This window comes from Winogradskyella pulchriflava (genome assembly GCF_042434315.1).
Lineage (GTDB): Bacteria > Bacteroidota > Bacteroidia > Flavobacteriales > Flavobacteriaceae > Winogradskyella > Winogradskyella pulchriflava.
In genome coordinates this window covers 288,357-403,699 of record NZ_JBHLTQ010000003.1, presented here as the reverse complement: position 1 = coordinate 403,699, position 115,343 = coordinate 288,357, and the positions used below count along the sequence as shown (strand labels likewise).

Below are 115,343 nucleotides of genomic sequence, written 5' to 3'. Positions count from 1 at the left end.
CATCAAGCTGAACGGTTATGTCTTGGCAAATAGCAGTTGGACTAACGTTATCCTCAACGGTAACCACAGCTACGCAGGTTGAAGTTTGACCATTGCCATCATCAACAGTAAGTGTCACGTTGTTGGCGCCAATATCAGCACAAGTAAAATTGGTTTGTGATGCAGAAAGTGTAACAGAACCACAATTATCGGAAGAGCCATTATCAATATCCGCAGCAACAATAGAGGTATTACCAAAGGCATCAAGCTGAATGGTTATGCTTTGGCAACTAACAGTTGGTGCAATATTATCTTCAACAATCACCACAGCCACGCAAGATGAAGTTTGCCCATTGCCATCATCAACAGTAAGTGTCACATTATTAGTGCCAATATCAGCACAAGTAAAATTGGTTTGTGATGCAGAAAGTGATACAGAGCCACAATTATCAGTAGAACCACCATCAATATCCGCAGCAAAAATAGAAACGTTACCCGAAGCATCAAGTTGAACGGTTATATCTTGGCAAATAGCAGTTGGAGCAACATTATCCTCAACAGTAACGACAGCCACGCAAGATGAAGTTTGCCCATTGCCATCATCAACAGTCAGTGTCACGTTGTTGGCACCAATATCTGCACAAGTAAAACTGGTTTGCGATGCAGAAAGTGATACAAAACCACAATTATCAGTAGAGCCATTATCAATATCAGCAGCAACAATAGAAGCATTACCAGAAGCATCAAGCTGAACGGTTATGTCTTGGCAAATAGCAGTTGGCACAACATTATCTTCAACAGTAACGACAGCCACGCAAGATGAAGTTTGACCATTGCCATCATCAACAGTCAGTGTCACGTTTTTAGCACCAATATCAGCACAAGTAAAACTGGTTTGCGATGCAGAAAGTGATACAGAACTACAATTATCGGTAGAGCCACCATCAATATCAGCAGCAACAATAGAAGCGTTGCCAAGGGCATCAAGCTGAACGGTTATATCTTGGCAAACAGCAGTTGGATTAACATTATCTTCAACGGTAACCACAGCCACACAAGATGAAGTTTGACCATTACCATCATCAACAGTAAGTGTCACGTTGTTAGCACCAATATCCGCACAAGTAAAACTGGTTTGCGATGCAGAAAGCGTAACAGAACCACAATTATCAGTAGAGCCATTATCAATATCCGCAGCAAAAATAGAAACGTTACCCGAAGCATCAAGTTGAACGGTTATATCTTGACAACTAGCAGTTGGAGCAACATTATCTTCAACAGTAACGATAGCCACACAAGATGAAGTTTGACCATTACCATCATCAACAGTAAGTGTCACGTTGTTAGCACCAATATCAGCACATGTAAAACTGGTTTGTGATGCAGAAAGTGATACAGAACCACAATTATCAGTAGAACCATTATCAATATCCGCAGCAGCAATAGAAGCATTACCAGTAGCATCAAGCTGAACGGTTATATTTTGGCAACTAGCAGTTGGAGCAACATTATCTTCAACAGTAACGATAGCCACACAAGATGAGGTTTGTCCGTTGCCATCATCAACAGTAAGTGTTACGTTGTTGGCACCAATATCAGCACAAGTAAAACTGGTTGGTGATGCAGAAAGCGTAACAGAACTACAATTATCGGTAGAGCCACCATCAATATCAGCAGCAACAATAGAAGCGTTGCCAAGGGCATCAAGCTGAACGGTTATATCTTGGCAAATAGCAGTTGGTGCAACGTTGTCTTCAACCGTAACTAATGCAGTACAAGTATCGGTTTGACCTAGTGAGTCTTCTACTGTTAAGGTTACTGTTATAGGTGTTCCAATATCGGTACAGTCAAAAGTATTAATATCTATACTTAGTGATGGTGTATCAAAATCATCAGTTGATCCATTATTTATATCGGCAGGAACAATTGTAGCATTACCAGAAGCATCAAGCTGAACAGTTATGTTTTGACAGTTAGCAATTGGTGGATTGTCAACTCTAAATGATGCTCGGTAATCAGTTCCACCTGCATTAGCATAATGCGTAAAGTCTAATATGTTATCACTATCATCGTCAACGTCAGCATGAGTATATACTTCTAAATAATATTCTCCAGAGGGTAATCCATTTAAAACATCAATTCCAGCTGCTGTAGATTCCCAACGCTGTTGAAGTGCTGGTGTACATACTCCGTGATTGGCATTGCCATTATTAAACCCAAACAATATTGAAGAAGATGTATAGGCTGGTGCAGTTGCACTTTGTTCATAAATTCTATAATTAAGCCAGCCATTAAGAATGTTGTCATTACCACATTGATAGACATTCTGTTCAGCTCCATTTAAAACTAAACTATTACTTTGGGTAAATGTCCCTAAATTAGCTCCATTAAAATCGGGATTTCCAGTTTCAGCTTGTAAGTCATAATACTCATTTGGAAGAGGATCCAAATCAGAATTGATAATTAAGTAACTCTCATATATACCAGATTGCCCATTTGCTATCCTAAAAAGTAGGAGAACAAAAATTATAAAAATAGACTTAAAGCCTTTGTTTTTCATTAAAAATAGATATTACTATTAATCACTAAAGGAATTATAGCTCGTAAACCATTGCAAGCAAGAATTTTGCCGCAAAAAAATTAGTAGATAGGGTCGACAAATTTACATTTGTGCTTAGAATTAGATGAATAAAATCGTCAAAGCGCATATATAATCTACTATTATCTCGTTGGGTGATATACGGCATAGTTTTGACGGTTTAATAAGTTGGTTTACAGTATTTTTGGTTGGCTTGAAAGTAAATTGTAATTATAAAAAAACCTCCCAATTTTGAGAGGTTTTTTAAACATGATGATTATAATAATTAACTCCGTCTTACACGATAAGAGTTAATTATATTTTTTAGTTTTAACTTTAAATCTTCACCAGTATCATACACCATTTGATTATCTGTTGGAAACTGAACTTGACGTTGTCTTAAAAGATTATTATCACTACTGTTTAGTGCTCTTCTATCTCCTCTAAAATGACCAAATACGTTTTCAAATGTAAAGCCACTATCTATTGTAAATGAATCTACAATTTGGTTTTGTTTTAAGTCTTTGTAAACGACGTCTGCCATTACTTGAACGGACTTGGTTTGTAATACTTCAAAAAAACGTGCTTTTACATTTATAATCTTATCAATTTTAATGTCATTTCCCAAACTGTCCTTTACAACATTACCGTTTCTGTCTAACTGATATTCCCATCCATCAACAATTTGCTTTTCCCTTAATAGCTGACGCTCATTAATACGTTCTGGCGAAACATTAATACGCTTTAATTGCAATTCCATAGCAAAATCGTAATCAATAGTTTCGTCTGTATTGGCATGGTAAACTGTCCAAAATTGGTCTAAACCATAAGTATTGAAATCTACTAATTCAGCCTCTAGTTGTTGAGGGATAATTTGATGGGTTTCATTTACTATAGCCACATGAATAAAATCTGTTCCTTTATGGCGAGCCTCATCCATTAAACTTCTGGTTTCTTCAAAATTTGGGTTGATACGTTCTATATAGCTAAAGATATCGTAGGCTTTACGTGCATTGTATTTGTCTTCAGAATCTAATAACGTAATGCCTTGACCAATTAAATAATCAGATGTTTTGTATCTGTAATCTACAATTTCAGAACTGTAATCGTTGAATTTTAGATTTAATGTTTTTCCGTTAATCTTTAAAGGTAAAACACGTTTTATAGCATTCTGTCTTGCTTCTAAATCCAAATAAATATTATAGATGGTTTTGAATTGCTCTGGATTACCGTCTTTTTTTAGATGTGCAATATCCTGCAAATCTTCTTCTAAAACTTTATAGTAAGCATCTTCTAGCATTACAACATAGTCTTGCTTACGTTTTTTGTCTTTGTTGTTTTCTAATTTTCTTAAAGCATCAGAAATAGCTTCATCATAGTTACCATTACTAATGGCACTTTCAATTTGTTTTTTGGCACTACAAGATACGAGCACCGAAACTAGGACTGTAAATAGTAAAAATCGTTTCATAATCTTGTGTTTTAAAGGTTATGAAAGATTAATTTCAATCTTTGTGCCAAACTAAAAAACTCGAAGTCTAAAAGTTAATTTCAGGCTTCGAGTTTTTCTATAATATTTAGAGATATTACTTCTTTTTCTTAGGATTAAAAACAGGTAATAATTGTGTTTTTACTTGTCCAAAACCAATACGTACGTCATCATTTTCGCAATAACCTCGCATAACCACGGTATCGTAATCATTTATAAATTTACGTTCTGTACCATCTTTTAATTTAATGGGTTTAGTACCTTTCCAGGTTAACTCTAACATAGAACCGTAAGAATCTTCTGTTGGACCAGAAATGGTTCCGCTACCCATCATATCACCAGAGTTTACAGGACAACCATTAACCGTATGGTGTGCTAATTGCTGCGCCATGTTCCAATACATATATTTAAAGTTTGTTTTACAAACCGTAGTTTCTTTACCACCTTTAGGAATAATGCCAGCCTCTAAATGAATATCAAAACTGTGTTTACCTTTTGTTTGTAAATATTCTAATGGCTTAGGGTCTTGTTTAGGACTACTAACTCTAAATGGCTCTAAAGCATCTAAAGTTACAATCCAAGGAGACATTGATGATGCAAAGTTTTTTCCTAAAAACGGACCTAATGGTACGTACTCCCATTTTTGAATATCGCGCGCAGACCAATCATTAAATACTACTAAACCAAAGATGTATTCTTCAGCTTCTTCAACAGGTATTGGTTCTCCTAAGTCATTAGCATCTGTTGTAATAAATGCCATTTCTAATTCAAAATCCACTAATTTACTTGGTCCAAAAACAGGTGCTTTTGCTCCTTCTGGTAAGGTTTGTCCTTGTGGTCTGTGGATAGGAATGTGTGTTGTTATTATGGAAGAACTACGACCATGGTAACCAACAGGTATGTGTAACCAATTTGGTAACAAAGCATTGTCTGGATCTCTAAACATTGCACCTACATTTGTAGCATGTTCTTTACTAGAATAAAAATCCGTATAGTCACCAACAAGCACAGGCATTTGCATTTCTATTTCATCTAATCTAAAGCAAACAATCTCTTTATGTTTGGTGTTGTTTTTTAATGTTTCGTTATTAGCATCAAAAATCTCTGCAATACGATTTCTTACTGCTCGCCATGTTTTTCTACCATCTGCAATAAAATCGTTTAGTGTATCCTGAAGAAAAATATCATCTGTTAATGGAATACCATCAAAATAACCTAATTGATGTAGCGCACCAAGATCTATAGCAGTGTCTCCAATTCTTGTTCCTATGGTAATAATATCTTCTCTGGTTAAAAAAACACCAAATGGAATATTTTGAATAGGAAAATCAGAGTACTTATTGACGTATAACCACGATGTTCTATTTGGATTATTGGCTGATAAAGGCATAATGCTGTTTGTTGATTAAATGTTCATTAATTTCTATTCAAACCTACATAATTTTTAATACTAAAACTAATGTAATTCGTATTTTTGATGCTCATTTAACACAAGACCTTATTTATGCAACGCGACGAACAAATTTTTGAACTCATACAAGCAGAAAAAGAACGCCAAACTGACGGAATAGAACTTATTGCTTCTGAGAATTTTGTAAGTGACCAAGTTATGGAAGCTGCAGGATCTGTATTAACCAACAAATATGCTGAAGGCTATCCTGGTAAACGCTACTATGGTGGTTGTGAAGTTGTAGATGAAGTAGAGCAAATTGCAATAGATAGGGCAAAAACACTTTTTGGTGCTGCGTATGCCAACGTTCAGCCACATTCTGGAAGTCAGGCAAATACAGCGGTTTTTCATGCGTGTTTAAAGCCAGGAGATACGATTCTTGGGTTCGACTTATCGCATGGTGGACATCTTACACATGGTTCTCCTGTTAATTTTTCAGGAAAATTATACCGTCCTACATTTTATGGAGTAAAGAAAGACACAGGTTATATAGATTATGATATGTTGGCTGACCAAGCACAAAAAGAACAACCAAAATTAATTATTGCTGGTGCTTCTGCTTATTCTCGTGATATTGATTTTGCTAAATTTAGAGAAGTTGCTGATAGTGTCGGAGCTGTGTTAATGGCTGATATTTCGCATCCTGCTGGTTTAATTGCAAAAGGAATTTTAAATGATCCAATGCCACATTGCCACGTTGTAACTACAACAACGCACAAAACTTTGAGAGGTCCAAGAGGTGGAATGATTATGATGGGTGAAAATATTGATAATCCATTCGGTATAACATTAAAGAATGGTAAGCTACGTAAAATGTCTGGCTTATTAGATTCTGGTGTGTTTCCTGGAAACCAAGGTGGGCCATTAGAACATATTATTGCTGCTAAAGCAATTGCGTTTGGAGAAGCACTTACTGATGATTTTATGCACTATATGTTGCAAGTAAAACATAATGCTGATGCTATGGCAAAAGCGTTTGTTGCAAAAGATTATAATTTAATCTCTGGAGGTACTGATAACCACATGATGTTGATAGACCTTAGAAATAAAAACATAACAGGTAAAGATGCCGAGAATGCTTTGGTAAAATCAGATATTACGGTGAATAAAAATATGGTGCCTTTTGATACAGAATCTCCATTTGTAACTTCTGGTATTAGAGTTGGTACACCAGCTATTACAACAAGAGGTTTAAAAGAGAATGATATGGCTTATGTAGTAGATTTAATTGACGAAGTGCTTATGAATCATGAAAATGAAACCGTATTAGAAGGTGTTGCCGAGAAAGTGAATGCTTTAATGGGAGGACGACCTTTGTTTGTTTCCTAGTGAATGCTCTGTCATTCTGAATTTATTTAAGATTCGATTAAATAATAGTAAGATGCTGAAACAAGTTCAGCATGACAAATAATAAAAATTTAAGCCTTTCAATTTAGTTTGAAGGGCTTTTTTTAGTTTTTAAAGGGAATGATATTCCAATAGCGAATGCTCCTACAGACTGTTCAACTGAAGGTTGGGCGTAAAAGGTAAAACCTAAATCAAAATTATTGTTTCTGCCTAATTCCAACCCAAAAGCTACAGGTATATGGTAAATCAGTCCATTTTTTTCAATAGTTGTAAAATCAGTTAGTGTAGCAAACTTTCCTATAGAAGCACCTATTCCAATCTCTATATATGGAGCTACCCAGCGTATAGGTGCTCTCACTCTTGCTTTTCCGCCAATAAGAAAAGCTCTTGACTCAGCGAATTCATCAGTAGGATAGCCATTCAAGTCTTCATTATTAGCATTTGCTAATACTAAACCTGCATAAGGTTTTAATTCTAGCCATGAAGCTACTCTCATAACATATTCACCTTGAAGAAAGAATCCTGTGCCAGCAACTTCATCTGAACTTTCATACGGTGAGCTTACGGCAAATCCAATCTGTGCATTAATTGATTGTTGTTTAATAGACTGACCTTGAAATTCATTTGTTGCTAAAAGAGCAATAAGAATTATAAAAATTCTATTCATCTTATACTTATAGGATTGATTAGTTTAATGATTTTTAATCCTCATCAAAAACAACACTCTCATAAGCACCAGAATCTGGTTCAGGAACATTTCTAGATACACCTAAAATGTCATTTAGAAAGTTAAAGTCTGTATTAGCTAGTCCATTAGCACCAGAATCAGCACCAATGCGCATCATGTTTTCAAAAGGGTCTTCAAAATCTGGATCTAGATTAAAGACATTGTCTTCGTAGAATGTAATGTCATTAAAAATGTAGTTTCCTGTCCCTTCAAGATTACTGTTATTGAAACGTATAAGGCAATTGGTGAATTTAAAATTAAAAACCGATCCTTCGTCTTCTAATAAAATTTCAGGATTGTCATTGCCATAAATAATACAATTGGTAAAGTTGGCTTCAGTTAAATCATTAGTGATGGCAGTTCCGTTTTCGTCTAGTATAAAATCGTTAAGAAGAAGGGCAGGAAATTGTCTAAAACTATTATTCCAATAATTGGCAATGGTACAATGTACAAAGTTATATTTTCCGCCTAAAGTTCCTGCAAATGAGGATTGCCCAGAATTGTTAACCACTACATTTTCTGCTGAAATTGATGTAGCTCTTCCCAAAATACCAAATCCACTTGAGTTGTATATTTGCGAATTTGTAATCGTTAATTTATCGTTTGCAGCTGCTTGATTGCCTTCAGATAAAATACCTATAGTAGCATTTTTTATAGTGGCGTAATTAATGGTGTTGTTTAAACTTCCGTTGAATAACCAAATGGTTCCCCATTGTCCTGGTACATCAGTAAAAATGGGCTCTAAACGATCACCTTCTAGTATAACTTCGTTTTCCAATACGTCTTGGTCAGTGCTAAGTTCTCCGTTAATGTTTAGTGTTCCGCCATCGGTAACAATAATTCCGGAATCTGCGTGAAAATGAACACGTGTACCTGGTTCCATAGTTAACGTTTTTCCTGTATCAACACCTGCATACCCATAAATTACATAAGGTTTTTCGTTAGTGAAGGTGAGTTCATCATCTTCAAGAAAACGGCCTTGCAAAGTGGTTTCATCTACAGTGCCATCTCCATCAACATCGAAGGTTAGCGTTTCAATAATTCCTGTGTCTTCATCTCTATTTGGGTAAATGAAAACAGCATCCTTTACCAAGGTTACTAAATCCACATCTTGCTGGTTGTTGCCAGAATCAAATAGAATACGATCTGTATATAAAAATTGTGTATCTGATGCCGAAAGAGTTTCTATATCAATCGTAGTTTCAATAAATATAAACAAGCTATCCTTTGCCAAAATTTCGACATCTTCAAAAAACTTGCCTTCTTGTGGTCCTTCCAGTCCTGTGCTTCCATCAACGTTCAATCTGTAAAAAGAACCGACTCCATTTTCTAATTGAATTGTAGGAATTACAATATCATCATCACTTCGGTTATATACTTTTAGGTTGTAGGTACTAGAGCCTATGTTGGTAAAAACAGTATCTAAATACACCGTGTCTTTAGCAAATTTTAGATTTCCTTTGCTTGGAGAGAAATCAAAATCTTTACGACAAGAACTCCAAAACATTAAGACAACTAAACAAATAAAAAATGATAGCAATCGCTTCATAAGTGATAAATATAATTTGGCTTAAAAATATAACTTTTGAAGTTAGGATTTATTATAATGACTTATTATTATGAGAAAAACAGCTACAAATACACAAATAGTTTTTCAAAAATAAAGAGTGAATTTGCTACTAAAGGCGTTTTAATCTTTAATAACGTTATTTTCACCATACTCTTCAAGCAGAATCAAAAACAATTGACTATTTACCACCAAATGTTCTAGTAAATCCATTCTCTTTTCTTCTTTTAGTAACTCTGAGCTAATGCCTTTTGCAGTGCAAAAATCATAAAACAAGTTAACGTTAGTTTCTGGAATTTTTAAATTTTCGGTAACGAGCCGCTTATTAAAAAATGAACTTTTGGTAAACAATGAGTCCATTTGTGTATAAGTAATTGGTGTATATTCTAGTGTTTTAGGTCTTTTTCGTTTAAAAAGCTTAACAACTTGTCCTATAAGGTAAATAAAATCCACACCATAAGTTGCATTGGCAGACTGGTAAAGTCCAGGATTATTTTTTATATCTTCTTTTATTAGATTATGAAGGTTTTCGTTATAAGTTTCTTCTTCAAAAACAGGTTGTTCAGGTTCTGCTTTAATTTCTATTTCATCTAATTCGTTAATGATTTTTTCAACTTCAAAAACATTAATATCATCAAAATGATTTTGAGTTAACACGATTTCTTTAGGATGATAAAAGACTGATTTAAAAGCTATGGTGTCGTTAACCTTTGCTTCAATACTAAAGTTTCCTTCATGGTCTGTAACGCTTAATCGGTTTTGGGTTTTATTGAGGACTTTCATGTCTTCAACTACGGATTTAGAATCATATACTTTACCAGTTAATGTTTGTGATGTTACAATAGAGTGGAAGCCTATTAAAAGAAAGCAAAGGTAAAAATGCCGCATATTGAGTTGATTGTTACCCTAAAGAAAAGACTTTATAGTGAAACACATTAAGACATTAAAAAAACTTTAACCTAATGAAATGTTAATCAAAAAGTGTTGAAACTTCTGGAGTTATGCGCGTTGGTCGTTTTGTTGTAGCATTCATAAAACACCATTTGGTTTCCGAAACCACGATAATTTTACCAGTATTTTTATTTGTAATCTCTACATAGCGTGTTGAGGTTATACCTTCGGACTTGGAGACATAGGTTTTTAGTTGTAATACATCACCTAAAACTGCTTGATTTTTGTATTCAATATGATGGCTAAGGAGCACCCAGAAAAAATTGTCTAGTATATCCTTAGTGACATTTTTTAACCAATGCGATTCTGCAATATCCTGCACCCATTGCACATAGCGTACATTATTTACATGATTGAGTTGGTCTAAATCAGTTTTGGTAACGGTTATGGTTTTTTCGAAGGTTTGCAAAGCTGATTTACTGCTTCTTTATTTTTACTTCAAAAAGCTTATCCCAATTTTTGCCAGTAACAAAAATGGTTTGACGCTCAGGATGATAAGCTATACCATTAAGTACATCTAACTCGTCGTGTTGCTTTACTAATTTTCTAAGTGGCTCAAAATTAATAACGCCTTCAACACCTCCTGTTTTAGGATTAATAATAACAACACCATTGCGTTGATAAATATTAGCAAAAATCTTTCCGTTTATCCATTCTAACTCATTAAGACTTGGTATTTTTCCTTTTTCGGTATAGACTTCAATGTGGCTTTGTTCGGTTAGGTTTTCAGGGTTTAAAAGCCATATTTTCTCTGTGCCATCAGATTTATAAATGGTGTTTTCATTATTACAAATTCCCCAACCTTCTTTACTTTTTCCATAGTTAAAGGTGCTTAATTTTTCAAATGAGTTTACGTCATAGACAAAACCTCTTTGGGCTCTCCAGGTCAGCTGGTAAATTTTGTCATTTAATATAGTTAGTCCTTCACCAAAATAATTATCGTCTAGATTGATATTCTTTAAAACCTCACCAGTTTCAAAATTCACCTTTCTAAGTTTAGATTCTTTGTACTGTCCTGTGCTTTCGTACAATTCACCATTATGAAACTCTAAACCTTGCGTGTACGATGTAATGTCATGAGGGTAGGTGTTAACGACCTCATAGGTGTATATGGAAGGAATAATATTATTAAAAACGGTAACGTCTTTTGTGAGAGCTGCAGTTTTGTCGTCATAATTTACTGTAGCTGTAATGGTTTTTTTTCCTAATGTAATGTCGTTTAGGGCAACATTTTCGTCAATTGACTTACCATTGAGTTGGTATGTAACACTAGTGATATTCAGTTTTTTTGGATTGTCTATAGATAATTTTAAAGTATCACCTAACATTAGTGATTTTGACTTAATTTTTATGTTGAGTCCAGTTTGTTTAGAAGAATTAGTGTCGCCACAACCCATTAAAAAAACACATAAGTATAGGAGAATGAAATATTTAGATGATTGCATAAAGCCCGATATATTTTTTAGCAAGTTATTAAATAAAATTCAGTTTAAAAATCATTGCAAAAGTATTAAAAGGTTGTATCTTTGCAGCCGGCAAGTCCTACACAACCAGCTCCTGCTTAATCCTCCAGGACGGGAACGTAGCAAAGGTACGCGGTCGTAGCGGTGTGATGTAGGTAGCTTGCCTTTTTTTGTACAAAAAACTTAAATCTTATTACGTACAAAAAATAATGTTTTCCTTAAACTTTGTACTTTTAACTTCAAAACTTATAACTTAGAAAAATGTCTAAAGTTGTTTTAATAACAGGCGGATCTTCTGGAATTGGAAAATCTGTAGGTGAGTATCTTACTATTAAAGGATTTAAGGTTTATGGAACGAGTAGAAATCCTAAGAACTATACAGATAGTAAGTTTCCTATTGTAGCTTTAGATGTTACTAAACCTGAAACCATAAGTGCGTGTATAGCCGAAATATTAAAACATGAAACCAGAATTGACGTTTTAATAAACAATGCAGGTGCTGGTATTACAGGTCCTATTGAAGAAATTCCAGATGAAGAAATAAAACGAAATTTTGAAACCAATTTCTTTGGACCTATTAATGTTATTAAGGCTGTTTTGCCTACAATGCGGCATCAAAATTATGGTTTAATAATCAATGTGACTTCTATTGCTGGTTATATGGGTTTGCCTTATCGAGGTGTTTATAGTGCTAGTAAAGGAGCTTTAGAGTTGATTACTGAAGCTTTTAGAATGGAGCTCAAAGACTTTAATATTGAAATGACCAACATAGCACCTGGTGATTTTGCAACTAATATCGCAGCTGGTCGTTACCATGCTCCAGTTTTAGAGGATTCTCCATATAAGGAAAAGTATGGCAACACACTAAAAACCATGGATGAGCATGTAGATGAAGGCAATGATCCTAAGCAAATGGCAGAAGCTATTTTTAACGTTATTAATACAAAGCAGCCTAAAATCCATTATAAGGTTGGAGCTTTTATGCAAAAATTTTCTATTGTCTTAAAGCGAATTCTACCTGATAAAACTTATGAAAAGTTACTGATGAAGCATTATGACTTATAAAATGCGTTGTTAATATATTTTGAAAAAATAGTCAATTATAACAGCGTTATAAGTCGTAAATTCGCAGCAACTAAAAACACAACAAATTATCTATGAAATTTTTTATTGATACAGCAAACTTAGACCAGATTAAAGAAGCTCAAAATATGGGTATTTTAGATGGTGTAACTACCAATCCGTCATTAATGGCAAAGGAAGGTATTACAGGTACGGATAACATTATGAAACATTATATAGATATCTGCAATATTGTAGATGGAGATGTTTCTGCAGAGGTTATTTCTACAGATTTTGATGGTATGGTTAGAGAAGGTGAAGCTTTAGCTGAATTACACGACCAGATTGTAATTAAATTACCAATGATTAAAGATGGCGTTAAGGCATGCAAATATTTTTCTGATAGAGGGATAAAAACTAATGTAACATTGGTGTTTTCGCCTGGTCAAGCATTACTTGCTGCAAAAGCAGGTGCTACATATGTATCTCCATTTATTGGACGTTTAGATGATATTTCTACAGATGGCTTAAACTTAATTGCAGAAATTCGTCATATCTACGATAACTACGCTTTTGAAACACAAATTTTAGCTGCATCTGTAAGACATACAATGCATGTAATAGATTGTGCAAAACTTGGAGCAGATGTTATGACAGGTCCTTTAAGTTCAATTACTGGATTGTTAAAACACCCTTTAACAGATATTGGACTAGAAAAATTCTTAGCAGATTACAAAAAAGGAAACTAACTTAACTTAAACTATAAAGGAAAAAGCATCTTATTTAGTAATAAGGTGCTTTTTTTGTAGTAGCTCTTCAAGAATATCTTTAAATTCTGAAGCAAATATATTTGCGTTTGGATGAAGTATTGTAGCATTTTCATCTACAATAATGGCTTTGTTTAAATAATTAACAGCTAACGTTTTTCTTGCTGCTTTTGAGTCTTTAAACTTAAACTCGTTAATCGTTGGAAAATCATAGTTTTTTATGATGTTTTTCCAAAACTTATCATCATTGTCATTAACGTTAACGGAGATAAAATCTATCTGAGGGAATTGTAACTTTAGCTCCTCAACTATATAATGACTATTTCTGTATTGACTTTTAGAATTCGAAGACCAGAAGTAAATAACGGTTGGCTTTGTAATGATTGATTTCAAAAAATGCTCAGTGTTATTATAGTTTACCAATGCTAAATTGGGCAATGGATTACCTTGTCTTAATAACCTGAGAGAAGATGCAAGATCTTTCAAGTATAGCTTATCTTCTTCATTTGTGCTTTTGGCTAAGAAATAGTCTAGTATTTCGTTTGCTTCCTCTTCTGTATGGTTATTACTAATATAATCGCGTGTTTTATATTTTAAAAGATTGTTTTTTATAGTTTCATCAGAGATAATACTATCAATTAAATCAAGTTTAGATTTGTTATAATTTAGCGAATGTCTATCAAATGTACTATGGAATGCATTGTTTTTATAATACGTTTGTGTTGCAACATTGTCTATATAATGAAACAAAAAACGATTGTAAGCAAAAAAGCGACTTAAATGGTTGATGTTAAAATCTACTTCAGATCTGTAACTGTAAAAATCTTCAGGTAAATCTTTAATGTGAATTAGTTTGTTATTTCCAAAGTAAGCAAAAGGATATATCTCCTTATCAGCATAAGTGTTGTAGTTTATATTTGCTTCAATAATGGACTTAAAAAAATCAGACTCTTCACTATGCGTTAAGAATTCATAGAACTCTTGTAATTGGCGTTGACGTCTCTCTTCAACAAAATCGTTGAAAGCTTCTGGTTCCATTTTAGAATATTTTACCAGTTTTTTTGCTTCAGACTCGTTAGAGAGATACGTTTTTATAAGATAGTTATTCTTTTTGGCACCATGACCCGTAAAAACCAAAGATTCATCAAAATCATAAGTGTTTAGCCTAAACATTACACTATCATTCGCCTCTAAAAGTATCATTTGGTATTCGCCTCCATGTGTAATAGAGTATAATCCAGATTTAAAATCAGCTATTTTATGTATAAATCTATTATTGGCATCAAGAGTGAAGGAATCTACTACTGATCCATGTGTGTTGTAAAGAACTACATTTTTGTTCTTAGGATTTATAATTTCACCACCAATATAGGCATAACTATCATTACCACCATTATTAGTTTTGCACCCAAAAATCATGGAGACCAAAACAACGGATAAAGCTATGTACCTAGTTAGCATGGGGAATTGTATAATCATTTTCAGAGCAAAAATATATGTTGAAAGGCGCAAACCTTGTTAATAGCACGTTAAATCTTGATATGAGGTACATTTATTTCGCTCAATGGCTTTAATTTTCTACTTTTGCAGTCTCAAAAAAAGCATTAAATAATATAAGATATGTTATCAGTTTCTAATCTTTCAGTTCAATTTGGAAAACGCGTACTTTTTGACGAAGTCAATACAACGTTTAACAATGGTAATTGCTATGGAATAATTGGCGCAAATGGTGCAGGGAAATCTACGTTTTTAAAGATTATTGCTGGAAAAATGGATCCAACATCTGGCCATGTACATTTAGAGCCAGGCAAACGTATGTCTGTTTTAGAGCAAAACCATAACAAACATGATGAGGATACGGTTTTAGAAACAGTTTTAAAAGGTAACAAGCCATTATATAAGTTGAAGTCTGAAATTGATGCACTTTATGCAGATTATACAGATGAAAATGCTGAGAAGATAGGTGAACTTCAAGTTCAGTTTGAAGAAATGAACGGTTGGAATGCCGATAGCGATGCCGCAGCAATGCTCTCTAACTTAGGGATAAAGGAAGATTTGCACTATACGTTAATGGCAGATTTGGATGGTAAGCAAAAAGTACGTGTTTTATTAGCACAGGCTTTATTTGGTAACCCAGATTTGTTAATCATGGATGAGCCTACCAATGACTTGGATTACGAAACCATTTCTTGGTTAGAAAACTTTTTAGCTAATTACGATAACTGTGTTATTGTGGTGTCTCACGATAGACACTTTTTAGATGCTGTTTGTACACATATTTCTGATATTGATTTCGGAAAAATTAATCACTACTCTGGTAACTATACGTTTTGGTATGAGTCTTCTCAATTAGCAGCTAAGCAGCACGCACAACAGAACAAAAAAGCAGAAGAGAAAAAGAAAGAATTAGAAGAATTTATCCGTCGTTTTTCTGCTAACGTTGCAAAATCTAAGCAAGCAACAAGTAGAAAGAAGATGATTGAAAAATTAAATATTGCGGACATTAAGCGCTCTAGTCGTCGTTATCCAGCAATTATTTTTGAACGCGACCGCGAAGCTGGTGACCAGATTTTGAATATAGAAGGTTTATCTGCTAGTTTAGATGGAGACGTGTTATTTAAAGATATCGACATCAATTTAGCTAAAGGCGATAAAGTTGTCGTATACTCTAAAGATTCTAGAGCTACAACGGCTTTTTATCAAATCATAAACGGAAAAGAAAAAGCGGACTCAGGTAAATATGCTTGGGGAGTTACCACAACACAATCGTATTTACCATTAGATAATAGCGAGTACTTTAACAATAAACTAACTTTAGTAGATTGGTTACGTCAATGGGCAACTACCGAAGAAGAACGTGAAGAGGTTTATATTAGAGGATTCTTAGGAAAGATGATTTTTAGTGGTGAAGAAGCTTTAAAGACAGCTGATGTATTATCAGGTGGTGAAAAAGTACGTTGTATGCTAAGCCGAATGATGATGATGAGAGCCAATGTATTAATGTTAGATGAGCCAACAAACCACTTGGATTTAGAAAGTATTACGGCATTCAATAATTCCTTAAAAAACTTTAAAGGAACGATTTTGCTAACCACACACGATCATGAGTTTGCACAAACTGTAGGTAATAGAATCATAGAATTAACTCCAAACGGAGTTATAGATCGCTACATGACATTTGATGAATATATGAGTGATAAAAAGATTAAAGAGCAACGCGAGAAAATGTATGCTGTAACGGCTTAGGCTAACTCTTAATTTTTATGATAGATTCTGAAAAGAGTTCAGAATGACAAACCAGTATTCGTCTCTGTTAATTAGATTTACAGATAACCTTAGTTGTTGTCATACTAATATTTATTTCAGCACCTGTAATTCTTTTTTTAGAGTAGGGTAAATTAACCTGAATTTCAAATTCAGGCCTCCATTTCAGCCTTAACACGGTTAACAACCACCATAGCTTTATCCAGTTCATCGTTATGAACATAAACTTCTTGAAATCCAGCATTCATTGAAGCATAACCTGCTAATCTTTGAGATTCTCCTTCATCTTTAATGATTGGGACAATACCTGTACGTTCTAACTCATCTTTAACACGAGTTACTAAAATAAAATTACCGTAATAAACTTTTGTATATTCTGTAGTGCTCATATCTATGGGTATTAAATTACTTTATTAAGTTACATAAATTTTAGAAATATTCCTACTTATAAATTTATGTAATATTAAATAATACTATTCAAATATTCTATACTATAAATTTTGACTATTAAAATATTTGATAAAAAAATATGCAGACTTTATTTAAAGGAGTTTATTTCATAATTTTAAGCAAATAGAAATTATAACTTAAAACAATTTAAAAATGGATAATAATCATCATGGAGAAGCATGGGATATTAATGATTCTGATGCAGGCAAATGCCCTTTTATGAGTGGAGATCAAAAGAAAACAGCTGGTCGAGGAACTAGTAATAGAGATTGGTGGCCAAATGAATTAAAACTTAATATTTTACGACAAAATGCACCAAAAAATAATCCTTTGGGCGATGAGTTTAATTATGCCGAAGCTTTTAAAAGTGTTGATTATGCGGCTTTAAAACAAGATGTTATTGATTTAATGACCGATTCGCAAGATTGGTGGCCAGCAGATTATGGACACTATGGTGGATTTATGATTCGTATGGCTTGGCATAGTGCAGGTACTTACAGAGTAGGAGATGGACGTGGTGGTGCAAGTTCTGGTTCTCAGAGATTTGCCCCTTTAAACAGTTGGCCAGATAATGGAAATTTAGATAAAGCACGCTTGTTACTTTGGCCTGTAAAAAAGAAATATGGAAATAAAATATCTTGGGCAGATTTAATGATTCTTGCAGGTAACTGCGCCTTAGAATCAATGGGATTTAAAACGTATGGTTTTGCAGGAGGAAGAGAAGATGTATGGGAACCAGAACAAGATATTTATTGGGGAAGTGAAACAGGGTGGTTAGATAATGACGAACGCTATGATACCAGTGATGGTGAGTTAGAAGGTCATCTAGGTGCTGCTCATATGGGATTAATTTATGTAAATCCTGAAGGACCAAATGGCGAGCCTGATCCTTTAAAGTCTGCACACGATATAAAGATTACATTCGGACGTATGGCAATGAACGATGAAGAAACTGTAGCCTTGATTGCTGGAGGTCATACATTCGGAAAGACCCACGGAGCTGCAGATGCGGGTAAATATGTTGGTGCTGAACCACATGGTGCGCCAATGGAAGAAATGAGTACAGGATGGAAAAACACATTTGGTACTGGTGTATTAGATGATACTATTACAAGTGGACTAGAAGGGCCATGGACACCAAATCCAACGCAATGGGATCATGATTATTTTGATGTATTATTAAACTACGATTGGGAACTAACTAAGAGTCCAGCTGGAGCGCATCAGTGGACACCTACAGAAGCATCAAATGCGAGAAGAGCACCAAAAGCAAGTGGAAATGGAACACAAGCCTTAATGATGTCTACTGCAGATATGGCTTTAAAGATGGATCCGGAGTATAGAAAAATATCTGAACGTTTTCATAAAGATCACGCAGCATTTGAAGAGGCTTTTGCTAAAGCTTGGTACAAATTAACGCATAGAGATATGGGACCAATTCAGCGTTATTTAGGTCCAGAAGTACCAAAGGAAGAATTGATATGGCAAGATCCTATTCCTACGGTCAACTATACGCTAAGTGATTCAGATATTACTTCATTAAAGAAAATGATTTTGGCCTCTGGTTTATCTATTTCAGAATTGGTGAAAACCGCTTGGGCTTCAGCTTCAACATATAGAGATTCTGATAAGCGTGGTGGAGCTAATGGTGGTCGATTAAGACTAGAGCCACAACGTAGTTGGGAAGTTAATAATCCAGAAGAATTAAATAAAGTATTAAACGTACTAGAAGGCATTCAAAATGAATTTAGTGGAACAATATCTATGGCAGATTTAATTGTTTTGGCTGGTTCTGCTGCGGTTGAAGAAGCTGCTAAAAATGCTGGTCATGATATAAGTGTGCCATTTACACAAGGTAGAGGAGATGCTTCACAAGAACAAACCGATTTAGAATCGTTTGGATATTTAGAGCCATTAGCTGATGGATTTAGAAACTATATGAGTTCTAAGTTAAATGTTGCTGCTGAAGATATGTTGGTGGATCGTGCTAATTTATTAACACTTTCCATACCAGAAATGACAGCTCTAGTAGGTGGTTTAAGAGTTTTGGGAGCTAATTATGATGGTTCTAAACATGGTGTATTTACAGATAAAGTAGGGAGCTTAACAAACGATTTCTTTGTTAATCTTTTGGACTTTTCTATAACGTGGAAAGCTACGACATCAGAAGATAAAGAATTTATAGGTCGTGATCGTAAAACTGGTGCGATGAAATTCTCGGGAACTAGAGCGGATTTGATTTTTGGTTCCAATACTGAGTTAAGAGCTGTAGCTGAAGTCTATGGAGCTAATGATGGTGAAGCGCGTTTTGTTAAGGATTTTGTAGCGGCTTGGACTAAAGTGATGAACTTAGATCGTTTTGATTTAAAATAAGTTGATTAATAGCAATTAAAAAAGGTGATTCAATATTGAATCACCTTTTTGTTTTATATAAATTATTGAAGCGCTTAGTTTACATGCTTCTCTAAAAATTCAGCAACGCCTTCGTGAGTTGCAGCCATTCCAGATTTTCCTTTGTTCCAGTTAGCTGGACAAACTTCACCATTTTCTTCAACAAATTGTAATGCATCTACCATACGTAATGCTTCATCAACGTTTCTACCTAATGGTAAATCGTTAACGATTTGATGACGAACAATACCTTCTTTATCAATTAAGAACAAACCTCTGTATGCTATTAATTCCCCTTCAGCTTGTAGCATATCATTTTCATCATAATAATAGTCACCAGCTAAAACATCGTAGTTTTTAGAGATTGTTTTGTTAGTGTCAGCAACTAATGGGTAAGTAATACCTTTTATACCTCCTTGGTTTTTCTCTAATTGTAACCATCCAAAATGAGACTGCTCAGTATCAGTAGATACAGCAATTACTTCAGTATTTCTAGATTTAAATTCTTCTAATTTTTCTTGAAAAGCATGTAATTCCGTTGGGCAAACAAAAGTGAAATCTTTTGGGTAAAAGAATAACACAACGTGCTTTTGTCCTATGAATTGATCTAAAGAAAAATCAGTTACAAATTCACGACCATTTACAACTGCTTGTGCATTAAATTGAGGTGCTTTTTTTCCTACTAATACTGCCATTTTTTAATCTATTTTAATGTTAAATTTTAAATTGGCTGCAAAGATACGCATCCATATAGGATTGGCAATGAAGAAGTATTTTAAAAATTTATTAAAAGATAGATTAAGCCAATCTGCCTGATAACTGTTTAATTTATATTTTAAATGCAGAATAAATCAATAATTATTCCAATTAAAAAAAGAACAGCTAGTTTTATATATCCCGACTTAATTTTTGTTTTACCTCGAATGACTGATATACCTATGAGTATTCCTAGAGAACTCATAAATATGAATAATACTAAAACCCAATCTGGTATTATAAAAGGAGTTAGAATATAAATATTATGGTAAGAATGCCATAAATTACAAAAATGAAATATCCAATATACAGATATTAGAATTTGCAATATTCCATTAATAGTTAGAGCAAAATTTGTCTTAATATTTTTCAATTCCTATTTTCCTCTGAGCATTCTTATTTTTATTCTAAATGCAGCAAAAATTAAAGTCGTAAAAGGGCTTAGCCAGTTAAATATAGCGTATACAAAATATTCACCAACACCAACACCTAAAACACCACTTTGGTATGCACCACAAGTGTTCCATGGAATCAATACAGAAGTAACAGTACCAGAGTCTTCAAGAGTTCTACTTAAGTTTTCGGGAGCTAAACCTTTGTCCTCAAAGGCTTTTTTGAACATTTTTCCTGGAATAACAATGGCCAAGTATTGGTCTGAGGCTATAATATTTAATCCTAAGCAACTCATAACTGTACTTGTAAACAATCCAAAAACTGTAGTAGCAACCGACAATAAGGCTTTTGTAATTCTTGCTAATGCACCTATACCATCCATGATACCACCAAAAATCATGGCACATATTATTAAGAAAATTGTCCAAAGCATACCATTCATTCCGCCTGCACTAAACAATTTTTTTAGTCGTTTTATTGTGATTAATTTTTCTAAATTTTCAGCTTTATTTTGTAAAATGGTTTCATCTTTATAGTCTGAAGCAAAGAATGTTTTTAGTGATTCAACAGTATAAACTCCTTTAAGGTCATCATCCGAAAAAAGATTTTCTAGACCATCTTTGTCAGCATTGATTTTTTCTATATCTAAATCAGAAAAGACAGCTAAATATTCTTTGTCTGCAATTTCAACATTTGTATCTGTAAGAATAGAATTAACAACTGTTTCGCTGGACGAATCAGTTATTGTGTTAATAAGTTTTGGTTGAAAAATAAAAGCAAAAATTATAGCTAAAATTACACCAGAAGCCAGAGCAACTAAAGGTTTTGTTTTTAATAGAATTAAGCCTACAACTGCAACAGGAACTAGAAATAACCATGGTGAAATATTGAAATATTTGTCAATTGTACTTAATATAAAATCTGTGTCAGAGCTACCAGTCGGTTCTATAGTTGCACTAATAATTCCAAAAACAATTAAAGTTACTGCAATCGTTGGTACAGTTGTATATGCCATATATTTTATATGTGTAAACAAATCAGTGCCAGCCATTGCAGGAGCAAGGTTTGTTGTATCACTAAGAGGTGACATCTTATCTCCAAAATAAGCACCTGAAATCACTGCACCAGCAATCATTCCTGGATTGATTCCTAGAGCTGTACCTATACCAACTAAAGCTATACCAACAGTTGCAGAGGTCGTCCATGAACTTCCTGTTGCTATTGATATAACAGCTGCTATAATCACAGAAGCAGGTAAAAATATTTCTGGACTTAGCACTTGCAAACCATAATATACCATTGCTGGTATAACTCCACTTATTAACCATGTACCTGCTAGTGCACCAACCAAAAGTAAAATCATTATAGGTATAAAAACACTTTTAAGGTTCTCCCATACTTCTTTTAGCATTACAATAGGGCTTACCTTATTTAATAAGCCACCAATAAAAGCTACAAAACCACCAATTAATAAAATATATTGATTAGAATACCCACCAAACATTTCTCCTTCAGCACCAAAGATGTTATATGCTAATAAACCCATTAAAATCAAAACAGGCACAAGAGCTTCCCATATATTAAGTTCTTTGTTGTCAATAATTTTTTGGTCTTCTATGTCAATTTTAGATAAGTCGTCGTCTTGCATTTAAATTCAGTTTAGTTCTGTAATGTTACAATAATCTACTTTTTATAACAAATTAACAGTAATCATTTTTAAGGTTTAGTGATTTACTCAAAAAAGATTGGAGGGTAAAAAAGAATAAGCGTGTCTATAATAATACAAACAGTTTATTAACCCTAAATGAAAATGCTATGACAACTTTATTATTTATAATCTCTATTATCTCAATTAGCTTTTATATCAGTTTTGTTACGGACTTTAATACAAGTTTGTATTTCAACACTTATAAGAAATCTATTCTAGACGTAATAGGTTTTAGTAAAAATGTAGAAGAATCCATTTCGCCTATTGCTCTATCAGCCATACAAAATAACGACGACCAAGGATATATAAATGAATTTGATCTTAGAATGGCAAAAAACAAATTAGGAAAAAACCTAAAAACACTTAATTATCTGTATTTGTTAGAATTTAATTCTAAGAGTTTGTTATGTCCTGATAGAATGGAGGAAATACAAGAGTTGAAAGAAAACTTACAACGCGAAGTAATCAGAAATACAGCACTTATTAGTAACAGTAAAATATCATAAGGTTAAGAGTGTAGCAAAATTTCTATTTCCATAATAGAATAATCGTATTTTGCTGTCCATAATATGGACTCATTAACTCAAATTGTTTTAGGAGCCGCTTGTGGTGAAGCTGTTCTTGGAAAAAAAATAGGAAACAAGGCTTTACTATTTGGCGCATTAGGTGGTACTATACCAGATTTAGATGTTTTTATTGGATCTTGGATGTATAGTAATGAAATACAAGCCATGGCTTTTCACAGAGGTTTTATGCACTCTGTTTTATTCGCTTTTATTGGTGCTTTTCTCTTTGGATGGTTAGTTTTTAAACTCTATGATAAAGGCAAAAGATTTAACTCAACAACATTAAGAGATTGGCAAAAGCTTTTCTTTTGGGCATTATTTACGCATCCACTTTTAGATTGCTTTACACCTTATGGCACACAGTTGTTTTATCCTTTTTCAGATTATCGTGTGGCTTTTAATAATATATCGGTTGCAGATCCATTTTATACAGCTCCTTTTTTAATTTGTCTGATTGTTTTAATGTTTTTCAAAAGGCAAAAAAAGCAACGTCGATTATGGTTAAAGCTGGGTATTGGTATCAGTTCGATATATATGATTTTCACGTTGTTTAATAAATATAGGGTAGATTCTGTTTTTGAAAGTTCACTTAAAAATCAAAATATTTCATTTGAGCGTTATAGAACGCAACCAACAATTTTTAATAATATTTTGTGGTATGGTGTTGTAGAGACAGATACGCAATATTTTATGGGCTTTTATTCATTGTTAGATGAAGAAAAGAAAATAACCGAATGGCAATCTATATCAAAAGATAATTCAGTTGTACCTATGGAGGATAAAGATTTAGCAATCTTGGCTTGGTTTAGTGATAACTACTATAAAGTTAGAAAAACAGACATTGAAGGTGAATATAGATATAGTGATTTACGATATCCATTATTAAATCCTGATGATGCTGAATCTTCATTGTTTAGCATGGAAATTTTTAAGAAAGAAGGACGTTGGGATATGAGAACCAATGGTCCAGACTTTGATAAAAATGCCACAGCAAAATCTATTTTTGCTCCAATGATAGAACGACTTAAAGGGAAATAAAATACTATTCTTAGACTATCTCAAACTATAGAATATTCAATTCTACCATACAAGCCTTCATCATATCATAGGTACGTTCAATATCTGCATCTAATCCAATAGAAAAACGAATTAACCCATCGCTTAATCCCATTTCGGCTTGTTCTTCTTCTGGTATTTCAGATGATGTGGAACTGCCAGGAGCACTAAATAGTGTTTTGTAAAACCCTAAACTTACAGCTAAGTAGCCAAGGTTGCGTTCTTGCATTAATTCCATAAGCGCATTGGCTTTATCTAATGTGCCAACATCTATGGTTAGCATGCCTCCAAAACCATATTTTTCATTCATCATAGATTTGAATAAATCATGAGACGGATGAGATGCTAAGCCTGGATATACAGTTTTTAAGCCATCTGCTTCAAATTTTTCTGCTAAATAAGTAGCATTTAGGCTGTGCTGTTGCATTCTTATATGTAGTGTTCTCAAGTTTTTTAAAACCGAAGCAGAACGCAAGCTATCCATCGTAGAGCCTAGTAACATTGCAGCACCATCATTAACATTCCTTAGCTGATCGATAAATTCTTGCGTACCACAAACAACACCACCAACAGTATCTGATGAACCATTAATAAATTTAGTTAAACTATGAACAACAATATCAGCTCCAAGTTTTATTGGTGAAATTGATAATGGAGAAAAGGTGTTATCTACAACTAATTTTAAGTTGTGCTTTTTTGCTAAAGCAGCCAAACCTTTAATATCTGCAACTTCTAATAAAGGGTTGCTTACAGACTCGCAATACAAAATCTTTGTTTTTGGTGTTATTGCAGCTTCTACAACTTCTAATTTGGTAATATCCACAAAGGTAGTGTCGATGGCTAAACGTGGTGTAAAATTCTTTAAAAATGCATAAGTGCCACCATAAATTGTTCTGCTGCTTACAATGTGTTCTCCAGCATCACAAAGTTGAAGAAAAACAGGAGTAATAGCTCCCATTCCAGAAGCTGTAACTGTTGCTGTTTCCGTGCCTTCCATCGCAGCCAATGCTTCACCTAAATATAAATTTGAAGGTGATGAATGACGCGAATATAAATAACAGCCATCTGCGTTACCTTCAAACGTATCGAACATCGTTTTTGCTGATAAAAATGTATAGGTAGATGAATCTGAAATTGATGGGTTTACACCTCCGAATTCTCCGAAGTACTGTAAATCTTGAATATTATTTGCAGGTTTAAAAGCCATAACTATTAAGTTTAATTAATGTCCAAAAGTCAATAAATATAGATGTATTGTCAAGTGATATTCATTTATTTAGAAAATTAAACTATTAAAATGTTTTATCGTAGATTAATAATCTGTAATTTTATTCAAATTTGATTTTTATCTGAAAAAAAATAACTATGACTTTTGATGCTATAGACAAGAAACTGCTAAAACTTTTACAAACGGACAGTAAACAAACCAATAAAGCACTAGCTCATCATTTGGGTTTGTCTGTAACTGCAGTATATGAACGTATTAAAAAACTAGAAAATAATGGTGTTATTAGCAGTTATGTTGCTTTAGTTGATAAAAAGAATGTAGATAAGGATTTTGTAGCGTTCTGTAATATCAAGCTAGTTCAACATACACAAGAGTATGTTGTGAAATTTGAAAGGGAAGTCGCTAAACTTAATGAGGTTTTAGAATGCTACCATATTAGTGGCGATTATGATTACCTTATTAAAGTATTGGTGGAAGATATGGAAGCGTTTAGGGAGTTTATGGTTAAAAAACTAACAAAAATTGACCATATTGGTAGCACCTATAGTATGTTTATGATTAATGAAGTAAAGCATACCACAGCAATTGAAGTTTAGCTCATAAAGATATACTCATTTATAAACATAGATTTTTCTACGTAATCAATTTTAACAAGGCGTTAATTCTATCCTAATTGTATAGTGTTCAGTTTGTAAAATTTATAAATTGAAGGTCTAACTCGCATTTTCTATTATGAAATCAATACTACCAATCACTTTTCTTGTCTTTTGTTCAGTTGGTTTTTCGCAAGCAAAAGATTCTATACAGGTTAAGCACGAAGCATTTTTTAAAACAATTTCAGACAATGGAGGCACTTGGGTTGCAGAAAACCCAAAGTACGATGCCAGTAATCCCGAAGATTTTAAAGTTTTTATTTTAAAAACATCACTTACAGATCCATTGAGACTTGATGCTGATATTTTAGGTGTCAACACCAAAAATGACACGATAATATTTTGGAAGTTCACTGATTTTTATGCTCCAGACAAAAAGAAGAACATTTACTTTCAGCGTTCATTGAACGGACTATACTATGCGAGTGGAGAAGCTACAATGACAGCAACAGAGCGTTATTGTGAAATGTCATTTTACTATTCAGGAGGTGAATATTTAAAACATAAAGACGCACATACGTTTACTGACAGTAACACCATGAAATCCTTAAGCCACGATTACGATCCAAAGTCGCAAACTTGGATAAACGAATCGATTTTAATCTGGAAACGAAAAACATAAGCCATTATGAAAAATAATAATTCATCACTATCAAGACGAGCAGTTATAAAGAGCTCTGTATTCGGAATTCTTGCAGCTTCTATACCAAGTATTTCATACGCCAATTATTTGGTCGATTATAAAGAACCAAACAAAAATTTACCCTCAAGATATCCATCCATTGATGATGAAATAGTAAATGAAGTGGTTGGTAAATCGCACTTCGATTTTGAGCGTGTTAAAACTTTGGTAGATAAGCGTCCGGAATTGGCCAGAGCAACTTGGGATTGGAGTTTTGGGGATTGGGAATCTGCCATAGGAGCAGCATCTCATGTAGGCAGAAGAGATATTGTAAATTACCTCATAAGTAAAGGTGCTAGACCAACCATGTTTACATTTGCAATGCTTGGTAACTTCAATGTTGTTAAAGCTATGATAGAATCTAATGAAGGAATTCAAAAAACTCAAGGGCCACATGGGATTAGTTTATTACAACATGCTAAAGCAGGTTTAAGGATGAAGGATAAAATGTCTAATGAAGCTATATTAAATTCTGAAAAACTAATAGATTACCTGACTTCACTTGGCAATGCCGATGGTGAGGTATATGAAAAGTTTAATGAAGATGAAATGCCAAAGTATCTAGGAGACTATAAGTATGGTGATGGTGAAAAGGACGGATTTTCAGTTAAAATAAACATGCGCAAAATGTTGGCGTTAGGCAAGCTAGGTGAGTTTGGTGGTGGTCTTTATCCTATTGGAGATAACAAGTTTTTGTACAATGGCATTTCTTCCGTGTATATAACATTTCAGGTAAAAAATGATGTTGTAGAATCTTTAACTATTCATGAACCAGAACTCACTCTAATAGCTAAAAAAGTATAAACGACTTTTGCTACTTCAAGACTATTTTTTATTGGCTTACCGTAAAAACATTCGTACTTTTGTATCTCATTTGTTAGTAGTATATGAGACATCTCATTTATTTGGTATTTCTAATTGGGCTAAGTATAAATGCCCAAGAGCATTCAGTAGGTGTTAAAGTTGGTGGAAATATTGCATCTTTAGTTGGTGATGGTACAAGTAATTTATCTTCTATGACCAATTTTCATGCAGGATTTTTTATGGAAATACGATTAACAAAGGACGTTAAAATTCAACCAGAACTTTTATTTACAGTTTATGGTTTTAAGCAAAATGGTGATGGACCACCAAAAGTTCGTTTAAATTATGTGGCTTTACCTGTGATGGCAAAATATTTTGTGTCAAAATCCTTTAGTTTTGATGCAGGTCCACAAGTAGGTATATTGGTAACTGCAAGAAACGGAACAGGCTCAGATGCAAATGTAAAGTCAGCTTTTTACGACAGGGATTTTGGTGTTAATGCAGGAGTGAGTTATGCAATTTCAGACAAAGTAAGTACTTCATTAAGATATTACTTTGGTTTAACTGATGTAACAGCAGTAAGTACAAAAAATTATAATAGAGCATTACAATTCGCATTACAATTTAAAATAAATTAAAAATATTATGAAATCATACGATGTAGCAATAATAGGTTCTGGTCCAGGTGGATATGTAGCGGCAATCCGCTGTGCACAATTAGGAATGAAAACAGCTATTATTGAAAAATATTCTACGCTTGGTGGCACATGTCTAAATGTAGGTTGTATTCCAAGTAAGGCCTTGTTAAGTTCTTCGCATCATTACGAAGAGGCAACCAAGCATTTTGAAGAGCATGGTATAGAAATACCAGGTGAAATCAAAGTGAATTTAGAGAAGATGATTGCACGTAAGCAAGCAGTTGTTGACCAAACCACAGGAGGTATTGATTTCTTAATGAAGAAAAATAATATTGATGTTTACGAAGGTTTAGGCTCATTTAAAGATGCAACTCATATTAAGATTGAAGGAAAAGATTCTGGTGAAATAGAAGCTAAGCATAGCATTATCGCAACTGGGTCAAAGCCTTCAAATTTGCCGTTTATTACAATAGATAAAGAACGAATTATAACATCTACTGAAGCCTTAAAACTCAAAGAAATTCCTAAACATTTAATCATTATTGGAGGTGGTGTTATTGGTTTAGAGTTAGGGCAAGTGTATCGTCGTTTAGGTTCAGAAGTTACGGTTATAGAGTATATGGATAGAATCTTACCAACAATGGATGCAGGTTTGTCTAAAGAACTTAATAAAGTATTTAAGAAGGCAAAGTGTAACATGATGGTGTCTCATAAAGTACAGTCTGTTGAGCGTAAAGGAAAAGAGGTCATTGTAAAGGCTGAAAACAAAAAAGGTGAGGTTGTAGAATTTAAAGGTGATTATTGTTTGGTTTCAGTTGGTCGTCGTCCATATACGGATGGATTGAACGCTGAGGCTGCAGGAGTAAAGCTTAACGATAGAGGACAAGTAGAGGTCAATGAACATTTACAAACATCTGTTTCTAACATTTATGCTATTGGTGATGTTATTAAAGGCGCTATGTTAGCACATAAAGCTGAAGAAGAAGGTGTTTTTGTAGCTGAAACCTTAGCAGGTCAAAAACCACATATAGATTATAACTTAATTCCAGGAGTAGTTTACACATGGCCAGAAGTTGCTGCAGTAGGAAAAACAGAAGAGGAGTTAAAAGAAGCTGGTACAGCATACAAGGTAGGTCAGTTTCCTTTTAGAGCATTAGGAAGAGCCAGAGCAAGTGGAGATATTGATGGGTTTGTAAAAATCTTAGCAGATAAAACTACAGACGAAGTTCTTGGTGTACACATGATTGGTGCACGTTGTGCCGATTTAATCGCAGAAGCAGTTGCTGCTATGGAATTTAGAGCCTCTGCGGAAGATATTTCGAGATACTCTCATGCACACCCAACATTTGCGGAAGCTGTTAAGGAAGCGGCTTTAGCTGCAACAGATGACAGAGCTTTGCATGTTTAACCTGAATGCACTTCAGGTTCTTATATAGTATTGTTATTCTGAAGTTGTTTCAGAAACAAAAAAAAAGCGAACAGTTAATGTTCGCTTTTTTTTATTTTATAATTCTTGTATTAAATCTTCTATTCGTAAACGTTTTGAATAATCATCTTCATTTACATCGCGTACAAAACAATACGCGCTAATTTCTTCATTGTTTACTTTTTCAGTGAGTTCTTCAACAGTAAAAGGACCAAATTCTTTAGATTTTTCTATGTAATAGAATTCGTGCTCATATATGATATTACTTACCTTTTTTTGATACTTTTCCTTAAGGTAGTTTTGTATGTCTTCAATAGAGTTTAATTCATTTTCGTAATGCGTGGTATTAATATAAAGTGCAAAATCTTCCTTATCCTGATGATTAAGTACAAGGATATCATCATCCTTAAAATAAGCCTTAACTGTAATTAGGCCATCTTCAGTTTCAATAGAAAATATGTTTTTAATATTTATAGTCCACGACGTTTTAATGGTAGTGTCTTTTCTTTCAATTTCAAGGATGTTGTCCTCTCTAAAGGTGTAAACCGATTTCTTTTTTGAGATACCATTGACCAAAACCCATTGCTGATTTATGAGATGTGAATCATGATGGCTCTCGTAATCAAAAGGTTTGAGATTAGGAATGGTATTATGTAGGTTAGTACTCATTAAGCGGTTTATAACAAATAGCCTGTGACTATTATAATATAACGTCAGATTTGGGCTTTTATTTATATAAAGTTAAAATTTTTCGAGACGTTTCAAAACATCTTTCTTATAACTTCGACTAATGGGCAGAGCTATTCGATTAACTGTAATATGCTCATTAGTAAATGATTGAATTTTAGATAAACATATAATATAAGATCTGTGGATTCTTAAAAAATCATTTTTGGGCAATTTTGCCTCAATTGCACTGATCGTTTCTCTTGTAACAATAACGGTATCATTGAGGTGAATTTTAATATAATCACTAAAGCTTTCAATATAAATAATGGCATCAAAATCTACTTTTAGCATTTTACGATTAGAACGCACAAAAATGAAGTTATTTGTTTCTGTAGATTCATTTTTAAGGCTTTCAGATTGCGCATTAACTTCAAAAAAGCGATTTACAGCTTTTAGTAAACGCTCAAAAGCAATTGGTTTTAAAAGATAATCTACCGCTTGCAAATCAAAACCTTCAACAGCATAGTCTCTATAGGCTGTGGTAAAAATAACTTTAATGTTTTTGTTAATAGACTTAGCAAATGCAATTCCGGAAATTTCGGGCATATTAATATCCAAAAACACCAAATCTATAGTATTGTTGCTTATGTAATTAAAGGCTTCAATAGCATTTTTACACTGTGCAACGATTTCTATATTTTCAATTTTTGCTAAATGCGAAGTAATTATTTCACGAGCAATAGCTTCATCATCAACAATAATGCAAGACACAACTTTATCCATTTTCTAGTGCAGATTTTGGGTTTAAATTTAATGCGACTCTAAACTCATTTTCATCGTGTTTTATAGTGAGTTGATGCTGGTTAGGATAGAGTAGTTTTAGACGTTTTTCTGTATTCTCTAACCCAATGCCGTTTTTGTAATTAGAATCTTTGGTACTGTTATTTTTTATCTGGAATAGAATAGTATTGGCGTGTGTTTCAATAGAAATATCAATATTTAAAATCCCATTTTTTATGACACCATGTTTAAAACTGTTCTCTATAAAAGGAATAAATAACATAGGAGCAATTTCTATAGATTCTGAATCTAAATTTTTAGTAAATGAAACATTTAAGGTGTCATTAAAGCGCATTTTTTCTAAGCTTATGTAATCCTCTATGTGGTTAATTTCGTCATTTAAATTTACAAAAGGCTTATCAGCTTGATAAAGTAAATAATCCAACAGATTAGAGAGTTTTAAAATCATTTCTGGTGTTTCATCTGCTTTTTTTAATGCAAAACCATACATTGTGTTTAGGGTATTGAATAAGAAATGCGGATGAATTTGCATTTTTAAATACTTTAATTCTTGCTCTTTTAATTTTAGTTGTGTTTCTAAGATTTTAGTTTCTAGTGTTTTTGTTTTTTTGGAAGCATCAATATTAAGTTTCATGAGTTTAAAAGCACTTACAACAAAGGTAACAAGGTAGATTCCTGTCATTACAAAAAGGATGTTTTTTGTAACTGGATTCATGCTACTGTATTCAAAATTTGAAATGTATATAAGGCTAAAAAAGATAGAAACCATCACCAAATAGGTAGAGATAATTAGTGTATAACAACTGTAAAGAATAAAATGAAAATACCGTTTGGTAATAAGATAATCTGGAATCAATTTATAAATAGAAACATACGTGAGCGAAATAGTTATAGGCATTAAGAACAATGAATATACTAAGGTGTCGTTAAAATTGTTACTACCAACTCCAAAAAAATAGGTATAGAACAGTAACACACCACACCAAAATATAAGATGGAGTAGGCCTTGCCCTATTTTTTTTAATACGAAGTCTGTTTTTAGCATTTAGCAAACTTTTACATACAATAATACTATATTTTTAGAGTGATTTGTGAGTTTGTAGACGAATGACAGGTTTAGCTATGGTTTTAGCATTTTGTTTAATCGCTTATTAAATTGGTAATCTATCGCATTTTAAGATATTCGACGCTTTAAAAGTTTAGGTTTGGAGTATGTTTAATTAAAATCATCAATTATGAACGAACTAGTAATTTCAAATATTTCAATAATACCACTACAATTTGTGGACAGATTTTACGAAGGCGGCCCTTTATTTATGTCGCTTATTTTAATCTGTTTATTGCTTTCTGTTTTCTTTTTAGTAAGAGGATTTATGAGTTTTAAAGGAAATGCCATCCGAGCCGAAAAAATGTTAAAATTAACCGTTGATTCTAGCTTGCTAGGATTAGTTATAGGATTTTTAGGTTCTGTCATCGGTTTAATAACAGCTTTCGATTCTGTTGAAGCAATGGGAGATCCAGATCCTTCGATATTTGCAGGTGGTCTTAAGGTTTCATTATTAACAGCAACATTCGGACTCTTTACCTTTGTTGTGGCGAGAATTGGTATATTAATCCTGCGTTGGTGTTTAAATGCCGATAAGACGAAATAATCATATTAATACAGATATCAGCAAGATGAAATTTATACTATACTTTATCATTGGCATAATTTTTCAACAGGTAATTAATGCACAATCAGACCACTATTTATTGCAAGTAGGTAAAACAGATAGTATCTATTCAGAGGAGTTAAAGGAGTTTAGAGAGGTTTATGTAGAGTTGCCTGAAAGTTATATGGCAAACTCTGACGAGAAATTCCCTGTTGTTTACGTGCTAGATGGAGAAGTGTTTTTACCAACTGTAGTGAATGTTCTTAATTTTTATAGTGGAGGATTTATGCCAGAAATGATAGTGATTGGTATTTTTAATAAAATAAATAGAACTAGGGATTTAACACCTTCTAAGATTAATACAAGGTATGGAAGACCCTTTAATATAGAAAATGGTGGTGCAGAAAGCTTCTTGAAATTTATAAAACAAGAACTAATTCCTCATATAGAGGAAAAATACAGAGCAACCAATTATAGAACTTTAATAGGTCATTCGTTTGGTGGATTGTTTGCCATTAATACTTTAATTAATGAGCCAGATTTATTTGCTAATTATATTAGTATTGACCCAAGTTTAGATTGGGATAATCAAAAACTTATCAAGCAAGCGGATTCTGTTTTAAAGAAAGTAAAACTATCCAATAAAGCTTTGTATATGTCTTTAAGCGGACAGCTACATATGCAAAACAAAGATGTTACCATTGACAATGTTATGCAAGACACATCTGACTTTACGCTTTTTGCACGTTCTAATATTAAATTTTCAAATACAGTAAAGAACTCCAAAAGTAATCTATTTTATAAATGGCAATTTTACCCTAATGATTTACATGGTACTATTTCACAATCGTCAATAAAAGATGGCTTACTAGCACTTTTTCAATGGTATCAAATGGAAAATACAGATGCCATCAATAACCCAGAAACTTCAATTGAGGAATTGTTGAAGATTATAAAACACCGAGAAGCTAAACTCTTTAAACATTATGGCTATAAAGTTCCTCCATATCCTGAGTTTCTTTTAGATATGTCAGGACATATGAACATGGATATGCAACAAATTGAAAAATCGAAAATGTACTTTGAACAAGCTATCAAGTATTATCCTAAAAGTGAAAATGCTTATAATTCTATGGCAGAATTTTATATAAGCCAAAACGATAAAAAGAATGCTATAATTAATCTTCAAAAAGCGTTTGAAATCAGTGAAAATGTGGATTATAAAAATAGGATAAATGAATTGCTAGATTAATATTCACTGATAATTATATCAAAAAGCGAACTTGAAAAAGTTCGCTTTTTTTCTGCCTCAACTTTTAATTCTTTAATTTTGTGGAAATAACAATATGGAACAATTAACACTAACCACACCAGCTTTATTGTTTTCTGCAATTTCTTTAATAATGCTAGCATATACCAATAGATTTTTAGCTTATGCAGCGGTAATTAGAAACTTAAGTGAGAAATACTTAGAGAAACAAGAAGATTCATTAATTCGTCAAATTAAAAATTTAAAATTGCGCCTCGATTTAACGCGATGGATGCAGATATTTGGAATAACAAGTTTATTGCTCTGTGTATTGACTATGTTCTTAATATACATTAATCAGCATATTGTTGCAGTTTGGATATTTGGTGTGGCATTACTCCTTCTTATTATGTCTTTGGCTTTATTAATTATAGAAATCCAAATTTCAGCTAAAGCTTTACAGCATCATCTTAGAGATATAGAAGATTATTTAAAGGTAAAATAGTAAGATAGTCAAAATAATTTTTGATATTGTAATAAATTGATGTTAAGCTGTTTGTGATATCTTATTTTACATCCTCCGGCATTTATTATTTATACATGATTTTTTTTGTAAGAAAAATTACAAAAAAATGTGACTTATATTTAAAAGTAGTGTCTTACACTATAACAACTAACTAAAAACCGATTAAAAAAACTCTTGACACAAGACGCTGTTCATAGCCTAACCGATGAAGCGCTAGTAGAAGCTATCGTAAAAACCAACGACACTTTGTTGTTCGAGGTGCTATACGATAGATATGCGTCGATGGTTTACAATAAGTGCTATGGATTTGCCAATGGTGTGGATGAAGCCAAAGATTTAACTCAAGATGTTTTTTTAAGAGTCTTTGTTAAGCTGGGAAGTTTTAAAGGACGTTCAAAATTTTCTACATGGTTATATGCATTTACATACAACCATTGTGTAAATTATGTAACCAGAAACACAGCAAAGAAGATTGAAAAAAAATCAGTAAGTTCAGACAGTATTGAAAATATAGGTGAAGATGTAGACTCAACTCGTGAGTTTGCAAGTATGAGAGTAGAGAAGTTGAAAAAAGTAATGGAATTAATTTCACCAGATGAAAAAATGATATTACTATTAAAGTATGAAGATAATTTATCTATTAAAGAGTTATCTGAAGCTTTAGATATTGGCGAGAGCGCAGTAAAAATGCGTCTAAAAAGAGCAAAAGAAAAACTCGTACATAAGTACGATAATTATATGAAAGATGGAGAATCCATTTAAGCAAATAAACCAGCCACTCCAAGAAGTTCCTAAGGAACTCAAGAGCAAAGTTATGCACGATATTGCAGTAGCTAAGTTGCTTATGGAGTTAGCTGAACTGTTTTCATATAACTTAGGTCATGTAATAGAAACTGTAAGCAAAAATAGAAAGAAGTAATACTTAATAAACCCTAACATTAAAATTAATAAGTATGGAAAAAGTGAGTGAATTTTCAGAAGTAGCAATGAGCTCTCTAAAAAATATTTGGCTAGAGATAACAAAAATATTTCCAAATATCATTGGCGCAATCATAGTTTTAGTAATTGGATGGATCATTACAAAACTAATTGTAAAGCTTATAAAGAAGATTTTAAAATTAGCAAAAGCCAATAAGCTAGATGATAAGCTTAATGATATTGAATTGGTGGAGGGGAAGAAGCTTAACTTCGATACTGTAAAAGTTGTTTCTAAAGTAGTTAAATATCTTATGTATCTCATACTGTTTGTTACAGCATCTGATATTATGGGATTAGATATTATTACCAAGCAGATTAGTGATTTAATATCATACTTGCCAAAATTATTTGCTGCGTTAATTGTGTTTATTGTCGGTTTGTTATTTGCGAATTTTGTAAAAAACGGACTTAAATCTCTATTTGAATCCATGGACTTATCAGGTGGGAAAATAATTAGTCAAATTATATTTTTCTTACTACTTACCTTCATTTCAATAACTGCATTAAACCAAGCAGGTATAGATACAGAGATTATTACCAACAATATTAATATGATTATTGCTGCTTTTCTTTTAGCGTTTGCCATTGCTTTTGGTTTAGGAGCAAGAGAAGTTGTGGGTAAATTGCTTAAAACATTTTATGCACGTAAGACTTTTGAAGTAGGGCAAGCAATTACGTTTAATAATGAAGAATTCACTATAGAATCTGTAGAAAATATTTCAGTGGTACTAAAAAATAAAAAAGGAAAACTAATAGTGCCTATTAACGACTTAGTAGAAAATCAAGTACAAATGCAGGATCAACTATAAGGTTAGGGTTATAGATTTTATTATTATAATAAAATGTGATCCTGCGTACTTGAAGTACAAAAGTCTCTTCAACTAAATTGAAGAGGCTTTTTTTATTTTTTCTTGTTTCTTCGGTTGTAGTTTTTGTCTCCTCTGGTTTTAGGCTTTTTATATTTTTTTGCTATTTCACGTCGGTAAGAACCACCAAGGTTTTCTTTCTTGTTTTTATCCTTTTTTTCATGAAAAGCAGGTCCTGGAGCATCTTCATCTCTTCTTTTTATAGGATTATATCTTTCCTGAAGTTGCGGACGTTCTTCTTCTATGAGCTCTGTAGAGATGTCTATATCTTGAGGAAGTTCTAATGTTTCAATGGACATTTGCATAAGCTCCTCAAGCCGTTCTCTTGCTTCTTGTTCTTTTTCAGTAGAAAATAGAATTGTGTAACCTTCTTTTTCTGCACGACCAGTTCTACCAATTCTATGCATATAATTTTCAGGATAATCAGGAGTGTCAAAATTTATAACATGAGATACATCGTCAATATCCAACCCACGAGCCATAACATCCGTAGCTACTAAAAGTCTGTTTTCGCCTTCTCTAAACTGTTCTATACTTCTTAGACGATAATTTTGTGTTTTGTTGGAGTGAATAACACAGGTTTCGTTAGGGAATAACTCTTCTAACTTATCGAACAAACGGTCAGCCATTCTTTTATAAGCTACAAAAATTAAAACCCTAGAAAATTCATCTTTATCCTGAAGTAAATGTTCTAATAAATTGACTTTAGTATAAAAGTTAGGAACGTCATAACGTACTTGCTTTATGTTTTCTAATGGCGTACCAGAAACCGCAATCGAAATTTTTGAAGGGTTAATAAAGAAATCCGTAATCAAGTCGTCCACATCTTTAGTCATTGTAGCAGAAAACATAATGTTTTGGCGACGCTCTGGTAGGATATCAAAAATATTGAGTAGTTGATGTCTAAAACCTAAGTCTAGCATAACATCAACTTCGTCAATAACCAATTTTTGTATGGATTTTAATTGCAACACTCTACTCACTGCCAAATCATACAAACGTCCTGGAGTAGCCACAATAATATCTTGTCCTTGAGCGACAGCTTGTTTTTGCGTGTTTATGTTAGTGCCACCATAAACGCCTAATACACGATTGTTAATGTATTTCGAGAATTTTTCAATCTCACTAACCACTTGCACAACCAGTTCTCTAGTAGGTACTAAAACTAAAACCCTTGGGTTATCTTGTCTAGAATATTTTAGGTTTCGCAAAATAGGCAACATATAGGCAAGTGTCTTACCAGTACCTGTTTGTGCGATGCCAACAACATCTTTGCCTGAAGCTACAACACTAAAGGATTCCGCTTGTATAGGCGTCGGAGTTACAAAACCCAAATCGTCTAAAGCGTTATATAAAGGTGTGTTTAAATTTAAATCTTGAAAAGTCACAATATGATTTTAGGTGGCAAAGATACATTTTCCTAGCGAGAAAGGTTTTGTTTAAAAATGTATTCAATTTTATTTCGAGTTTAAATTTCGGTAAATTGCACTAATTATTTTTCTATTGAGAACAACTGTCATTCACCCAATACATCATCCTAGTAAGTTTAAGCAAAACCTGTTGCTTTGGAGCCAGCAGTTTGACGACGTTATTTGGTTGGATTCTAACAACCACAGTGATCTATATAATAACTACGATGCGGTTTTGGCAGTAGATGCTTTTACTTCTCTTAAAACGGATTATTTTGATGCTTTTGAGCAATTAAAAGAGTATCAATCCGCAACTAACGATTGGATTTTTGGTTACCTTACATACGACCTAAAGAACACGACAGAGTCATTAAGCTCTCAAAACTTTGATGGATTGGAGTTTCCAGATTTGTATTTTTTTCAACCCAAAAAACTCTTTCTTTTCAAAGGTGACAAAGTTGAAATTAAATATTTAAAAATGGTAGATGATGACATTGAAGCTGACTTAAACACTATTGAAAGTGGTTGTGCTGAACGCAGTCGAAGTACTTATGAAAACAATATTAAAATAAAACTTAGAATCCATAAAGATGAGTACTTTGAAAAAGTAAATAAAATGCTTGCGCATATTCAACGCGGAGACATTTACGAAGCTAATTTTTGTCAGGAATTTTATGCAGAAGACAGTGAAATTAATCCTTTAGAAACCTTTAAAAAGCTTAATAAAATTTCTCAACCACCATTTGCTACATTTTTAAAAGTTGAAGACAAATTTTTATTATCGGCATCACCAGAACGCTATATCAAAAAAGAGGGCTTAAAAGTGATTTCGCAACCTATAAAAGGAACCGCAAAGCGTTCTTCCAATAAAGAAGAAGACGATAAGCTAAAAGCTGAATTATCAAATGATGAAAAAGAACGTAGCGAAAACATTATGATTGTCGATTTGGTGCGTAACGATTTGTCACATACAGCTATAAAGGGGAGTGTTAAGGTTGAGGAATTGTGTAAAGTTTATTCCTTTTTGCAGGTGCATCAAATGATTTCAACGATTTCTTCTGAGGTTGGCAAGGCAACACATCCTGTAGATATTATAAAAACAACATTTCCAATGGGAAGCATGACGGGAGCACCAAAAATCTCAGCAATGAAAATCATTGAAGATTTAGAAGAAACAAAACGTGGCTTATATTCGGGTTCCGTTGGGTATTTTACACCAAACGGAGATTTTGATTTTAATGTGATTATTAGAAGTATTCTTTATAATGAAACCAAACAATATGTTTCTTATTCTGTTGGAGGTGCCATTACAGCTAAAAGCGACCCTCTAAAGGAATACGAAGAATGTTTGATTAAGGCTAAAGCTATGCGTGAGGTTTTGGAAAACTAGTTGTCAGTCTCAGTTGTCAATGTTTCTTTTTGAGTTTTTCTAGTATTATTATGACCTAACTTAGTGATAATCATTTAGCAGTAATTCTCCACGTATCTTCGTGCCTTCTCTGTGTAGCTTTGTGTAATAGTTACACATGCAACTCTGCGTCTCTCTTTGACTTAGGGCGAATAACTCTGATCTTCAAACATAAAGTTAAACCATCACTCAATATGTCTGCGAAAAGTCAACTTTACCTTATCAAAAATCATTTCTACACGCTTTTGTTCTATCCTTTTTATTTTGGCAATAGATGCAAAATCCAGCTTTCCAAAAATGTATAAATCCACAATATTAGACACATTAAAAGGCAACCAATTATAAAACTGACTAAATACCTTTGGTGATGGTGATGCAGATAAGTTTTTAACCTCAAAAGCCTTTAAAATTGAGGTTTCCTTATCTGCATACAAATACAGATGTTCTTTGTTGTCTTGGTGGTACGATATATCACTAAGTTCTGTGTTTAAAATAAAATCCCAGTCCGCATCAACGGTGTAATCTTCTTCAAGTTTAGACAACTCATCTTTTAATATAGTATCTGTACTAATAGTGTTTTTGTGGTAAGCTTCGTTTTTAAATAAAACATTCATGTAAAGATCCACCATTTTAAAAAGCTCCAACTTTATGGCAGAAGCTTCAGAATCTACATTAAAGCCCTTGCTATACAGGTTAATGATGCTTTCGTCTATAATGTCGTTAGATGAAAACATATTTTTTGGTAAAATGCCAATGGTTTCAGCAATATAGATACGGTGTTTTACATAAGGGTGTAAATATTGCAGCGCAGAAAGTAGTTTTTTGTCAAATGCAGTTCGCGCAGATTTCGATATTAATTCTTTTAAAGCACTCATAAGCCATAAATTATATCATCCCTTTAAAGTTAACGAAAAAGAACGTGATTTGCTAGATTTTAGTCATCAAAGTATTGGAATTGTTTAAGTGGCTCAATAATGTATCTTTACCATATGCTAAAACAGTTTAGAAAACATATCGATATACACTTTGGATTTCTTAAGGAAAGCAGGATTATTATTGCTATTTCAGGAGGTGTGGATAGCGTAGTTTTAGCACATCTCTGCAAAGCGTTAAACCTAAATTTTGCTTTGGCACATTGCAATTTTAACCTGCGTGGAGAAGAAAGCAATGCAGATGAAGACTTTGTACTTGAGTTAGGCGAAGAGTTAGATGTAGAGGTTTTTGTTCAGAATTTCGACACACAAGATTATGCAGATAAAAATAAGCGTTCCATCCAAATGGCAGCGCGAGAGTTGCGTTACGATTGGTTTGCGGAACTGGCAAAACAATTACAATTCGATTATATCCTCACAGCACATCACGCAGATGATAATCTTGAAACGTTTTTAATCAATTTTACTCGTGGAACAGGATTAAATGGTTTAACGGGAATTCCAGAAATAAATGCTAATATAGCACGACCATTATTGCCATTCTCTAGAGAAATAATTGAAGCTTATGCTAAAGCAAACAATATCAATTGGAGAGAAGATAGTAGTAATTCGTCGCGCAAGTATTTGAGAAACAAATTGCGTCACGAGGTTATTCCGATTCTAAAAGAAATAAACCCAAACCTTTTAGATAGTTTTAAAACGACATTAGAAAACTTAAACGATACTGCAGATATAGTTGATGACAGCTTAGTAAGAATCGAAAAAAAAGCCACTAAATCTATTGATAAAAACGGTGTAACGTTTAAAATTTCAAAATTCAAAAAGTTAAGTAATCCTAAAGCCTATTTATTTGAGGTATTCAAAGATTATGGTTTTACGGAGTGGAATGACGTTGTTGATTTACTTGACGCGCAATCTGGTAAACAAGTGTTTTCTAGTACACATCGCTTAATAAAACATCGTGAGTATTTAATTTTAACTGATTTATGTCATTCAGAGCAAAGTGAAGAGTCTCTCATAATTAAAAAATCCGATAAATCAATAGAAACACCTTTGGGTATTTTGTTTTTTGATGAAGCTGATGCGATTAAAATTAATACCAGTAGTACAATCTATCTTGACAGGGATAAACTAAATTTTCCATTAGAATTAAGACTTTGGAAAGCAGGTGATGTCTTCTGTCCTTCAGGAATGAAAGGAAAAAAGAAGATTAGCAAATATTTAAAAGACGAAAAGCTATCGTTAGTAGAAAAAGAAAATACTTGGCTGTTAACCTCAAATAACGACATTGTTTGGGTAGTTGGTATGAGAGCTGATGAACGCTTTAAAGTTACAGAGCAAACAAAGCGAATTTTAAAAGTTAAATTAAAAAAGTAATGCCAGGCTGAGCGCAGTCGAAGCCCACTTAATAGATATAAATTTGAAACTAAAGGGAAACATTGTAGACATACAAAACCGCAAAATCTTTAAAGGAGAAATCACCATTGAAAACGGTAAGATTAAATCCATCGAAGAAAAGCACTGCGAAGAAAACCATTACATATTATCAGGTTTTGTAGATGCGCATATTCATATTGAAAGCTCAATGTTGGTGCCAAGTGAGTTCGCTAAAATTGCGGTTAAGCACGGAACAGTTTCTACAGTTTCAGATCCACATGAGATTGCTAACGTACTTGGAGTTGCAGGCGTAGAATTTATGATTGACAATGGTAAGCAAACACCCTTTAAATTCAATTTTGGAGCACCAAGTTGTGTGCCTGCCACAAGTTTTGAGTCTGCAGGAGCAGTTATAGATTCGGAAGACATTAAAAGCTTAATGGCAAATCCAGATATTAAGTATTTGGCTGAAATGATGAATTATCCAGGAGTTATTTATGATGATGAAGAAGTTCTGAAAAAACTCGATTGGGCAAAACATTTCAACAAACCCATTGATGGACACGCTCCAGGCTTACGAGGAGATGATTTAACCAAGTATATTGCTGCCGGAATTTCAACTGATCACGAATGTTTTACCTACGAAGAAGGTTTGGAAAAACTTCAAAAAGGGATGAAGGTTATTATCCGAGAGGGTAGTGCTGCCAAGAATTTTGAAGCTTTAATCGGTTTGTTAGATGAGCATTATAATAACATGATGTTCTGTAGCGACGATAAGCATCCTGATGACCTGTTGTTAGGGCATATCAATCAATTGTGTGCAAGTGCAGTTGCCAAAGGTATTGATGTATTTAAAGTACTTCAAGCGGCTTGTGTCAATCCTGTAAAGCATTATAATCTCGATGTTGGATTACTGAATGTTGGTGCTATTGCTGATTGTATTATAGTTGAAGATTTAAAAGGCTTTAAAACGCTTCAAACCTATATCAATGGTGAATTGGTTTACGATAACGGAGTTTCAAAAATAAAGCATGTTGAATTTCAAAACCTGAATAATTTCAATACAACAAAAAAAGAAGTTGCAGATTTTAGATTCGAATCAAATTCAAAGCAAATCCGAGTGATTGAATGTTTGGATGGAGAGTTAGTGACTAATGAAATTATTGAAAACTCAACTATTATCGACGGTAATTTAGTCTCTAACACCAAAACAGATGTGCTTAAAATAGCTGTCGTTAATCGTTATCAAAATGATAAACCAGCAATAGCATTCATAAAAAACTACGGACTACAGGAAGGTGCCATTGCAAGTTCTGTTGGTCACGATTCGCATAATATCATTGTTGTTGGAGTATCTGATGAAGCTATTTGTAAAGCTGTAAATCTACTCATTGAAAATGAAGGTGGCATTTGTGCTGTTTCCAATTCAGAAGAAAAGGTAGTTGCTTTGCCTATAGCAGGTATTATGAGCGATCAAAATGCAGAAACAATTGGCAAGCAATATTCCCAATTAGATAAAATGGCAAAAGATTTAGGTAGTAAACTTCATGCTCCATATATGAGTTTATCGTTTATGGCATTGTTGGTTATTCCTTCTTTGAAATTGAGTGATAAAGGCTTGTTTGATGGTGGTAAGTTTGAGTTTTCGGATGTGGTAGTTGGTGCTTCTTGAAAAAACTTCTATAGTCACCTAAAATGAATATTATTTTTCATTATTTAGATTTCTAACCATCAAAAAAGTCTAACAATCTAACTATCTTTAAACTTTTCAAAATCCAACCACATTATGATAAAGAAATTTTTCCTAATTGTATTAGTCGTATTTACGCTTTCGAGTTGTAAAGAAACTGAACATCAGGCTATTGAATCTCCAGAAATAGTAGATAGCGAAAACACCTTTGCAAAAGATAACTACACAAAAAAAGAGGTTATGATTGCCATGCGAGATGGCATTAAATTACATACTACTATCTATTCGCCAAAGGATATAACTAAAACCTATCCTATTTTAATGATGCGTACACCATACAGTTGCAGACCTTATGGAGATAGTGGATTTAGAGCCAAGTTGGGACCAAACAAATACCTTATGGAAGAAGGGAATATTATGGTCTATCAAGATGTGCGTGGTCGTTGGAATAGTGAAGGAGTTTACGATAATATGCGCGCTTACATTCCTAATAAAACTGGAACGCAAACCGATGAAGCCAGTGATACATACGATACTATTGAATGGCTCGTCAATAATGTAGAAAATAATAACGGTAATGTGGGAACTTATGGCATTTCATATCCTGGTTTCTATGCTACGTATTCACTTTTAGATGCGCATCCTGCACTAAAAGCTGTGTCTCCACAAGCATGTATTGGTGATTTCTTTTTTGATGATTTTATTCATAATGGAGCCTATTTATTGAGTTATTGGCGCGCAACTTCGGTATTTGGTTATATGAAAGATACTCCAACTACAGAAGCTTGGTACGAGTTTCCAGATATTGGTACAGAAGATCAGCATCAATTCTTTTTGGATCATATGCCACTGAGTAAGTTAGACAAGTTTTACGATAGTACCAACGTGTTTATGGAGCAATTAAAAACACATGTCACTTATGATGAATTTTGGCAGAGTAGAGGTATAATTCAACATTTAAAAGATATAAAACCAGCGACAATGGTCGTTGGAGGCTTTTTTGATGCCGAAGATTTGTACGGCCCTTTTAATACGTATAAAAGTATTGAAGAAAACAGCAAAAACTATAACACTGTTGTATTTGGACCTTGGAGTCATGGAGATTGGGCAAGAGATAATGATAGACAAGTAATAGGAAATATCCATTTTGGAGACAGTATTTCAGATTATTTTCAAAAAAATATCGAAACCAAATTCTTCAACCATTTCCTTAAAGGTGAAGCCACAGGTGAAACAGGTTTAGCAGAAGCACACATGTTCAATACTGGCACAAAACAATGGGAATCTTTTAAAACTTGGCCACCTCAAAACATAACTAAAGAAAGTTATTTTCTTCAACCTTACGAGCGCTTAACGCAACGTGCCAATAGAATGATTGCGACTTCAGATTTTATTAGTGATCCAAAGAAACCAGTGCCATATACTGAAGATATCAAAGTAGGTTTTACACCAAGAAAATTCATGACAGACGATCAGCGTTTTGCATCAAGACGACCAGATGTATTAACCTTTGAAACTGAAGTTTTAGAGAATGATATAACGCTTGCTGGAGATATTTTAGCAAAACTAAACGTATCTACAACAGGCACAGAAGCTGACTGGATTGTAAAAGTAATTGATGTTTTTCCAGCAGATACTGAAAATACAGACGATGTTCAAGATCATTTAAAATTGAGTAATTATCACATGATGGTACGTAGTGAAGTGTTGCGTGGTCGATTTAGAAATAGCATGACAAACCCTGAACCATTTGTGCCTAACAAGAAAACAGCTGTTAATTTAAAGTTGCAAGATGTATTCCATACGTTTAAGAAAGGACATAAAATTCAGGTTCAAGTTCAGAGTACTTTCTTTCCGTATATAGATGCCAATCCTCAAACCTATGTGGCTAATATTTTTGAAGCAAAGGAAACCGATTTTAAAACACAGACGCATAAGGTGTTTAATGATTCGTCTATTGAGTTTAGTGTTTTGAAGGATTAATTATAGCAAAGTATCTCTCGCAAAGACGCAGAGACGCAAAGTGTAAGAATGTAGGCATAATAGTTTTTAATGCGTAAAGTTCAAAATAACAATAATTATATATTTCCAGTTTCCCTCTAGGGAATTAAAGGGGCTTTTAATTTATGCCAATAATAGAATCGACTTACAAACCACCATTTTGGGCAAAGAAAAGTTTTACGTCAACCGTATTTTCGGGTTTGGCAAGACGAGTTAAAGGAGTTGAGCAGACAAGGGAACGTATCACTTTACCAGATAGCGATTTTTTGGATTTGGATTGGAGCTATGCGGAGCAAAAGTCAAACAAAGTTATTATTCTGCTTCACGGATTAGAAGGTAATGCGCAGCGACCATACATTACAGGAACTGCAAAACTATTCAATCAAAACGGGATTGATGCTTGTGCTGTAAATTTTAGAGGTTGTAGTGGTGAGCCCAATTTGTTGTATCGAAGTTATCATTCTGGTGCTACAGAAGATTTAGAAGCTGTGGTTAATCATATTTTATCTAAAGATACTTATGACGACATCTATATCAAAGGTATAAGCTTAGGAGCTAATATGGCTTTAAAATATGTTGGTGAACGTAATGACGTTCCAAAGGAAATTAAAGCCGTAATTGCCATTTCTACACCTTGTGATTTAAAAGGCTCTTGCGATGAATTATTGAGTTTAAAGAACAAACATTATGCAATTCGGTTTTTAAATCATTTAAAAGATAAACTGAAACCTAAATTGATTCAATTTCCTGATAATATTCCAGTTACAGATTTTAAATCCATTAAAACTTTAATTGATTTTGATGATGTATATACTGCAAAAGCGCATGGATTTAAGAATGCCTTAGACTATTATGAGAAAGCGAGTTGTTTGCAGTTTTTACCAAATATTAAAGTGCCATCACTAATTATTAATGCTCTTAACGATTCGTTTCTTTCTGCTACATGCTATCCAGTAAAAATGGCAAAAGAAAATCCAAATCTCTATTTAGAAATGCCAAAATATGGTGGTCATGTAGGATTTATCGATAAACGGAATGTTTATTATAATGAGTGGAGGGCTTTGGGATTTGTTAAAGAAATATAATTACTTAGCTTTGAATCTTACTCAAAGACTGTTATGAAAAAACATTTTTCTTTATTAACATTTTACTTCATATTATCTTGTTCTATAACGTTTTCACAAAATAACACAGATTGTTGGACATTAATCCACAATGGAATTGATATATACAATGGTCAATATAATGATAGTGAATATCCTGGTTATCACGATCCCGAAACCACTGACTTAGAAGAGGTCAGCGGTGGTTTCCTAACAACGGGTCAATATAATAAACAATCTTTCGATTCAAATGACAATAATATTTACACAAACCTAGAAGATAAAGACGGGAGTTATTTAACAAAGCACGATTATGATGGAAATCTTCAATGGATCGTATATACTGAAAAAAACACTAATTCTTATAGAGATGTAATGTTTGGGTCTGTTGAGGATAATGAAGGTAATATATATGTTATTGGGCATTCTATTAATGGTACTTTTTTTGATACTGAGGGTACAGAAATAGTATTTAATAATTCAAATGATTCTGTGTTTGGTGGATTTATAATAAAGCTTGATGAAGATGGAAAAATTTTGTGGCATATTATCATTGATAATGTTTATAGTAAAAGAATAAACATTGATGAAGAGGGTAATATATTATTAAGTGGAGATGTTAATATTTACAATAATAATACGTTTGATTTTTATTTAAATGGAGTCATTACTGATAATTTATCAAACTTTGAAATTATGGGTAATAATTTTAATTACGTTAATAGAGGTGTTTTAAAAATTAATCCTCAAGGTGAATTACTTTGGTATACTGGTATTAAAACTGACGGTCCAAACAGTGAGTTTCTAATAGATATTGGTAGTGATAATAACAATAATGTTTATGTTACTGGATATTGTAGTTTTGATGCAGAAATTTATTCTTCTGGAGAGACAGATAATCCAGATATTATTTCATGGACAGGGAATTCATCAAAAACATTTCTAATTAAATTTAATCAGGATGGCCAACTTCAATGGAAGGTAAAAAGTTTTTTAAACGATCCTGTAAACAATGGAGGAGTTTTAGCTTGGTCCACTATTGTTGATGAACAAGGAAATTCTTATATAACTGGTTCTAACGATTGTAGAAATAATAATAATCCAGATCAAATTTTTGAGAACACTGATGGTACAATAACCTCTGAAAATGTGGGTACTTTTTTTATTGCTAAAGTTAATACTAATGGAATATGTGAATGGATTAAAGGTGCGGCTCATTCTTATTCTGGAACAGGGTATAAAGTCATAAAATCAAACGACGAAATCATTGTAGTAGGTAAAGTTCAAGCTTTTCAATTTTTGCCTGAAGAAGTAGAGTTCTTAAGTTCAGATGGGAATAATATAGAAGCTTTATTCTATTCAGACGATTATTTTTTAGCGATTTATGATGCTGATGGAAATTTAAATCGTGTTGTAAGTAGCGGAATTAATGAACAACATCATTTTGTTGGAGACAGGATTAGTGGTTTTTTTAAAGATTCTAATGACAATTATTATATAAGCCGAAACATATGGTTTTATAATAACGGACCTCAAAACTATGAAAATTTCGGACATTTTCTTAATGCGCAAAGTTTCAATGGTAGAGATGGTACAATTACTAAATTCAATGAAGAGTGTGGTGTGGTATTAGGCGATATAATTAATCAGAATATGCCTAATTTATCTTTATGTGATAACGCTTCTGTCGGAACAGACACAGATGGTCTTGTTAATTTTGATTTAACTCAAAATGAAGATGAAATATTAATTAATGAACCGCTATCTAACTATCAAATTTCATATTATAAAGATGAAGCATTAACTAATCTTATTTTAAATCCTGAAGTATATGAAAATACTTTTCAATCAGAAATAATTTACATAAAAGCAGAGCACTTATTCGACTCTGATAAATCTGGGGAGACATTTTTTGAAATTGAGGTATACGCATTACCAATCACTAATTCACTAGTTACTTTAAGCCAATGCGATGATAATTTGGATGGTTTTACCACATTTAACATCACCGAAGCCAATGTGCAATTATCTTTAAACTATTTAGACGAAACGATTACGTTTTACGAGTCGCAACAAGATGCAGAAACAGATACAGATGCAATTACACAGCCAACACAGTATGTCAATGAGGTTATAGACACGGATACAGTTTGGGCAAGAGTTGAAAATGAATATGGTTGCTTTGTCACTTCCCAAGTTAATTTAAACGTTACTTCAACACAGATTCCGGATACGTATTTTAGAGAGTTTTATGAATGTGATGCATCAATGGATATTCATGATGGTATTTCCGTATTCGATTTCAGTATTGTAAATTCAGAAATTGAAGCAATGTTTCCAAATGGTCAGAATTTAAATATTTCTTATCATGAAAGTCTCTTGGATGCATATGGAAATTTAAATCCAATACAGGATATTGCAAATTATACCAACACAACACCTATTGCTCAAGATATATATGTCAGGGTAGTTAACTCTCTAAACAGTGAATGTTTGGGTGTTGGGCATTACATAACATTGCACGTAGTTGAGATGCCTTTAATAACAGGTCCTTTGTTTATTGAAGAATGTGATTATGATAATGATGGTTTAGTGGAATTTTCTACATCAAATTTTGAATATTTACTTTCTGATTTACAAACAATAGATGTTAGTTTTCGCTATTATGATGTAGAAGGAAATGAATTGCCTAATCCGCTGCCAGACCCTTATATAACATCAGAGCCTATGACCAATATAATAGTTTCTATAATTGCAGAAAATCAAAATATTCCTTCTGGTGGTTGTGAAGTGACAACTACTATTACTCTGTTTATAAATTCAGATTATGATATAGGTGAAGTACCAGATTATTTTGGTTGCTTAGATACTTCTGATGGCTATTTTACCTTTGATACAAGTAATTTAGAAAGCTCTATTTTAAACGGACAAAGTGACTTAGAGATTTCATACCATGATGAGAATAGTAACTTAATAGAAAGTCCCTTTCCAAACGAATATTCATTAAGTGAAAGTGCAACAATTAGGGCAATTGTAACTAATACTCTAGATCCTATGTTATGCCCACTGGAGATTGACATTAATTTTGAAGTAGCTTTGAAGCCTGAAGACATCCAAATCGATGATGTTTATCTCTGTTTTGAAGAAGGTGAGGAACAAATATTTTATTTGAGAGAATATCTTGATGCTTCGCTAGATGAAAATAATATTACAAATTCTGAAATAAATGCTTATAATAATGGTGTATTATATGATGATATAATAAATGTAGATTTTCAAAATTTAAACCAAGCTGAAATAAATTATAGGATTGAAAATGTTAATTTTCCTGAGTGCTATTCTGTCGGATCATTTAATATTATTTCTTCAACAAGACCAGTTGTTGGTGATTTGTCAGATATAATACTCTGTGATGATGAAAGTAATGATGGATTCGAAAATGTAGATTTACAATCAATAAGTGAAGAAATATTAAATGAATTGTCAACAAGTCAATATATAATATCCTATTTTGAATCTTATGATAATGCCTTAGAAAATATAAATCCATTACAAGAAGAAGTGATTGGGTCGACCGACGACCAAACAATTTATGTTAGAGTTTCAAGTCAAGAAAACATTGATTGCTATGATATAAGTGATTTTAATTTTGTTGTTAAACCAGTTCCTGATATTTCAGAAATCCAAAATGAGTATTACTTATGTAAAGGTGAAAGTTTAATTGTTTCAGCAGGTGATGGTTTAGACTACTACTTTTGGTCTAATGGAATAACAACTTCAAGTATAACAATTACAGAAGCAGGTGATTATAGTATAACCGTACTTCGAGATTATCCTGAGATATCTTGTGAAGTTTCTAAAACGTTTGTTGTTTACGAATCTGAAGTGCCTGATTCTGTAGAAATAGTTGTGATAGACGAGTCTATAATCTCAAGTGATATTCAAATTATTGCTAGCGGAATAGGAGATTACGAATATTCTTTAGATGGAATTACATATCAAGATTCAAATATTTTTTATGACTTAAATCAAAGTGATTATACAATTTATGTAAGAGATAGGAATGGCTGTGGTGTTTACATCAAAGAACTGTTTTTAATACGATACCCAAAATTCTTTACACCAAATAACGATACAGAGAATGATTATTGGCAACTTGACAACGCTAATAAAGAACTTCTCAATAAGTTATATATTTTCGATAGATACGGAAAATTATTGTTAGAGTTAGACCCTGAGTCAGTGGGTTGGGATGGTACTTATAATGGTTTGCAAATGCCTAGTAGTGATTATTGGTTTGTGTTGGAACGCCAAAATGGAAAAACCTATACAGGACATTTTGCTCTTATTAGATAGCTTGTTATCTTAGTGATTTATAGAAAATCAATTCTTCATGCTCAAAAAAGTTTTCGCAAGTGCCGTTTTTGGTGTTGAAGCTTCAACAGTTACCGTTGAGGTCAATGTAGATAAAGGTGTTGGCTACCATTTGGTAGGACTTCCAGACAACGCAATAAAAGAGAGTAATTACCGTATTGCAGCAGCATTACAAAATAACGGTTATCGTATTCCAGGCAAAAAGATTACCATCAACATGGCACCAGCCGATTTGCGTAAAGAAGGTTCTGCTTATGATTTAACTTTAGCAGTCGGCATTCTCGCTGCATCAGACCAAATTAAAGCTGAAGATTTAGAAGACTATCTCATTATGGGAGAATTGTCCTTAGATGGCAGTCTGCAGCCCATAAAAGGAGCTTTGCCAATTGCTGTAAAGGCTAGGGAAGAAGGTTTTAAAGGTTTTATTCTGCCGAGCCAAAATGCTAAAGAAGCAGCAATTGTCAACGATTTAAAAGTCTATGGTGTTGACAATATTATACAAGTCATCAATCATTTTGATAAAGATGAACCAATAGAAGAAACGATTATAAACACTAGAGAAGAGTTTTATAAAAACCTTGACTTTCCTGAATTCGATTTTGCAGATGTAAAAGGACAGGAAAGCATAAAGCGTTGTATGGAAATTGCAGCAGCTGGAGGTCATAACATTATTCTTATTGGGCCACCAGGAAGTGGAAAAACCATGTTGGCAAAGCGATTGCCGAGCATATTGCCGCCAATGACACTTCACGAAGCTTTGGAGACCACAAAAATCCATTCGGTAGTTGGTCGTGTAAAAGCACATGCAGGTTTAATGGCGCAGCGACCGTTTAGAAGTCCACATCATACAATATCTAACGTCGCACTTGTCGGAGGCGGAAGCTATCCGCAACCGGGCGAAATTTCCTTATCACATAATGGTGTATTATTCTTAGATGAATTGCCAGAGTTTAAGCGTGAAGTTTTGGAAGTGATGCGTCAACCACTTGAAGACAGAGAGGTGACGATTTCCAGAGCAAAGTTTACCGTAACATATCCAAGTTCATTTATGTTGGTGGCGAGTATGAATCCAAGTCCAGGAGGTTATTTTAACGATCCTGATGCGCCAGTAACATCAAGTCCTGCAGAAATGCAACGTTATCTCAGTAAAATTTCCGGACCATTATTGGATAGAATTGATATCCACATCGAAGTGACTCCAGTACCTTTTGAAAAACTATCGGATGATAGAAAGGGAGAGTCATCGGTTGATATTAGAAAACGCGTTACTAATGCGAGAGAAATTCAAACCCAACGCTTTAAAGATTTAGATAATGTGCATTACAATGCGCAAATGAATACGAAGCAAATTCGGAAATACTGTAAACTCGATGAAGCATCTTTACAATTATTAAAATCTGCCATGGAACGTTTAAATTTATCTGCAAGAGCATATGACAGAATACTAAAAGTAGCACGAAGTATAGCAGATTTGGAAGGTTCTGAGGACGTTTTAGGCAATCATATCAGTGAAGCTATTCAATACAGAAGTTTAGATCGCGAAGGTTGGCTTGGATAATTTTTTTATAAAACTACTGCAACCTTTTGCATTTTTTTCATCTTATAATAAAACAGTTCTAATGGAATTAGCTATTTTTTGAATTCAACCGATGATTTCTAATAGTGAATTTCTTAAGACTTTTAATTAACCAAAAAAATATAAGCTGATGAAAAACAAAATTCTACCCTTAGTTTTGGTTGTAATATTGTGTTTACAACTTACAAATTGCAACAATGACGATGATGGTCTAAGGTTGCTAGACCCTGTTGCTGTAACTGTTCCTGTTATAAAATCTAAATCTGAAGTTAGGAATTCCATTGCCATTAAGAGTGCTCAGGCAACAAATTCAGATGGAAAAATCTATGTTTATAATGACCTGCTATTTTACATTGCTCAAAATTCAGGAATACACATATTTGATAATCAAAATCCTGCATCTCCTCAAAATCTAGTGTTTATTCAGCTAGAAGGAGTACATGATATTTCTATAAAGGACAATATTCTTTATGCAGATAATTTTATGGATTTAGTAGTGTTTGATATCAGCAATATATCTAACATAGAGCTTGTAAATGTTGAAGAGGATCTGCTTGTTTATTATGCGGATTATCCTGAGGATGTTACCTATTATTCTAATGAATATCCGGCAAGTGAAGATGATTTTATCGCAAGTTTTACTACCATTTATATGGAGAGGTCTGAAGCAGAAAACACGCAGAATATTTATCAGTGGAATTTAGAATTGTTTAATGGAGTTTTTGATGGTGCAACCGCAGTGAACGATATAGGTACAGGTGGCTCTTATGCAAAATTTCAAATTTATGGCAATGCGCTATATACCTTGGAAGATTATCAGCTAAACACCTTCGATATTTCGGATTATAATTCCATTTCCTTAACATCAGAAATATGGTTAGGTGGCTGGTTTGGAGGTGCTGTGCTCGAAACTACGTTTATTCAAAAGGACTATTTGTTTATAGGTGCAACCAACGGTATGCATATTGTTGGGTTACAAGATGAGTTTAACCCAACCTACACGTCGTCTTTTACACATGCTACAGGTTGTGATCCAGTAGTAGTGGATTTGGATACGGCCTATATAACAGTAAGGGGAGGAAATGATTGTGGTGCCATTGAAGACCAAATCAACGTCATTGATATCTCTGATATTACAATGCCTGTAGAGTATTCAACATATTTTTTATCTAATCCTTACGGTTTAGGAATTAAAAATGATGTGCTTTATGTGTGTAACGATGAGGGAATTCAAGTGTTTGATGCTCAGAATCCTAACCAGCTAGTGTTAGAAAATACCTATCAAGGTACATCTAAAGATGTGATTCCGTTATCAACGCATTTAATTGCTGTTGGTGAAAATGTGATATATCAATATAACTATGCTGATAATTTTGGGTTAGAGTTAATTAGTACAGTTCAATTTTAAATATTAAAACTGCATTCTTATTTCTGGTTTTATGACTTTTGGTAAACATTAATTAAAGTAATTATGATCCATTAATTTTGACAAAAACCTTTATCTTACTATATCAGATAAGACTTTAACAAACATATAGACTAGTACCAGTTTGGACAAAAAACTACGAATACTCATACAAAAATGTGTTGAGAAAGATAGGGAAGGGCAACGTGAATTATATGCGTTGCTTTCTCCTGTATTGTACGGTATTTGTCTAAAATATATGAAAAATAAAGTCGAAGCAGATGATGTTTTCCAAGACGCCTTTATTACTCTGTTTCAAAAGATTGACCAATATAAATATAAAGGGAGTTTTGAAGGTTGGGCAAAGCGAATTTTTGTTAATGAAGCTTTAGAGGTTTTGCGAAAAAAACAACGTCGCTTACATGTAGCAATTGAAGATGTTGACTTAAATAGCAGTATTGAGGATGGTGCTAACGAGCCTAGTACTATAACGCTATCTCAAAATGAGTTATTAAAACACATTCAGCAATTGCCAGATAATTATAGAATGGTGTTCAACCTTTTTGTGTTTGAAGGCTATGACCATAAAATAATAGCAGATAAATTACAAATGGCAGTAGGAACATCAAAATCTTTGTTAAGCAGAGCTAAAGCAATGTTGCGATCAAAGATTAATGAAGAATTAAACAAAAAAGTGTCATGAAGAAGGATAATATTGAAGACATATACAGTGAATTAGAAGGGTTTTCTAAAGAGCCTCCTAAGGAACTATGGGATAATATTGAAGCAAGACTTCATCCCAAAAAGAAAAGAAGAGGAATCCTGTGGTTTTGGGGTTCTGCTGCTGCAGTATTATTGGTGTTGTTTGGATATGTATTTACAAATTCAGTTAAAGATGGTACTCAGCCTACTGAACACATTACAGATACAGAGCAGCCTAAAGAACCTTCAAATAATAAACTAGATTCTAAGACCACAAAACCAATTGACGGCATTGTAACAAATAATGGCAATGAGGAGGGTTTAAAAGAAAGTATAAATGATAGAAAAGAGCAGTTTAATGATGAATTAGAACAAAAACAGTTGTCAAATAGTACGAATCCAGTAAAACAAAAGGAAAAAAGGAATAGTAATCTTACAGAGCAAATACCTGAAAAAAATGCTATCAACAAAGATGAAAAACTTAAGTCTAAATTAAATGAAGGCTATGCGCAAACTATAAATAAAGACAAAATAAATGATTATGATAAAAGTAGTATTGATAGCGAAGTTGCTCTTATCAAAAAAGATGAGAATATAAATAAAATAGAAATCATAAAAGATGTAGCAATTGCTGGTAATGACTCTATCTCTCAAGTTAAAGTCAAGACACTGTTAGACATATCTGAGACGCTTTTAGCTGAAAATAAAACCATAAACGATTCTATAAATACTGATGTTTTTGAAACATCAAAATGGTCTGTAGAAGTTTTGGGTGGTTTGTCAAATACGGCTGCAGAATCAACCATTCAAGATACTAAGGTTAATACTGCATCTCAAAACGACTTTGTTTATACGTTTAAGGTGGCTTATGCTATTACAGACCGATTGGTTATAAAATCTGGTATTGGTAAAAATGTTTTAGGTCAGGAAATAAACAATATAGGCTACGCGAGTTCAGAAAATGCATTTTCAGCAGATGCTTCACAAGGGATTGTGGATAATGAATATATTTTATTTATACCTTCAGAACAATTGGTTAATGATGGTTCAGTTGCAGTCGATAATTATAGTGAAGGTAGTCTTCAGCAACAGTTTAATTATATACAAGTGCCTTTTGAGGTGTCTTATAAGTTAATCGCAAAAAACAAATACGATGTGTCACTTGGTGTTGGTGGAAATGTGAATTTTATAACAAGCAACAAGGCATTTTTAGATGGTAAAGAAATAGGAGAAAACCTTGCTGCTAATTCAACGATTTTTGGCGGAACTATAAACTCCAACATCTCCTATGAATTCACAAAAAAATGGATTCTGTTTTTTGAGCCGAGCTACAATTATTTCCAAAAACCAATAGATAATAACAATCAAAGCTTCAGTAATACTCAACTAAGATTTCTATTTGGTTTGCGATTTAGACTTTAGTTTTTTAAGACTATCTTGTAAGAATTAGTTAGTATCACAATTTATTAGGATGGGAGGTTTTGGGTTAGTCGTCTTTTAAAAAGTAATTGACTACCTCTTCATTATTGACAAATTCCCACTCGAATCGTAATTCTTTTCCAACGACGTAGCTATAAGCTTTTGAAGCTAGTTTCCCTGATGGATCTTCTGCAAATTCCATGATAGTGCCTAATCTGGTTAGATCAATATAGCGATTCTCGGAAATAGGTAATAACTCAACTTTTACCAATTCAGTTTCTTCTCCTTTGCGTTTGTAAAAAAGCTTATTGTCTTCAATCCAAAATTTTCTTGAACCGTATGTACCTGCAAATTTTTCGTTTTGTAGCTGTATAGAATCAATATTCTTGCTAGTAATGTAGTTTATGTGTTCTGAGATATTTTTTAGATAGCTATGTTTTGGATTGTATTTAAAGGCAATTTTGTAAAGTGAATCAGCTGCTTTTAAGTCTTGATTTTCATAAGCTTCATTAGCTGCTAAAATGTGGTCGTCTAATTTCCAGTGGAACCTATCAATAGTATTGTTCCAATTAAATTGATAATTATGAAGCCCAATAATCTTCCCATTATTGTCTTTGATAAGTTTACCATAAAAAGTTCCATTTTGTATAAAACCACCTCCTAGAGCATCTGGTCCAGCAGGTATCATAATATCCATAGTTTGGTTTTTAACAAAACGGATTAATCTATTATCTTTAATCCAAAACTCTAGAAGAAGTTCATTATTCTGAGATCTATAAATGCCTGTAAATTGCTTTAAATCATCAATTTTTGGTTTGTTATCTTTTAAATAATTAAATATAGAATCATATGCTCTATTTCTATTAGAATTATTTGGGTTAGATAATTTATATTCTTCAAAAACAGACCTAGCTTTCTTTATGTCTCCCTTTAGTATCAAAGGCTCTATTTTTATGGCACTTATTGCTGGTTGTATAACTTCATATTTATTTACAGCTTCAATAATCTGATTTTCTTCACCATTTACCATTGCAGCTTCTGCTAAATTAAGTCCTGAAAAAGAATTAGCATCATCATTAAACAACTTTTCAGCAGCAGCCATAAATCCTTCTGTGTTTTTGGTTTCTCCATAAATGGCAAATAATACCCTATTGTAAAATTCGTTAGTAGGGTCAACTTCTAATTGTAATTTTACTTGTTTCTCAGCTTCATCATAGCGTTCGTAGGCTAAACTTCTTTGAATATAAATCTCTAACTGCTTTTGTAAGGGCAATTTGTTTTTTAGTGAAAATGCTTTGTCAATAATATCTTGTGTTTCAAGTTTACCTCTATTATACAAAGTATTTCGTTTTGCTTCTTCTAAATATGCTAATGCAAAATATTTATCAATATCATAGGCCTTTCTATAATCATAATTAACATAAGCTTCTAATGCAGGCAAAGAGTTGCTTATAAACTCATTTATTGGTAAGTCGATATAATTAAGATTATTATGGTTTTCAACTAAACCAGCCTCTGAAGTGATAAAAACACTTATATCATCTAGTAATTTCATAAAGTCTGGTCCAGTAAAAGTCTGTTTTTTAATGGACTTTCCGTTATTGGCTTTTCTTATATGTGTTGTAATTTTAATTTCATCACCTACTTTTTGATAGCTTCCATCTACATAAAAATCATAAAATAATGATGCTTCTCTTATTTTAGTTGTTGTGCTGGTAATGTACTCAAATTCAGGGCTTAAATTTTTATTTTGTAATAAATCTTCGTAGAGCAATTTCCCGATTCCGTATCGCATCCAATCCGTAGTGCTGTCTTTGTCAATCTGTTTAAATCCATAAATAGGTATGCCAATTCTAAACTCTTCTTTGGTAATGGTTTTAGTTTCTATTTCCCCAATTTCATTCTCGTAAGAAATATTTTTAGTAGTAGCGCCAAGGTCACTATTGCCAAATCCAAAATATAATGCGATAATGAGTAGAAATATATTGAGAGGAATAAAAATTTTTTCGCGAAGTTTTATGACACGCTTATTCAAACGTTCCTGATGATACAAATAAATGAGTAATGAAGGAGAAATACCTATAAAGAACCAAAGTAATATATCTACCCAATGCGGTGAAATATGATAACGATTTAAAACCCAGTCTACAAACTGCAAAAATGTCCAGGCAGCAACTAAATATGCGGCAAAAAACTTTAATGTATTAATCAATTTCTTTTTTCGGTTGCTTACGGTTGACATTTTTGGTAGTTTAAAACAAGTTGGTTTGCAAACAGAATGCTGATATAAAAATTTAAATATAATAACTATTTATACTATTTGTATTGTGATGTTATTAAAAGTTATATAAAGCGCAATTATATTGTATTTTTACTAGCATCTTATTTAATATTATGAAATACTGTTATCTTATTTTTGCTTTGTTTGTAGTGTTGAGTTGCCAAAATTCTGAAAAGAATGATTCCGCTATTAAAAGTAGAGCAATTGAAAAAGTAGAAGTCCCAACCTTAAACCTACAACAGGCTAACAACTTGGCAGAATTACCCTTAGCCTGCGTTACCGTTGAGTATCCAAACAAATTAGGACAAACTTTAGGAAGTGATGAGGATTTACAATCTCCAAAAGAATTACATCCAACGTTTTATGGTTGCTTTGACTGGCATTCTGCTGTGCATGGGCATTGGAGCTTAGTGAGCTTATTGCGTCAATTCCCTGATCTTGATAAAAGTTTTGAGATACAACAATATTTGACCAAAAGCTTTTCTATAGAAAATATAGAAAATGAGGTTGCCTATTTTAAAGGAGAGCATAATAAATCCTTTGAGCGCACCTATGGTTGGGCTTGGTTGTTAAAACTTGCTGAAGAATTACATAAATGGGATAATATTAGAGCTAGAAAACTTGAATATTGTCTTCAACCTTTAACCGATTTAATTGTTAGTAAATATCTGGAATTTCTGCCTAAACTCAACTATCCAATTAGAGTAGGTGAACATACAAATACGGCTTTCGGATTGAGTTTCGCTTATGATTATGCTGTAACTGTTGGTCATTCGGAATTAAAGAACCTTATTGAGCAACGTGCCAGAGATTTTTATGGTGACGACCAAGATTGTCCGATAGAATGGGAGCCAAGTGGTTTTGATTTTTTATCTCCATGTTTGGAAGAAGCAGCGTTGATGAAACGTGTTTTGTCTTTAGATGAATTCAAAATATGGATTAATGATTTTATGCCAGAACTTAATAATACGGACTTTGATTTGGAAGTTGGTAAAGTCTCAGATAGAACAGACGGCAAGTTAGTGCATCTCGATGGTGTTAACTTCTCAAGAGCGTGGAGTCTCAATGAAATAGCTAAAGACATTCCAGAGTTTGAACATCTCAGAAATATTGCAAATAAACACATTAATCATTCACTGCCAAGTATTGTTGGAGATAGCTACGAAGGTGGTCATTGGTTAGGGAGTTTTGCTATTTACGCGCTCAATTCCATAGAATAATGGTAAAGAAATTTTTTAAAAACATTGGCCCAGGGCCATTAGTAGCTGCTGCTTTTATTGGACCAGGAACAGTTACAGTCTGTACTTTGGCTGGTGTTAACTTTGGGTATGCTTTGTTATGGGCAATGTTGTTGTCTATTGTCGCTACAATAGTACTCCAAGAAATGGCAGCACGATTGGGTGTTGTCTCTCAAAAAGGATTGTCCGAAATCATTAGGGCAGAAATAAAAAGCCCAATTTTAAAAGTATTGGCTATTTTATTAATTCTAAGCGCAATAGTCATAGGAAATGCTGCTTACGAAGCTGGTAATATAAGTGGTGGTGCCTTGGGAATGCAGACCATATTTGGAAATCCAACTATTGACATTGGGAGTTTGCAACTTAAAAGTATGAGTTTAATTATTGGCTTGGTTGCATTTGTATTGCTCTATATTGGGAATTATAAAGTATTGGAAAAAGTCTTGGTTTTTCTAGTGATTTTAATGAGTTTAGCGTTTTTAATAACGGCTATAATTACTAAGCCAAATATAATAGAGGTTTTAAAAGGGGTTTTTGTTCCAAAATTTCCAGAACAAAGTATTTTAACCATTATTGGGCTTATTGGTACAACAGTAGTGCCTTATAATCTGTTTCTTCATGCGGCTTTGGCAAAAACAAAGTGGAAAAACAAAAGCGATTTAGGCTATGCTAAAAAAGATACTATAATTGCCGTGGTTTTAGGAGGTGTGGTGTCTATGTGTATTATTATTTCGGCTTCTGCAATTCCTGCACAGGATATTACTAACGCTTCAGATTTGGCAAAAGGCTTAGAGCCTTTATTTGGAAGTTATGCAAAATACTTCCTGTCCATAGGTTTATTTGCTGCAGGAATTACAAGTGCAATCACTGCTCCGTTAGCAGCAGCTTATGTAGCGAGTGGATGTTTAGGTTGGGATTCTAATCTAAAATCGAAACGTTTTAGATCAGTTTGGATGGTGATACTAGGATTGGGTGTTTTATTTTCTACTATAGGCTTTAAGTCTATAGAAATTATAAAATTTGCTCAAGTGACTAATGGTTTATTACTGCCTATAATTGCTGGATTTTTGCTTTGGGTGATGAATAAATCTTCAGTTTTAGGAAATTATAAAAACTCAAAACTTCAGAATGTTTTTGGAATTATAATTCTAATAATCACTATCTTTTTAGGTGTAAAAGGGATTCTAAGTGTGTTCAATTTAATCTGATGACTAATTATAGTATAGATATCAACGCAGATGTCGGTGAAGGTTTAGATAACGAATCTCACTTAATGCCTTATCTATCATCATGTAATATTGCTTGTGGTGGCCATGCAGGTGATACCTTTACAATGACTGAGGTGGTTAGGTTGGCCAAGGAGCATAATGTTAAGATTGGAGCACATCCATCATTTCCGGATAAAGCTAACTTTGGCAGGAAAATTATGGAAATGGCTGCTGCGGACTTATATACGAGCTTAAAACAGCAAATAAGAGTGCTTCAGGATGTTTTGCGGACAGAAAATGCCATGTTACATCATATTAAGCCTCATGGTGCTATGTACAATTTGGCAACAAAAGATGAAAAAACAGCAAAAGTGATAGTTGAGGTTATTAAAAGTATCGCTTTGCCATTAAAACTTTATGCACCTTGTAATTCGGTTGTTGCTGAAATAGCGAAAGCGGAGCAAATTGAAGTGACGTATGAAGCTTTTGCAGATAGAAATTACAATAACGATCTTTCGTTGGTATCTCGAAAAAATAAGAATGCAATTCTCGAAAAAAAAGATGAAATTTTAAGACATATATTGTTGATGATTCAGCATCAAAAAGTAAGTGTAATTGATGGAGTAGAAGTGCCCCTAAAAGCATCAACTTTTTGTGTGCATGGAGATACAAAAAACGCATTGGAAATTTTAAAATATTTGAATAAGAAATTACCAAAAAATAATATTATAATTCAGTAATTTTATATGGAGTTTAATCTTCAATATTCCCAGTATAATGAACACTCAATTTTAATAAAGTGGCCAGAGATTATTAATGAAAATAACCTAAAAAGCATCCTAAAATTCAAAAATGGTATTGAAAAAAAACATATTAAAGAAAAGGTTGAAATAATCATTACATATTCCTCAATATTAATTATATATAAATTTACTATTGATAATATCAATGATGAAATTTTTAAGTTAAAATCCATTTTTAAAAGACAAAATAAGACTGATGTTATTGATTCTTCAGTTTGGGAAATCCCTGTTTGTTATGATACTGAATTTGGTGTAGATTTAGAAGGTTTTTCAAAGCAAAAAAAGCTGTCAAAAGATGCGATTATTGAGTTGCATTCTGGCAGAATTTACACTGTTTATTTTATCGGTTTTTTACCAGGATTTTTATACTTAGGTGGTCTAGATTCAAGACTGTTTTTTGACCGAAAATCAACACCAAATTTAAATGTAAAAAAAGGGTCAGTTGCCATTGGTGGAGAGCAAACTGGAATCTATCCTCAAGACAGTCCAGGTGGATGGCATATTATTGGAAAAACACCAATTTCGTTATTCAATTCTGATCAAAATCCACCTTGCGCAATAAAACCAGGAGACAAGATAAAGTTTAAATCAATTTCAAAACTTGAGTATCTTGATATTGAAAAACGTATAAGAAATTCTAAATTTCAGATAAAATCCCTAATTGAAGATGCTTAAGGTTTTAAAATCTGGATTTTATTCTACCATCCAAGATGAGGGACGTTTTGGCTTTAGGATTTATGGTGTGCCAGTTTCTGGAGCTATGGACAAGTATTCAAGTAGGTTTGCAAATGCGTTGTTAGGTAATGCAGATAATGCTGCATTTATTGAAATGACTATGATTGGTGGTGTATTTCAATTTGCTAAACCAACAATAATAGCAATTTCTGGTGCTAATATGAATCCTCAGCTTAATGGTAAATCGGTACAAATGAACAGTCCTATTGTAATTAATGCTAATGATATATTGAGTTTTGGCAGAGCAGTAGTTGGGTTTAGAACTTACTTGGCCATAAAAGACGGTTTTAAAACAGAACTTGTACTTAACAGTAGAAGCCAATTTAAATCGATTACAGAAAATAGCACCATACAAAAAGGAGATGAATTAAGCTATAAAAGTTCACCCGTTACGTTTGAAAAATTCCATGCTAGTGTAAAATATGATGACTCGGTTATAGCAGACAATACTCTTGAAGCCTTTGCAGGTCCTGAGTTTAGTGCGTTAAAAAACAGTGAGAAGGAACTTCTTTTTGAAAATGATTTTAGCGTATCAAGCCTTAATAATAGAATGGCTTATCAGCTAGAACCATTGTTAAAAAACAATCTTGATTCTATTTTAACCGCTCCTGTTTTGCCAGGTACAGTGCAGTTAACACCTCAAGGAAATTTAATAGTGCTTATGAGAGATTGTCAAACTACTGGTGGTTATCCAAGAATACTTCAGCTTACTGAAAATGCTATAAATATACTTAGTCAAAAAACTATGGGAAATACCGTAAAAATCAGACTAAAAGAGTGAAATTGTAAGAAAATAATTAATAAAAATTTCATTTGTTAAATAAAATCAATATTTTAGACTTAACTATTAATTAATTCTTAAGACTTTACTTATTATGAAAAATTTCGGATTACTCCTTCTAGGAATCATCTTAGGAGCATTGGCAATGTACTTTTATTGCTGTAACGACTCAGATTTTACATCTGAACCACCAATTACTGCACCAAAGGGTATTATAAGTCCAAAAGAAGCAAGTGCTTTAGATGCTGCTTATAATATAAAGCATCGTATTATTAACGACTCTCTTTTTCAAAAATCAACAAATGGAGGTGATAATAGATCCTCTTGGTGGTCTATAGATGATATTCAGAGTTATATTAATTATGCTGAAAATCAGGCTGGTGAGCTAGGTTATACTATGGATGGTTTACGTGTATATTTAGGATCTTATCCTGATGTTGACGGACAAGCTGGATTAACAACAATGTTTTTGATACCAACAGGTACTGAAAACACATCGCAAGGTAGTATGTTGCCAATTTTGCAAGGTGGTAGCAATGATATTAAAGGAGCAGATGGGTTGAATATGGGAAAAGATGGTAATCCACCTAGCGCTAATTATCCACAATAATGATTTATGGACGAATTTCTTAAAGATAATTATGATTTAATTACATCTTTAATTGAATTTGTAGCTGCAATAACAGGTGTGTTATTGTATAAAAAATACAAAAACACACCTGTTAAATATATCATTTACTTTTTGGTCTATACTTTTTTTGTAGATTTAATAGGTGGTTACCCTAACTTTCTTAAAAAAATAGGATATTTTCATCTAATTGAAGATACTTTAATTGAGAAGAACTACTGGTGGTACACTATTTTTTGGTGGATTGGTCTATCTGCAATAATGTTTTATGTTAATAGCCGTATAATTAAAACGAATCGATTAAAAAAAATACTCCAGTATGGGTTTTATTTGTATCTATTTCAGGTCGTTTTGTTTATTGCGTTTAGGTTTAAAAGCCTATTCAGTTATGAAAGATTTATAAGTATTGCTAGTTTATGGATTATAATGCTATGCATAGTAATCTACTTTTTTGAGACATTACGATCAGATAAGATTATTTTGTTCTATAAATCAGTTTATTTTTATTTCAATACTCTATTTTTTGTTTGGGTTTTAATAATTATACCAATGAACTTCTTTGAAGTTTATAATGTAACAGATGATTGGAATTATGTACTTTTTAAATGGAAAATATACTTAACACTCAACACTTTTCTTTATTTATCGCTTTCAGCTGCATTGATATTTTGCAAGCCGGAGAACGATTAATAAGTACAAAGGCAGAACGAAATCTAATTTTGTACATGATTATTGTAATTATAATCATATGTACATTGGTTATTCTTTTTTTTATTTTTTACCAAAAACGAAAAAATCAACTTTTATTAAAAAATATAGAGCAACAAAAAGCGTTTGATGAAGAGCTTTTTAAGACCCAACAAGAAATTCAAGAAGAAACCTTAAAGCATGTTGGCAGAGAGTTACACGATAATATTGGGCAAATGCTTGTGATGTCTTCTATGCAAATGAATGCCGCTGTAAAAGTTGTGGATGATGAAGCTAGGACGAAAGTTAAGAATGCGGCAGAAACACTAAAAAGTACCTTAGAAGAAGTTAGGGCGTTGTCAAAGTCATTGAATAGTGATGTAATTTTTAATTTAGGTTTTAATGCCACAGTTAAAAATGAAGTTGAGCGACTAAATAAAACAGGCTTAATTCAGTCTAATGTATCAATAACAGGCAATAAGATAGATTTTGAAAACAAAAAGGACGAGATTATCTTATTTAGGATAATTCAGGAATTTATTTCAAATACACTAAAGTATGCTGAAGCGGATCAACTTAACATTGTTTTAGATTATCAGCAAGATTATTTAGACATTAAAATTGAGGATGATGGAGTAGGGTTTGATATGATTGATGCTAAGAATGGTTCTGGAATGACCAATATGCAAAAACGTTCTGAATTGATTAATGCTACGTTTCAACTAAAATCTGAACAAGAAAAAGGTACTGTACTTAGTTTAAAATACCCTTACAGAACAACTTAAATTTCACAGGCTTGCCAAAGCGCATCATTTGGTAGCGGTGCTGTTATATTAATGCCTTCCTTTTTTACAGGATGAATAAACTGTAATGTTCTAGCGTGTAGGCTAATACTAGCATCTTTATTGCTGCGATCAAAACCATACTTTAGGTCACCTTTTATAGGGCAACCAATAGAAGCTAATTGCACTCTAATTTGATGGTGCCTCCCAGTTTCCAAATCTATTTCTAGTAAATAAAAGTTATCAAGTTTTTGAATGATTTTGTAATGAAGAATGGCTTTTTTGCCACCTTCAACGTCTTTCGGATAAGCAGTAGATTTATTATTTTTAGGATTCTTTTTTAACCAATGGACTAAAGTGTCATTTGTTTTTGGTGGTTCATTTTTAACCAAAGCCCAATACGTTTTTTTAGCAGATTTTTCAGCGAATAATTTGTTAAGCCTAGGCAATGCTTTACTAGTTTTAGAGAATAATACAATGCCAGTTGTTGGTCTGTCTAAACGATGTACTACACCTAAATATACATTCCCTTCTTTTTTGTATTTATCTTTTAAATAAGACTTTACCACCTCACTTAGCGGCTTATCACCAGTTTTGTCACCTTGTACAATATCTCCAGCACGTTTGTTAACGACTATAATATGATTGTCTTCGTATAAGACCTGAAGATTGGATTTGTTAGATATAATTTTAGACATTTGAGACTAAATTACCGAAAATGCCTAAAAGAATAAGAATAGTATTTCCAAATAAACCGATATATTTTTTGTAATCACCAGTTTCATTCTTTACATAAGATAAAATACCTAAAATTATTCCTAGTAGTGTAAAACCTAAAGCCATAAAGCTAAAAACAATAATGTGATTAGGATAACTGATAAAGAATGTCGATTTAATAGCAAAGTATGACACTAATATGTTAAGTATAATAGCGGTAATAAAAAACACAAAAGACCAATGCTTGTATATCATATTGTTATTCTAATACTGCTCAGAATCATTTGGAAAATCAAGTGACTTCACATCCTTTACATACTGCGAAATTGCAGTTGTCATATCTTCATAAAGGTTCATGTATCTGCGTAGAAAGCGAGGATTAAACTCGTGTGTCATACCAAGCATATCATGCAAAACAAGTACTTGTCCATCTACACCATCACCAGCACCAATGCCAATTACAGGTATTGATACACTTTCGGCAACTTCTTTTGCTAAAACAGCAGGAATTTTTTCTAATACGATTCCAAAGCAACCCGCTTTTTCTAGCATTAGAGCATCTTCTTTAAGTTGTTGTGCCTCTTGTTCTTCTTTAGCTCTTACAGTATAAGTCCCAAATTTATAAATAGACTGAGGTGTTAAACCCAAATGTCCCATTACTGGAATACCAGCGTTTAAAATACGTTTGATAGATTCCTTTACTTCTTTACCGCCTTCCATTTTAACAGCATGTCCTCCGGACTCTTTCATTATTCTAATGGCAGAACGTAAAGCTTCTTTTGGATCACTTTGGTAACTTCCAAAAGGTAAATCTACTACCACTAAAGATCTATCAATAGCTCTTACAACTGAAGAGGCATGATAAATCATTTGATCTAGAGTAATAGGCAATGTAGTCTCATGACCAGCCATAACATTACTGGCAGAATCACCAACCAAAATCACATCAATACCAGCACCATCAACGATTTTAGCCATTGTGTAATCATAGGCGGTAAGCATGGATATTTTTTCGCCTCTAGATTTCATATCCACAAGGCTCTTAACTGTAATTCTTTTGTATTCTTTTTTGGCTACTGACATTATGTATTTATTATAATTTTGTAAAAATAATGAGTTTTGTTAAACTTTTCTTTAATCGAAGCAACAAATACTATCAAATCTGTAATTTGCTTTAAAATTTTAAACTTATGAAACATATACTACTCCTATTTGCATTTGGCTTAACATTGTCGCTAAATGCACAAGACAAAGAACAAGAAAATGTAAAAGCAACCATTTTAGAGTTCTTTGATGCGTTTCATAAACAAGATACTACAGCCTTAAAAGATATGGTTACCGATAAAATCATTTTACAATCAATTTCAACGGATAACAATGGTAAAACAGTTTTGAAGCATGATGATTTTAATATGTTTATGAGAAATATTGCTAGTATTCCAAAAGATAGAACTTTTGAAGAAAAGCTACTAGATTTCAGTATCCAAATAGATGGTAGTATGGCGAATGCTTGGACACCTTACGAGTTTTGGTATCAAGGTAAATTTAGCCATTGTGGTGTGAATTCTTTTCAGCTCATAAAAGAAGACAGTAAATGGAAAATTATGTATTTGGTAGATACAAGACGAAGAAAAAATTGTCAAAGAAATTCTGAAGATTAAACATATTTCTTAAAAGGATTTACTTGCAAAGGAAACTGTTCTATATTGAAAGTTGTAATTATTAGAATCATTAAGTTGTTCAATTATTTCTTCTTTAGATGATTTTATTTTCTCTTTTAAAATAGCTGAATATGTGTTCATTGGAAGGGTTATGGCACTTCTTCCTTCTTCTAAATTTGTGTTTATTAGTGTGCCATATTGATTGGGATCGTTAGATATAGCAGATAAAAATTTTAAAGGCTGCTTGAAACTTTCACCTATATATGCAAAAATTGCATCTCCTTCCTGACTTAAGTTTAAGTTACCTATTGTAAAGCCATAGTTTGAATTAGGTTTATATTTAATATTGGTAAAATTTATTTCTGTAAATGCTGGTAACATTGTTGTACCGGAATTCCAAGCTAAGTTGTTTTCTGATGTCCCAAACCTGTTTCCATTCCATTCATCGTCTGTAAAAAAAATTGTTGTATTGGGTGCTATATCCTTTAATAATACAATTGAAAAACTATCATTGTTTTTTGAATTGTAGGATGTAAACGCAATGTCGCCAGTATCTAGCTTGTTTTTTGAATTGTCAATTAAAAATGTAATCAGAATTAATATTGATAATAACAATAAAATTTTGGAGTCTTTCATGATATAATTATGATTTACCCCAAATTTCTATAAACCATATAAATTGATGATAAATATATGTTTATTAAAATGTAAAAAAGCGAGAAGTGTCTTTAAATAATTGTAAGTGTAATGTTATCAATATTATTTTTATATTATCAACAATCCGACAAATGCACACCAACAGCCAAACCACCTTCAGAGGTTTCTTTGTACTTGGTATTCATATCTTTTGCGGTTTCCCACATGGTGTTTACAACTTTGTCTAAAGGTACTTTAACATTGTTTGGATCTGTTTCTAGAGCTAATTCAGCAGCATTAATGGCTTTTATCGCACCCATTGAATTACGTTCTATACAAGGAATTTGAACTAATCCTCCAATAGGATCACAAGTTAAGCCTAAATGATGCTCCATTGCTATTTCTGCAGCCACTAAAACTTGCTCAGGAGTTCCACCCAATAATTCACAAAGTGCTCCAGCTGCCATCGCAGAAGAAACTCCGATTTCAGCTTGACAACCTCCCATTGCGGCACTAATGGTTGCACCTTTTTTAAAGATACTTCCAATTTCACCAGCAACTAGTAGGAATTTTTTGATGTGGCTAAAATCAGCCTCATGATTTTCAATAACCATGTAATACATTAAAACAGCAGGAATAACACCAGCACTACCATTAGTTGGTGCAGTAACGACTCTACCCAATGAAGCGTTGACTTCATTTACAGCTAAGGCAAAACAACTTACCCATTTTAAAATCTGTCTAAATTTTACTTCTGTTTTTCTAATGGTTTGTAGCCATTCCTCATGACTATTGTATTTAAAATCGCCAATTAAGTTTTTGTGCATGTCATAAGCACGTCGTCTTACATTGAGTCCGCCAGGTAGATTACCTTCGGTATGGCAACCTATATACATGCACTCTAACATGGTACTCCATATACGCTGTAATTCAAAATCAATAGAATCTTCTTCTCTAATTGATTTTTCGTTTTCTAAAACAACACCAGAAATCGGTAAGTTCAATTGGTTGCAAAACTTCAGCAATTCTTCTCCGTAAGAAACAGGATACGGAAATGTACAATAGAATATAATTTTATTGGCTTTAGAGATTTTTCGTTCTTCTTGTACTACAAATCCACCACCAATAGAGTAGTAAGTCGATTTGTAATTTCTGCCATTGATTAAGGCAGTAAATGACATGCCGTTGGCATGAAATGGTAAAAATTTTTTATTGAATATTATATCTGAGCTAGCCGTAAAAGGTAAAGACTTTTCGTTGTTAAAATTTAATGTATTAGTGTTTTTTATAGATGCAATAATAGTGTCTATAGTATCAACAGGTATACGTTCAGGATCCGCACCACTTAAACCTAATAAAACGGCTAAATCTGTGGCGTGACCTTTTCCAGTTAAAGATAGTGATCCATATAAGTCCACGGTAATTTTTTCAACTTTATCAAAACGTTTTTTATCTTTAAGTTCTTTGATCCAACGTTCTGCAGCGCGCCATGGTCCTAAGGTGTGAGAACTGGATGGTCCTACACCGATTTTTAGCATATCAAAAACAGAAATACATTCCATTCAACCCATTGATTTAGTATAGTGCAAATATACATTTTGTTTTAATGGATTTATGCATAAAAAAAAGCCTAAACCTAAGTTCAGACTTTTAAAAATTTTAAATATTTTCTATCTATTGTACAAATTCCATTACAGAATCATAATCATTAAGATCGATATCAGAACTGTTTACAAAGTCTACAGGCAGTATAACAATTCTGAAAGTCTGATCTAAGCGGTCAAGCTCTGATAATGAACCAAGGTCAAAAGAAGGTGGTGCATATAAATATAGGTCTACAAAATCAAAATTATGATCAAAGTTATATTGAAATTCATCTCCATTTTCAGTATAAGCAATTTCAGGAAGTGGCCTCCATACATTAAAGCCATCGTTATCTATACCTACAAGTCTGTATACCAAAACCATATCGGTATCTAATAACTCTATATTAAGAGGGATTTCTAAACCCGTGAAATAGCCATTTGAAGATGTAAAGTTTACAGTTCTTTGAAAAGATTGTCCTGCAAAAAAGTTGTTTTGAACATCAATAATTTCTTCGGTAGTACAGCTGTTAAATAAGAAAATTGCAAAAATAAAGGATAATATACGTTTCATAAGTAATAGTTTTTTAAGGTTAACATCAAAGTGTGTACCAAAGTATGGATATTTAAAACAATTTCTCTAAAGTTTAATCTGACATCATGTCACATTTTTTGTCATGGCATAATACTTGACTTATAATTGGCGAGTTTAAAATTAAAACACAACATAAACATACATATTAATTATGAGTAAGATTATTGGAATTGATTTAGGTACAACCAACTCTTGCGTTTCTGTAATGGAAGGTAATGAGCCAGTTGTAATCCCAAACGCTGAAGGTAAGAGAACAACGCCTTCGGTTATCGCTTTCGTAGAAGGTGGTGAAATTAAAGTTGGAGATCCAGCAAAGAGACAAGCAGTAACAAACCCAACAAAAACAGTTTATTCTATTAAACGTTTTATGGGTAATAAGTATTCTGAATCTAAACAAGAGGCAGAACGAGTACCTTATAAAGTGGTAAAAGGAGACAACGATACTCCAAGAGTAGATATCGATGGTCGTCTTTATACTCCACAGGAATTGTCAGCTATGATTCTTCAAAAAATGAAGAAAACAGCTGAAGATTATTTAGGACAAGATGTAAGCAGAGCTGTAATTACAGTACCAGCATATTTTAACGATGCACAACGTCAAGCTACTAAAGAAGCTGGTGAAATTGCTGGCTTAAAAGTAGAACGTATTATCAACGAGCCAACTGCAGCTGCTTTAGCTTACGGTATGGACAAAAAAGGTACTGACCAAAAAATCGTAGTATTCGATTTTGGTGGTGGTACACATGATGTTTCTATCCTTGAGTTAGGTGACGGAGTATTTGAAGTATTATCTACTGATGGTGATACACACTTAGGTGGTGACGATGTTGATGAAAGAATTATTGATTGGTTAGCAGAAGAGTTTATTAAGGACGAAGATATGGACTTACGTAAAGACCCAATGGCTTTACAACGTCTTAAGGAAGCTGCTGAAAAAGCAAAGATTGAATTATCATCTTCTGCACAAACAGAAATTAACTTGCCATATGTTACAGCAACAGCTAGTGGACCAAAGCACTTGGTACGTACATTAACACGTTCTAAATTTGAGCAGTTAATTGACGATTTAATCAAGCGTACAATAGAACCATGTCAAACAGCTTTAAAAGCAGCAGGTTTATCAAAATCTGATATTGATGAAGTAATTTTAGTTGGTGGTTCTACACGTATTCCTGCAGTACAAGAAGCTGTAGAGAAATTCTTTGGAAAAGTGCCAAGTAAAGGTGTTAATCCAGATGAGGTGGTTTCTTTAGGAGCAGGTATTCAAGGTGGTGTATTAACAGGTGATGTAAAAGACGTTCTTTTATTAGACGTAACTCCATTATCTCTTGGTATCGAAACTATGGGTAACGTTATGACAAAGTTGATTGAAGCAAATACCACGATTCCGACTAAGAAATCGCAGATTTTCTCAACAGCAGCAGATAATCAGCCATCGGTAGAGATTCACGTATTGCAAGGTGAACGTCCAATGGCAGCAGATAACAAAACAATTGGTCGTTTCCATTTAGATGGCATTCCACCAGCAAGACGAGGAACACCTCAGATTGAAGTAACGTTTGATATTGATGCCAATGGTATCATTAAAGTATCTGCTACAGATAAAGCAACTAACAAGTCTCAAGATATCAGAATTGAAGCATCATCTGGATTAACAGAAGAAGAAATCCAAAAGATGAAAGCAGAAGCAGAAGCTAATGCAGAAGCAGATGCTAAAGCTAAAGAAACAGCTGATAAATTAAACGCGGCTGATGCTATGATTTTCCAGACTGAAAGTCAGCTTAAAGAATTTGGTGACAAATTATCTGATGATAAAAAGAAGCCAATTGAAGATGCGCTTGAAGAATTGAAAAAAGCATACGAGACAAAAGATATCGCAGTTATCGATCCAGCTTTAGAGAAAATCAATGAAGCATGGAAAGTAGCAAGCGAAGAAATGTACAAAGCACAAGCAGAAGCTCAAGGCGGAGCTGCAGGTCCTGAAGCTGGAGCGCAAGGTCAGCCAGCAGATGAATCTAGCGATGTGGAAGACGTAGATTTTGAGGAAGTAAAATAGATTTGTCATGCTGAACTTGATTCAGCATCTCATAAATACAAACGCAACCATTAATTTGGTTGCGTTTTTTTGTTGTGATATTTCAAAAAATATTTAATTAGATTTACAGTGAACTAATGAACATATAATTGAGTTTAAGAAGAAATATTTTTTGGTTGTTAGACAGGGTTAATGGCAGTCTTTTAAAAAAGTTATATAAATACACATATGATGTTTTAGAGGCAAAAGACAGAAAATGGGCTGTAGCTGAGAATAAAAAACAGCTACAAAAGTTATTGGCTCATGCCCAAGAAACTACAGAGTTTTATAAAGGTAAAGGATTTAAAAAACTACAAGACTTTCCGGTAATTAATAAAAATGTTATTAGAGAGGATTTTGACGCCTTCTTTTCTTCAAAATTCAAAAAAAAAGAATGCAAAGTGGCTTCAACCAGTGGCTCAACAGGTTCGCCTTTTAGTCTTTATCAGAACCCAGAAAAAGTAAAGAAAATTCAGGTAGATAATATTTACTTTTCATCAAAATCTAATTTTGAAGTAGGAGATTTCTTAGCGTTTATTAGAATCTGGCCTAAGACGATAGGTTTTAAATTAAGAATGAATTTTCTTCTTAAGAATTTTATGCCATGGAATATTTTAAATCTATCAGAAAATGGCATTGCGCAACTTATTGCCAAACTAAACAAACGTAAAGGACACGTTAGTTTTTTAACCTATCCGACGGCTTTAGAAAAGATTTGTAAATACATAGATAACCTAGAAGAAAATCCTATAAATTTTAAAACCAAATCCATTATTACAATTTCAGAATCCTTAAATTCTTATACAAAAAGAAAGACATTGGAATATTTTGGTGTTACGCCCTTATCAAGGTACTCTAACAATGAAACAGGGATTATGGCACAGCAAATTGATGCTAATGATTCAAAATTTAGAATTAATGATTCTAGTTATGTCATGGAAGTTCTCGAGTTAAATAGTGATAATGCAGTAGAGCATGGACAACTAGGGAGAATAGTGCTTACGGATTTATTCAATTTTGCAACACCTTTAATTAGGTACGATACAGGAGATATTGGTATTATGGAAAAGGATAGCAAAAATGTATCATTTTTTACTGAAATTTCAGGAAGAAAGGTTGATCAGTTATACGATACCAGCGGAAACTTAATCTCATCACATCTGTCATTACGACTTATGGATTATGGAAAGTTTAAGCAGTTTCAGTTAGTACAAAAAAGTAAAACAGAGTATCATATTAACTTAAACACTGATAAGGCTGTAGATGAAACTAAATTAATATCAGATTACAAAGTGTATTTTGGAAAAGATGCCATCGTTAAGGTTAACTATGTTAATGAAATACCATTATTGGCTTCAGGAAAAAGACGAGAAGTTGTAAATGAGTATTACAAATAATTAAGCTGAGTTCTTAACACCTAAACCTCTTTCTTTAATGGTATTTATTGGCACACCATAAGCTAATTTATAATTACCAATAGATTTTAATACTAAAGAAGCAGCACCAATAATTGTATGGTGTCCAATAGACAGATTCTGACTCACAGAAGCACTTAGACTAATAGAAGAACAAATTCCAATACTTACATTACCACTTACTGTTGCACCTGATGCTAAACTCGAAAAATCAGCCATTGTAGAATCATGACCCAATGATGCTTTTGTATTTAACAGACAAAATTTCCCAACTTTGGCATTTGCATTTACAATGGCACTAGCCATAATTACTGTTCCTTCTGGTATAACTATGTCATTAGCTAAAATGGCATTAGGATGTATTATTGGGACAAACTCTAAACTTGAAGCAATTTTAACGATGTTTTTATAAGCTCTATATCTTGTAATATTGTCTCCAATACCTATTACAATACCATGGATATTGAATTTCTTAATGAGGCTTGGAAGTAATTCTAAATTACCAATGACTTTATATCCATAAACTTCTTGGTTGATTGATTTGTACGAATCTATAAAGCCTATAAAATTATAATTGTTGTTTTTTTGAATGATATCAACAATCATCTTGGCATGTCCGGAAGCACCATAAATTAAAATATTTTTCATTTTCAATAAATTAGGTTTAGACATAGGCTTTAGCATAAAAGCATTTACTTCTGTCATTGATAGATTTGGTTTGAGTATTCAAAGATATCAACATTGTAGTGGTTAGATATCATAAATAAGGATAAACGGTATGATTTCATCCATAAAAGTGATATGCAGCACTGTTTTACCGATTAAAAACACTGATTTTTTGAAGTATTGTTTTGTAAGTTTGCAGAATTATGGATGCATTCAACCTTTCAATTTCAAAACTTTTACCAAAGCGCCTAGCAATAAAACTCAATGCAAAAGGGGAGCAATATGTTGTTAAAGGGCATCCTTGGGTGTTCTCAAATAGTATTGTTAAAATAAACGATGATGCTAATACAGGTGATTTAGCGATAATTTTTAGCAAAAATAAAAACAAAGTTATAGGTATTGGTCTATACGATGCCGAATCACCAATACGTATTAAGGTTATTCATAATGCTGAAACTAAGGTTGAGATTAATGCCGATTTCTTTCATCATAAAATAGAAGAAGCCTATAAAAAACGTTCAGAATTACTTCAAAACCATACCAACAGTTATCGTTTGCTTTTTGGTGAGAATGACGGATTTCCTGGGTTAATAGCAGATGTTTATTATAATGTTTTGGTGGTAAAACTATATTCCGAAATATGGTTACCATATCTAGAAGATATATTAAAAAGTTTGCAACAAATTTCTAAAGCAGAGACCATTGTGATGCGTTTAAGTAGAAGCTTGCAAAACAGTAACAATCTTGAAATTAAAGATGGTGAGGTAGTTTATGGTGTTTTAAAAAATGAAGTAGTACAATTTATTGAGCATGGTGTAAACTTTAGTGCCAATGTAATTAAGGGTCATAAAACAGGTTATTTTTTAGACCATAGAGATAACCGACGGAGAGTTGGTGAGATGAGTAATGGAAAATCGGTTTTAGATGTATTCTCCTATGCAGGAGGTTTTTCGGTACATGCATTAGCCAATGGCGCAACAGAAGTTACCAGTTTGGATATAAGCAAACAAGCTCTGGAAATCGCCCAGGAAAACGGAAAGCTAAACACGTATTCTGGTATCCATAAAACCATTGCAGGTGATGCGTTTGAAGAAATGCAAAAACTCATAAACAAAAAAAAGCGTTTTGATGTTGTAGTAATAGATCCACCAAGTTTTGCCAAACAACAATCGGAAATAGATTTAGCCAAAAAGAAATATGCACAATTGGCAGAACTAGGAGAGAAGCTTACTGCTAAAAAAGGGCTTTTGGTATTGGCATCATGTTCTTCTAGAATTTTAGCACAGTCTTTTTTCGATTTAAATCACAGAGTTTTAAACGAACAACAAAGACTTTTTGAAACAGTATTAAAAACACAACACGATGTTGATCATCCTGTAAGTTTTCTAGAAGGAGCTTATTTAAAGTGTGGATATTATCAATTTTTGGAGTAAAAGTGTTATGCATGCATAATAATATTTGTCTTATATTTGTCTTTCAAATTTAGAAATTATGACTACCAAACTAACCGAATTGCTCAATATAAAATACCCAATTATTCAGGCTCCAATGTTTTTGGTATCTAATGTTGCCATGGTTACAGAAGCCATGAGAGCTGGTATTGCTGGTTGTATTCCTGCGTTGAATTACAGAACTTTAGAAGAGTTGAGAGCTGCAATCCAAGAGTTAAAAGCTAACAAAGTTGAAGGTGGCTCATTTGGGTTTAACTTAATAGTGAATAAATCTAACATTAAATACAAAGGCCAGTTAGAGGTTTTGTGCGAAGAAGGTTGTGATTTTATTATCACGTCGCTAGGTAGTCCAGAAGAAACCATAAGACAAGCCCATGCTGTTGGTATTAAAGTGTTTTGTGATGTAACAGATTTAAAGTTTGCCAAAAAAGTAGAAGGCTTAGGAGCAGATGCTGCCATTGCGGTAAATAATGAAGCTGGTGGTCATAGAGGTAATTTGTCGCCACAAGAATTAACGAGTTTATTAAATAAAGAATTAAATATTCCTGTAATTTCTGCAGGTGGAGTAGGCTGTAAGGCAGATATTGATAAAATGTTGAGTTATGGTGCTGCTGGTGTTTCTGTTGGTAGTCCGTTTATAGCCTCCGTTGAAGCAGGAGTTACTGATGAATATAAACAAGCTTGTGTAGATTATGGTGCCGAAGATATTATAATGACAGAGCGTATTTCTGGAACACCATGCACAGTGATTAATACACCTTATGTTCAAAAAATAGGAACCAAAGCCACTTGGTTAGAAAACTTACTCAATAAAAACCGAAAGCTTAAAAAATGGGTGAAAATGGTACGTTTTTCTATAGGTATGAAAGCTACCGAAAAAGCTGCTAAAAAAGCAACTTATAAAACGGTTTGGGTTGCTGGACCAAGTATTGAGCATACAAAAGCTATTCTTCCTGTAAAGGATATTGTTGCTAAACTTATTAATTAAAAGAAGCTAATAATTCCTCTTTCTTTTTCTTCCTTTTCTTTCGTTTTCCGGTAAAGATGTTGAAGGTATAACTAGCAGTTAGACCACCAAGCGCAGTAGATACTAATTCGCTTGTGTCAAATTTTCCGCTTATAATATTACCGTCGTAGAATTCTTTAGAAAATCCAGCTAATGACGAAAGACCAAAGCTATACCAAAAGGCTTTCTTTTTATTTTTGGTCTTAGAATATACGTAGGCATAAGTTCCACTAGATATGGCAGCACCTACTACAAAATGCAATCCATCATCGCTTAAGGTGACTTGTGCAGGACTAAAATTAAAACAGATAAAAGCAAATAATACAAGTATAATTTTCATGTTTGGTTGGTTAATTGAGTGTAAAATAAACTTTTAAAAATTAAGTACTTACAATATTCGTTTGGCTTTATATTTTTACGATAAAAGGAGAAAGACTATAAATAAAGTGTTATTATCTAGCATCTAAACCTTGTTTGGCAATACATATTTCAGGTATTAATGATGACATTTTTTTTCTTTCCCGATGAAGTGGTAAACAATAAAACCACTCATTATGAAAACCCTAACATTTCTTTTTGTTTGTTTATGTATTAATATTTCATTTTCTCAAGTAGGTATTGGCACAACAAATCCAGACCCTTCTTCTGCTTTAGAAATTGAAAGCACTACCTCAGGAATACTCATTCCAAGAATGACACAAGCGCAACGATTAGCTATAGGCTCTCCAGCAGTTGGTCTTATGGTATATCAAACTAATCTATCCCTAGGATTTTGGTTTTATGATGGAGTAAGTTGGAACCAGTTAACATTTGGAGCCTCTGGTGAGTTTCAAAGTATTGGTGGTATAGTGCAGAATACAACTAATGTTGGAAGTGATGATTTTGTGTTTGGCAGTACAACTTTGTCTGGTTCAGATTCCCGTTTCTTTTTCGATAAAAGTAAAGCGGCATTTAGAGCAGGTGAGGCTTTTGGAAATGAATGGGATGATGCTAATGTAGGAAATAATTCTATAGCTCTAGGTTCAGGAAATACAGCCTCAGGTGATGGGAGCTTTGCTTTTGGTCAGTATGCAACAGCATCGGGAGACAATTCAGTTTCATTTACAGGAAGCAATGCCTCAGGTAGCCAGAGTTTGGCAGGTATCAACAGTTTGGCATCGGGAACTTTTTCAATAGCTTTACAAGGAGGTGACGCTTCTGAAGAGTCGAGTATTTCAATTGGTCCAAGTTCATCATCAGAAGCTCAAGAGGGCATTGCTATAGGAAGTTCGAGTACGGTATCGTCATCAGCAAATAATGGCTTGGCCTTGGGTTCATCAAACTCGGTCACTGCTGCCAATGGGACTGCCATTGGTTCTAATAACATAGCCTCAGGTGATGGAAGCTTTGCTTTTGGTCAGTATGCAACAGCATCGGGAGATAATTCAGTTTCATTTACAGGAAGCAATGCATCAGGTAGCCAGAGTTTGTCAGGTATCAATAGTTCGGCATCGGGAACTTTTTCAATAGCTTTACAGGGAGGTGACGCTTCTGAAGAGTCGAGTATTTCAATTGGTCCAAATTCATCATCAGAAGCTCAAGAGGGCATTGTGATAGGAAGTTCGAGTACAGTATCGTCATCAGCAAATAATGGCTTGGCCTTGGGTTCATCAAACTCGGTCACTGCTGCCAACGGGACTGCCATTGGTTCCAATAACATAGCCTCAGGTGATGGGAGCTTTGCTTTTGGTCAGTATGCAACAGCATCGGGAGACAATTCAGTTTCATTTACAGGAAGCAATGCCTCAGGTAGCCAGAGTTTGGCAGGTATCAATAGTTCGGCATCGGGAATTTTTTCAATAGCTTTACAGGGAGGTGACGCTTCTGAAGAGTCGAGTATTTCAATTGGTCCAAATTCATCATCAGAAGCTCAAGAGGGCATTGCTATAGGAAGTTCGAGTACGGTATCGTCATCAGCAAATAATGGCTTGGCCTTGGGTTCATCAAACTCGGTCACTGCTGCCAATGGGACAGCCATTGGTTCCAATAACATGGCCTCAGGTGATGGAAGCTTTGCCTTTGGTCAGTTTTCAATAGCATCGGGAGACAATTCAGTTTCATTTACAGGAAGCAATGCCTCAGGTAGCCAGAGTTTGTCAGGTATCAATAGTTCGGCATCGGGAATTTTTTCAATAGCTTTACAGGGAGGTGACGCTTCTGAAGAGTCGAGTATTTCAATTGGTCCAAATTCATCATCAGAAGCTCAAGAGGGCATTGCTATAGGAAGTTCGAGTACGGTATCGTCATCAGCAAATAATGGCTTGGCCTTGGGTTCATCAAACTCGGTCACTGCTGCCAACGGGACTGCTATTGGTTCCAATAACATGGCCTCAGGTGATGGAAGCTTTGCCTTTGGTCAGTTTTCAATAGCATCGGGAGATAATTCAGTTTCATTTACAGGAAGCAATGCCTCAGGTAGCCAGAGTTTGGCAGGTATCAATAGTTCGGCATCGGGAACTTTTTCAATAGCTTTACAGGGAGGTGACGCTTCTGAAGAGTCGAGTATTTCAATTGGTCCAAATTCATCATCAGAAGCTCAAGAGGGCATTGCTATAGGAAGTTCGAGTACGGTATCGTCATCAGCAAATAATGGCTTGGCCTTGGGTTCATCAAACTCGGTCACTGCTGTGAACGGGACTGCTATTGGTTCCAATAACATGGCCTCAGGTGATGGAAGCTTTGCCTTTGGTCAGTTTTCAATAGCATCGGGAGACAATTCAGTTTCATTTACAGGAAGCAATGCCTCAGGTAGCCAGAGTTTGGCAGGTATCAACAGTTCGGCATCGGGAACTTTTTCAATAGCTTTACAGGGTGGTACAGCTTCTGCATCCTCAAGTGTTGCGATAGGAAATAGTTCTCAATCATCTGGAAATAATAGTGTGGCTATTGGTATATCAACAATTGCGTCTGGTGATCGTAGTGTTGCCATAGGCAACGATGTAAGAGCTTATTCGTTTTCCGAAATGGTTTTTGGATTTAATGAAGAGGCTTATACTCCTGCCAGTACTTTTGCAAATAACGCTAACGACAGACTTTTTGTTGTAGCAAATGGTGATGCTACACCTCTTATACCTAACAATAATAATGCATTTACAATCTTAAAGGATGGCAGAACAGGTATAATGCGTATTCCAACCACAAATATTTTAGAAGTCAACGGAAATGCATCAAAAACCACAGCTGGCGATTGGTTGGCTAATAGTGATAGACGCTTAAAGAAAAACATTCAAACATTTAATGAACAAGAAGCATTGCAAAAATTATTACAAATGCGTGGAGTAACTTACCAATGGAATGATAACCAAACCGGAAATAACAGGCCAGAGGGACAACAATATGGTTTTATAGCTCAAGAATTACAACAAGTATTTCCAGAAAATGTAAGCAAGGATAATCAAGGGTTTTTTCAAACAGCCTATGGTACTTATGATGCGCTTTATGTGCAGTCCATAAAAGCCTTAAACTCTAAAATTGAAAACCTGGAAAAAGAAAATAAGAACCTTAAGGCCAAACTTGACGAGTTGTATGAGATGGTGAAAGCGCAGTATGAGCGTGAATAAAAACAGGTACGTTTAATCAATAACATAAATGTCATATAGAACGCAGTCAAAATATTGTAATACTTATAACACGAGGTTTACGACTGCGCTCAAACGGACATAGTAGGTTACTTTATCGGCAGATAAAACTCAGTTTTCAATTTCTCTTCAGCAACACGTCTGGCATCACTAATGTATTTTTCTCTACATGGTGCATCGCGTAGCTCATAATCGGTATTGATTAACCATTCGTTAAACATATAATCATACACTTGTGCAAAATATTGGTAACTGCCTTGGTATAAAAACACGGCAAATTTCCCGCCTTTAAGCGCTTTTACACCAACATCTCCACTTGGTTTAGCGTCTTTATGTATGGTAAGACAAGCATCGTAGCGTATTTTGTTTGGCTCCGTAAGTTTTGGGTCGTCATAAGGCAAACCAATATGTCTAATCCCTTTTGTAAATAACTGTTGTGCCTTTATTTCCACCCAAAGTTTTTCCCAAGCCTTGCTGTAGTCTAGTTGGTCGTAAGCTCCATGCATTGTGTAATACAGGCATTTTTGATCTTCAAGGTCCAGGATTTTAGGTTTTTTAATGTTGAGTGTTGTTTTCATTGTGTTCTGTTTTTTGATAATGATTTCCTTTTTATTACGATGCGCACTAGGCGAAATTCCAAAGTGGTTTTTAAACGCTTTAGATAATGATGAAGGCGTTTCAAAACCAACACTATACGCAATATCCTCAATGGAATTGTCCGAATACCGAATCATCTTTGCAGCAGTCTCAATACGTATTCTGGTAATGTAAGCACCAATGGGTTCGCCTAATAAAGCTCTGGTGATTCTATGAAAATGAAAAGGTGAAAAGTGCGACAGTTCTGCCAAATGTGCAATATCAATTTTTGAATCTAAATGCTGGTGGATGTATTCCACAATACGGTTTAGATTTTCTTGATAGTGCTGTTTTGCCATAATGGTATCGTTTACTGAAAACAAAACTAAAGGTAAGATTTGGGTTTTACTTTTCCAATCTTGCTAAGTTGTTTAAAATTACGTAGTTCTACGTATTGAAACTTTGTTTTAAAAAAAGTAACTTGCTTACCTGTGCCGAACTTATTTCGGTAACGGCTTATATAAGTCTGTTACTGAGCGTAGTCGAAGTATTAAAACGGACTCATATCACTAAAGTTGCGCAACATTTGAAAAAAAACTATGCCTAAAATATTAATAACAGGAAATGGATTTGACTTGAGTTTTGGTTTACCCACATCTTACAATGAATTCATTAATATTTTGAACTCTTTAAATAGTTACGAAGAACCTAATTTTGACACTATTTATTCGCATAGTAATAACTTTGAGAAACTTTCAGAATACTATAAAAAATTCGATTTTGATTTAGAAAAAACCCAGCTATTAAGACAAAGTATTCAAGATAATTTATGGTTTCAGTTTTTTAAAAACGAGTTAGAAATAGAAACGTGGATTGACTTTGAAAATAAAATTGAATACGTTCTAAATATTTTATTTTCATCAATAAATTACATAAAAGAAAATATATTTTCAAAAGGTTCTCTTTCAGAAGACAAAATCACATACAACACAAAATTATTTAACAACGACATTGAGATAATTCAAGTACTAAATAGCTTCAATATTATATCTGTAGATAAAGATTATACTATCACTTTAAATTTAGACTACTTTATAAAAAAATATGATTTTTATATAAATGTTGACATAAGTGCGATAACAAAAAAATTAACAGAAGAGTTAAATGTTTTTAAACGAATATTCAATCTCTATTTTGAGGTCTTTGTATTTCCGTTTTATGACAATCCAAGAAAACGCTTTGATAAAAACCTATTCTCTACTATTTCAAAACATTATACATTTAATTATACACCAACATTTGAAAAAATTTATAAGCGTATAAATAAAACCAAATTTCTTCACGGTAAGATAGACTCTTTATCAAATGAAATAGTTTTAGGTATCAATGAAATACCAAATGACGATTTAGACAAGAGATTCTTTTTGCCATTTACTAAATACTTCCAAAAACTGAATAATAGTACTGATTTTGAATTTATTGGAGAATATGAAAAAAGAAAAAATTCTAACTTTTATTTTTTCTTTTTTGGTCATTCATTAGATAGTTCTGATGCCGATTATATTAATGAAGTTTTTGATTTTATTAATCAATCTAAATCAAGAAAAAAGAAAATTATTGTAATATATCATAGCAAAAGGTCTAAATCTCAACTATTAATAAACCTATTGAATATTAGAGGAAAAAAAGATATCCAATCATTAATGAGAAACAAGATTCTAGATTTTCAACATATAGAATCAAAAGAATTGAAAACTGAATTGAAAAGAGACATATCGTCATCAACTAGAGTTTCAGTTGTGTAAAAAAAACGTTGTACAATAATGTGTATAATTCATTACTTGTTGTAACCTAATTACAAAAGTCCTAGAAGACTTTCTATCTGTATTTATTTACTAACTTTAGTGTTTAAGCATGTAACGAAATCATTCACAATACCGTCAAGCACAACACTAATTTCATCTATAAATATTTGGCACACAACTTGTTTGTAACAAAACACCACGTTTTACGACACATAAGTAAAACAAGTTCAAAATTAAAAAGAAAATTATGATTCAGTTTAAAGGAGCCTTAGTTCTAGGCACATTAATAGGAGCAGCTGCAGGTGTGTTATTAGCACCAGACAAAGGAAGCGTTACAAGAGACAAGCTAAAAAAAGAAGGTGCAGCCCTAAAAGATCAATTGGTAGATGACTTTACAGAAGTTAAAGACGATTTGTCTAAAGCTGCTAAATCTGGTAAGGACAAATTTAAGGAAGACTTAAAGGACTTTGCCTCTAAAGCAAGCTACAAAACCGAAGAAGCCATTACGTTTTTAGAAAAACAATTAGCTGTCTTAAAGGAAAAGAATAAAACGTATCAGCAGACCAGTTAATACCTTTGGTTGAGTGCTTTTTACAAAGCTCAGCTGTAAAGATTTCCATAGTAAAAACTGCACCATTTCTAAAAATAATGGTCCAGTTTAAAATTATAGCGTTATAAATCCTAACTTTAGGACTTAAAGTATAACACTATAACGACATAGGCCTTTTGAAAATAAAACAATTTATCCTTGTAACACTTTTTTGTGTTTTAACACTTTTTATACTTCTGCTATATTGGTCTGTAAATAGTACAGACAAGATCTACACTAAATCCGTTATCTATAATATTGATAATGTTGAAACCACCAATTTTAGGAATTATGATTCTATAGAATTAATGCCTAGTGATTTGTATAAAGCAGATGAGATAAAAAAAATATTTCAGGGCGAACAATACCGAGCTGCTTGGTCTGCCAAGGTAAAAGTACCCATTGTGTTTTTAGATACTCTAAAAGGTGGTATGACCATTTTAAAAGAAGGAGGAGGCATGCAAACCCATTCTTTAAAATTAAAAGGAGCTGATGGTATAACCTATACATTACGTAGTGTTAATAAAGATGCCGAAGCTTTAATTCCAGAATTTTTAAAAACCCTAAACCTAGAGAATGTTGTTGTAGATGGTATATCTGCCCAGCATCCTTTTGCAGCAATCCTTGTCGCTGAGTTAGCAGAAAAAGCGAATCTTTTGCATACAAGTCCGCAGATGGTTTTTGTGCCTAAACAAAAGGAATTAGAAAAGTATAATGACGCTTATGGAAATCGGCTCTATTTGTTAGAATATGAGACCGAAAGTGACATCAATTATACTAAGTACGATAATATTATTAAGATCGTAGAGACTGAAGATTTACAGGAAATGAAGCTCACTCTAAAGGACAGTCTTAAAATAGATGTGCCAACCTTAATTAGAAGCCGATTATTTGATATGTTAATAGGTGATTGGGACAGACATACAAAACAATGGGGTTGGGCGATTAAAAAAACCGATTCTGTTTATAGTGCTATACCTATTGCTGGAGATAGAGATAATGCTTTTTTTAACTTAGAAGGTGTTATTCCATCAATTTTATCTCATAAGGATGTGGTTAAAGAATTACGACCTTTTAATGAGGATATTGATTATATAGAAGGTTATATTTATCCGTTTGACCGCTACTTTTTATTAAACACTCCTTTAGATAATTTCTTGCAAGAAGCTGAAGCGTTACAGATGCTATTAACTGACGATGCTATAGATCAATCCCTACACGTTTGGCCTAAAACCATCCAAGATTTAGATGCAGAAACTATAGTAAGAAAAATAAAGAGTCGCAGAAATGATGTAAAGACATACGCAGCTAAATTTCATAGCATTATTCAGCAACAAGGTAAGGTTACTGAACCCTTAAAAGGTTCAGAAGATATTACATTGCCAGAAGATTTGTTGAGCTGTTTTGAATGTTATCAATGATTTATTTTTTGTTTTAAATTTTGTTTAATGGCACTCCATTCCGCTTTTAAAATGCCATAACAACATGTATTTCGTCTATAGCCATCTTTCATAATAACATCTTTTCGCAAGATGCCTTCTAGCGTAGCACCAAGTTTTTCAACGGCACGACGCGATTTGTTATTACGTTCATCAATACGAAATTCTACTTTTTCAAATTCTAAGGTTTCAAACGCATACTGAAGCATTAAAAATTTCATGTTTGTATTAAGTCCTGTACCTTGAAATTCAGACCCAATCCATGTCCAACCAATGTGCAGAACCTTGTTTTTCCAATTGATTAAACCAAAACGCGTAGCACCAGCATAAACCTTCTTTTTTTTGTCATAAACTATAAATGGTATAGCGGTTTTGTGGTTATAACCATCTACAGCAAATTGCACATAGTCTTTCAATTTTTCTGGTGTAGAAATATCTGAAGGAGAATAATAAATCAGGTCTTTTTCTTGCGCAATTGTTTCTAGGTACTTGTAGTTGCTCAAGTCAAGCAAAGTAAGCTTTACGTTATTGTTTTCTAGGATTGGTGCTTTCATGCCATTCTATTTTCTGTCATTGCGAAGCTAACTTTTTCTGTTAGCTTTGGCAATCTGTTTGTTGGTTAGGTTTTCAATTCAAAAGATTGCCACGTCCTTCGTCCTCGCAATGACGTTTTTAAACCAAGTCATTAATATAATCCACATTAACCACATGCTTCCCTTTAAAAGGAAGAATAGTTACACGATTTCCGAATAACTCATACGCTCTTTCAGTTTCGGCTTGTATTCTTGTTTCATCTAAATATTCATCCTCAGTACCATAAATCAATTTCACTGTCATTTCTGCGCAGGCAGAAATCTCATCAAAATAGGCAAAATCTTCTGCTGTTAACTCTTTGGGAATACCACCAGAATGTAGCACCAGCATATTACATGGCAATTGTCGTTTAGCCAAATAACGCATAGCCACACTAACACCTTGCGAATAACCAAACACTATAAAATTAACCGTTTTCGGAATTTGTTCTGCTTCTAAAACCGCATCAAAATAGTTCATAATGTTTTCAGTTCCGGCTTCAGTATTATCACGTGTTAGCCAATTGGCACCAACGTGCATTTTTGGCTGAATGTAATACTTACTTGGTGCTTGTGGAGCGATGATGTAGTTGTCTTCAGGATTTAAATTTTTAAAATATTTAAGAAAATAACGACTGAGATAACCCATTCCGTGGCAAACAAACCACACATTCTTAGTGTGTTCTGTAAATTGGTTTAAAGTAGAGTAGGAGTTAGTGGTTGTATAGTGTATTTCTTTCTCTTGCGAATTCATTATTCTAGGTAGTTTCAGTATTTTTGTAAGCGACATTAAAAATACAGTTTTCTATGCAAATATCTAAAGAAGAATTAATCGCCAAGGCCAATGCTGTGAGTAAAAACACCTTACTTGAAACCTTAAGTATAGAAATGGTGGATTTTGGTGAAGATTTTTTAGTAGCAAGAATGCCAGTTACTCCAAGAGTGCATCAACCCGATGGTGTTTTGCATGGAGGTGCAACGGCAGCTTTAGCTGAAAGTGTAGGAAGTTTTGCATCGCATATTTTCATAGATACCGATAAATTCTTTGTTCGTGGTATAGAAATTACTGCCAATCATCTAAAGAGCGTAACAGAAGGTTATATCTATGCAAAAGCAACATTTTTGCACAGAGGACGCACTACTCAACTATTAGATATTAGGGTAACTGATGAAGCCGATAATTTGGTTTCAGTTTGTCGTTTGTCAACTATTTCACTTCCAAAAAACAAATAGAGTTTGGACGAAGTTTCATTTTTCAGTGTTTTAGAAAAGCAATACAACTCGCAATTGCCTTTTGTGGTGTATAGCAGACCTATAAATAACTTGGTAAAATGCTGGTTGCAAAAAGATGATACGCTTCATACTACTGAAACATACACCGAAAGCGGTTTTGTATTTGCACCTTTTGATATTAGGAATGAAAGTGTTCTGTTGCCAGAAAATGATTGTGAACTTTATACTCTAGAAGCAAACACATTAAAAGTTGAAGAAAAGATTTCGGATTTTGAGGCGACTGAAACTCAAAAAAATGCGCATATCGATTTGGTTTCAAAAGGTATTGCTGCCATAAAAAAAGGTGAGCTTAAAAAAGTGGTTTTATCGCGTATAGAAACTAAAGACTTACGTTCAGCCGATCCTCTTTCAATTTTCAAAAAGCTTTATAACAAGTATAAAAACGCTATGGTATATTGTTGGTACCATCCTAAAGTGGGTTTATGGTTAGGAGCAACACCAGAGCTATTGTTTCAGGTTGAAGGAAAACAACTTACAACAATTTCTTTAGCTGGCACACAACCTTACAAGCGTGTTTCTAAAGTGACTTGGACTAATAAGGAAATAGAAGAACAACAGATTGTAACCGACTATATTGCACATCAAATTGAGCCTTTTTCTAAACCAATTAATATTTCTGATGTTGAAACCATACGTGCAGGAAGCTTACTTCATTTAAAGTCAAGGATTACAGGCCTAATAAATGATACAGCAGAATTAAAGTCTATAATCCAAGCATTACACCCAACACCAGCTGTTTGTGGATTTCCTAAGCAAGATGCTAAAGATTTTATACTCAAGAATGAAAATTATAATAGGGAATTCTACACTGGGTTTTTAGGAGAGATCAATTTAAAGCATGCTAAAACCAGAAACAAAAATAGACGCAATATTGAAAACAACGCTTATACAGTTGTAAAAAAGCAGTCTAATTTCTATGTAAATCTACGCTGTTTGCAACTCAAAGACCATAAAGCACTCATTTATGTTGGTGGTGGTATTACTAAAGATTCGGTTGCGAAAAAGGAATGGGAGGAAACCATAAATAAAACAAAAACTATCGGCAATGTACTAGAGTAAAAAACCAAGAGTTTTCTTATTTTTGTAAGTGATGAAGCACTCTAAAATTCCTCTCTCCCAGACCGTAGTTACTTTATGTAAAGTACATAATATTAAGCATATTGTTATATCACCAGGAAGCAGAAATGCTCCGCTTACCATTGGTTTTACTCACGACGATTTTTTTAACTGCTACAGTATTGTAGATGAGCGTTGTGCAGCATTTTTTGCATTGGGTATTGCACAACAAATACAAGAACCTGTAGCTGTTGTATGTACCTCAGGCAGTGCTTTGCTTAATTATTATCCTGCTGTTGCTGAAGCTTACTATAGTAAAATTCCTTTAGTAGTGCTGTCTGCAGATAGACCAAAGCATCTAATAGATGTTGGTGATGGGCAAACCATAAAGCAGAAAAATGTTTATGGAGAGCATGTGCATTATAGTGCCAATCTAAAATTAGATTTAAAAGATGAGCCGAGAAATTCATCAGAGTCTGAGTTGCCAATATTTAAGAGCATTGAGAATAAATTGGAGCGTTTTTTAGGATTTCAAAAGGATATACAATCTTATAACGAATCCGAAATCCATGATGCACTAACCATAGCGACTATGAAATATGGACCAGTGCATATTAATATACCATTTGATGAGCCTTTGTATGATATTGTAGAAGAACTTAGTGTTAATCCACAGCTTTTTAAAGTCCAGGCAATACAAGAACGTATTGATGAGTTTGAGATAAAAAGCTTATTGGATGTTTGGCATAGTGCCAAACGAAAAATGATTTTAGTAGGTGTGCTTTCTCCAGACTCAGTAGAAGAAAAATGGTTACAAGAATTGGCAGATGATGATAGCATTTTAGTGTTTACTGAGACGACTTCAAATTTGCATCATCCAGATTTTTTTCCTGGTATAGATAAGATTATTGCACCAATAGAAGAACTTGAGTTAAAAGCACTGCAGCCAGATATTCTGTTAACTTTTGGAGGCTTGGTAGTTTCAAAAAAGATTAAAGCATTTTTACGTAAGTACAAACCAGAACATCATTGGCATGTAGATTTGTATGGTGCTAATGATACATTCTTCTGTTTAGATAAGCATATTAGGCTGTCTATAAATACATTTTTAGGTGCTTTTTTACCACTAGTTACGCATCATACCAAAAGCGAGTACAAATCCACTTGGTTAGAAGTAAGACAGAAGCGACGTAAAATGCATGAAGCCTATTTAAAAACCATTCCTTTTTCAGATTTTACGGCCTTTAATGTTTTATTGAAAAGTTTACCAAAACAAAGCCAGTTGCAAGTTGGTAATAGTTCTGCTATAAGATATACACAGCTATTTCAGATAAGAAAAGATATTGAAGTGTTTTGCAATAGAGGAACCAGTGGTATAGACGGAAGTACTTCTACAGCTATTGGTGCTGCGGTTGTTACAAAAGAGCGCACAACATTTATTACAGGCGATTTAAGTTTTATTTACGATAGTAATGCACTTTGGAATAACTACATTCCTAAAAACTTTAGGATTATTGTAATTAATAATGAAGGAGGTGGGATTTTTAGGATTCTTCCAGGACACAAAGACTCTGATAATTTTGATACTTTTTTTGAAACCAAACATAAACTATCAGCCAAGCAACTTTGTGAAATGTATGGTTTTGAATATGTCAAAGCAAATGACGCTTTGAGTTTAGATAATGCTTTGGAGACATTTTATGGCAACTCCAAACGCCCAAAATTGTTAGAAGTATTTACACCATCTACAAAAAATGATGAGATATTGCTCGACTATTTTAAGTTTATAAAGTAAAGTTACTGTTAAGAAGTGACCTATAGGTTTTTGATGTGTCTAAAAAATACTTACCTTTAAAGGGACAATTTATTTAATCTAAAAACAATAACAAAATGAGTAAAAGAGATGACTTAATCGCTAAGTACGCAGCAGATTTAAAAGATAAGTGTGGCGTTAATGCTGACATGGATTTATTAACTAAAGTAACAGTAGGTTTAGGACCTTCTATTTACAATGCGGATTCATCAACGGTTTCAGGTTCTGATGAAAAAGAGCTAGAAACGGTAAAAAATAACTATTTAATCAAAAAGTTAGGATTAAAAGATGGTGCTGATTTAGATAAAGGTATTGCAAAAGTAATGGATACTTACGGACAGTCTAACAGAAATAAGTATAGAGCTGTAGTGTATTACTTATTATGTAAACATTTCAAAAAAGAGTCTGTTTATTAAGAATATATAATTCAGACGATACTATAAAAATAGAGACCTTTCTAATACAGAAGGGTTTTTCTTTTTTTTGTGAATCTAACACATAACTTTTTACTTGCAACTTATAACTTATTCCTACCTTTGTAGCATGATAAAATTAGGCGAATACAATACACTAGAAATATTAAGAGATACAGAACCAGGACTGTTTTTAGGAGATGATGAAGATGGAGAAGTGTTACTTCCCAATCGTTATGTTCCTGAAGTTTTTGAAATTGGTGATAAGATTGAGGTGTTTGTCTATTTAGATAATGAAGAACGACCAGTTGCCACAACCGATAAACCTTATATCATAAAAGGTGATTTTGCATTGTTGCGCTGTAACCAAGTGACTAAGTTTGGAGCATTTTTAGATTGGGGCTTGGTTAAAGAATTGTTTTGCCCATTTAAAGAACAGGCGTTTAAAATGAAAGCTGGCGGTTGGTATTTGGTACATTGCTATTTAGATGATGAGACTGAGCGATTGGTAGCATCGAGCAAAACCAATCGTTTTTTAGATAATAAAGAGCTGACTGTAGCTCAGTTTGATGAGGTAGATCTCATTGTATCTCATCCTTCAGAATTGGGTATGAACGTTATTGTAAATAAAACACATTTAGGCCTTGTCTTTAAGGATGATATATTTAAAGATATAAGTGTTGGAGATCGACTAAAAGGTATCGTAAAAAAAGTACGACACGATAACAAATTAGATATTTCCCTTAATCAAATTGGTTATAGAAATATAGAGCCTAATGCAGAGCATATTCTAAACGAACTGCACGATAATAGTGGTTTTTTGCCTTTAAATGATAAATCTAATCCAGAACAGATTAAGGAAATGCTTCAGATGAGTAAAAAGAGTTTTAAAAAAGCTATTGGTGCTTTGTATAAAGAGCGTCAAATTACCATTGAGGAAGACGGCATAAGATTGGTTTAGATGTTATGCGGTTTTTCTTCTAACTCTTTTGTAGATCGTATCTAAACCTTCATATAAATTATTAAAGCAGATGTCTTTCCATTCGCAAAAACTGCTTTCAATTTCAGCATTCATTCTTGTTGCACTATTATAGCTAACAATACCATAAGCAGTTAAGTTTGGCAGTGCTGCCCTTGCATCTTTAACATCGAGTAAAGAAATGGAATATGAATTTACTCTATTGGCAATAATTCCAAAAGGTTTGGAATACCCATAGTAATCTATAAGGTCATTAAGTGTTTTTCTAACTGCTTTTATATCTATATGTGTACCTTCATTAAATTCTACTACTGCCAGATGATTGAAAAAGTGTACGGTACCGACGTCCGAATGGGTTTGTTTTACAATTTGAGATGCAACGTTAGAGCTTGCAATTGTCATAACTATAAATGTTTAATTAATAACTAAATTATAGCACTTTAAAATTTGTGCCAATTATTAGACACAGTGATTTTAAAAAGGTCACATAATACGTTGGAAATTAAATTTTTATAGGCATTTTGATGTGTTTTCAACCTAGTAAAAACGAAACTTTATAGTGATTATTTAGATAAGATTCCTTCAACCCAATCGATTGCTTCATCTAAAGTTTTAAAGGCTTTTCTGTTAAATTTAAAAAAGTGATTTTCAATTTCGTAAATCCGTTCGGATAAACTGCTATATACAACTATTGCGTATGCTTTTAAATTAGGGAAAGCTTCTTGATACAGATTTGCATCATTAACATCAATTGAATAGGAATTTTTTCTATTAGAGATAAAACCAAAAGGTCTGTCCTCATAATATTTCTTAATTAATATTGATGCTTCATAGAAGTTTTCAAAAGTAATATTAATACCTTCATTTAATTCTGCGATAAAAAAGTCTTTGAAAAAATATAAATCTCCAATATTGGTTTTGTGAAAGTCATATTTTCGACTTTCAAGATCAGTAATATCGATCATTGTAGGTTAAAGTTAGGGTTATTTATTCGGGACGTAAATATATTGTTGTATCTTAAAAAATCAAATTTAAATTAGCTTTAATTCATTATTATTAATTCCTTACTTTTGTTCTCAAAATATTGAGAAAAATGAGTCATATAGATTGGAAAACTGCCAAGTCTTATGAAGATATAACGTATCAAAAATGCAATGGTGTTGCCAGAATTGCATTCAACCGTCCAGATGTACGAAACGCCTTTCGTCCAAAGACCACTTCAGAATTATACGATGCATTTTACGATGCCAATGAAGATGTAAATATAGGTGTTGTTTTATTGAGCGCAGAAGGACCATCAACTAAGGATGGTATCTGGAGTTTCTGTTCTGGAGGAGACCAAAAGGCAAGAGGTCATCAAGGTTATGTTGGAGATGATGGTTATCATCGTTTAAACATTCTAGAAGTACAACGTCTTATTCGTTTTATGCCAAAAGCTGTAATTGCGGTTGTGCCAGGTTGGGCAGTTGGCGGAGGTCATAGCCTACATGTGGTTTGTGATCTTACTTTAGCTAGTAAAGAACATGCTATTTTTAAGCAGACAGATGCAGATGTTACCAGTTTTGATGGTGGTTATGGTTCTGCTTATTTAGCAAAAATGGTTGGTCAGAAAAAAGCAAGGGAAATCTTCTTTTTAGGTAGAAATTATTCTGCACAAGAAGCTTTTGAAATGGGTATGGTAAACGCTGTAATACCACATGAAGACCTTGAAAATACAGCCTATGAATGGGCCCAAGAAATATTGGCAAAATCGCCAACATCTATTAAAATGCTTAAGTTTGCCATGAACCTTACTGATGATGGTATGGTTGGTCAACAAGTATTTGCTGGCGAAGCTACAAGACTAGCATACATGACAGATGAAGCAAAAGAAGGTAGAGATGCCTTCTTAGAAAAAAGGAAGCCTAACTTTCCGAAGAAATGGATACCTTAATCTAATTATTTTGCATGAAAGAAATTAAACCATGGCTTTCCGCCATGCGACTTAGAACGTTACCACTTTCAGTTTCTGGAATTATCTTAGGAACATGTTTTGCGCACTACAACGGTCATTTCAGTTGGTGGGTTTCATCATTAGCTATCATAACTGCCATAAGTTTACAGATCCTATCTAATTTGGCAAATGACTACGGTGATACCATAAATGGTGCAGATAATGACGAACGTGTTGGTCCGCAACGTGCTGTACAGAGCGGAAAAATTTCGCCAGAAGAAATGCTGGATGCTATTAAGTTCAATATCGTTATTGTTATCATTTTTACGCTAGCTCTTATTTGGGCTGCATTTGGGTCCACCGAGTTTTTATTTTTATTATTGTTTTTATTTCTCGGAGGTTTAGCGCTATATGCCGCATTAAACTACACTATGGGAGATTCTCCTTATGGCTATAGAGCTTTGGGCGATATATTTGTTTTTGTGTTCTTTGGACTTGTAAGTACTATAGGTAGTTATTTCCTCTATACGCACAAAGTAGATCATCTTGTTATACTTCCTGCGCTTGCTTTAGGACTGTTGAGTGTTGGAGTGCTGAATTTAAACAACATGAGAGATCTCGAAGCTGATGCCAATGTAGGCAAGGTTACTATAGCGGTAAAGTTAGGGATTAAACGTGCTAAACAATACCATTATTTTCTAATTATTGGGGCAATGCTCATTACAGTTGTATTTTCAATATTATACTACGTAGAGCCTTATAATTTTATGTATCTACTGGCGTTTATTCCATTAATAAAACACGTTAAAAAGATACAAGCGGCAAACTCACCAGATGATTTTGACAGTCAGTTAAAAGTTTTGTCGTTATCCACATTTGTATTTGTACTACTTTTAGGTATTGGTTATATTTTGTATTAAAACAGTTTTGCTATAACTAAAAGCTGTACATAAATAATTTTTTAGAAGACTTAAGTATTAATTAATGCTTAAGTTTTTTTATTTTAACGGCACAAACCTTAATTCTAAAATTAATTTCATGAAACATTTATTATCCTTTTTTTTAGTACTCTTATTCGCTTCAATATATGCCCAAGAAACAACCTTAAATATTAGTGAAAGTGCTGAATATAAAGATAAAGTAAAGGCTACAGATGTTTTAACGATACACACCACTCAAAATGGATTAACTGGAGTAATAAGATCTAGTAAACGTGATATATTATTTGATGTGTTTGATAAAGAACTAAAGAAAACACACAGTTTAATAATTGAGAGTAGCAAAAAAGAAAGTTACGTCGGTGAGGTAGTCTATGGTGATGAAATTAAAGTGTTTACGGTGTTTTCTCCTAAGGTAAAGGAGCGTGTTGTGTATTGTCATGTTTTTAATATTAAAAGCGGAAATCACAGTAAGCAAAAGCTGTTTGAAGTTACAGTACCAAAAAAAAGGTTCTTATTTTCAAGTCGTAAGGAAAGGCAAACTAGTGTAGGTATTTCACCAAATGGTAAGTACTTGGCTATGGCAACAGATAATATTAATAAAGACATTAATGATTATGCTATTCGAGTATTTGATGCTACGACTTTAGAGTTGTTATTTGTTAAAAGCTATCAAAAACATCAAGAAAAATATTTTAAGCATAACGATATTTCTGTCAACAATAATGGTGAAGTATTTGTGCTTGGAAAATTATATAAAGAAGGAAAAAAGGAAAAGAAAAATGGTGAAGCAAACTATGATTTTATTCTAAACAAAATAACTAAAGAAAGTAATAACGAATTATCAATAAGTCTTGCGGATCAACATATTCAAAACTTAAATATTACAGTAGTTGATGATAAATTACACTTAATTGGTTTCTATTCTGAAAAAAGAACAGGTAAAATAAAAGGTGGCTGTAATTTTGTAGTAGATGCCAATAACTTTACGGTTACCTCAAAGAAAAATTACGAACTACCATTGGATGTATATGAAGACTTGTTTGGTGATAAAAGAGGTTCAAAACGAAAAGGAAAAGAGCTGACCAATTTTTACGTAGATTACATATTAGAGGATTCACAAGGAAATACGTATTTGTTAGCAGAAGAATTTTATATCACACAAAACTATGTGTCAACAGGAATGAATGGTGGTTATTGGCAAATCGTATATCATTATGACGATATTCTTATTCTAAAATTTGGTGTCTTGGGAGAGTTAGATTGGGGACGAAGTATTTTTAAACGTGCTACTTCTCCATCATATAATGCCTTTGTGAAAAATGACGAATTACATGTTTTATTAAATTCCGGAAAAAATCTTCTCGAGAAAAAAGATGGCAGAACTAAAGTATCTAGAGGTTGGTTTGAGTCCTCATCTTTATACGATATCGTTTATAATAGTTCAGGTGAAGTACTTTATAATAAAGTACAAGATAACAAAGGAAAAACATATTACTTACCATACTACGGAACATACCAAGATGGAAAATTCATTATGATGAGCTCTGGACGTAAGAAAAGACAATTTATGATTTTGCAATAAATAAAAACTTTAGTTATGAAAATTACATTCTACGGTCACGCATGTTTAGGCATTCAAATTAAGGACTTACACATTTTAGTTGACCCATTTATTTCTGGAAACGAAAAAGCATCAGAAATAGATATAGAAAGCGTAAAAGCAGATTATATCTTATTAACACATGCGCACCAAGACCATACTTTGGATGTTGAAGCTATAGCCAAACGTACAGGAGCTATAATTGTTTCTAATTATGAAATTGTCGTGCATTATCAAGGTTTAGGATTAGAAGGCCACCCAATGAATCATGGAGGCTCATGGGATTTTGAATTTGGAAACCTTAAATACGTCAATGCCATACATACCTCTTCATTTCCAGATGGAAAATACGGAGGACAACCAGGTGGTTTTGTCATTGAGGGAGAGCACAAAACCATTTATATTGCTGGTGATACAGCGCTGACTATGGATATGAAACTTATTCCAATGCAAACCAAACTCGATTTAGCCATTTTACCAATAGGAGATAATTTCACTATGGGTATAGACGATGCCATTATTGCGAGCGATTTTATACAATGCGATAAAATTTTAGGCTACCATTTTGATACTTTTGGCTATATAGAAATCAACCACGAAGAAGCCAAACGAAAATTCTTTGATAAAGGCAAGGATTTAATGTTGTTGGAGATAGGTGAGAGTGTAGAGCTTTGATTTGTTAACTTAGCTAACGTCTGAGATATAAACCTGTACTGAACGTAGTCCAAGTATTAAAAGCGGATTCATATAACTAAAGTTATGTACAATTTGAAAACTAAACAAAATGAAAGTAAATGTTTAGACATCAAGGTAAAAGCAGAACATTAAAACACAATCTGCGAATTGCCACGATTTTGTCCTTTGTTGCTGGCATTGTTAATGTCACTGGTTTTTTAGAATTTAAGCAACTGACTACAAATGTAACAGGTCATTTTGCACTTTTTATGAATGATGTAGCTAATTTTGAATTTTGGAAAGGAACAATTTATTTTCTTTATATTATTTCATTTCTCTTAGGTTCTTTTGTGTCAAGTTTCCTTATAGAAAAATTCAAGGAAAACAGAAAACTTAATGTTTATGTTTTTCCAACACTAATAGAGTGTTTTATTTTATTATTAATTGCTGTCGTTAGTAATTATGGGGAATTAAAGTATCCTGATATCATTGTTTGTTCTCTACTCTTCGCTATGGGACTTCAAAATTCTTTTGTGACTAAAATTTCAAATGCTATTGTACGAACAACACACCTGACAGGACTTTTCACAGATTTAGGAATTGAGTTATCGCAACTATTCTTTCCTAAATTTCATCCGAATAGAGAAAAAATTAAATCGACAATAAAACTGAGAATTTATATCATTTGCTTTTTCTTTATTGGAGGAATAATAGGAGGTTATCTTTACTCAAGACTTGACTTAAAATTAAACACTCTAATTTTTGGAGCAATAATTTTATTAATAAGCTTATTTTATGATGATTTGAGGTATAAATTAATCCGAACGAATAGAAAGTTTAAACAAAGAAAAAAAACGACACACAACAATGGCTAAAAATAATTGCTTGTTCTGTGCGTTCTCGGAAAATCCGTTAAAATTTCCTTCATTTTTTTATTTACTAGCTTAGTGCTAACCAACGCAACTAACCATAAACAATACAGTTAGACCATACAACTTAAAATCTACTTCTAATTTTTTTCAACTACAGAAGAACGAGACGATTCATTGTTAACAGACTTCAACCATTCTTCTCTTAAATCATCAGAAATCTTACCAGTGCCATCATGTTTCCAACCAGGTGGTTTAATAAGATAAAGCCATCGGTCTTTTAAAGATTTTTTACCTGTAAAGGCATCTTTAAACATGTTCCACCATTCAATAAATGCAATTTTTATTGGGTTAAAGGTTTTAATGTTGGTCACTAGACCGTATTTTACTTTTTCGTCTTTAAGTTCCGGTTGAAACGTACCAAATAATTTATCCCAAATAATTAAAATCCCAGCATGGTTTCGGTCCAAATAAATAGGATTACTGCCATGATGCACTCTGTGGTGCGAAGGTGTGTTAAACACAGCCTCAAACCATTTAGGCATTTTGTCTATGGCTTCTGTATGAATCCAGAATTGATACAACAAGCTAATGGACATTTGCAATAATATCATTGCAGGATGAAAGCCCAATAACGGCAACCACAACCAAAATATAAACGTATAAAAGCCACCAGACCACGTTTGCCTAAGCGCAGTACTCAAATTATAATGTTCGGATGAGTGGTGCACTACATGCGATGCCCAAAACAAACGACATTCATGAGATATTCTATGAAACCAGTAATAAGAAAAATCATCTACAAAAAATAGCAATACAAAAGACCACCAAGCTACAGGAATGGTGAATAACCTAAAGTGCTCATAAATCCAAAAAAAGACTAATAACACTAATGCTTTGCTTGCAAATCCTAAAAATACATTGCCTAAACCCATAGCAATGGATGAAAATGCATCTTTTGCTTCGTAAGCTTTAATGTGCTGTTTTGTAGTAACATATAATTCTAGCAGCATAGCTAAAATAAAAAATGGAATAGCATACAGAATTATATTAGGAAAATCTGGCATTGTGTAGCGATTTGAGTTGGTAAATTACGAAAATAATTGAGTATTTTTGATAGAATTTATGACAGCAAAATATCACAAATATATTTTAGAGTTTAAGCAACCTAGTGGAACCTCTAGAGGTGTTATGATTACTAAGGAAACTTGGTTTCTTACACTTGAGAAAGCTAATAAAAAAGGAGTAGGTGAGTGTGGTATTTTAAGAGGACTTTCTATAGATGACAGAACAGTTTATGAAGACAAGCTAAAGTGGGTTTGTAATAATATAGGTTTAGGATTAGATGCATTGCTCTGTGAGCTTGAAGAATTTCCAAGCATTCAATTTGGTTTGGAAATGGCGTTTAAATCCTTAGAAAGCTCTAATCCTTTTTTGTTGTTTCCGTCTGCCTTTACAAAAGGATTTGATAATATTTCGATTAATGGATTGGTGTGGATGGGAAGCGAAACTTTTATGCGAAAGCAGATTAAAGAAAAGATTGCAGCAGGATTTGATTGCATAAAACTAAAAATAGGAGCAATTGATTTTCAAACAGAATTAGACATCTTAAAATCCATTAGAAAAGAATTTTCTGTATCCGATATAGAATTACGTGTAGATGCCAATGGTGCATTTTCAGCAGATAACGCTTTAGAAAAGTTAAAACAACTTTCGGACTATCAATTACATTCCATAGAGCAACCCATTAAGCCAAAACAATTTGATGCTATGGCACAACTTTGTGAAGTTACACCTTTGCCAATAGCATTAGATGAAGAATTGATTGGTGTGTTTTCAAAAGGAGAAAAGCAAAAGCTACTAGAAGCCGTAAAACCGCAATACATTATCTTAAAACCAAGTTTGGTGGGTGGATTTTCAGGAAGTCAACAATGGATTGATATTGCTGAAGATTTAAATATAAAATGGTGGATTACAAGTGCCTTAGAAAGTAACATAGGTTTAAATGCAATTGCTCAATGGACTTACACTCTAAAAAATAAAATGCCACAAGGCTTGGGTACAGGAAGTTTATTTACTAATAATTTTCTTTCGCCATTAACTGTAAAAAATGGTACTTTGCACTACGATTCAAAACAACAATGGAAATTTAATTTATAGATATGAACTACATACAACAAGCCTATAAAGGTCAACGTGACTTGTGGATGGTTTTACTAACAACGGCAATAGTTGGTGGTGTATTTTTACTCAACTTTATTTTTTATTTATTTTCGGATCCTTCAGATTTAGATGCGGCTTACGACATGATGAAAAACTGGCCAGCAAACTTTTCGTTGGTTGTTAATTTAGTGCCATTTGCTGTTCTGTTAGGATTGTTATTCCTGTTGGTAAAATATGTGCACCAACGTAGTATTTTGTCATTAACTACAGCAAGGCCTAAAGTAGATTTTAAGCGTGTACTGTTTTCATTCTTAATGGTATGTACGTTTACCTTAGTAACATTTTTTATTGGTTATTCAATTGATTCCTCTGAAATTATATTTCAGTTTAATCCAGGTAAATTTGCTTTACTATTTCTTATAAGTATCATCTTATTTCCTTTTCAAATTGGTTTGGAAGAGTATCTGTTTAGAGGTTATTTAATGCAGCATATTGGTGTTATTGTAAAGAATAAGTGGTTTCCTTTAATATTGACTTCAGTGTTATTTGGAATTGCGCATAGTGCTAATCCAGAAGTTGGAGCTATTGGCTTTTGGAAAATGATGATTTTTTATGTGGGCACAGGTTTGTTACTAGGCATCATGACTTTAATGGATGATGGATTAGAATTGGCTTTAGGTTTTCACTTAGGAAATAATTTATTGGCATCACTTTTAGTTACTGCAGATTGGACAGCATTGCAAACAGATGCTATTTTTAAAAGCACAGCAGATCCCTCAATGAGTTTGTTGTCAGAAATTCTAATGCCAGTTCTGGTGGTTTATCCAATTATGTTGCTTATTTTATCGAAGCGTTACGGATGGAAAAATTGGGCAGAACGTTTATTCGGAAAAGTAACAGAACCACCAAAAGAAGACTATAAAATTATTGAATAATGACTCCAACTTACGATAAAGTACATAACCGATTTAAGTTCAATGGCCTGCATTTTGATCATGAGGACTTAAAAGAAGTAGCTTACAGCCTGATAAAAGAAGGTGAGCCATACGAAAAGGTAACAGGCAATTTTTTAATAGATTGGCTAAATGACGATGATTACTTAATCGTACATACTTCGGGTTCTACAGGACAACCTAAGCCTATAAAGTTAAAGAAACAAGCGATGGTTCATTCTGCTATTGCTACAGGTGATTTTTTTGGACTACAGCCAGGAGATACAGCATTACATTGCTTACCAAGTTATTATATAGCTGGTAAAATGATGTTTGTTCGTGCATTGGTGTTAGGTCTGGAGATTGATTTTGTTGAGCCAAGTACGCAACCTTTATTCGATTATGAAAAGTCTTATGATTTTTCTGCTATGGTACCACTTCAGTTAAAGCATACCATAAATTACATTCATAACATAAAAAAGATAATTGTTGGTGGAGCCATGGTTACCAAGCCATTATTAGAAAAAATTAAGTCATCGTCATCACTTTTTTTTGAAACTTATGGCATGACGGAAACCGTAACACACGTTGCTTTAAGGCAACTAGAATCTAAGGCAGGAAAAAGGCAAGAATTCTTCAATGCATTGCCAAATGTTAAGTTTGCCCAAGACGACAGACATTGTTTAATCATTAATGCGCCAAAATTGGTAAAGGAACCATTAGTAACAAACGATATTATTGATTTAAAATCTGAAACAAGTTTTAAATTGCTTGGTCGTTATGATAATGTTGTCAATTCAGGAGGTGTAAAATTGTTTCCTGAGCAGATAGAAAGTAAGCTTCAGCCTGTTATTAAGCAGCGCTATATTATCGCTGGAGAGCCAGACATAGATTTAGGTGAAAAGTTAATTCTTATCATTGAAGGTTCAATAGAATCTACAGATGATATCTTAAAAGCAATTCAAGAATTAAAAACTTTGGATAAACTAGAAATCCCAAAGAAAATCTATACACTCAATAAATTTTCTGAAACTAATACTGGGAAAATACAGCGTAAAAAGACCATAAAAGCTGTAATTGGGTAGTTAACTCATTCAAATACTTAGTTAACTCATTATTGGTTTTATTTTCTAGGTAAGGCATTTAGTTTTATATCAACTTTAAATGCCAAACCAATGAAAACACTATTCACATTTACACTTGCATTGCTTATTTCAATAGCAGTCCATTCTCAAGAAAAGACCATTGAGACAGAATCCCTAACGCTCGATAACTTTATTACGTTTATCGTTGAGAACTATAGTATTCAAGCGGATTCTACCAATACAAAAAACATAACATTTCTCATTGAAACTTATGCAGATAATTTCAATACGGAAGACAAGGTTATTCTTAAACAAGCTTTTAAATTACTGTCTAAGCGCGTATCAGAAAGCGATTCAATTAGCTTAGTTATGTATTCTAATTTTAGTGGTGTTGCTCTTAACCAAGTTAATGCAACAGATGTTAAAAAACTTCTTTACGTAATTGAACATCCTAAATCTAGTATACAAATATTTGAGGAAGATGGTATTGAAGCGGCTTATGAGTTAGCCAAAGAAAACTTTGTGGAAGAGGCAGAAAACAATGTGGTTATGATACGTATTCCTAATAGAACTGTAGAAGTAGCAAATAATACAGATTCTAATAAAACTATAAAAACTGCTGAAAAGAAAAGTAATGCCTTGGTATTAACAGCTATGGCATTACTACCAGAAATTATCTCAGTAATTAAAGATTAATTATCATCACAAACTATATATTATGAAAACTACACTACAATTGATTGTTGTGTTGCTTATGCCAATACAGCTTAATGCACAAAAGAAAACTGTTACAGGAATTGTAACTACAACTTTTAGTAACTATTTGATTATTTTCTAGTTCCCAACACTTCTATCTGGTTGACGTCTCTGATCGTATTTTAGGTCTTTCAATAAGTTAGACTTAATTCCTATAAAAAAGTTCCAAGAACTACGCGTACTAAAAGGTACCCAAGTAAAATTCATACGCCAACTTAGTAAATCGCGCTCAAAGCGTAGTTGGGTATATGTAAAACCTTTACCCAAAAAGTCATAACCGGAAGATGCTCCAATACTCCAACGCGGTGAAATTTCTACATCACCAGAAAACATCAAGGAATGTGATGTAATTTCATCTTGCCTTCGCGTATTCGAATAATTTGCTACATAAGCCAATCGAACACTCCACGGCATTTTATAGGTATAAAACTCGTTGTTATCCTCTTTTTCTTTATCCTTGTTCCTATCGTTATCACCTAAGCGTTTGTCTGCGAAATCTTCGGTTTTTCCAAACAAATCATCAGTTCTACTATTGGATGTAGCTGCTCGCCGTTCTTCTTCCTCATTTTTTTTATCACCATCATCATCTTTAGAGAAAGTTTCGTTAGATAGGTTATAACTTATGTTAAGATTGGCAGAAGTTAAACGAAATAAACTTCCTCCATTATCAATATTAAACTTATTGATGACATTATTGTTGCTATCCAAGGCATAAGGATCGAGCGTCATACCGAAGTTAATATTCATTTTTTTCTTCAGAATCTGAGTGCCACCAGTAACACGCACAGGACTCCAGTTTAATGAATCTGCGGCAAGATTATATGATGTTGAAAAGTTTAAGTTGTTGAGTAAAAATATTTTTTCTGGCTCTGTTTCTGTTGAATCTCTTGAGCGTACTTTGGCTTCAATATTATTACCTAAGGCAATACCAACACTGCTAGAATAGTTGTTACTTGGTGTGCCAAATAGCGAATTCTCAAAACGCGTATATTCTACTTTACGTACTACATCACTAGTGGTTCCGTCCGCATCTATAATGTCATAAGTTTCATAATATTGGTCAAAAGCTGGACTGATACTATAGCTAATAGATGGTCGCATAACATGCCTTATTGCTTGTATTTTTGGGTCTTTACCTTCTTTCTCAAAATTATACATTCCGTATACGGTTGTACCTATACTAGCACCAAAATTGTAGGTTAAGAAACGATCAAACCCATTAATTTCAATAGGTTCAGAAGTTTCATCATCAAAAATATCGTTTCTCCTTACTGTTTTTAAAGTCCATGTCTCTTCAAAATTGGCGTTGGTACTAACGCTAAAATGATTAAAGATTTTAAAATTTGTAGTTACAGGAATACTATGACGCATTCCGGCTTTGGCATCGTCGAACATTTCGCTTTTTCCAAATAAAGAATCTGTGGTGTTAATACGATATTCGCCTCTTGTGTTTAACTGAAAGTTAATATTTTGAATAGCACCCTTTTTAGCTCCAGACTTTGGAGCAAAAGGATAAACTCTAGACATAGACGCTTGCATGGTTGGCAAGGTTAAATTTATAGATTCAGTATTGGTGTTTTGGCTGTGTGTAGCTGTTAAGCTTAAATTTACACTAGGCTCTCCTTGAAATGTTTTAGAGTAAGAAACAGAAGAAGCTAAAGTATTATTTAAGAAATTAGCCTGATTAATTTGATTGACGGACTGTTGGTAATATTGACTACTACCTAAGTTAACCGAAGCAGAAAACCTAGAATTAGGGTTTGCCTTTGCATCCTGACTGTGAGACCATCTAATATTATATATTGTACTTTGACTAAAATCTGGGAAACCACGTTCGCTATTTAATAAGTTTTCATATCTAAAACTCATGTTTCCCCTAAATTTATAGCGCATGGCGTAGTTGCTCTCTAAACGCAATCCATAACTTCCATTAGTGTAGTAATCACCTAATACGGCCAAATCTATATAATCACTAATAGCAAAGTAATAACCACCATTTTGTAAAAAATAACCTCTATCGTTACCAGTATCTTCTCCAAAGGAAGGGAAAATAATTCCAGAAGTTTGTTTTTTGGACATAGGGAAATAGGCAAACGGAATAGCTATAGGTGTTGGAACATCATATATGTACATCTGACTCATACCAGTTACAATCTTTTTGTTAGGAACAATTTTAGCTTTGTTCATTAAGATGTAATACTCTGGGTCTTCAAGATTTTCGGAAGTTGTAAATTTTCCTCTTGATATAAAATATACTGAATCATTTTCTCTTTTTGTCCGTTCTGCAATTACAGTGCCACCACTTTGTTCGGTCACGGAATTAAAAATGATAGCTTTTCTGGAATCTGTATTGAAAATAATAGAATCGGGTTCTATAACATTTGCACCTTGTTTAAATACAGGCTTTTGTGAATAGCCAGTAGAGTCTTTTATACGACCAGCATAAACCAAATTTTTACTGTAATCTATAACAATGACACCAGAGGTAATTTCCATATCGTCATAGAGTACTTGAGCTTCATTATAAAGCCGTATTCTTTGAAGCTTTTGATTAACAGAAACATAATCCGTTGCCTTGTAAGTAACTGTACTTTTTAAAAATTCATCTTTCTTTACCGAATCTTGTTCTGTTGAGTCAATTTCCTTAGTATTAAGCGGTTTGCTTAAAAGCGAATCTACATTTACTGTTGTACTATCTTTTATTTGTTTAGGAGGAATTTCCTTACTCGCTTTGGGTAATTCTTGTGCGAAGCTAAAAGTGTTGATAAACACTGTAAAACTCAAGGCAAAAAGTATGTGTATGCTATTTGTACGCAATCCTTTTAAATGTATTTTTGTAAAAGTATGGCTCGGTTTTTGAAACGCCAAAAGTACAGTTATTTTTTTGTGTTTATTTTATTAAAAACAATTTAAGTTTAAAAATACAGAATTACGATAATAACGTGTAATAATCCGAGTTTATAAACCGTTAAATTAAATATGCAAACGAAGCGAAAATATATAATAGTATTCTTAATTCTAACATTTATCACTTCTTTAACATCCTTTACCTCATTGCAGGCTCAAGAAGATAAATTTGTTGTGGTGTTAGATGCAGGTCATGGAGGTCATGACTCAGGTAATAGAGGCAATGGATATAAGGAAAAAGATATTGCCCTTAAAATCACTTTAGAAGTAGGTAAGGCTTTAGAGAAAAATAAGGATATTAAAGTCATTTATACAAGAACAAAAGACGTCTTTGTTGAGTTGCATGAGCGCGCAAATATCGCCAACAAAGCTGATGCTGATTTGTTTGTTTCTATTCATTGTAATGCTCATAGTTCACAGGCTTCAGGTACGGAAACATTTGTATTGGGAGAAAAAAATACCGAAAGAAATTTTGAATTCATTAAACGTGAAAATGAAGTGATTTTTTTGGAAGAAAATTACGAAGAACACTATGAAGGTTTTGATCCGAGTTCGCCCGAATCAAGCATTGCTATGACAATTGAACAAGAAGTCTATGTGGAACAGAGTATTGTTTTGGCAAGAAAGATTGAAGATAATTTTATTGGTATGGCAAAACGTAAGAGTAGAGGGTTAAAACAAGCGAGTCTTTTAGTGATTAGAAATACCTATATGCCAAGTGTGTTGATAGAAGTTGGATTTTTAACTAACAATAAAGAAGGTGCTTACCTTAATACAAAAACGGGTCAATCTAAAATGGCGCAAGCTATAAAGGATGCCATTTTATCATATAAAAAAGAGATTGACCAAAACGTTGGGACGCATATTATGGGAGTTGACCCTGAAACTACTGATGCCTTAGAAGAAATTCCATTAGTTTACAAAGGCGTTACTTTTAAAGTACAAATAGCGGCAAGCTCAAAAGACTTAGAACCAAAATCGTATAATTTTAATGGGTTGCCAGATATAAGCAAAGAAAAGGTTGGTAATCTTTATAAATATTATTACGGTAGTACTTCAGATTATAACAAAGTCAAAAAACTTCAAGAAGAGGCAAAAGAAAAAGGCTATACGACTAGCTTTGTAGTTGCTTATGTAGGTGGTAAGCGAACTGATATCTCTGAGGTATTAAAATCTGCCCCTAATTAGAAACATTATTAATATATTTATTCCTAATTTTGTTTTTAACCAAAGTAGAGCACATTGAAAATTTCAAGAGAAGTTAAAACAGCAATATTAGTCTTATCTGGTATAGCGCTTTTTATATATTTATTTTCTTTTCTAAAAGGGGATGACATATTCTCAAACACCCAAACTTATTATACGGAATTTGATTATAATGCATTACCTCCTTCAGCACCTGTTACCGTTAAAGGAAATAGAATTGGAAAAGTTGAAGATATATCTTACGATTTTGATTCAGGAAAAACTAAAGTGTCATTTTCTGTTGATCCTAAACTAAAATTTTCTAAGAATAGCAAAGTAAGACTTTATCCAACAGGTTTAATGGGTGGCAATGCCTTGGCTATAATTGATGCTAATGACGGCCAGTTGGCAAAACCTGGTGACTTTATTCAATCCGAAATAAAAAAAGGATTAATGTCTTCAATGGAAAGAGATTTGCCTAAAGTAACAGAGGGATTAGATACAACTTTACGCTCTGCGGACACTCTAGTAAATAGTCTTAATGCTTTGGTTATAGACGATTCAGAAAATGGTTTAAAAAATACCATTGCAGAATTAAATTCAACTTTAAAATCGTTCAAAAGTTTATCATACTCTATCCAAGGTGTTGTTAATGAAAATGATAAAAAAATAGCTGCTATTTTAGATAATTTTACTGAAGTTAGTAAAACCCTAAGCGAATTATCTACAGAGCTTAAAGAGGCAGGACTTTCTACAACAGTAGAGGACCTAAACAAAACTTTAGAGAGCATGCAAAGCTTGTTAGCTAGTATTGATAATGGTGAAGGTACTATAGGAAAGCTTTTAAAAGACGATGCACTTTATAAAAACTTAGAAGGTGCTTCTAAAGAAATGGAATTATTACTTTTAGATATTAAACTACATCCTGCAAGATATAGACGCATCTTATCTAAAAAAGAAATTCCTTACACACCACCAACTGAAGACCAAAAGAATTAGACCGTTTTTAATATGGAATATTTACCAAACATCCTCTTTGCCATTATCTTAGTAGTAGGTATAGGCTATTTTGTTAGAAATATTAAAAAACTGATTCGTAATATAAAACTGGGTCAAAAAGTAGATGCCAGTGATAATAAATCCCAACGCTGGAAAAATATGGCTCGCATTGCTTTGGGTCAAAGCAAAATGGTAAAACGTCCAATAGCTGGATTTCTTCATATTGTAGTTTACGTTGGTTTTATCATTATCAACATTGAAGTTTTAGAAATTATCATAGATGGCCTTTTTGGCACACATAGAATAGGTCAAGAGATTCTTCCTGCTTCATTATATGGCTTTTTAATTGGTGCTTTTGAAATATTAGCTGTTTTAGTATTAGTATCAGTTATTGTATTCTGGATAAGACGAAATGTTATTAAGCTTAGACGTTTCCTTAGTTCAGAAATGAAAGGTTGGCCAAAGAGCGATGGTAACATTATCCTATATTTTGAAATGGTTTTAATGTGTTTGTTTTTGGTGATGAATGCAACAGATACAGCTTTTCAAACAGCTAATTCTGGTAATATCTTCTCTCAATTTATTGCGCCTTGGTTTGACGGAATGTCTCAAGATTCGCTTCATATAATAGAGCGTACAGCATGGTGGTTACACATTGTTGGTATTTTAATTTTCTTAAACTATCTGTACTTTTCTAAACATTTACATATTCTTTTAGCTTTTCCAAACACCTATTTTGGCAGTGTTGAGCCAAAAGGAAAATTCAATAATCTAGAAGCTGTTACTAACGAAGTAAAGTTGATGATGGATCCGAGTGCAGACCCATTTGCGGCACCAGCAGAAGGCACTGAAGATGAAGTGCCAGCTAAGTTTGGCGCAAGTGATGTTATGGATTTAAACCAAATACAACTACTTAACGCTTACACCTGTACTGAATGTGGTCGTTGTACTTCTGCATGTCCAGCTAATCTTACAGGAAAAAAATTATCACCTAGAAAGATTATGATGGATACTCGTGATAGACTTGAAGAGGTCGGTAAGAATATCGATGCTAATAAGGGTGAGTTTAAAGATGACGGAAAACAATTGTTAGGAGATTATATCACTAATGAAGAATTATGGGCATGTACCACATGTAATGCTTGTGTAGAAGAATGTCCAGTAAGTATTAATCCATTATCTATAATTATGGATATGCGTCGTTATTTGGTAATGGAGCAGAGTGCTGCGCCAATGGAACTAAATAATATGATGACCAATATAGAAAACAACGGCGCACCTTGGCCATACAACCAAATGGACCGTTTAAATTGGGCTAACGAAGAGTAAAAAAAGTTGATATGTTTATCCGTTGATTTGTGTGATTTTTTTGCATAAACGTATAAACGCAAAACAAATAAACATCTAAAAAGATGAGCGAGCAACTAAAAGTGCCTACAATGGCAGAATACATGGCTGAAGGTAAGCAACCAGAAATTCTATTTTGGGTTGGTTCTGCTGGTAGCTATGATGATAGAGCTAAAAAAATCACCAAAGCATTTGTAAAAATATTAAACAAAGCTAATGTTGATTTTGCTGTTTTAGGAACAGAAGAAAGTAATACAGGTGACGTGGCTAAACGCGCAGGAAATGAGTTTTTATTTCAGATGCAAGCCATGATGAATATTGAAGTGCTTAATGCTTACGAAATAAAGCGTATAGTAACCTGCGATCCACATTCCTTTAATTGTATAAAAAACGAATATCCAAGTTTAGGCGGGAATTATGAGGTTATGCACCATACGCAATTCATTAAGGAATTAATTGATTCTGGTCGTCTTACGTTAGAGGGAAACACATACAAGGGAAAACGTATTACATTCCACGATCCTTGTTACTTAGGACGTGCTAATAGTGAATATGAAGCACCTAGACATTTGCTTAAAAAAACCAATGCTAATTTGGTAGAAATGAAACGTCATAAAAGTACAGCATTATGTTGTGGTGCAGGTGGAGCTCAAATGTTTAAAGAACCAGAAAAAGGGGATAAGGATATAAACGTTTTAAGAACTGAAGATGCCTTAGAAATCAAACCAGATATTATTGCTACAGGTTGTCCATACTGTAATACGATGATGAGCGATGGTATAAAAGCTAAAGAAAAAGAAAATGAAATTTCAGTTATGGACATCGCTGAATTAATTGCAAACACATAGACCTTAATAAATGAAGAAAATAACTTTTATTCTTATTGCATTGTTAGTTGTAACTAGCCTTAATGCACAAAAAAAATCTAAACAAGAGGTAATAGACCTGATGGCAGAGGATACCTGCGAGTGCATTGCAAAGAAAAAGTTAAGTGCATCAGATTCCATGGAGGAAAAAGAAATAGCCTTAGGTCTTTGTTTGTTATCAAGCTTTAACGAGCATAAATCCAAATCAAATTATTATAAAAAGAAGACTTTAGATGATATGGAAGAGATAGGTGAAGATGTTGGTTTTGCTATGGCATCAATGTGTGCAGATGATTTTTTGTCTATATTTTCTTCAGAAGAGTTGGTGGATATGGCGTATGATGATGACGAAGATGGATCAGAAAGTTCAGGTGGTAGTGGTCTTACAATTGAAGTTGAATTAGTTGCAATGAACAATGATGCTATTTCATATATAGAGGCAAAAGATGATTATGATAAAAACCATATTTTCTTAATTACACAAGAGTTTGAAGGCTATGATTTGCTTAAGAAATCTAATTTTGGAAATTCCTTTTTAATAACATTTAAGGAGGTAGAGTTTTTTGATTTAAGTGAAAAGCAATACATCACTAAAAAAGTAATAACCAAAATAGAAGCTATTTAGTGTTATGGATAGAGAGCCTTTACCTTTAAGAAAAATAATTATTAATGGAATTATTAACGGATTAGCATTTGCGTTATTAATGGCTGGTTATGATTACTTTACAGATGAGCCATTCTCTTTTTCTAAATTTATTTTTCATTTTGTAACTTTTGGTTTTTTTATGGCTATATCATTTCGGTATAAGTACGGTAAAAAAGTGCAAAGTAAGAACTAATGAATTTTACGAATCTTCAGATAGAAACAGAAAGTCTACCTAAAATTGATGAGGTTAATCTCAAGCCTATTGCAAAATCTTATCTAAAAATCATTGCGCTCAATAAATTAGTGTATTACATAGCTTTGGTTGGATTAACTTTCATTGTAAAATTGATTATTGAAAAAAAATCAGAGGTACAGATTGATTTGTGGTACATTATTTTTGTTGTCATCGGGTTTTGTATGGTTAATTTTATTGTAGCATTACTGGCTTTTCGAAAACGCAAATATGCAGTAAGGGAGCACGATATCATTTATTCAAAAGGATTGTTGATGCATTCTATAACTACAATACCAATTTCAAGAATTCAACATGTAGAAGAATCACGAAGCTGGTTGGCTAGATACTTTGGTTTATCGACGCTCAAGATATTTACAGCAGGTGAATCTGGTAGCGACTTAAGTATAAAAGGATTAGAGCATCTTGAAGCGAAAGGAATTAATGATTTTATTAGTGCCAGGGTAAATGGAAACAATTGATTTTTCTCAACCATTAAGGCAATCGTCTAAAGGCATCTTAATTATTTTTGCTTTCAATACCTTTAAATTTTTCAAAAAGTTTTTTGTTCTGTTTATAGCTTTTGGTGTATCTATAATGAGACGGAAATCAATTGGTAGTCTTACGCCTACAATGATAATATTGGCTTTTCTAGCAATCCTAATCATCATCTTGATTATAGCGATTCTCAAATATCTTAATTTCAAGTTTCATATAAGTAAAGATGATTTTCATCTTTCAACCGGAATACTGAATAAGGATAGTACTATTGTTCCAAAATCTAAGATTCAGAATGTTTACATCAAACAAAACTTTCTACAACAGCTTATCAATGTGGTTTCAGTCAATATCGAAACTGCTGGAGACAAAAAATCTGAAATAGAAATCAGCGCTTTAGATAAACCTACGGCATTACTACTTAAAAAAGAATTGTATAGTAAAGCAAATGTCGAATCTGTTAGCATAAGTGAGGAACTGACATCCGAAGTATTTTTTAGAGCTTCACCAAAGCGGTTATTGTTAGAAGGAGTGTCTCAAAATCACTTTAAAAGCTTTGCAATCATTTTTTCATTTGTTTTAGGACTTTACTACCAATTTGAAGAGTACATAGGTGAGTTGAAATTGATAGACAAAGTAGAGGAGTTTGTAAATCTCGATGAACAGACCCTATTGAATATTTTGTTTTTAAATCTAGTTGCCTTTTTACTCGTAATGGTATTGTCACTTTTGTTTTCGGTTATAAAAACCTTCGTAATTAATTTTAATTTAGAAGTAGTAGAACACCAAAAAACGGTCGAAATTAATAAAGGTCTATTTAATAAAGTATCGTTGAGTTTAACGCCAAGTAGAATACAGAACCTAGTTATAACAACAAATCGTATTAAGCAATATTTTGGTTTGTTTACCATGTCGGTAAGGCAGGCTATGGTGAATAAAAAACAACAAAACAATTTTAATATTGTAGCTCTGGAAAAACAACAGATGCTTCATTTGGTTCAGAAATTACTTAATAACTACACGTTTGATAGCAATAGATTGAAACCAAGTATATATTATGTCAGAATTTTAATTTTAAAAGCCTTAGTTTGGGTAGTTATAATTAACGTTTTTGCTATGATATTATCTAGTAATGCGTTGTTTTGGATAAACGTTCTTGTGCTTCCTTTTGCTTCTTTATATGTTTATATGACATACAAAAAAGCTCATTATAGTATAACTAACGATTTTGTAACCATTGGGAGTGGATTTATAGATACAACGACCAATATTCTTGAAATTCATAAAATACAAGCTGTTAAACTAAAACAGTCTATCATTCAAAAACGAAGAAAAATTGCTTCCGTTGAAATTTTAACAGCTTCTAAGTCGGTAACTATTCCTTACATCAATGAAAATAATGCCAAATCAGTTTATGATTTCTTATTATTTAAGGTAGAATCTCAAGATAGGGATTGGATGTAAAATCGTATGTTTGCAGTGATAAAAATAGAACTTTATGTTAGTAGATTTTGATACATTACCAGAAGAATCTCGCGTTTGGATATACCAAGCTAATCGTTCTTTTACAGAAGAAGAAATAGCTGAGTTAGCATCTAAAATCGAAACATTTATTGAAGCTTGGACAGCTCACGGAAAAGATTTGCAGTCAGGTTATAAGATTGTTTACAAGCGTTTTATAGTTATTGCTTTAAACCAAAATTTAAATATGGCTACTGGCTGTTCTATTGACGCTTCTGTTCATTTTATTCAGGAACTAGAAAAAGCTTATAGTGTGGATTTAATGGATAAAATGAATGTCTCATACAAACAAGGAGAGTTCATAGCTTATAAGCCTTTGCTGGATTTTAAGAAAATGGCAAAAAACAATTCTGTTTCAAAAAACACTATTGTATTTAATAACCTTGTAACCAACATAGCAGAGTTTAAAGAAAATTGGGAAGTACCTGCGAGTGAGAGCTGGCATAGTAGGTTCCTAAAATAACTCTTTATAAAAAACTTTTATATTTCAAACAGAATACCCACTTTTACATCTTCAAATCATTATAGGTGGCAACAGATATATTCTTATTAAATATTTCAGGACAGGATAAACCAGGACTAACATCGTCATTAACAAGTGTGTTAGCAACGTACGATGCTAAAGTATTAGACATTGGTCAGGCTAATATCCACGATACTTTATCGTTAGGTATTATGTTTGAAATTAAATCTGGAAAAAAGTCAGCAGCAGTATTAAAAGATTTACTTTTCAAAGCTTATGAGCTTGGTATAACAGCTAAATTTTCACCAATTTCACTAGAGGATTATGAGCATTGGGTGAATATGCAAGGTAAAGACCGCTATATTGTTACCATTTTAGGAGAGAAATTAAAAGCTGAGCAGATTTCTGAAGTCACTAAAATCATTTCAGAAAAAAACCTGAATATTGATTCCATAAAACGCTTAACAGGAAGAACATCTTTAGTTAAGAAGGTTGAATATCAAAGAGCTTCAATTCAACTATCTATTAGAGGTAAACTAACAGACAAGTCAGAGTTTACGACCAGATTTATGGAAATTTCAAGAGAATTAGATGTGGATATTGCGTTTCAGGAGGATAGTATGTTTAGACGCAACCGACGATTGGTTTGTTTTGATATGGATTCTACTTTAATTCAAACCGAAGTTATCGATGAATTGGCAGAACGTGCAGGTGTTGGTGAAGAGGTAAAGACTATTACAGAGTCTGCAATGCAAGGAGAGATTGATTTTAATGAAAGTTTTAAAAAGCGAATGAAGCTTTTAAAAGGACTTAGTGAAGATGTATTAAAAGATGTGGCCGAAAACCTTCCGATAACGAAAGGAGCAAGGCGTCTCATAGATACACTACATAATTACGGGTATAAAACGGCAATTTTATCTGGTGGCTTTACTTATTTTGGACATTATCTTCAAGAAAAACTTGATATTGATTTTGTGTATGCCAACCAACTGGAAATAGAAAACGGAGTTCTTACTGGTGGCTATATTGGAGATATTGTTGATGGCAATAAAAAAGCTGAATATCTTCAATTATTAGCAGATAATATGGGCATTGATATTGAGCAAACCATTGCTGTTGGTGATGGAGCAAATGACCTACAGATGCTGAATTTAGCAGGATTGGGTATTGCTTTTCATGCCAAACCAAAGGTTAAGGATAACGCACAGAGTTCTATTTCTAGTATTGGACTGGATGGTGTACTATATCTATTGGGTTATCATGATCGCCATATCGATTTATTAGAATAGCAGTTTGCTTAACTGTTAATTATACAGTTTATAAAAGTATCACAAAGTCTTTTTACTTCTTATTAAATATGCTATTTTGGCATAGTATTCGTTATTATCCAATAATATAAAACTGTAAAATATAGCCAATGCGTTATTTGTCCCTTATCTGTTTATGTTTTTGTTTTCAATTCAATTGTGCTCAAGAGCATATTGATAACCCTCTAGCTACTAAAGACCCAGTAAAGCAACAGCAATGGGTAGATAGTGTATATAATTCCATGACTGTTAAGGAACGTATAGGTCAGCTCTATATGGTTCAGGTGATGTCTGAAAACAATGACGTGGTTAATAATAAGATTGTTGATTTAATCAAAAATGAACATATAGGCGGAGTAATTTACTCTAATGGTGGTCCATACAGACAGGCAGTACTAAACAATAATTTACAAGCAGCATCTAAGCTTCCACTTCTCGTTGGAATGGATGCAGAATGGGGTTTGAGTATGCGATTAGATTCTACCTATGCTTTTCCTTGGAACATGACACTTGGTGCCATTTCAGAGAATAAACTGGTAGAACAAACCGGAAGACAAATAGGAGAACATTGCAAACGATTGGGTGTGCATTTTAATTTTGCACCTGTTGTAGATATAAATACCAATCCTAAAAATCCTATAATTGGCAATCGTTCTTTTGGCGAGGACCGAGATAACGTTACTGAAAAAGGTCTGGCTTTTATGAAAGGTATGCAAGATGCTGGTGTTTTAGCTAATGCAAAGCATTTTCCTGGACATGGTGATACTGAAGATGATTCGCATAAAACGTTGCCTTCGGTTTCGTTTAGCGAAAAGCGAATTGATTCCATAGAACTATATCCTTACAAAAAGCTGATTAATGAAGGATTATCTAGTGTAATGGTAGCACATCTTAATGTGCCTAGTTTAGAAAAGCGAAAAGGGTTTCCATCGTCATTATCTAAACATATTGTTACCGATATTTTAAAAGATAGATTAGGTTTTAAAGGCTTAATTTTTACAGATGCGCTAACCATGAAAGGTGCTGCAGATTACGTAGAAAAAAGTGTGGATGGTGTTACGACGAAAAATGTAACTAAAGGTGGAGAAATAGATTTAATGGCATTTTTAGCAGGTAATGATGTTATGTTAATGTCCGAAAATCCACAGAAAGGTATTGCCAAATTGCTTGGAGCTTATAATGAAGGCATTATAACAGAAGAGCGTTTAGCACATTCTGTAAAGAAAATATTAATGGCTAAATATAAGGTTGGATTGCATGACTACTCACCAGTTGGACTTTATGATCTTGCAAATGATTTAAATAGAATTAAAGACGATGTGCTGTATGAAAACCTTATGGAAAACGCCATCACTGTAGTTAAGAACAAAAGTTCACTTTTGCCTCTGAGAGATTTAGAAACTAAGAAAGTAGCTTACGTAGAACTTGGTAATTCTAGTGGTTCTGTTTTTTTAGATGAATTAAAAAAGTACACCAAAGTTCATCATATAAAAGGGGAGAAGTTGAATGATATTATATCAAAACTTCAAAATTATAATACTGTTGTTGTTGGTTTTCATAAATCAAATGCCAACCCATGGGAAAAATTTAAATTCTCACAGCAAGAATTAGCTTGGCTGTATGAGATTGCCAGAACAAATACAGTTGTTTTAGATGTATTTGCAAGACCTTATGCTTTAAATGATTTGCAATCCATTGAAAACATTGAAGCTATCGTTATGAGCTATCAAAACAGTAAGATTGCTCAAGAAAAATCAGCACAACTTATTTTTGGTGCAATTGGAGCT

General features: G+C 33.3%; 105 protein-coding genes and 1 other RNA gene (2 of these 106 cut by a window edge). 72 read left to right on the top strand and 34 right to left on the bottom strand.

Going from position 1 to position 115,343, the window contains the following annotated elements; translation table 11 throughout:
- The 3 genes from ACFFGA_RS07980 to fahA all read right to left on the bottom strand — a co-directional run.
- Nucleotides 1–2,539, bottom strand: partial view of a DUF8693 domain-containing protein gene (locus tag ACFFGA_RS07980; RefSeq protein ID WP_386062196.1) — the beginning only. The gene continues 5,990 nt to the left of window position 1, outside the view; 2,539 of the gene's 8,529 nt are visible here — the first part of the coding sequence; it begins with the start codon at nt 2,537–2,539; the stop codon falls past the left edge of the window.
- 304 nt (nt 2,540–2,843) lie between these two features.
- Nucleotides 2,844–4,028, bottom strand: a complete 1,185-nt coding sequence (locus ACFFGA_RS07975; RefSeq protein WP_386062193.1) for a hypothetical protein — start codon at nt 4,026–4,028, stop codon at nt 2,844–2,846.
- A 115-nt stretch (nt 4,029–4,143) separates the two neighbouring features.
- Nucleotides 4,144–5,436: a fumarylacetoacetase gene (fahA, locus tag ACFFGA_RS07970; RefSeq protein WP_386062190.1), complete on the bottom strand. Its 1,293-nt coding sequence runs from the start codon at nt 5,434–5,436 to the stop codon at nt 4,144–4,146.
- A 114-nt stretch (nt 5,437–5,550) separates the two neighbouring features.
- Between fahA and glyA the strand changes: the two genes are divergently transcribed.
- Nucleotides 5,551–6,825 (top strand): serine hydroxymethyltransferase, encoded by a 1,275-nt coding sequence (gene glyA, locus ACFFGA_RS07965; protein ID WP_386062187.1) that lies wholly within the window; start codon nt 5,551–5,553, stop codon nt 6,823–6,825.
- Nucleotides 6,826–6,928: 103 nt separating this feature from the next.
- On the opposite strand, the gene ACFFGA_RS07960 is transcribed toward glyA, so the two are convergent.
- The 5 genes from ACFFGA_RS07960 to ACFFGA_RS07940 all read right to left on the bottom strand — a co-directional run bounded on the left by ACFFGA_RS07960 (nt 6,929) and on the right by ACFFGA_RS07940 (nt 11,533).
- Nucleotides 6,929–7,510 carry a hypothetical protein gene (locus tag ACFFGA_RS07960; protein ID WP_386062184.1) on the bottom strand — a complete coding sequence of 194 codons (582 nt, stop codon included), beginning with the start codon at nt 7,508–7,510 and terminating at the stop codon, nt 6,929–6,931.
- A 34-nt stretch (nt 7,511–7,544) separates the two neighbouring features.
- Entirely contained in the window at nt 7,545–9,119 is a 1,575-nt protein-coding gene (locus ACFFGA_RS07955; protein WP_386062181.1) for a right-handed parallel beta-helix repeat-containing protein, read from the bottom strand.
- A gap of 141 nt (nt 9,120–9,260) precedes the next feature.
- Nucleotides 9,261–10,025 carry a BamP family beta-assembly machinery protein gene (locus tag ACFFGA_RS07950; protein WP_386062179.1) on the bottom strand — a complete coding sequence of 255 codons (765 nt, stop codon included), beginning with the start codon at nt 10,023–10,025 and terminating at the stop codon, nt 9,261–9,263.
- 82 nt (nt 10,026–10,107) lie between these two features.
- Nucleotides 10,108–10,497, bottom strand: a complete 390-nt coding sequence (locus ACFFGA_RS07945; protein ID WP_386062176.1) for an acyl-CoA thioesterase — start codon at nt 10,495–10,497, stop codon at nt 10,108–10,110.
- A 7-nt stretch (nt 10,498–10,504) separates the two neighbouring features.
- Nucleotides 10,505–11,533 (bottom strand): glutaminyl-peptide cyclotransferase, encoded by a 1,029-nt coding sequence (locus ACFFGA_RS07940; protein ID WP_386062173.1) that lies wholly within the window; start codon nt 11,531–11,533, stop codon nt 10,505–10,507.
- 88 nt (nt 11,534–11,621) lie between these two features.
- Here ACFFGA_RS07940 and ffs point away from each other — a divergent pair.
- The 3 genes from ffs (at nt 11,622) to fsa (ending at nt 13,362) form a co-directional block, all read left to right on the top strand.
- An RNA gene (gene ffs / locus ACFFGA_RS07935) (signal recognition particle sRNA small type) lies at nt 11,622–11,720 on the top strand.
- Between the two features lie 92 nt (nt 11,721–11,812).
- A complete protein-coding gene (locus ACFFGA_RS07930) occupies nt 11,813–12,616 on the top strand; it encodes an SDR family oxidoreductase (RefSeq protein ID WP_386062170.1) in 804 nt (267 codons plus the stop codon).
- A 92-nt stretch (nt 12,617–12,708) separates the two neighbouring features.
- Entirely contained in the window at nt 12,709–13,362 is a 654-nt protein-coding gene (gene fsa / locus ACFFGA_RS07925) for a fructose-6-phosphate aldolase (RefSeq protein WP_386062167.1), read from the top strand.
- Nucleotides 13,363–13,392: 30 nt separating this feature from the next.
- Here fsa and ACFFGA_RS07920 read toward each other — a convergent pair whose 3' ends face one another.
- A complete protein-coding gene (locus tag ACFFGA_RS07920) occupies nt 13,393–14,841 on the bottom strand; it encodes a TlpA family protein disulfide reductase (protein WP_386062165.1) in 1,449 nt (482 codons plus the stop codon).
- Nucleotides 14,842–15,000: 159 nt separating this feature from the next.
- Here ACFFGA_RS07920 and ACFFGA_RS07915 point away from each other — a divergent pair, with 159 nt between their 5' ends.
- Complete coding sequence (locus ACFFGA_RS07915) at nt 15,001–16,626, top strand: ABC-F family ATP-binding cassette domain-containing protein (protein WP_386062162.1); 1,626 nt, start codon at nt 15,001–15,003, stop codon at nt 16,624–16,626.
- Nucleotides 16,627–16,796: 170 nt separating this feature from the next.
- Here the strand turns inward: ACFFGA_RS07915 and ACFFGA_RS07910 are convergent, their stop codons facing one another.
- Nucleotides 16,797–17,033, bottom strand: coding sequence for a putative signal transducing protein (locus ACFFGA_RS07910; RefSeq protein ID WP_386062159.1), 237 nt, complete (start codon nt 17,031–17,033; stop codon nt 16,797–16,799).
- A gap of 214 nt (nt 17,034–17,247) precedes the next feature.
- On the opposite strand from ACFFGA_RS07910, the gene katG reads away from it, so the two are divergent.
- Complete coding sequence (gene katG / locus ACFFGA_RS07905; protein WP_386062156.1) at nt 17,248–19,467, top strand: catalase/peroxidase HPI; 2,220 nt, start codon at nt 17,248–17,250, stop codon at nt 19,465–19,467.
- A 74-nt stretch (nt 19,468–19,541) separates the two neighbouring features.
- Here katG and ACFFGA_RS07900 read toward each other — a convergent pair whose 3' ends face one another.
- On the bottom strand, nt 19,542–20,180 hold the full coding sequence (locus tag ACFFGA_RS07900) for a peroxiredoxin (protein WP_386062153.1): 639 nt from the start codon (nt 20,178–20,180) through the stop codon (nt 19,542–19,544).
- A gap of 144 nt (nt 20,181–20,324) precedes the next feature.
- Between ACFFGA_RS07900 and ACFFGA_RS07895 the strand changes: the two genes are divergently transcribed.
- A complete protein-coding gene (locus tag ACFFGA_RS07895) occupies nt 20,325–20,501 on the top strand; it encodes a hypothetical protein (RefSeq protein ID WP_386062151.1) in 177 nt (58 codons plus the stop codon).
- 116 nt (nt 20,502–20,617) lie between these two features.
- On the opposite strand, the gene ACFFGA_RS07890 is transcribed toward ACFFGA_RS07895, so the two are convergent.
- The gene (locus ACFFGA_RS07890; RefSeq protein ID WP_386062149.1) at nt 20,618–22,282 is read right to left on the bottom strand and encodes a Na+/H+ antiporter NhaC family protein; all 1,665 of its coding nucleotides are present in this window, start codon (nt 22,280–22,282) and stop codon (nt 20,618–20,620) included.
- A 167-nt stretch (nt 22,283–22,449) separates the two neighbouring features.
- On the opposite strand from ACFFGA_RS07890, the gene ACFFGA_RS07885 reads away from it, so the two are divergent.
- Both ACFFGA_RS07885 and ACFFGA_RS07880 read left to right on the top strand, forming a co-directional pair.
- Nucleotides 22,450–22,848 carry a hypothetical protein gene (locus ACFFGA_RS07885; RefSeq protein ID WP_386062146.1) on the top strand — a complete coding sequence of 133 codons (399 nt, stop codon included), beginning with the start codon at nt 22,450–22,452 and terminating at the stop codon, nt 22,846–22,848.
- Nucleotides 22,849–22,911: 63 nt separating this feature from the next.
- Nucleotides 22,912–23,946, top strand: a complete 1,035-nt coding sequence (locus tag ACFFGA_RS07880; protein WP_386062143.1) for a metal-dependent hydrolase — start codon at nt 22,912–22,914, stop codon at nt 23,944–23,946.
- Nucleotides 23,947–23,971: 25 nt separating this feature from the next.
- Here the strand turns inward: ACFFGA_RS07880 and ACFFGA_RS07875 are convergent, their stop codons facing one another.
- Complete coding sequence (locus ACFFGA_RS07875; RefSeq protein ID WP_386062140.1) at nt 23,972–25,171, bottom strand: aminotransferase class I/II-fold pyridoxal phosphate-dependent enzyme; 1,200 nt, start codon at nt 25,169–25,171, stop codon at nt 23,972–23,974.
- A 158-nt stretch (nt 25,172–25,329) separates the two neighbouring features.
- Between ACFFGA_RS07875 and ACFFGA_RS07870 the strand changes: the two genes are divergently transcribed.
- The 5 genes from ACFFGA_RS07870 to lpdA all read left to right on the top strand — a co-directional run bounded on the left by ACFFGA_RS07870 (nt 25,330) and on the right by lpdA (nt 29,377).
- Nucleotides 25,330–25,788, top strand: a complete 459-nt coding sequence (locus ACFFGA_RS07870; RefSeq protein WP_386062138.1) for an Lrp/AsnC family transcriptional regulator — start codon at nt 25,330–25,332, stop codon at nt 25,786–25,788.
- A 136-nt stretch (nt 25,789–25,924) separates the two neighbouring features.
- On the top strand, nt 25,925–26,467 hold the full coding sequence (locus ACFFGA_RS07865; protein ID WP_386062135.1) for a hypothetical protein: 543 nt from the start codon (nt 25,925–25,927) through the stop codon (nt 26,465–26,467).
- 6 nt (nt 26,468–26,473) lie between these two features.
- Complete coding sequence (locus ACFFGA_RS07860) at nt 26,474–27,331, top strand: hypothetical protein (protein ID WP_386062132.1); 858 nt, start codon at nt 26,474–26,476, stop codon at nt 27,329–27,331.
- 83 nt (nt 27,332–27,414) lie between these two features.
- Nucleotides 27,415–27,969 carry a porin family protein gene (locus ACFFGA_RS07855; protein WP_386062130.1) on the top strand — a complete coding sequence of 185 codons (555 nt, stop codon included), beginning with the start codon at nt 27,415–27,417 and terminating at the stop codon, nt 27,967–27,969.
- Between the two features lie 7 nt (nt 27,970–27,976).
- Complete coding sequence (gene lpdA, locus ACFFGA_RS07850) at nt 27,977–29,377, top strand: dihydrolipoyl dehydrogenase (RefSeq protein ID WP_386062127.1); 1,401 nt, start codon at nt 27,977–27,979, stop codon at nt 29,375–29,377.
- 96 nt (nt 29,378–29,473) lie between these two features.
- Here lpdA and ACFFGA_RS07845 read toward each other — a convergent pair whose 3' ends face one another.
- The 3 genes from ACFFGA_RS07845 to ACFFGA_RS07835 all read right to left on the bottom strand — a co-directional run bounded on the left by ACFFGA_RS07845 (nt 29,474) and on the right by ACFFGA_RS07835 (nt 31,910).
- Nucleotides 29,474–30,064 carry a hypothetical protein gene (locus ACFFGA_RS07845; RefSeq protein WP_386062124.1) on the bottom strand — a complete coding sequence of 197 codons (591 nt, stop codon included), beginning with the start codon at nt 30,062–30,064 and terminating at the stop codon, nt 29,474–29,476.
- 72 nt (nt 30,065–30,136) lie between these two features.
- Nucleotides 30,137–30,847 carry a LytR/AlgR family response regulator transcription factor gene (locus ACFFGA_RS07840; RefSeq protein WP_386062121.1) on the bottom strand — a complete coding sequence of 237 codons (711 nt, stop codon included), beginning with the start codon at nt 30,845–30,847 and terminating at the stop codon, nt 30,137–30,139.
- Nucleotides 30,840–31,910, bottom strand: coding sequence for a sensor histidine kinase (locus ACFFGA_RS07835; protein WP_386062118.1), 1,071 nt, complete (start codon nt 31,908–31,910; stop codon nt 30,840–30,842). The genes ACFFGA_RS07840 and ACFFGA_RS07835 overlap by 8 nt, the downstream gene beginning before the upstream one ends.
- 190 nt (nt 31,911–32,100) lie before the next feature.
- On the opposite strand from ACFFGA_RS07835, the gene ACFFGA_RS07830 reads away from it, so the two are divergent.
- From ACFFGA_RS07830 to ACFFGA_RS07805, 6 genes are all read left to right on the top strand, one after another.
- The gene (locus ACFFGA_RS07830) at nt 32,101–32,517 is read left to right on the top strand and encodes a MotA/TolQ/ExbB proton channel family protein (RefSeq protein ID WP_386062114.1); all 417 of its coding nucleotides are present in this window, start codon (nt 32,101–32,103) and stop codon (nt 32,515–32,517) included.
- 25 nt (nt 32,518–32,542) lie between these two features.
- A complete protein-coding gene (locus tag ACFFGA_RS07825) occupies nt 32,543–33,769 on the top strand; it encodes an alpha/beta hydrolase-fold protein (RefSeq protein ID WP_386062111.1) in 1,227 nt (408 codons plus the stop codon).
- A 94-nt stretch (nt 33,770–33,863) separates the two neighbouring features.
- Nucleotides 33,864–34,271 (top strand): DUF2721 domain-containing protein, encoded by a 408-nt coding sequence (locus tag ACFFGA_RS07820; RefSeq protein ID WP_386062108.1) that lies wholly within the window; start codon nt 33,864–33,866, stop codon nt 34,269–34,271.
- A gap of 195 nt (nt 34,272–34,466) precedes the next feature.
- The gene (locus ACFFGA_RS07815; RefSeq protein WP_386062105.1) at nt 34,467–35,054 is read left to right on the top strand and encodes an RNA polymerase sigma factor; all 588 of its coding nucleotides are present in this window, start codon (nt 34,467–34,469) and stop codon (nt 35,052–35,054) included.
- The gene (locus ACFFGA_RS07810) at nt 35,038–35,211 is read left to right on the top strand and encodes a hypothetical protein (RefSeq protein ID WP_386062102.1); all 174 of its coding nucleotides are present in this window, start codon (nt 35,038–35,040) and stop codon (nt 35,209–35,211) included. Before ACFFGA_RS07815 ends, ACFFGA_RS07810 begins: the two co-directional genes overlap by 17 nt.
- Before the next feature lie 34 nt (nt 35,212–35,245).
- Nucleotides 35,246–36,079, top strand: coding sequence for a mechanosensitive ion channel family protein (locus tag ACFFGA_RS07805; RefSeq protein ID WP_386062099.1), 834 nt, complete (start codon nt 35,246–35,248; stop codon nt 36,077–36,079).
- A 92-nt stretch (nt 36,080–36,171) separates the two neighbouring features.
- On the opposite strand, the gene ACFFGA_RS07800 is transcribed toward ACFFGA_RS07805, so the two are convergent.
- A complete protein-coding gene (locus ACFFGA_RS07800; RefSeq protein ID WP_386062096.1) occupies nt 36,172–37,524 on the bottom strand; it encodes a DEAD/DEAH box helicase in 1,353 nt (450 codons plus the stop codon).
- A gap of 115 nt (nt 37,525–37,639) precedes the next feature.
- Between ACFFGA_RS07800 and ACFFGA_RS07795 the strand changes: the two genes are divergently transcribed.
- A complete protein-coding gene (locus ACFFGA_RS07795; RefSeq protein WP_386062094.1) occupies nt 37,640–38,935 on the top strand; it encodes an anthranilate synthase component I family protein in 1,296 nt (431 codons plus the stop codon).
- A 203-nt stretch (nt 38,936–39,138) separates the two neighbouring features.
- Here the strand turns inward: ACFFGA_RS07795 and ACFFGA_RS07790 are convergent, their stop codons facing one another.
- The gene (locus ACFFGA_RS07790) at nt 39,139–39,828 is read right to left on the bottom strand and encodes a hypothetical protein (protein ID WP_386062091.1); all 690 of its coding nucleotides are present in this window, start codon (nt 39,826–39,828) and stop codon (nt 39,139–39,141) included.
- 99 nt (nt 39,829–39,927) lie between these two features.
- Here ACFFGA_RS07790 and tilS point away from each other — a divergent pair, with 99 nt between their 5' ends.
- The 9 genes from tilS to ACFFGA_RS07745 all read left to right on the top strand — a co-directional run bounded on the left by tilS (nt 39,928) and on the right by ACFFGA_RS07745 (nt 55,535).
- Entirely contained in the window at nt 39,928–41,262 is a 1,335-nt protein-coding gene (gene tilS, locus ACFFGA_RS07785; RefSeq protein WP_386062088.1) for a tRNA lysidine(34) synthetase TilS, read from the top strand.
- A gap of 43 nt (nt 41,263–41,305) precedes the next feature.
- On the top strand, nt 41,306–42,934 hold the full coding sequence (ade, locus tag ACFFGA_RS07780) for an adenine deaminase (protein WP_386062085.1): 1,629 nt from the start codon (nt 41,306–41,308) through the stop codon (nt 42,932–42,934).
- 114 nt (nt 42,935–43,048) lie between these two features.
- Entirely contained in the window at nt 43,049–44,935 is a 1,887-nt protein-coding gene (locus ACFFGA_RS07775) for a CocE/NonD family hydrolase (protein WP_386062082.1), read from the top strand.
- A 143-nt stretch (nt 44,936–45,078) separates the two neighbouring features.
- Nucleotides 45,079–46,038, top strand: a complete 960-nt coding sequence (locus ACFFGA_RS07770; RefSeq protein WP_386062079.1) for a YheT family hydrolase — start codon at nt 45,079–45,081, stop codon at nt 46,036–46,038.
- A 33-nt stretch (nt 46,039–46,071) separates the two neighbouring features.
- On the top strand, nt 46,072–50,412 hold the full coding sequence (locus ACFFGA_RS07765; protein ID WP_386062076.1) for an FIDD domain-containing protein: 4,341 nt from the start codon (nt 46,072–46,074) through the stop codon (nt 50,410–50,412).
- Between the two features lie 37 nt (nt 50,413–50,449).
- On the top strand, nt 50,450–51,988 hold the full coding sequence (locus ACFFGA_RS07760) for a YifB family Mg chelatase-like AAA ATPase (protein ID WP_386062073.1): 1,539 nt from the start codon (nt 50,450–50,452) through the stop codon (nt 51,986–51,988).
- 148 nt (nt 51,989–52,136) lie between these two features.
- Nucleotides 52,137–53,414: an LVIVD repeat-containing protein gene (locus ACFFGA_RS07755; RefSeq protein WP_386062070.1), complete on the top strand. Its 1,278-nt coding sequence runs from the start codon at nt 52,137–52,139 to the stop codon at nt 53,412–53,414.
- A 142-nt stretch (nt 53,415–53,556) separates the two neighbouring features.
- Nucleotides 53,557–54,114, top strand: coding sequence for an RNA polymerase sigma factor (locus ACFFGA_RS07750; protein WP_386062067.1), 558 nt, complete (start codon nt 53,557–53,559; stop codon nt 54,112–54,114).
- Nucleotides 54,111–55,535 carry a hypothetical protein gene (locus ACFFGA_RS07745; RefSeq protein ID WP_386062064.1) on the top strand — a complete coding sequence of 475 codons (1,425 nt, stop codon included), beginning with the start codon at nt 54,111–54,113 and terminating at the stop codon, nt 55,533–55,535. Before ACFFGA_RS07750 ends, ACFFGA_RS07745 begins: the two co-directional genes overlap by 4 nt.
- Before the next feature lie 64 nt (nt 55,536–55,599).
- On the opposite strand, the gene ACFFGA_RS07740 is transcribed toward ACFFGA_RS07745, so the two are convergent.
- Nucleotides 55,600–57,774: a tetratricopeptide repeat protein gene (locus ACFFGA_RS07740; protein ID WP_386062061.1), complete on the bottom strand. Its 2,175-nt coding sequence runs from the start codon at nt 57,772–57,774 to the stop codon at nt 55,600–55,602.
- Nucleotides 57,775–57,926: 152 nt separating this feature from the next.
- Here ACFFGA_RS07740 and ACFFGA_RS07735 point away from each other — a divergent pair, with 152 nt between their 5' ends.
- From ACFFGA_RS07735 to ACFFGA_RS07700, 8 genes are all read left to right on the top strand, one after another.
- Entirely contained in the window at nt 57,927–59,033 is a 1,107-nt protein-coding gene (locus tag ACFFGA_RS07735) for a DUF2891 domain-containing protein (protein ID WP_386062059.1), read from the top strand.
- Nucleotides 59,033–60,259, top strand: coding sequence for an Nramp family divalent metal transporter (locus ACFFGA_RS07730; protein WP_386062056.1), 1,227 nt, complete (start codon nt 59,033–59,035; stop codon nt 60,257–60,259). Before ACFFGA_RS07735 ends, ACFFGA_RS07730 begins: the two co-directional genes overlap by 1 nt.
- Complete coding sequence (gene pxpA / locus ACFFGA_RS07725) at nt 60,259–60,999, top strand: 5-oxoprolinase subunit PxpA (protein WP_386062053.1); 741 nt, start codon at nt 60,259–60,261, stop codon at nt 60,997–60,999. Before ACFFGA_RS07730 ends, pxpA begins: the two co-directional genes overlap by 1 nt.
- A 6-nt stretch (nt 61,000–61,005) precedes the next feature.
- Nucleotides 61,006–61,737, top strand: a complete 732-nt coding sequence (pxpB, locus tag ACFFGA_RS07720; protein ID WP_386062050.1) for a 5-oxoprolinase subunit PxpB — start codon at nt 61,006–61,008, stop codon at nt 61,735–61,737.
- Nucleotides 61,730–62,578 carry a 5-oxoprolinase subunit C family protein gene (locus ACFFGA_RS07715; RefSeq protein ID WP_386062047.1) on the top strand — a complete coding sequence of 283 codons (849 nt, stop codon included), beginning with the start codon at nt 61,730–61,732 and terminating at the stop codon, nt 62,576–62,578. Before pxpB ends, ACFFGA_RS07715 begins: the two co-directional genes overlap by 8 nt.
- A gap of 94 nt (nt 62,579–62,672) precedes the next feature.
- A complete protein-coding gene (locus ACFFGA_RS07710) occupies nt 62,673–63,188 on the top strand; it encodes a hypothetical protein (RefSeq protein ID WP_386062044.1) in 516 nt (171 codons plus the stop codon).
- A 6-nt stretch (nt 63,189–63,194) separates the two neighbouring features.
- Nucleotides 63,195–63,896 carry a hypothetical protein gene (locus ACFFGA_RS07705; RefSeq protein ID WP_386062042.1) on the top strand — a complete coding sequence of 234 codons (702 nt, stop codon included), beginning with the start codon at nt 63,195–63,197 and terminating at the stop codon, nt 63,894–63,896.
- Between the two features lie 35 nt (nt 63,897–63,931).
- Entirely contained in the window at nt 63,932–64,678 is a 747-nt protein-coding gene (locus ACFFGA_RS07700; RefSeq protein ID WP_386062039.1) for a sensor histidine kinase, read from the top strand.
- Here ACFFGA_RS07700 and ACFFGA_RS07695 read toward each other — a convergent pair.
- From ACFFGA_RS07695 to panB, 3 genes are read right to left on the bottom strand one after another with little or no spacing between them, the layout of a single operon-like run.
- Entirely contained in the window at nt 64,675–65,373 is a 699-nt protein-coding gene (locus tag ACFFGA_RS07695) for an RluA family pseudouridine synthase (protein ID WP_386062036.1), read from the bottom strand. The genes ACFFGA_RS07700 and ACFFGA_RS07695 overlap by 4 nt on opposite strands.
- The gene (locus tag ACFFGA_RS07690; RefSeq protein WP_386062033.1) at nt 65,366–65,647 is read right to left on the bottom strand and encodes a hypothetical protein; all 282 of its coding nucleotides are present in this window, start codon (nt 65,645–65,647) and stop codon (nt 65,366–65,368) included. The genes ACFFGA_RS07695 and ACFFGA_RS07690 overlap by 8 nt, the downstream gene beginning before the upstream one ends.
- Nucleotides 65,648–65,656: 9 nt before the next feature.
- Nucleotides 65,657–66,475, bottom strand: coding sequence for a 3-methyl-2-oxobutanoate hydroxymethyltransferase (gene panB, locus ACFFGA_RS07685; protein ID WP_386062030.1), 819 nt, complete (start codon nt 66,473–66,475; stop codon nt 65,657–65,659).
- Between the two features lie 107 nt (nt 66,476–66,582).
- Between panB and ACFFGA_RS07680 the strand changes: the two genes are divergently transcribed.
- Complete coding sequence (locus ACFFGA_RS07680) at nt 66,583–67,053, top strand: nuclear transport factor 2 family protein (protein WP_386062027.1); 471 nt, start codon at nt 66,583–66,585, stop codon at nt 67,051–67,053.
- Nucleotides 67,054–67,062: 9 nt separating this feature from the next.
- On the opposite strand, the gene ACFFGA_RS07675 is transcribed toward ACFFGA_RS07680, so the two are convergent.
- The 3 genes from ACFFGA_RS07675 to ACFFGA_RS07665 all read right to left on the bottom strand — a co-directional run bounded on the left by ACFFGA_RS07675 (nt 67,063) and on the right by ACFFGA_RS07665 (nt 69,846).
- Nucleotides 67,063–67,689: a hypothetical protein gene (locus tag ACFFGA_RS07675; RefSeq protein ID WP_386062024.1), complete on the bottom strand. Its 627-nt coding sequence runs from the start codon at nt 67,687–67,689 to the stop codon at nt 67,063–67,065.
- 137 nt (nt 67,690–67,826) lie between these two features.
- Nucleotides 67,827–69,251: an L-serine ammonia-lyase gene (locus ACFFGA_RS07670; protein ID WP_386062021.1), complete on the bottom strand. Its 1,425-nt coding sequence runs from the start codon at nt 69,249–69,251 to the stop codon at nt 67,827–67,829.
- Between the two features lie 112 nt (nt 69,252–69,363).
- On the bottom strand, nt 69,364–69,846 hold the full coding sequence (locus tag ACFFGA_RS07665) for a hypothetical protein (protein ID WP_386062018.1): 483 nt from the start codon (nt 69,844–69,846) through the stop codon (nt 69,364–69,366).
- A gap of 172 nt (nt 69,847–70,018) precedes the next feature.
- On the opposite strand from ACFFGA_RS07665, the gene dnaK reads away from it, so the two are divergent.
- Together dnaK and ACFFGA_RS07655 are read left to right on the top strand one after the other, a co-directional pair.
- Complete coding sequence (gene dnaK / locus ACFFGA_RS07660; protein WP_386062015.1) at nt 70,019–71,923, top strand: molecular chaperone DnaK; 1,905 nt, start codon at nt 70,019–70,021, stop codon at nt 71,921–71,923.
- A gap of 128 nt (nt 71,924–72,051) precedes the next feature.
- Nucleotides 72,052–73,338 (top strand): phenylacetate--CoA ligase family protein, encoded by a 1,287-nt coding sequence (locus tag ACFFGA_RS07655; RefSeq protein WP_386062012.1) that lies wholly within the window; start codon nt 72,052–72,054, stop codon nt 73,336–73,338.
- Here ACFFGA_RS07655 and ACFFGA_RS07650 read toward each other — a convergent pair whose 3' ends face one another.
- Nucleotides 73,339–74,061 (bottom strand): NeuD/PglB/VioB family sugar acetyltransferase, encoded by a 723-nt coding sequence (locus tag ACFFGA_RS07650; protein WP_386062009.1) that lies wholly within the window; start codon nt 74,059–74,061, stop codon nt 73,339–73,341.
- A gap of 164 nt (nt 74,062–74,225) precedes the next feature.
- On the opposite strand from ACFFGA_RS07650, the gene ACFFGA_RS07645 reads away from it, so the two are divergent.
- Both ACFFGA_RS07645 and ACFFGA_RS07640 read left to right on the top strand, forming a co-directional pair.
- Nucleotides 74,226–75,455, top strand: a complete 1,230-nt coding sequence (locus ACFFGA_RS07645; RefSeq protein WP_386062006.1) for a class I SAM-dependent rRNA methyltransferase — start codon at nt 74,226–74,228, stop codon at nt 75,453–75,455.
- Nucleotides 75,456–75,513: 58 nt separating this feature from the next.
- The gene (locus ACFFGA_RS07640) at nt 75,514–76,461 is read left to right on the top strand and encodes an NAD(P)H-dependent flavin oxidoreductase (protein ID WP_386062003.1); all 948 of its coding nucleotides are present in this window, start codon (nt 75,514–75,516) and stop codon (nt 76,459–76,461) included.
- Here the strand turns inward: ACFFGA_RS07640 and ACFFGA_RS07635 are convergent.
- Nucleotides 76,454–76,819, bottom strand: coding sequence for a hypothetical protein (locus ACFFGA_RS07635; protein ID WP_386062000.1), 366 nt, complete (start codon nt 76,817–76,819; stop codon nt 76,454–76,456). The genes ACFFGA_RS07640 and ACFFGA_RS07635 overlap by 8 nt on opposite strands.
- Nucleotides 76,820–77,033: 214 nt before the next feature.
- Between ACFFGA_RS07635 and ACFFGA_RS07630 the strand changes: the two genes are divergently transcribed.
- On the top strand, nt 77,034–80,078 hold the full coding sequence (locus tag ACFFGA_RS07630) for a phage tail-like protein (protein WP_386061998.1): 3,045 nt from the start codon (nt 77,034–77,036) through the stop codon (nt 80,076–80,078).
- A gap of 107 nt (nt 80,079–80,185) precedes the next feature.
- On the opposite strand, the gene ACFFGA_RS07625 is transcribed toward ACFFGA_RS07630, so the two are convergent.
- The gene (locus tag ACFFGA_RS07625) at nt 80,186–81,031 is read right to left on the bottom strand and encodes an AraC family transcriptional regulator (protein WP_386061995.1); all 846 of its coding nucleotides are present in this window, start codon (nt 81,029–81,031) and stop codon (nt 80,186–80,188) included.
- Between the two features lie 240 nt (nt 81,032–81,271).
- Between ACFFGA_RS07625 and ACFFGA_RS07620 the strand changes: the two genes are divergently transcribed.
- From ACFFGA_RS07620 to ACFFGA_RS07610, 3 genes are all read left to right on the top strand, one after another.
- Nucleotides 81,272–82,477, top strand: coding sequence for an AbiH family protein (locus ACFFGA_RS07620; protein WP_386061992.1), 1,206 nt, complete (start codon nt 81,272–81,274; stop codon nt 82,475–82,477).
- 247 nt (nt 82,478–82,724) lie between these two features.
- The gene (locus ACFFGA_RS07615) at nt 82,725–83,048 is read left to right on the top strand and encodes a YtxH domain-containing protein (protein ID WP_386061989.1); all 324 of its coding nucleotides are present in this window, start codon (nt 82,725–82,727) and stop codon (nt 83,046–83,048) included.
- A 155-nt stretch (nt 83,049–83,203) separates the two neighbouring features.
- Nucleotides 83,204–84,487 carry a hypothetical protein gene (locus ACFFGA_RS07610; protein ID WP_386061986.1) on the top strand — a complete coding sequence of 428 codons (1,284 nt, stop codon included), beginning with the start codon at nt 83,204–83,206 and terminating at the stop codon, nt 84,485–84,487.
- Here the strand turns inward: ACFFGA_RS07610 and ACFFGA_RS07605 are convergent.
- Both ACFFGA_RS07605 and ACFFGA_RS07600 read right to left on the bottom strand, forming a co-directional pair.
- Entirely contained in the window at nt 84,481–85,059 is a 579-nt protein-coding gene (locus ACFFGA_RS07605; RefSeq protein WP_386061983.1) for a GNAT family N-acetyltransferase, read from the bottom strand. The two genes, ACFFGA_RS07610 and ACFFGA_RS07605, sit on opposite strands and share 7 nt — an antisense overlap.
- A 118-nt stretch (nt 85,060–85,177) precedes the next feature.
- Entirely contained in the window at nt 85,178–85,831 is a 654-nt protein-coding gene (locus tag ACFFGA_RS07600) for an alpha/beta hydrolase (protein WP_386061980.1), read from the bottom strand.
- Between the two features lie 53 nt (nt 85,832–85,884).
- On the opposite strand from ACFFGA_RS07600, the gene ACFFGA_RS07595 reads away from it, so the two are divergent.
- From ACFFGA_RS07595 to ACFFGA_RS07575, 5 genes are all read left to right on the top strand, one after another.
- Nucleotides 85,885–86,310, top strand: a complete 426-nt coding sequence (locus ACFFGA_RS07595) for a PaaI family thioesterase (RefSeq protein WP_386061977.1) — start codon at nt 85,885–85,887, stop codon at nt 86,308–86,310.
- A gap of 3 nt (nt 86,311–86,313) precedes the next feature.
- A complete protein-coding gene (locus tag ACFFGA_RS07590) occupies nt 86,314–87,429 on the top strand; it encodes a chorismate-binding protein (protein WP_386061974.1) in 1,116 nt (371 codons plus the stop codon).
- Nucleotides 87,430–87,460: 31 nt separating this feature from the next.
- Complete coding sequence (gene menD, locus ACFFGA_RS07585) at nt 87,461–89,221, top strand: 2-succinyl-5-enolpyruvyl-6-hydroxy-3-cyclohexene-1-carboxylate synthase (protein WP_386061971.1); 1,761 nt, start codon at nt 87,461–87,463, stop codon at nt 89,219–89,221.
- A 95-nt stretch (nt 89,222–89,316) separates the two neighbouring features.
- Nucleotides 89,317–89,655 carry a DUF2853 family protein gene (locus ACFFGA_RS07580; protein ID WP_386061968.1) on the top strand — a complete coding sequence of 113 codons (339 nt, stop codon included), beginning with the start codon at nt 89,317–89,319 and terminating at the stop codon, nt 89,653–89,655.
- A 127-nt stretch (nt 89,656–89,782) separates the two neighbouring features.
- Nucleotides 89,783–90,613 (top strand): CvfB family protein, encoded by an 831-nt coding sequence (locus tag ACFFGA_RS07575; RefSeq protein WP_386061965.1) that lies wholly within the window; start codon nt 89,783–89,785, stop codon nt 90,611–90,613.
- Nucleotides 90,614–90,616: 3 nt separating this feature from the next.
- Here the strand turns inward: ACFFGA_RS07575 and ACFFGA_RS07570 are convergent, their stop codons facing one another.
- Both ACFFGA_RS07570 and ACFFGA_RS07565 read right to left on the bottom strand, forming a co-directional pair.
- Complete coding sequence (locus ACFFGA_RS07570) at nt 90,617–91,033, bottom strand: hypothetical protein (protein ID WP_386061962.1); 417 nt, start codon at nt 91,031–91,033, stop codon at nt 90,617–90,619.
- Nucleotides 91,034–91,194: 161 nt separating this feature from the next.
- Nucleotides 91,195–91,596, bottom strand: a complete 402-nt coding sequence (locus ACFFGA_RS07565) for a hypothetical protein (RefSeq protein WP_386061960.1) — start codon at nt 91,594–91,596, stop codon at nt 91,195–91,197.
- A gap of 128 nt (nt 91,597–91,724) precedes the next feature.
- Between ACFFGA_RS07565 and ACFFGA_RS07560 the strand changes: the two genes are divergently transcribed.
- The 5 genes from ACFFGA_RS07560 to ACFFGA_RS07540 all read left to right on the top strand — a co-directional run bounded on the left by ACFFGA_RS07560 (nt 91,725) and on the right by ACFFGA_RS07540 (nt 96,655).
- Complete coding sequence (locus tag ACFFGA_RS07560) at nt 91,725–92,564, top strand: 1,4-dihydroxy-2-naphthoyl-CoA synthase (RefSeq protein ID WP_386061957.1); 840 nt, start codon at nt 91,725–91,727, stop codon at nt 92,562–92,564.
- 14 nt (nt 92,565–92,578) lie between these two features.
- The gene (gene menA, locus ACFFGA_RS07555; protein ID WP_386061954.1) at nt 92,579–93,484 is read left to right on the top strand and encodes a 1,4-dihydroxy-2-naphthoate octaprenyltransferase; all 906 of its coding nucleotides are present in this window, start codon (nt 92,579–92,581) and stop codon (nt 93,482–93,484) included.
- Between the two features lie 118 nt (nt 93,485–93,602).
- Nucleotides 93,603–95,087: a hypothetical protein gene (locus tag ACFFGA_RS07550; protein WP_386061951.1), complete on the top strand. Its 1,485-nt coding sequence runs from the start codon at nt 93,603–93,605 to the stop codon at nt 95,085–95,087.
- A gap of 15 nt (nt 95,088–95,102) precedes the next feature.
- Nucleotides 95,103–95,780, top strand: coding sequence for a metal-dependent hydrolase (locus tag ACFFGA_RS07545; protein WP_386061948.1), 678 nt, complete (start codon nt 95,103–95,105; stop codon nt 95,778–95,780).
- 119 nt (nt 95,781–95,899) lie between these two features.
- On the top strand, nt 95,900–96,655 hold the full coding sequence (locus tag ACFFGA_RS07540) for a YoaK family protein (RefSeq protein ID WP_386061946.1): 756 nt from the start codon (nt 95,900–95,902) through the stop codon (nt 96,653–96,655).
- A gap of 134 nt (nt 96,656–96,789) precedes the next feature.
- Here the strand turns inward: ACFFGA_RS07540 and ACFFGA_RS07535 are convergent, their stop codons facing one another.
- Nucleotides 96,790–97,716 (bottom strand): sterol desaturase family protein, encoded by a 927-nt coding sequence (locus ACFFGA_RS07535; protein ID WP_386061943.1) that lies wholly within the window; start codon nt 97,714–97,716, stop codon nt 96,790–96,792.
- A 58-nt stretch (nt 97,717–97,774) separates the two neighbouring features.
- On the opposite strand from ACFFGA_RS07535, the gene ACFFGA_RS07530 reads away from it, so the two are divergent.
- From ACFFGA_RS07530 to ACFFGA_RS07515, 4 genes are all read left to right on the top strand, one after another.
- On the top strand, nt 97,775–98,809 hold the full coding sequence (locus ACFFGA_RS07530) for an o-succinylbenzoate synthase (protein ID WP_386061940.1): 1,035 nt from the start codon (nt 97,775–97,777) through the stop codon (nt 98,807–98,809).
- 2 nt (nt 98,810–98,811) lie between these two features.
- Nucleotides 98,812–99,747, top strand: a complete 936-nt coding sequence (locus ACFFGA_RS07525; RefSeq protein WP_386061937.1) for a CPBP family intramembrane glutamic endopeptidase — start codon at nt 98,812–98,814, stop codon at nt 99,745–99,747.
- Nucleotides 99,747–100,829, top strand: a complete 1,083-nt coding sequence (locus ACFFGA_RS07520; RefSeq protein WP_386061934.1) for an AMP-binding protein — start codon at nt 99,747–99,749, stop codon at nt 100,827–100,829. The genes ACFFGA_RS07525 and ACFFGA_RS07520 overlap by 1 nt, the downstream gene beginning before the upstream one ends.
- Nucleotides 100,830–100,919: 90 nt before the next feature.
- The gene (locus ACFFGA_RS07515) at nt 100,920–101,525 is read left to right on the top strand and encodes a vWA domain-containing protein (protein ID WP_386061931.1); all 606 of its coding nucleotides are present in this window, start codon (nt 100,920–100,922) and stop codon (nt 101,523–101,525) included.
- Nucleotides 101,526–101,663: 138 nt separating this feature from the next.
- Here ACFFGA_RS07515 and ACFFGA_RS07510 read toward each other — a convergent pair whose 3' ends face one another.
- The gene (locus ACFFGA_RS07510) at nt 101,664–104,453 is read right to left on the bottom strand and encodes a putative LPS assembly protein LptD (RefSeq protein WP_386061928.1); all 2,790 of its coding nucleotides are present in this window, start codon (nt 104,451–104,453) and stop codon (nt 101,664–101,666) included.
- A gap of 111 nt (nt 104,454–104,564) precedes the next feature.
- Between ACFFGA_RS07510 and ACFFGA_RS07505 the strand changes: the two genes are divergently transcribed.
- The 11 genes from ACFFGA_RS07505 to ACFFGA_RS07455 form a co-directional block, all read left to right on the top strand.
- Nucleotides 104,565–105,680 (top strand): N-acetylmuramoyl-L-alanine amidase family protein, encoded by a 1,116-nt coding sequence (locus tag ACFFGA_RS07505; RefSeq protein WP_386061925.1) that lies wholly within the window; start codon nt 104,565–104,567, stop codon nt 105,678–105,680.
- A gap of 54 nt (nt 105,681–105,734) precedes the next feature.
- Nucleotides 105,735–106,676, top strand: a complete 942-nt coding sequence (locus tag ACFFGA_RS07500) for an MlaD family protein (protein ID WP_386061923.1) — start codon at nt 105,735–105,737, stop codon at nt 106,674–106,676.
- 12 nt (nt 106,677–106,688) lie between these two features.
- Complete coding sequence (locus ACFFGA_RS07495; protein WP_386061920.1) at nt 106,689–108,005, top strand: 4Fe-4S dicluster domain-containing protein; 1,317 nt, start codon at nt 106,689–106,691, stop codon at nt 108,003–108,005.
- Nucleotides 108,006–108,088: 83 nt separating this feature from the next.
- Nucleotides 108,089–108,871 (top strand): (Fe-S)-binding protein, encoded by a 783-nt coding sequence (locus ACFFGA_RS07490; RefSeq protein WP_386061917.1) that lies wholly within the window; start codon nt 108,089–108,091, stop codon nt 108,869–108,871.
- A gap of 10 nt (nt 108,872–108,881) precedes the next feature.
- On the top strand, nt 108,882–109,514 hold the full coding sequence (locus tag ACFFGA_RS07485; protein WP_386061914.1) for a hypothetical protein: 633 nt from the start codon (nt 108,882–108,884) through the stop codon (nt 109,512–109,514).
- Nucleotides 109,515–109,518: 4 nt separating this feature from the next.
- Nucleotides 109,519–109,728 (top strand): hypothetical protein, encoded by a 210-nt coding sequence (locus tag ACFFGA_RS07480; protein ID WP_386061911.1) that lies wholly within the window; start codon nt 109,519–109,521, stop codon nt 109,726–109,728.
- On the top strand, nt 109,728–110,249 hold the full coding sequence (locus ACFFGA_RS07475; protein ID WP_386061908.1) for a PH domain-containing protein: 522 nt from the start codon (nt 109,728–109,730) through the stop codon (nt 110,247–110,249). The genes ACFFGA_RS07480 and ACFFGA_RS07475 overlap by 1 nt, the downstream gene beginning before the upstream one ends.
- Nucleotides 110,236–111,729, top strand: a complete 1,494-nt coding sequence (locus ACFFGA_RS07470) for a PH domain-containing protein (protein ID WP_386061906.1) — start codon at nt 110,236–110,238, stop codon at nt 111,727–111,729. Before ACFFGA_RS07475 ends, ACFFGA_RS07470 begins: the two co-directional genes overlap by 14 nt.
- Before the next feature lie 34 nt (nt 111,730–111,763).
- Nucleotides 111,764–112,249, top strand: a complete 486-nt coding sequence (locus tag ACFFGA_RS07465) for an ABC transporter ATPase (protein WP_386061903.1) — start codon at nt 111,764–111,766, stop codon at nt 112,247–112,249.
- Between the two features lie 65 nt (nt 112,250–112,314).
- A complete protein-coding gene (gene serB, locus ACFFGA_RS07460) occupies nt 112,315–113,538 on the top strand; it encodes a phosphoserine phosphatase SerB (protein WP_386061900.1) in 1,224 nt (407 codons plus the stop codon).
- Between the two features lie 128 nt (nt 113,539–113,666).
- Nucleotides 113,667–115,343, top strand: the 5' portion of a protein-coding gene (locus ACFFGA_RS07455) for a serine hydrolase domain-containing protein (protein WP_386061897.1). 1,281 nt of this gene lie beyond the right edge of the window; only the first 1,677 of its 2,958 coding nucleotides appear in the window; its start codon is at nt 113,667–113,669; the stop codon falls past the right edge of the window.

Coding starts and splice junctions, on each gene's coding strand:
- ACFFGA_RS07580 (WP_386061968.1), top strand. CDS start 89,317: ATGAGTAAAAGAGATGACTTAATCGCTAAGTACGCAGCAGATTTAAAA.
- ACFFGA_RS07515 (WP_386061931.1), top strand. CDS start 100,920: ATGAAAACACTATTCACATTTACACTTGCATTGCTTATTTCAATAGCA.
- ACFFGA_RS07805 (WP_386062099.1), top strand. CDS start 35,246: ATGGAAAAAGTGAGTGAATTTTCAGAAGTAGCAATGAGCTCTCTAAAA.
- ACFFGA_RS07835 (WP_386062118.1), bottom strand. CDS start 31,910: ATGCTAAAAACAGACTTCGTATTAAAAAAAATAGGGCAAGGCCTACTC.
- ACFFGA_RS07900 (WP_386062153.1), bottom strand. CDS start 20,180: ATGGCAGTATTAGTAGGAAAAAAAGCACCTCAATTTAATGCACAAGCA.
- ACFFGA_RS07690 (WP_386062033.1), bottom strand. CDS start 65,647: ATGATATACAAGCATTGGTCTTTTGTGTTTTTTATTACCGCTATTATA.
- ACFFGA_RS07480 (WP_386061911.1), top strand. CDS start 109,519: ATGGATAGAGAGCCTTTACCTTTAAGAAAAATAATTATTAATGGAATT.
- fahA (WP_386062190.1), bottom strand. CDS start 5,436: ATGCCTTTATCAGCCAATAATCCAAATAGAACATCGTGGTTATACGTC.
- ACFFGA_RS07860 (WP_386062132.1), top strand. CDS start 26,474: ATGAAAAATAATAATTCATCACTATCAAGACGAGCAGTTATAAAGAGC.
- ACFFGA_RS07880 (WP_386062143.1), top strand. CDS start 22,912: ATGGACTCATTAACTCAAATTGTTTTAGGAGCCGCTTGTGGTGAAGCT.
- ACFFGA_RS07700 (WP_386062039.1), top strand. CDS start 63,932: ATGATTATTGTAATTATAATCATATGTACATTGGTTATTCTTTTTTTT.
- menD (WP_386061971.1), top strand. CDS start 87,461: ATGAAGCACTCTAAAATTCCTCTCTCCCAGACCGTAGTTACTTTATGT.
- ACFFGA_RS07890 (WP_386062149.1), bottom strand. CDS start 22,282: ATGCAAGACGACGACTTATCTAAAATTGACATAGAAGACCAAAAAATT.
- ACFFGA_RS07525 (WP_386061937.1), top strand. CDS start 98,812: ATGAACTACATACAACAAGCCTATAAAGGTCAACGTGACTTGTGGATG.
- ACFFGA_RS07930 (WP_386062170.1), top strand. CDS start 11,813: ATGTCTAAAGTTGTTTTAATAACAGGCGGATCTTCTGGAATTGGAAAA.
- ACFFGA_RS07710 (WP_386062044.1), top strand. CDS start 62,673: ATGAAAAATTTCGGATTACTCCTTCTAGGAATCATCTTAGGAGCATTG.
- ACFFGA_RS07740 (WP_386062061.1), bottom strand. CDS start 57,774: ATGTCAACCGTAAGCAACCGAAAAAAGAAATTGATTAATACATTAAAG.
- ACFFGA_RS07830 (WP_386062114.1), top strand. CDS start 32,101: ATGAACGAACTAGTAATTTCAAATATTTCAATAATACCACTACAATTT.
- ACFFGA_RS07675 (WP_386062024.1), bottom strand. CDS start 67,689: ATGAAAGACTCCAAAATTTTATTGTTATTATCAATATTAATTCTGATT.
- ACFFGA_RS07485 (WP_386061914.1), top strand. CDS start 108,882: ATGAAGAAAATAACTTTTATTCTTATTGCATTGTTAGTTGTAACTAGC.
- menA (WP_386061954.1), top strand. CDS start 92,579: ATGAAAGAAATTAAACCATGGCTTTCCGCCATGCGACTTAGAACGTTA.
- ACFFGA_RS07705 (WP_386062042.1), top strand. CDS start 63,195: ATGGACGAATTTCTTAAAGATAATTATGATTTAATTACATCTTTAATT.
- ACFFGA_RS07665 (WP_386062018.1), bottom strand. CDS start 69,846: ATGAAACGTATATTATCCTTTATTTTTGCAATTTTCTTATTTAACAGC.
- ACFFGA_RS07470 (WP_386061906.1), top strand. CDS start 110,236: ATGGAAACAATTGATTTTTCTCAACCATTAAGGCAATCGTCTAAAGGC.
- ACFFGA_RS07875 (WP_386062140.1), bottom strand. CDS start 25,171: ATGGCTTTTAAACCTGCAAATAATATTCAAGATTTACAGTACTTCGGA.
- ACFFGA_RS07735 (WP_386062059.1), top strand. CDS start 57,927: ATGAAATACTGTTATCTTATTTTTGCTTTGTTTGTAGTGTTGAGTTGC.
- ACFFGA_RS07790 (WP_386062091.1), bottom strand. CDS start 39,828: ATGAGTGCTTTAAAAGAATTAATATCGAAATCTGCGCGAACTGCATTT.
- ACFFGA_RS07680 (WP_386062027.1), top strand. CDS start 66,583: ATGAAACATATACTACTCCTATTTGCATTTGGCTTAACATTGTCGCTA.
- ACFFGA_RS07505 (WP_386061925.1), top strand. CDS start 104,565: ATGCAAACGAAGCGAAAATATATAATAGTATTCTTAATTCTAACATTT.
- panB (WP_386062030.1), bottom strand. CDS start 66,475: ATGTCAGTAGCCAAAAAAGAATACAAAAGAATTACAGTTAAGAGCCTT.
- ACFFGA_RS07630 (WP_386061998.1), top strand. CDS start 77,034: ATGAAAACCCTAACATTTCTTTTTGTTTGTTTATGTATTAATATTTCA.
- ACFFGA_RS07910 (WP_386062159.1), bottom strand. CDS start 17,033: ATGAGCACTACAGAATATACAAAAGTTTATTACGGTAATTTTATTTTA.
- ACFFGA_RS07730 (WP_386062056.1), top strand. CDS start 59,033: ATGGTAAAGAAATTTTTTAAAAACATTGGCCCAGGGCCATTAGTAGCT.
- ACFFGA_RS07775 (WP_386062082.1), top strand. CDS start 43,049: ATGATAAAGAAATTTTTCCTAATTGTATTAGTCGTATTTACGCTTTCG.
- ACFFGA_RS07600 (WP_386061980.1), bottom strand. CDS start 85,831: ATGAATTCGCAAGAGAAAGAAATACACTATACAACCACTAACTCCTAC.
- ACFFGA_RS07715 (WP_386062047.1), top strand. CDS start 61,730: ATGCTTAAGGTTTTAAAATCTGGATTTTATTCTACCATCCAAGATGAG.
- ACFFGA_RS07620 (WP_386061992.1), top strand. CDS start 81,272: ATGCCTAAAATATTAATAACAGGAAATGGATTTGACTTGAGTTTTGGT.
- ACFFGA_RS07465 (WP_386061903.1), top strand. CDS start 111,764: ATGTTAGTAGATTTTGATACATTACCAGAAGAATCTCGCGTTTGGATA.
- ACFFGA_RS07570 (WP_386061962.1), bottom strand. CDS start 91,033: ATGACAATTGCAAGCTCTAACGTTGCATCTCAAATTGTAAAACAAACC.
- ACFFGA_RS07755 (WP_386062070.1), top strand. CDS start 52,137: ATGAAAAACAAAATTCTACCCTTAGTTTTGGTTGTAATATTGTGTTTA.
- ACFFGA_RS07845 (WP_386062124.1), bottom strand. CDS start 30,064: ATGAGTACTAACCTACATAATACCATTCCTAATCTCAAACCTTTTGAT.
- ACFFGA_RS07495 (WP_386061920.1), top strand. CDS start 106,689: ATGGAATATTTACCAAACATCCTCTTTGCCATTATCTTAGTAGTAGGT.
- ACFFGA_RS07870 (WP_386062138.1), top strand. CDS start 25,330: ATGACTTTTGATGCTATAGACAAGAAACTGCTAAAACTTTTACAAACG.
- ACFFGA_RS07915 (WP_386062162.1), top strand. CDS start 15,001: ATGTTATCAGTTTCTAATCTTTCAGTTCAATTTGGAAAACGCGTACTT.
- ACFFGA_RS07955 (WP_386062181.1), bottom strand. CDS start 9,119: ATGAAGCGATTGCTATCATTTTTTATTTGTTTAGTTGTCTTAATGTTT.
- ACFFGA_RS07560 (WP_386061957.1), top strand. CDS start 91,725: ATGAGTCATATAGATTGGAAAACTGCCAAGTCTTATGAAGATATAACG.
- ACFFGA_RS07810 (WP_386062102.1), top strand. CDS start 35,038: ATGGAGAATCCATTTAAGCAAATAAACCAGCCACTCCAAGAAGTTCCT.
- ACFFGA_RS07575 (WP_386061965.1), top strand. CDS start 89,783: ATGATAAAATTAGGCGAATACAATACACTAGAAATATTAAGAGATACA.
- glyA (WP_386062187.1), top strand. CDS start 5,551: ATGCAACGCGACGAACAAATTTTTGAACTCATACAAGCAGAAAAAGAA.
- ACFFGA_RS07765 (WP_386062076.1), top strand. CDS start 46,072: ATGAAAAAACATTTTTCTTTATTAACATTTTACTTCATATTATCTTGT.
- ACFFGA_RS07855 (WP_386062130.1), top strand. CDS start 27,415: ATGAGACATCTCATTTATTTGGTATTTCTAATTGGGCTAAGTATAAAT.
- ACFFGA_RS07865 (WP_386062135.1), top strand. CDS start 25,925: ATGAAATCAATACTACCAATCACTTTTCTTGTCTTTTGTTCAGTTGGT.
- ACFFGA_RS07545 (WP_386061948.1), top strand. CDS start 95,103: ATGAAAATTACATTCTACGGTCACGCATGTTTAGGCATTCAAATTAAG.
- ACFFGA_RS07960 (WP_386062184.1), bottom strand. CDS start 7,510: ATGAATAGAATTTTTATAATTCTTATTGCTCTTTTAGCAACAAATGAA.
- ACFFGA_RS07520 (WP_386061934.1), top strand. CDS start 99,747: ATGACTCCAACTTACGATAAAGTACATAACCGATTTAAGTTCAATGGC.
- ACFFGA_RS07920 (WP_386062165.1), bottom strand. CDS start 14,841: ATGCTAACTAGGTACATAGCTTTATCCGTTGTTTTGGTCTCCATGATT.
- ACFFGA_RS07825 (WP_386062111.1), top strand. CDS start 32,543: ATGAAATTTATACTATACTTTATCATTGGCATAATTTTTCAACAGGTA.
- ACFFGA_RS07895 (WP_386062151.1), top strand. CDS start 20,325: ATGCAGAATAAATCAATAATTATTCCAATTAAAAAAAGAACAGCTAGT.
- katG (WP_386062156.1), top strand. CDS start 17,248: ATGGATAATAATCATCATGGAGAAGCATGGGATATTAATGATTCTGAT.
- ACFFGA_RS07975 (WP_386062193.1), bottom strand. CDS start 4,028: ATGAAACGATTTTTACTATTTACAGTCCTAGTTTCGGTGCTCGTATCT.
- ACFFGA_RS07840 (WP_386062121.1), bottom strand. CDS start 30,847: ATGGATAAAGTTGTGTCTTGCATTATTGTTGATGATGAAGCTATTGCT.
- ACFFGA_RS07745 (WP_386062064.1), top strand. CDS start 54,111: ATGAAGAAGGATAATATTGAAGACATATACAGTGAATTAGAAGGGTTT.
- fsa (WP_386062167.1), top strand. CDS start 12,709: ATGAAATTTTTTATTGATACAGCAAACTTAGACCAGATTAAAGAAGCT.
- pxpB (WP_386062050.1), top strand. CDS start 61,006: ATGGAGTTTAATCTTCAATATTCCCAGTATAATGAACACTCAATTTTA.
- ACFFGA_RS07550 (WP_386061951.1), top strand. CDS start 93,603: ATGAAACATTTATTATCCTTTTTTTTAGTACTCTTATTCGCTTCAATA.
- ACFFGA_RS07635 (WP_386062000.1), bottom strand. CDS start 76,819: ATGAAAATTATACTTGTATTATTTGCTTTTATCTGTTTTAATTTTAGT.
- ACFFGA_RS07535 (WP_386061943.1), bottom strand. CDS start 97,716: ATGCCAGATTTTCCTAATATAATTCTGTATGCTATTCCATTTTTTATT.
- ACFFGA_RS07540 (WP_386061946.1), top strand. CDS start 95,900: ATGTTTAGACATCAAGGTAAAAGCAGAACATTAAAACACAATCTGCGA.
- ACFFGA_RS07760 (WP_386062073.1), top strand. CDS start 50,450: ATGCTCAAAAAAGTTTTCGCAAGTGCCGTTTTTGGTGTTGAAGCTTCA.
- ACFFGA_RS07695 (WP_386062036.1), bottom strand. CDS start 65,373: ATGTCTAAAATTATATCTAACAAATCCAATCTTCAGGTCTTATACGAA.
- ACFFGA_RS07820 (WP_386062108.1), top strand. CDS start 33,864: ATGGAACAATTAACACTAACCACACCAGCTTTATTGTTTTCTGCAATT.
- ACFFGA_RS07475 (WP_386061908.1), top strand. CDS start 109,728: ATGAATTTTACGAATCTTCAGATAGAAACAGAAAGTCTACCTAAAATT.
- ACFFGA_RS07565 (WP_386061960.1), bottom strand. CDS start 91,596: ATGATCGATATTACTGATCTTGAAAGTCGAAAATATGACTTTCACAAA.
- ACFFGA_RS07640 (WP_386062003.1), top strand. CDS start 75,514: ATGACTACCAAACTAACCGAATTGCTCAATATAAAATACCCAATTATT.
- ACFFGA_RS07490 (WP_386061917.1), top strand. CDS start 108,089: ATGAGCGAGCAACTAAAAGTGCCTACAATGGCAGAATACATGGCTGAA.
- ACFFGA_RS07645 (WP_386062006.1), top strand. CDS start 74,226: ATGGATGCATTCAACCTTTCAATTTCAAAACTTTTACCAAAGCGCCTA.
- ACFFGA_RS07940 (WP_386062173.1), bottom strand. CDS start 11,533: ATGCAATCATCTAAATATTTCATTCTCCTATACTTATGTGTTTTTTTA.
- lpdA (WP_386062127.1), top strand. CDS start 27,977: ATGAAATCATACGATGTAGCAATAATAGGTTCTGGTCCAGGTGGATAT.
- pxpA (WP_386062053.1), top strand. CDS start 60,259: ATGACTAATTATAGTATAGATATCAACGCAGATGTCGGTGAAGGTTTA.
- ACFFGA_RS07530 (WP_386061940.1), top strand. CDS start 97,775: ATGACAGCAAAATATCACAAATATATTTTAGAGTTTAAGCAACCTAGT.
- ACFFGA_RS07605 (WP_386061983.1), bottom strand. CDS start 85,059: ATGAAAGCACCAATCCTAGAAAACAATAACGTAAAGCTTACTTTGCTT.
- ACFFGA_RS07615 (WP_386061989.1), top strand. CDS start 82,725: ATGATTCAGTTTAAAGGAGCCTTAGTTCTAGGCACATTAATAGGAGCA.
- ACFFGA_RS07625 (WP_386061995.1), bottom strand. CDS start 81,031: ATGGCAAAACAGCACTATCAAGAAAATCTAAACCGTATTGTGGAATAC.
- ACFFGA_RS07650 (WP_386062009.1), bottom strand. CDS start 74,061: ATGACAGAAGTAAATGCTTTTATGCTAAAGCCTATGTCTAAACCTAAT.
- ACFFGA_RS07950 (WP_386062179.1), bottom strand. CDS start 10,025: ATGCGGCATTTTTACCTTTGCTTTCTTTTAATAGGCTTCCACTCTATT.
- ACFFGA_RS07885 (WP_386062146.1), top strand. CDS start 22,450: ATGACAACTTTATTATTTATAATCTCTATTATCTCAATTAGCTTTTAT.
- ACFFGA_RS07770 (WP_386062079.1), top strand. CDS start 45,079: ATGCCAATAATAGAATCGACTTACAAACCACCATTTTGGGCAAAGAAA.
- ACFFGA_RS07595 (WP_386061977.1), top strand. CDS start 85,885: ATGCAAATATCTAAAGAAGAATTAATCGCCAAGGCCAATGCTGTGAGT.
- dnaK (WP_386062015.1), top strand. CDS start 70,019: ATGAGTAAGATTATTGGAATTGATTTAGGTACAACCAACTCTTGCGTT.
- tilS (WP_386062088.1), top strand. CDS start 39,928: ATGTATCTTTACCATATGCTAAAACAGTTTAGAAAACATATCGATATA.
- ACFFGA_RS07670 (WP_386062021.1), bottom strand. CDS start 69,251: ATGGAATGTATTTCTGTTTTTGATATGCTAAAAATCGGTGTAGGACCA.